The organism is Williamsia sp. M5A3_1d, from assembly GCF_053345315.1.
On the sequence record NZ_JBKEZX010000003.1, the window covers coordinates 684,181 to 799,141 of the forward strand.

At 68.7% G+C, this 114,961-nt stretch carries 109 protein-coding genes and 2 tRNA genes (2 of these 111 running past the window's edge); 80 read left to right on the top strand and 31 right to left on the bottom strand.

The genetic code is table 11. From position 1 onward, the window contains the following. On the top strand, positions 1-168 hold the 3' portion of the coding sequence (locus ACLBW1_RS15455) for a family 1 glycosylhydrolase (RefSeq protein WP_447812689.1). It extends 1,164 nt beyond the left edge of the window; the window shows 168 of its 1,332 coding nt (coding positions 1,165-1,332); its start codon lies off the left edge, out of view; the stop codon is at positions 166-168. Between the two features lie 7 nt (positions 169-175). On the opposite strand, the gene ilvD is transcribed toward ACLBW1_RS15455, so the two are convergent. Next, complete coding sequence (gene ilvD / locus ACLBW1_RS15460) at positions 176-2,014, bottom strand: dihydroxy-acid dehydratase (protein WP_447812690.1); 1,839 nt, start codon at positions 2,012-2,014, stop codon at positions 176-178. Between the two features lie 73 nt (positions 2,015-2,087). Next, a complete protein-coding gene (locus tag ACLBW1_RS15465; RefSeq protein WP_447812691.1) occupies positions 2,088-2,585 on the bottom strand; it encodes a PH domain-containing protein in 498 nt (165 codons plus the stop codon). A gap of 326 nt (positions 2,586-2,911) precedes the next feature. On the opposite strand from ACLBW1_RS15465, the gene ACLBW1_RS15470 reads away from it, so the two are divergent. From ACLBW1_RS15470 to ilvC, 3 genes are all read left to right on the top strand, one after another. Beyond that, the gene (locus ACLBW1_RS15470; protein ID WP_447812692.1) at positions 2,912-4,810 is read left to right on the top strand and encodes an acetolactate synthase large subunit; all 1,899 of its coding nucleotides are present in this window, start codon (positions 2,912-2,914) and stop codon (positions 4,808-4,810) included. Further along, entirely contained in the window at positions 4,807-5,310 is a 504-nt protein-coding gene (ilvN, locus tag ACLBW1_RS15475) for an acetolactate synthase small subunit (protein ID WP_447812694.1), read from the top strand. The genes ACLBW1_RS15470 and ilvN overlap by 4 nt, the downstream gene beginning before the upstream one ends. Before the next feature lie 96 nt (positions 5,311-5,406). Next, the gene (gene ilvC / locus ACLBW1_RS15480) at positions 5,407-6,408 is read left to right on the top strand and encodes a ketol-acid reductoisomerase (RefSeq protein ID WP_447812985.1); all 1,002 of its coding nucleotides are present in this window, start codon (positions 5,407-5,409) and stop codon (positions 6,406-6,408) included. Between the two features lie 281 nt (positions 6,409-6,689). Here ilvC and ACLBW1_RS15485 read toward each other — a convergent pair whose 3' ends face one another. Beyond that, positions 6,690-7,352, bottom strand: coding sequence for a serine protease (locus ACLBW1_RS15485; protein ID WP_447812695.1), 663 nt, complete (start codon positions 7,350-7,352; stop codon positions 6,690-6,692). Between the two features lie 239 nt (positions 7,353-7,591). Between ACLBW1_RS15485 and serA the strand changes: the two genes are divergently transcribed. The 3 genes from serA to ACLBW1_RS15500 are packed head-to-tail and all read left to right on the top strand — an operon-like array spanning position 7,592 to position 11,082. After that, positions 7,592-9,187, top strand: a complete 1,596-nt coding sequence (serA, locus tag ACLBW1_RS15490; protein ID WP_447812696.1) for a phosphoglycerate dehydrogenase — start codon at positions 7,592-7,594, stop codon at positions 9,185-9,187. After that, positions 9,184-10,194, top strand: coding sequence for a 3-isopropylmalate dehydrogenase (locus ACLBW1_RS15495; RefSeq protein WP_447812697.1), 1,011 nt, complete (start codon positions 9,184-9,186; stop codon positions 10,192-10,194). The genes serA and ACLBW1_RS15495 overlap by 4 nt, the downstream gene beginning before the upstream one ends. 36 nt (positions 10,195-10,230) lie before the next feature. Next, the gene (locus ACLBW1_RS15500) at positions 10,231-11,082 is read left to right on the top strand and encodes a class I SAM-dependent methyltransferase (protein ID WP_447812698.1); all 852 of its coding nucleotides are present in this window, start codon (positions 10,231-10,233) and stop codon (positions 11,080-11,082) included. On the opposite strand, the gene ACLBW1_RS15505 is transcribed toward ACLBW1_RS15500, so the two are convergent. Further along, the gene (locus ACLBW1_RS15505) at positions 11,063-12,292 is read right to left on the bottom strand and encodes an MFS transporter (RefSeq protein ID WP_447812699.1); all 1,230 of its coding nucleotides are present in this window, start codon (positions 12,290-12,292) and stop codon (positions 11,063-11,065) included. The two genes, ACLBW1_RS15500 and ACLBW1_RS15505, sit on opposite strands and share 20 nt — an antisense overlap. Positions 12,293-12,418: 126 nt before the next feature. Here ACLBW1_RS15505 and ACLBW1_RS15510 point away from each other — a divergent pair, with 126 nt between their 5' ends. The 6 genes from ACLBW1_RS15510 (at position 12,419) to ACLBW1_RS15535 (ending at position 16,698) form a co-directional block, all read left to right on the top strand. Further along, positions 12,419-13,198: a fumarylacetoacetate hydrolase family protein gene (locus ACLBW1_RS15510; RefSeq protein ID WP_447812700.1), complete on the top strand. Its 780-nt coding sequence runs from the start codon at positions 12,419-12,421 to the stop codon at positions 13,196-13,198. Positions 13,199-13,200: 2 nt separating this feature from the next. Beyond that, complete coding sequence (locus ACLBW1_RS15515) at positions 13,201-14,031, top strand: alpha/beta fold hydrolase (RefSeq protein ID WP_447812701.1); 831 nt, start codon at positions 13,201-13,203, stop codon at positions 14,029-14,031. A gap of 5 nt (positions 14,032-14,036) precedes the next feature. Beyond that, the gene (gene gltX, locus ACLBW1_RS15520; protein ID WP_447812702.1) at positions 14,037-15,521 is read left to right on the top strand and encodes a glutamate--tRNA ligase; all 1,485 of its coding nucleotides are present in this window, start codon (positions 14,037-14,039) and stop codon (positions 15,519-15,521) included. 101 nt (positions 15,522-15,622) lie between these two features. Then, positions 15,623-15,694, top strand: a tRNA-Gln gene (locus tag ACLBW1_RS15525). 108 nt (positions 15,695-15,802) lie between these two features. Continuing rightward, positions 15,803-15,875: transfer RNA gene (locus ACLBW1_RS15530), tRNA-Glu, on the top strand. A 463-nt stretch (positions 15,876-16,338) separates the two neighbouring features. After that, the gene (locus ACLBW1_RS15535) at positions 16,339-16,698 is read left to right on the top strand and encodes a hypothetical protein (protein WP_447812703.1); all 360 of its coding nucleotides are present in this window, start codon (positions 16,339-16,341) and stop codon (positions 16,696-16,698) included. Here ACLBW1_RS15535 and ACLBW1_RS15540 read toward each other — a convergent pair. Further along, complete coding sequence (locus tag ACLBW1_RS15540) at positions 16,614-17,018, bottom strand: excalibur calcium-binding domain-containing protein (protein WP_447812986.1); 405 nt, start codon at positions 17,016-17,018, stop codon at positions 16,614-16,616. The genes ACLBW1_RS15535 and ACLBW1_RS15540 overlap by 85 nt on opposite strands. A gap of 968 nt (positions 17,019-17,986) precedes the next feature. Between ACLBW1_RS15540 and ACLBW1_RS15545 the strand changes: the two genes are divergently transcribed. Beyond that, positions 17,987-18,355: a hypothetical protein gene (locus ACLBW1_RS15545; protein WP_447812704.1), complete on the top strand. Its 369-nt coding sequence runs from the start codon at positions 17,987-17,989 to the stop codon at positions 18,353-18,355. A 391-nt stretch (positions 18,356-18,746) separates the two neighbouring features. Here the strand turns inward: ACLBW1_RS15545 and ACLBW1_RS15550 are convergent, their stop codons facing one another. Next, positions 18,747-19,685, bottom strand: a complete 939-nt coding sequence (locus ACLBW1_RS15550; RefSeq protein ID WP_447812705.1) for a hypothetical protein — start codon at positions 19,683-19,685, stop codon at positions 18,747-18,749. A gap of 135 nt (positions 19,686-19,820) precedes the next feature. Between ACLBW1_RS15550 and ACLBW1_RS15555 the strand changes: the two genes are divergently transcribed. From ACLBW1_RS15555 to ACLBW1_RS15570, 4 genes are read left to right on the top strand one after another with little or no spacing between them, the layout of a single operon-like run. Continuing rightward, positions 19,821-20,021: a type II toxin-antitoxin system HicA family toxin gene (locus ACLBW1_RS15555; protein WP_447812706.1), complete on the top strand. Its 201-nt coding sequence runs from the start codon at positions 19,821-19,823 to the stop codon at positions 20,019-20,021. A gap of 43 nt (positions 20,022-20,064) precedes the next feature. Next, positions 20,065-20,739, top strand: a complete 675-nt coding sequence (locus ACLBW1_RS15560; protein WP_447812707.1) for a hypothetical protein — start codon at positions 20,065-20,067, stop codon at positions 20,737-20,739. A gap of 37 nt (positions 20,740-20,776) precedes the next feature. Next, complete coding sequence (locus ACLBW1_RS15565; protein ID WP_447812708.1) at positions 20,777-21,370, top strand: hypothetical protein; 594 nt, start codon at positions 20,777-20,779, stop codon at positions 21,368-21,370. Then, a complete protein-coding gene (locus ACLBW1_RS15570; protein ID WP_447812709.1) occupies positions 21,367-22,347 on the top strand; it encodes an ImmA/IrrE family metallo-endopeptidase in 981 nt (326 codons plus the stop codon). The genes ACLBW1_RS15565 and ACLBW1_RS15570 overlap by 4 nt, the downstream gene beginning before the upstream one ends. Before the next feature lie 313 nt (positions 22,348-22,660). On the opposite strand, the gene ACLBW1_RS15575 is transcribed toward ACLBW1_RS15570, so the two are convergent. Next, positions 22,661-23,812 carry an LGFP repeat-containing protein gene (locus tag ACLBW1_RS15575; RefSeq protein ID WP_447812710.1) on the bottom strand — a complete coding sequence of 384 codons (1,152 nt, stop codon included), beginning with the start codon at positions 23,810-23,812 and terminating at the stop codon, positions 22,661-22,663. Between the two features lie 172 nt (positions 23,813-23,984). On the opposite strand from ACLBW1_RS15575, the gene ACLBW1_RS15580 reads away from it, so the two are divergent. After that, a complete protein-coding gene (locus ACLBW1_RS15580) occupies positions 23,985-24,782 on the top strand; it encodes a class I SAM-dependent methyltransferase (RefSeq protein ID WP_447812711.1) in 798 nt (265 codons plus the stop codon). 15 nt (positions 24,783-24,797) lie between these two features. On the opposite strand, the gene ACLBW1_RS15585 is transcribed toward ACLBW1_RS15580, so the two are convergent. Then, positions 24,798-25,295, bottom strand: coding sequence for a pyridoxamine 5'-phosphate oxidase family protein (locus tag ACLBW1_RS15585; RefSeq protein ID WP_447812712.1), 498 nt, complete (start codon positions 25,293-25,295; stop codon positions 24,798-24,800). A gap of 89 nt (positions 25,296-25,384) precedes the next feature. After that, positions 25,385-26,092: an IclR family transcriptional regulator gene (locus tag ACLBW1_RS15590; RefSeq protein ID WP_447812713.1), complete on the bottom strand. Its 708-nt coding sequence runs from the start codon at positions 26,090-26,092 to the stop codon at positions 25,385-25,387. A gap of 104 nt (positions 26,093-26,196) precedes the next feature. On the opposite strand from ACLBW1_RS15590, the gene leuC reads away from it, so the two are divergent. The 3 genes from leuC to ACLBW1_RS15605 all read left to right on the top strand — a co-directional run bounded on the left by leuC (position 26,197) and on the right by ACLBW1_RS15605 (position 29,066). Beyond that, positions 26,197-27,642 carry a 3-isopropylmalate dehydratase large subunit gene (leuC, locus tag ACLBW1_RS15595; RefSeq protein ID WP_447812714.1) on the top strand — a complete coding sequence of 482 codons (1,446 nt, stop codon included), beginning with the start codon at positions 26,197-26,199 and terminating at the stop codon, positions 27,640-27,642. 60 nt (positions 27,643-27,702) lie between these two features. Then, entirely contained in the window at positions 27,703-28,290 is a 588-nt protein-coding gene (gene leuD, locus ACLBW1_RS15600; RefSeq protein WP_447812715.1) for a 3-isopropylmalate dehydratase small subunit, read from the top strand. Between the two features lie 158 nt (positions 28,291-28,448). After that, positions 28,449-29,066, top strand: a complete 618-nt coding sequence (locus tag ACLBW1_RS15605) for an HU family DNA-binding protein (protein WP_045823218.1) — start codon at positions 28,449-28,451, stop codon at positions 29,064-29,066. 94 nt (positions 29,067-29,160) lie between these two features. Here ACLBW1_RS15605 and ACLBW1_RS15610 read toward each other — a convergent pair whose 3' ends face one another. The 3 genes from ACLBW1_RS15610 to cofC all read right to left on the bottom strand — a co-directional run bounded on the left by ACLBW1_RS15610 (position 29,161) and on the right by cofC (position 33,166). Further along, a complete protein-coding gene (locus ACLBW1_RS15610; RefSeq protein WP_447812716.1) occupies positions 29,161-30,090 on the bottom strand; it encodes an NUDIX hydrolase in 930 nt (309 codons plus the stop codon). Positions 30,091-30,135: 45 nt separating this feature from the next. Further along, positions 30,136-32,301: an RNA degradosome polyphosphate kinase gene (locus ACLBW1_RS15615; RefSeq protein WP_447812987.1), complete on the bottom strand. Its 2,166-nt coding sequence runs from the start codon at positions 32,299-32,301 to the stop codon at positions 30,136-30,138. An 88-nt stretch (positions 32,302-32,389) separates the two neighbouring features. Continuing rightward, a complete protein-coding gene (gene cofC, locus ACLBW1_RS15620) occupies positions 32,390-33,166 on the bottom strand; it encodes a 2-phospho-L-lactate guanylyltransferase (RefSeq protein WP_447812717.1) in 777 nt (258 codons plus the stop codon). A 99-nt stretch (positions 33,167-33,265) separates the two neighbouring features. Between cofC and ACLBW1_RS15625 the strand changes: the two genes are divergently transcribed. Then, entirely contained in the window at positions 33,266-34,261 is a 996-nt protein-coding gene (locus ACLBW1_RS15625) for an NAD(P)H-dependent glycerol-3-phosphate dehydrogenase (protein WP_447812718.1), read from the top strand. 19 nt (positions 34,262-34,280) lie between these two features. On the opposite strand, the gene ACLBW1_RS15630 is transcribed toward ACLBW1_RS15625, so the two are convergent. Beyond that, entirely contained in the window at positions 34,281-34,811 is a 531-nt protein-coding gene (locus ACLBW1_RS15630; protein ID WP_447812719.1) for a DUF3515 domain-containing protein, read from the bottom strand. Next, a complete protein-coding gene (locus ACLBW1_RS15635; RefSeq protein ID WP_447812988.1) occupies positions 34,808-35,053 on the bottom strand; it encodes an Lrp/AsnC ligand binding domain-containing protein in 246 nt (81 codons plus the stop codon). The genes ACLBW1_RS15630 and ACLBW1_RS15635 overlap by 4 nt, the downstream gene beginning before the upstream one ends. 238 nt (positions 35,054-35,291) lie before the next feature. Here ACLBW1_RS15635 and ACLBW1_RS15640 point away from each other — a divergent pair, with 238 nt between their 5' ends. The 3 genes from ACLBW1_RS15640 to ACLBW1_RS15650 are packed head-to-tail and all read left to right on the top strand — an operon-like array spanning position 35,292 to position 37,509. Then, a complete protein-coding gene (locus tag ACLBW1_RS15640; RefSeq protein WP_447812720.1) occupies positions 35,292-36,242 on the top strand; it encodes a thiamine-phosphate kinase in 951 nt (316 codons plus the stop codon). 53 nt (positions 36,243-36,295) lie between these two features. After that, on the top strand, positions 36,296-36,817 hold the full coding sequence (locus tag ACLBW1_RS15645) for a gamma carbonic anhydrase family protein (RefSeq protein WP_447812721.1): 522 nt from the start codon (positions 36,296-36,298) through the stop codon (positions 36,815-36,817). Further along, entirely contained in the window at positions 36,817-37,509 is a 693-nt protein-coding gene (locus tag ACLBW1_RS15650; protein ID WP_447812722.1) for a uracil-DNA glycosylase, read from the top strand. The genes ACLBW1_RS15645 and ACLBW1_RS15650 overlap by 1 nt, the downstream gene beginning before the upstream one ends. A 24-nt stretch (positions 37,510-37,533) precedes the next feature. Here the strand turns inward: ACLBW1_RS15650 and ACLBW1_RS15655 are convergent, their stop codons facing one another. Beyond that, the gene (locus ACLBW1_RS15655) at positions 37,534-38,343 is read right to left on the bottom strand and encodes an enoyl-CoA hydratase/isomerase family protein (protein WP_447812723.1); all 810 of its coding nucleotides are present in this window, start codon (positions 38,341-38,343) and stop codon (positions 37,534-37,536) included. Positions 38,344-38,356: 13 nt separating this feature from the next. After that, complete coding sequence (rpmB, locus tag ACLBW1_RS15660; protein ID WP_045823212.1) at positions 38,357-38,548, bottom strand: 50S ribosomal protein L28; 192 nt, start codon at positions 38,546-38,548, stop codon at positions 38,357-38,359. 172 nt (positions 38,549-38,720) lie between these two features. On the opposite strand from rpmB, the gene ACLBW1_RS15665 reads away from it, so the two are divergent. The 14 genes from ACLBW1_RS15665 to holA all read left to right on the top strand — a co-directional run bounded on the left by ACLBW1_RS15665 (position 38,721) and on the right by holA (position 54,552). Then, complete coding sequence (locus ACLBW1_RS15665; RefSeq protein ID WP_447812989.1) at positions 38,721-40,364, top strand: DAK2 domain-containing protein; 1,644 nt, start codon at positions 38,721-38,723, stop codon at positions 40,362-40,364. Then, positions 40,361-42,625, top strand: coding sequence for an ATP-dependent DNA helicase RecG (gene recG / locus ACLBW1_RS15670; protein WP_447812724.1), 2,265 nt, complete (start codon positions 40,361-40,363; stop codon positions 42,623-42,625). The genes ACLBW1_RS15665 and recG overlap by 4 nt, the downstream gene beginning before the upstream one ends. A 27-nt stretch (positions 42,626-42,652) precedes the next feature. Then, a complete protein-coding gene (locus tag ACLBW1_RS15675) occupies positions 42,653-43,351 on the top strand; it encodes an HNH endonuclease family protein (protein ID WP_447812725.1) in 699 nt (232 codons plus the stop codon). Positions 43,352-43,384: 33 nt separating this feature from the next. Then, positions 43,385-44,704, top strand: coding sequence for a glutamate-5-semialdehyde dehydrogenase (locus tag ACLBW1_RS15680; protein ID WP_447812726.1), 1,320 nt, complete (start codon positions 43,385-43,387; stop codon positions 44,702-44,704). Continuing rightward, complete coding sequence (locus ACLBW1_RS15685) at positions 44,701-45,630, top strand: AAA family ATPase (RefSeq protein WP_447812727.1); 930 nt, start codon at positions 44,701-44,703, stop codon at positions 45,628-45,630. The genes ACLBW1_RS15680 and ACLBW1_RS15685 overlap by 4 nt, the downstream gene beginning before the upstream one ends. After that, a complete protein-coding gene (locus ACLBW1_RS15690) occupies positions 45,627-47,075 on the top strand; it encodes a vWA domain-containing protein (RefSeq protein WP_447812728.1) in 1,449 nt (482 codons plus the stop codon). Before ACLBW1_RS15685 ends, ACLBW1_RS15690 begins: the two co-directional genes overlap by 4 nt. Positions 47,076-47,197: 122 nt before the next feature. Beyond that, entirely contained in the window at positions 47,198-48,010 is an 813-nt protein-coding gene (gene nadD, locus ACLBW1_RS15695; RefSeq protein ID WP_447812990.1) for a nicotinate-nucleotide adenylyltransferase, read from the top strand. Then, positions 48,007-48,369: a ribosome silencing factor gene (gene rsfS / locus ACLBW1_RS15700; protein WP_045823206.1), complete on the top strand. Its 363-nt coding sequence runs from the start codon at positions 48,007-48,009 to the stop codon at positions 48,367-48,369. The genes nadD and rsfS overlap by 4 nt, the downstream gene beginning before the upstream one ends. Before the next feature lie 35 nt (positions 48,370-48,404). After that, the gene (locus tag ACLBW1_RS15705; RefSeq protein ID WP_447812991.1) at positions 48,405-49,067 is read left to right on the top strand and encodes a histidine phosphatase family protein; all 663 of its coding nucleotides are present in this window, start codon (positions 48,405-48,407) and stop codon (positions 49,065-49,067) included. Further along, entirely contained in the window at positions 49,064-49,861 is a 798-nt protein-coding gene (octT, locus tag ACLBW1_RS15710; protein ID WP_447812729.1) for a diglucosylglycerate octanoyltransferase, read from the top strand. The genes ACLBW1_RS15705 and octT overlap by 4 nt, the downstream gene beginning before the upstream one ends. Before the next feature lie 24 nt (positions 49,862-49,885). After that, positions 49,886-50,746, top strand: a complete 861-nt coding sequence (locus ACLBW1_RS15715) for a DegV family protein (RefSeq protein ID WP_447812730.1) — start codon at positions 49,886-49,888, stop codon at positions 50,744-50,746. Between the two features lie 95 nt (positions 50,747-50,841). Further along, entirely contained in the window at positions 50,842-51,975 is a 1,134-nt protein-coding gene (locus ACLBW1_RS15720; protein ID WP_447812731.1) for a ComEA family DNA-binding protein, read from the top strand. Further along, positions 51,972-53,717 (top strand): ComEC/Rec2 family competence protein, encoded by a 1,746-nt coding sequence (locus tag ACLBW1_RS15725; protein WP_447812732.1) that lies wholly within the window; start codon positions 51,972-51,974, stop codon positions 53,715-53,717. Before ACLBW1_RS15720 ends, ACLBW1_RS15725 begins: the two co-directional genes overlap by 4 nt. Beyond that, positions 53,626-54,552 (top strand): DNA polymerase III subunit delta, encoded by a 927-nt coding sequence (gene holA, locus ACLBW1_RS15730; protein WP_447812992.1) that lies wholly within the window; start codon positions 53,626-53,628, stop codon positions 54,550-54,552. The genes ACLBW1_RS15725 and holA overlap by 92 nt, the downstream gene beginning before the upstream one ends. Positions 54,553-54,657: 105 nt before the next feature. Here holA and rpsT read toward each other — a convergent pair whose 3' ends face one another. Beyond that, complete coding sequence (gene rpsT / locus ACLBW1_RS15735) at positions 54,658-54,918, bottom strand: 30S ribosomal protein S20 (RefSeq protein WP_447812733.1); 261 nt, start codon at positions 54,916-54,918, stop codon at positions 54,658-54,660. A 324-nt stretch (positions 54,919-55,242) separates the two neighbouring features. Here rpsT and ACLBW1_RS15740 point away from each other — a divergent pair, with 324 nt between their 5' ends. The 4 genes from ACLBW1_RS15740 (at position 55,243) to ACLBW1_RS15755 (ending at position 60,136) form a co-directional block, all read left to right on the top strand. Further along, the gene (locus ACLBW1_RS15740) at positions 55,243-56,376 is read left to right on the top strand and encodes a sulfotransferase family protein (protein ID WP_447812734.1); all 1,134 of its coding nucleotides are present in this window, start codon (positions 55,243-55,245) and stop codon (positions 56,374-56,376) included. A 93-nt stretch (positions 56,377-56,469) separates the two neighbouring features. Next, entirely contained in the window at positions 56,470-58,308 is a 1,839-nt protein-coding gene (locus tag ACLBW1_RS15745; protein WP_447812735.1) for a circularly permuted type 2 ATP-grasp protein, read from the top strand. Next, positions 58,305-59,291, top strand: a complete 987-nt coding sequence (locus ACLBW1_RS15750; protein WP_045823200.1) for an alpha-E domain-containing protein — start codon at positions 58,305-58,307, stop codon at positions 59,289-59,291. The genes ACLBW1_RS15745 and ACLBW1_RS15750 overlap by 4 nt, the downstream gene beginning before the upstream one ends. Further along, a complete protein-coding gene (locus ACLBW1_RS15755; RefSeq protein WP_447812736.1) occupies positions 59,288-60,136 on the top strand; it encodes a transglutaminase family protein in 849 nt (282 codons plus the stop codon). The genes ACLBW1_RS15750 and ACLBW1_RS15755 overlap by 4 nt, the downstream gene beginning before the upstream one ends. Before the next feature lie 165 nt (positions 60,137-60,301). Here ACLBW1_RS15755 and ACLBW1_RS15760 read toward each other — a convergent pair whose 3' ends face one another. Both ACLBW1_RS15760 and ACLBW1_RS15765 read right to left on the bottom strand, forming a co-directional pair. Next, the gene (locus tag ACLBW1_RS15760; protein WP_447812737.1) at positions 60,302-60,988 is read right to left on the bottom strand and encodes a TetR/AcrR family transcriptional regulator; all 687 of its coding nucleotides are present in this window, start codon (positions 60,986-60,988) and stop codon (positions 60,302-60,304) included. A 37-nt stretch (positions 60,989-61,025) separates the two neighbouring features. Next, on the bottom strand, positions 61,026-61,724 hold the full coding sequence (locus tag ACLBW1_RS15765; protein ID WP_447812738.1) for an esterase/lipase family protein: 699 nt from the start codon (positions 61,722-61,724) through the stop codon (positions 61,026-61,028). Between the two features lie 241 nt (positions 61,725-61,965). Here ACLBW1_RS15765 and ACLBW1_RS15770 point away from each other — a divergent pair, with 241 nt between their 5' ends. Genes ACLBW1_RS15770 through ACLBW1_RS15810 form a run of 9 tightly spaced genes read left to right on the top strand, consistent with a single transcriptional unit; the run spans position 61,966 to position 72,604 of the window. After that, entirely contained in the window at positions 61,966-63,924 is a 1,959-nt protein-coding gene (locus ACLBW1_RS15770; RefSeq protein WP_447812739.1) for a multicopper oxidase family protein, read from the top strand. A gap of 11 nt (positions 63,925-63,935) precedes the next feature. Further along, on the top strand, positions 63,936-64,706 hold the full coding sequence (locus ACLBW1_RS15775) for an MlaE family ABC transporter permease (protein ID WP_447812993.1): 771 nt from the start codon (positions 63,936-63,938) through the stop codon (positions 64,704-64,706). Next, positions 64,703-65,554 carry an ABC transporter permease gene (locus ACLBW1_RS15780; RefSeq protein ID WP_447812740.1) on the top strand — a complete coding sequence of 284 codons (852 nt, stop codon included), beginning with the start codon at positions 64,703-64,705 and terminating at the stop codon, positions 65,552-65,554. Before ACLBW1_RS15775 ends, ACLBW1_RS15780 begins: the two co-directional genes overlap by 4 nt. Then, positions 65,551-66,759 carry an MCE family protein gene (locus ACLBW1_RS15785; protein WP_447812741.1) on the top strand — a complete coding sequence of 403 codons (1,209 nt, stop codon included), beginning with the start codon at positions 65,551-65,553 and terminating at the stop codon, positions 66,757-66,759. The genes ACLBW1_RS15780 and ACLBW1_RS15785 overlap by 4 nt, the downstream gene beginning before the upstream one ends. Then, complete coding sequence (locus tag ACLBW1_RS15790) at positions 66,756-67,775, top strand: MCE family protein (protein WP_447812742.1); 1,020 nt, start codon at positions 66,756-66,758, stop codon at positions 67,773-67,775. Before ACLBW1_RS15785 ends, ACLBW1_RS15790 begins: the two co-directional genes overlap by 4 nt. After that, entirely contained in the window at positions 67,772-68,821 is a 1,050-nt protein-coding gene (locus ACLBW1_RS15795) for an MCE family protein (RefSeq protein ID WP_447812743.1), read from the top strand. Before ACLBW1_RS15790 ends, ACLBW1_RS15795 begins: the two co-directional genes overlap by 4 nt. Beyond that, positions 68,818-70,017, top strand: coding sequence for an MCE family protein (locus ACLBW1_RS15800; protein ID WP_447812744.1), 1,200 nt, complete (start codon positions 68,818-68,820; stop codon positions 70,015-70,017). The genes ACLBW1_RS15795 and ACLBW1_RS15800 overlap by 4 nt, the downstream gene beginning before the upstream one ends. Then, a complete protein-coding gene (locus ACLBW1_RS15805) occupies positions 70,014-71,192 on the top strand; it encodes an MCE family protein (RefSeq protein WP_447812745.1) in 1,179 nt (392 codons plus the stop codon). Before ACLBW1_RS15800 ends, ACLBW1_RS15805 begins: the two co-directional genes overlap by 4 nt. Beyond that, positions 71,189-72,604, top strand: a complete 1,416-nt coding sequence (locus ACLBW1_RS15810; RefSeq protein ID WP_447812746.1) for an MCE family protein — start codon at positions 71,189-71,191, stop codon at positions 72,602-72,604. Before ACLBW1_RS15805 ends, ACLBW1_RS15810 begins: the two co-directional genes overlap by 4 nt. A gap of 32 nt (positions 72,605-72,636) precedes the next feature. Here the strand turns inward: ACLBW1_RS15810 and ACLBW1_RS15815 are convergent, their stop codons facing one another. Together ACLBW1_RS15815 and ACLBW1_RS15820 are read right to left on the bottom strand one after the other, a co-directional pair. After that, the gene (locus ACLBW1_RS15815) at positions 72,637-73,287 is read right to left on the bottom strand and encodes a hypothetical protein (protein WP_447812747.1); all 651 of its coding nucleotides are present in this window, start codon (positions 73,285-73,287) and stop codon (positions 72,637-72,639) included. Continuing rightward, positions 73,284-73,793: a hypothetical protein gene (locus ACLBW1_RS15820; protein ID WP_447812748.1), complete on the bottom strand. Its 510-nt coding sequence runs from the start codon at positions 73,791-73,793 to the stop codon at positions 73,284-73,286. The genes ACLBW1_RS15815 and ACLBW1_RS15820 overlap by 4 nt, the downstream gene beginning before the upstream one ends. Positions 73,794-73,867: 74 nt before the next feature. Between ACLBW1_RS15820 and ACLBW1_RS15825 the strand changes: the two genes are divergently transcribed. The 6 genes from ACLBW1_RS15825 (at position 73,868) to ACLBW1_RS15850 (ending at position 81,713) form a co-directional block, all read left to right on the top strand. Then, positions 73,868-75,127 (top strand): alpha/beta hydrolase, encoded by a 1,260-nt coding sequence (locus tag ACLBW1_RS15825; RefSeq protein ID WP_447812749.1) that lies wholly within the window; start codon positions 73,868-73,870, stop codon positions 75,125-75,127. 137 nt (positions 75,128-75,264) lie between these two features. Further along, a complete protein-coding gene (locus tag ACLBW1_RS15830) occupies positions 75,265-76,464 on the top strand; it encodes an oxygenase MpaB family protein (RefSeq protein WP_447812994.1) in 1,200 nt (399 codons plus the stop codon). A 39-nt stretch (positions 76,465-76,503) separates the two neighbouring features. Then, positions 76,504-77,871: a homogentisate 1,2-dioxygenase gene (hmgA, locus tag ACLBW1_RS15835; RefSeq protein WP_447812750.1), complete on the top strand. Its 1,368-nt coding sequence runs from the start codon at positions 76,504-76,506 to the stop codon at positions 77,869-77,871. After that, on the top strand, positions 77,868-79,349 hold the full coding sequence (locus ACLBW1_RS15840; RefSeq protein WP_447812751.1) for an aldehyde dehydrogenase family protein: 1,482 nt from the start codon (positions 77,868-77,870) through the stop codon (positions 79,347-79,349). The genes hmgA and ACLBW1_RS15840 overlap by 4 nt, the downstream gene beginning before the upstream one ends. Continuing rightward, entirely contained in the window at positions 79,349-80,581 is a 1,233-nt protein-coding gene (locus tag ACLBW1_RS15845; protein WP_447812752.1) for a CaiB/BaiF CoA transferase family protein, read from the top strand. Before ACLBW1_RS15840 ends, ACLBW1_RS15845 begins: the two co-directional genes overlap by 1 nt. 67 nt (positions 80,582-80,648) lie before the next feature. After that, a complete protein-coding gene (locus tag ACLBW1_RS15850; RefSeq protein WP_447812753.1) occupies positions 80,649-81,713 on the top strand; it encodes a lipocalin-like domain-containing protein in 1,065 nt (354 codons plus the stop codon). 22 nt (positions 81,714-81,735) lie between these two features. Here the strand turns inward: ACLBW1_RS15850 and ACLBW1_RS15855 are convergent, their stop codons facing one another. Beyond that, entirely contained in the window at positions 81,736-82,287 is a 552-nt protein-coding gene (locus ACLBW1_RS15855) for a type II toxin-antitoxin system PemK/MazF family toxin (RefSeq protein WP_447812754.1), read from the bottom strand. Between the two features lie 13 nt (positions 82,288-82,300). Further along, positions 82,301-82,987 (bottom strand): alpha/beta hydrolase family protein, encoded by a 687-nt coding sequence (locus tag ACLBW1_RS15860; RefSeq protein WP_447812755.1) that lies wholly within the window; start codon positions 82,985-82,987, stop codon positions 82,301-82,303. An 81-nt stretch (positions 82,988-83,068) separates the two neighbouring features. Between ACLBW1_RS15860 and lepA the strand changes: the two genes are divergently transcribed. From lepA to ACLBW1_RS15875, 3 genes are all read left to right on the top strand, one after another. After that, positions 83,069-84,934, top strand: coding sequence for a translation elongation factor 4 (gene lepA / locus ACLBW1_RS15865; protein ID WP_447812756.1), 1,866 nt, complete (start codon positions 83,069-83,071; stop codon positions 84,932-84,934). A gap of 73 nt (positions 84,935-85,007) precedes the next feature. Beyond that, a complete protein-coding gene (locus tag ACLBW1_RS15870; protein WP_447812757.1) occupies positions 85,008-87,053 on the top strand; it encodes a M3 family metallopeptidase in 2,046 nt (681 codons plus the stop codon). A 57-nt stretch (positions 87,054-87,110) separates the two neighbouring features. Next, on the top strand, positions 87,111-88,016 hold the full coding sequence (locus tag ACLBW1_RS15875) for a cation diffusion facilitator family transporter (protein ID WP_447812758.1): 906 nt from the start codon (positions 87,111-87,113) through the stop codon (positions 88,014-88,016). 24 nt (positions 88,017-88,040) lie between these two features. Here the strand turns inward: ACLBW1_RS15875 and ACLBW1_RS15880 are convergent, their stop codons facing one another. Beyond that, entirely contained in the window at positions 88,041-90,065 is a 2,025-nt protein-coding gene (locus tag ACLBW1_RS15880) for a glycoside hydrolase family 15 protein (protein ID WP_447812759.1), read from the bottom strand. Positions 90,066-90,203: 138 nt separating this feature from the next. On the opposite strand from ACLBW1_RS15880, the gene ACLBW1_RS15885 reads away from it, so the two are divergent. From ACLBW1_RS15885 to ACLBW1_RS15905, 5 genes are all read left to right on the top strand, one after another. Continuing rightward, positions 90,204-90,404 carry a hypothetical protein gene (locus ACLBW1_RS15885; protein ID WP_447812760.1) on the top strand — a complete coding sequence of 67 codons (201 nt, stop codon included), beginning with the start codon at positions 90,204-90,206 and terminating at the stop codon, positions 90,402-90,404. A gap of 367 nt (positions 90,405-90,771) precedes the next feature. After that, positions 90,772-91,905, top strand: coding sequence for a sulfate ABC transporter substrate-binding protein (locus ACLBW1_RS15890; protein WP_447812995.1), 1,134 nt, complete (start codon positions 90,772-90,774; stop codon positions 91,903-91,905). After that, entirely contained in the window at positions 91,902-92,759 is an 858-nt protein-coding gene (gene cysT, locus ACLBW1_RS15895; RefSeq protein WP_447812761.1) for a sulfate ABC transporter permease subunit CysT, read from the top strand. The genes ACLBW1_RS15890 and cysT overlap by 4 nt, the downstream gene beginning before the upstream one ends. Beyond that, positions 92,756-93,703: a sulfate ABC transporter permease subunit CysW gene (cysW, locus tag ACLBW1_RS15900; protein WP_447812762.1), complete on the top strand. Its 948-nt coding sequence runs from the start codon at positions 92,756-92,758 to the stop codon at positions 93,701-93,703. Before cysT ends, cysW begins: the two co-directional genes overlap by 4 nt. Beyond that, the gene (locus tag ACLBW1_RS15905; protein WP_447812763.1) at positions 93,700-94,695 is read left to right on the top strand and encodes a sulfate/molybdate ABC transporter ATP-binding protein; all 996 of its coding nucleotides are present in this window, start codon (positions 93,700-93,702) and stop codon (positions 94,693-94,695) included. Before cysW ends, ACLBW1_RS15905 begins: the two co-directional genes overlap by 4 nt. Before the next feature lie 15 nt (positions 94,696-94,710). Here the strand turns inward: ACLBW1_RS15905 and ACLBW1_RS15910 are convergent, their stop codons facing one another. Genes ACLBW1_RS15910 through ACLBW1_RS15935 form a run of 6 tightly spaced genes read right to left on the bottom strand, consistent with a single transcriptional unit; the run spans position 94,711 to position 101,703 of the window. Then, complete coding sequence (locus tag ACLBW1_RS15910; RefSeq protein ID WP_447812764.1) at positions 94,711-96,204, bottom strand: trypsin-like peptidase domain-containing protein; 1,494 nt, start codon at positions 96,202-96,204, stop codon at positions 94,711-94,713. Between the two features lie 52 nt (positions 96,205-96,256). Beyond that, positions 96,257-97,000 (bottom strand): sirohydrochlorin chelatase, encoded by a 744-nt coding sequence (locus tag ACLBW1_RS15915; RefSeq protein WP_447812765.1) that lies wholly within the window; start codon positions 96,998-97,000, stop codon positions 96,257-96,259. Continuing rightward, on the bottom strand, positions 96,997-98,331 hold the full coding sequence (locus ACLBW1_RS15920) for a sulfate adenylyltransferase subunit 1 (protein ID WP_447812766.1): 1,335 nt from the start codon (positions 98,329-98,331) through the stop codon (positions 96,997-96,999). Before ACLBW1_RS15920 ends, ACLBW1_RS15915 begins: the two co-directional genes overlap by 4 nt. Then, positions 98,331-99,272: a sulfate adenylyltransferase subunit CysD gene (gene cysD / locus ACLBW1_RS15925; protein ID WP_447812767.1), complete on the bottom strand. Its 942-nt coding sequence runs from the start codon at positions 99,270-99,272 to the stop codon at positions 98,331-98,333. The genes ACLBW1_RS15920 and cysD overlap by 1 nt, the downstream gene beginning before the upstream one ends. Then, positions 99,269-100,000: a phosphoadenylyl-sulfate reductase gene (locus tag ACLBW1_RS15930; protein ID WP_447812768.1), complete on the bottom strand. Its 732-nt coding sequence runs from the start codon at positions 99,998-100,000 to the stop codon at positions 99,269-99,271. Before ACLBW1_RS15930 ends, cysD begins: the two co-directional genes overlap by 4 nt. Next, on the bottom strand, positions 99,997-101,703 hold the full coding sequence (locus ACLBW1_RS15935) for a nitrite/sulfite reductase (protein WP_447812769.1): 1,707 nt from the start codon (positions 101,701-101,703) through the stop codon (positions 99,997-99,999). Before ACLBW1_RS15935 ends, ACLBW1_RS15930 begins: the two co-directional genes overlap by 4 nt. 384 nt (positions 101,704-102,087) lie before the next feature. Between ACLBW1_RS15935 and hemW the strand changes: the two genes are divergently transcribed. Then, complete coding sequence (gene hemW, locus ACLBW1_RS15940) at positions 102,088-103,305, top strand: radical SAM family heme chaperone HemW (RefSeq protein ID WP_447812770.1); 1,218 nt, start codon at positions 102,088-102,090, stop codon at positions 103,303-103,305. On the opposite strand, the gene ACLBW1_RS15945 is transcribed toward hemW, so the two are convergent. Further along, positions 103,217-103,705: a type II toxin-antitoxin system VapB family antitoxin gene (locus ACLBW1_RS15945; protein ID WP_447812771.1), complete on the bottom strand. Its 489-nt coding sequence runs from the start codon at positions 103,703-103,705 to the stop codon at positions 103,217-103,219. The two genes, hemW and ACLBW1_RS15945, sit on opposite strands and share 89 nt — an antisense overlap. 158 nt (positions 103,706-103,863) lie before the next feature. Here ACLBW1_RS15945 and hrcA point away from each other — a divergent pair, with 158 nt between their 5' ends. The 12 genes from hrcA to ACLBW1_RS16005 all read left to right on the top strand — a co-directional run. Next, entirely contained in the window at positions 103,864-104,898 is a 1,035-nt protein-coding gene (hrcA, locus tag ACLBW1_RS15950) for a heat-inducible transcriptional repressor HrcA (protein WP_447812996.1), read from the top strand. A gap of 67 nt (positions 104,899-104,965) precedes the next feature. Continuing rightward, positions 104,966-106,117 carry a molecular chaperone DnaJ gene (dnaJ, locus tag ACLBW1_RS15955; protein WP_447812772.1) on the top strand — a complete coding sequence of 384 codons (1,152 nt, stop codon included), beginning with the start codon at positions 104,966-104,968 and terminating at the stop codon, positions 106,115-106,117. A 28-nt stretch (positions 106,118-106,145) separates the two neighbouring features. Continuing rightward, complete coding sequence (locus ACLBW1_RS15960) at positions 106,146-106,901, top strand: 16S rRNA (uracil(1498)-N(3))-methyltransferase (RefSeq protein ID WP_447812773.1); 756 nt, start codon at positions 106,146-106,148, stop codon at positions 106,899-106,901. Beyond that, a complete protein-coding gene (locus ACLBW1_RS15965) occupies positions 106,898-107,713 on the top strand; it encodes an alpha/beta hydrolase family protein (protein WP_447812774.1) in 816 nt (271 codons plus the stop codon). Before ACLBW1_RS15960 ends, ACLBW1_RS15965 begins: the two co-directional genes overlap by 4 nt. A gap of 226 nt (positions 107,714-107,939) precedes the next feature. Then, positions 107,940-108,935: a PhoH family protein gene (locus ACLBW1_RS15970; RefSeq protein ID WP_447812775.1), complete on the top strand. Its 996-nt coding sequence runs from the start codon at positions 107,940-107,942 to the stop codon at positions 108,933-108,935. A 4-nt stretch (positions 108,936-108,939) separates the two neighbouring features. After that, positions 108,940-109,497, top strand: coding sequence for an rRNA maturation RNase YbeY (gene ybeY, locus ACLBW1_RS15975; RefSeq protein ID WP_447812776.1), 558 nt, complete (start codon positions 108,940-108,942; stop codon positions 109,495-109,497). 5 nt (positions 109,498-109,502) lie between these two features. Beyond that, entirely contained in the window at positions 109,503-110,855 is a 1,353-nt protein-coding gene (locus ACLBW1_RS15980) for a hemolysin family protein (RefSeq protein ID WP_447812777.1), read from the top strand. A gap of 11 nt (positions 110,856-110,866) precedes the next feature. Then, positions 110,867-111,793: a GTPase Era gene (gene era / locus ACLBW1_RS15985; protein WP_447812997.1), complete on the top strand. Its 927-nt coding sequence runs from the start codon at positions 110,867-110,869 to the stop codon at positions 111,791-111,793. A gap of 61 nt (positions 111,794-111,854) precedes the next feature. Continuing rightward, entirely contained in the window at positions 111,855-113,237 is a 1,383-nt protein-coding gene (locus ACLBW1_RS15990) for a YhgE/Pip domain-containing protein (RefSeq protein ID WP_447812778.1), read from the top strand. Between the two features lie 4 nt (positions 113,238-113,241). After that, positions 113,242-114,036, top strand: a complete 795-nt coding sequence (recO, locus tag ACLBW1_RS15995) for a DNA repair protein RecO (RefSeq protein ID WP_447812779.1) — start codon at positions 113,242-113,244, stop codon at positions 114,034-114,036. Continuing rightward, positions 114,002-114,829, top strand: a complete 828-nt coding sequence (locus ACLBW1_RS16000; RefSeq protein WP_447812780.1) for an isoprenyl transferase — start codon at positions 114,002-114,004, stop codon at positions 114,827-114,829. Before recO ends, ACLBW1_RS16000 begins: the two co-directional genes overlap by 35 nt. After that, a protein-coding gene (locus ACLBW1_RS16005) for a hypothetical protein (RefSeq protein WP_447812781.1) crosses the window boundary here: on the top strand, positions 114,826-114,961 show its start. 284 nt of this gene lie beyond the right edge of the window; only the first 136 of its 420 coding nucleotides appear in the window; its start codon is at positions 114,826-114,828; its stop codon lies beyond the right edge, outside the window. Before ACLBW1_RS16000 ends, ACLBW1_RS16005 begins: the two co-directional genes overlap by 4 nt.

Consider the following 114,961-nt stretch of genomic DNA (forward strand, 5'->3'; position numbering starts at 1 on the left):
GCGGGTGATCGGTCGCTGACCCGCCGCCCGACGCCGGCCGTCGCCGCCTACCGGCAGATCATCAGTGATCGTGGGGTGCCCGCGGGCTACCGGCCGACCCGCGCACCCGTGCCGTGCTCGTTCGTCGACGTGCCCGACAGCTGCGCCCACCCCGCGGTGGTGCGCTGAGGCGTCCTCAGCGGACCTGTCGCACCGCGCCCTTGTCGGCCGAGGTCGCCAACGCGGCGTAGGCCCGCAGCGCGGTGGTGACCTTCCGTTCGCGTTCGTGCGCAGGCTGCCACGGACGCTCGGAGGCCTCCATCTTCGCGCGACGCTCCGCGAGGACGTCGTCGTCGACGAGCACCGTCAGCGCGCGGGTGGCGACATCGATGAGGATCGGGTCGCCGTCTTCGATGAGTCCGATCACGCCGCCGGCCGCGGCCTCGGGGGAGACGTGGCCGACCGAGAGCCCCGACGAGCCGCCGGAGAAGCGCCCGTCGGTCACCAGGGCGCATTTGCGGCCCATCCCGGTGCCCTTCATGAACGCGGTGGGGTGCAACATCTCCTGCATCCCCGGTCCGCCGGCCGGGCCCTCGTAGCGGACCACGAGGACCTCACCGGCCTGGATGGTCTTGCTCAGGATCACCTGCACGGCCTCGTCCTGGCTCTCCACGACCCGGGCGGGCCCCTCGAAGTGCCAGAGCTCCTCGTCGATGCCCGCGGTCTTGAGGACCGCGCCGTCGACGGCGATGTTGCCGGTGAGTACGCACAGGCCACCCTCGGCGGTGTAGGCGTGCTCGAGATCGCGGATACACCCGCCGGCGGCGTCGGTGTCGAGCGAACTCCACCGGTTGTCGGTGGAGAACGGTGTGGTGGTGCGGACACCGCCCGGTGCCGCGTGGAACAACTCGAACGCCGCGTCGAGCGCTGTCCCGCTGCGGATGTCCCAGTCGTCGAGGAACTGCGCCACGGTGGGGCTGTGGACCGTCGACGTGGTGTCGTCGAGCAGTCCCGCGCGCCGCAGCTCGCCCAGGATGGCGGGGATTCCGCCGGCCCGGTGGACGTCTTCCATGTGGTAGTCGGAGTTGGGGGAGACCTTCGCCAGGCAGGCGACCCTGCGGCTGATGTCGTCGATCACCGACAGGTCGAAATCGGCGACCTCTCCCTCCTGCGCGGCGGCGAGGACGTGGAGCACCGTGTTGGTCGATCCGCCCATGGCGACGTCGAGGGCCATCGCGTTGCCGAACGCGGCGGTGGTCGCGATCGAGCGCGGCAGCACCGAGTGGTCGTCGTCGCGATAGAACCGTGTCGCGGCCTCGACGACGACGGTGCCCGCCCGCTCGAACAGGGCGCGTCGAGCGACGTGGGTGGCGAGGGTGGATCCGTTGCCCGGCAGGGCGAGTCCGAGCGCCTCGGTGAGGCAGTTCATCGAATTGGCGGTGAACATGCCCGAACACGACCCGCATGTGGGGCAGGCGGCCTCCTCGACCGCGCGCAGCGCGTCGTCGTCGACGGCGTCGTTCGCCGAGGCCGAGATCGAGGTGATCAGATCCGACGACGGGTGCACGACGCCCGCGACCGACACGGCCTCCATCGGTCCGCCGGAGACGAACACCGTCGGCACGTTCAGACGCATGGCGGCGTTGAGCATCCCGGGAGTGATCTTGTCGCAGTTGGAGATACAGACCAGAGCGTCGGCGGTGTGCGCATTGACCATGTATTCGACGGAGTCGGAGATGATCTCGCGACTGGGCAACGAGTACAGCATGCCGTCGTGGCCCATCGCGATCCCGTCGTCGACGGCGATGGTGTGGAATTCACGCGGCACCCCGCCCGCGGCGCGCACCGCGCCGGCCACGATCTCGCCGACGTCCTTGAGGTGCACGTGTCCGGGCACGAACTGGGTGTAGGAGTTGGCGATCGCGATGATCGGTTTCCCGAAGTCGTCGTCGGTCATCCCGGTGGCGCGCCACAGGGATCGGGCCCCGGAGGCGTTGCGTCCGTGAGTGGTGGTGCGGGATCTCAACGGCGGCATGGCAGGACCTCGGTTCGATCGTGGGCGAGCAGTACGCGCCGGGCCCGTCGCCGAGCCTCGCGCGGAGGCGAGCCTACGCGCCGTCGCGTGCGGCGTACGGGTCCGGGATCCGTCCCGAGCTGGCCGCGGACAGACGCGGCAGATCGCGGAACGCGATTGCCGGCAGACGCATTCGCGTGGAGTCGGTCAACACGGCGCGCACAGCACCCCAGCGGGGGAACGAGAGGCCTTCGAGTTCGTCCCAGGTGATGTCGCGCGCACGCAACGCCCCGACCGCGCGCAGCCCGTTCTCGGTGACCACCGTCCGCAGGCGATACATCCAGAGCGCGACGATCACCGGGACCACGAGCGTCCACCCGAGGTAGGCCAGGGAGGTTCCCGCGAGCACCACCGCGCTGATCATCATCATCACGGGTGCGAAGTAGGCCATCGGCGAGATGCGGAACTGCACCGGGAGCGCCACGGTGTCCCGCTTGCCGGGACGGGTCGCGGCTGCGTCGTCGTCGGTGGTCACCGGTGGGTCGGTGACGGTCTCGCTCTCGCCCTGGTCGGGCCGGTCGTTCTCGGGCACCACGTCATTGTGGCATCCGCGCATGTCGATCCCATTATCTGGGACCGCCCCCGGGGCAAGTTGACTGCCGCGCAGGTCGCGACCTACCTTTGCAGACGTGATGCACAACGACATTCTCGTACTCGGCCGGCGCGTCAACGCCTGACCGGGATCTCCCGAGACCTCGAACCAAGCATCGACGCGCCACCCTCGACCAGCAACAGAGCTGTCGGGGGTTTTTTGTTGTCCGACTCCATCTCGACCAACCAGAGGAAAGTGCAGTGAGCGCACCAGCAGCACGTTCCCAGGACGGTGTCTCTTCCGGAGACACCGGGCCCGGGACTCGCGTGGCTCCCACCCCGTTGTCGGCCCGGCCCCGCACCGTCGGTGCCGCGACCGTCGCACCCGAACGTGTCAGCGGCGCCAAGGCCGTGGTGCGGTCCCTCGAGGAACTCGGCGTCGACGTGGTGTTCGGCCTGCCCGGTGGCGCTGTCCTGCCGGTCTACGACCCGCTGCTGGACTCGACGAAGGTCCGCCACGTCCTGGTCCGCCACGAGCAGGGTGCCGGACACGCCGCGACCGGGTACGCCCAGGTCACCGGGCGTGCCGGCGTCTGCATCGCGACGTCGGGACCCGGCGCCACCAACCTCATCACGCCGCTCGCCGACGCCCAGATGGACTCGGTTCCCGTCGTCGCGATCACCGGTCAGGTCGGTCGCGCGCTCATCGGGACCGACGCCTTCCAGGAGGCCGACATCACCGGCATCACCATGCCGGTGACCAAGCACAACTTCCTCGTCACCTCCGGTGCCGACATCGCCAAGACCATGGCCGAGGCCTTCTACCTCGCCGAGAGCGGTCGTCCCGGTGCGGTCCTCGTCGACATCCCCAAGGACGTCCTGCAGGCGCAGACCACCTTCTCGTGGCCGCCGCAGATCGACCTCCCCGGATACCGGCCCGTCACCAAACCGCACGGCAAGCAGGTCCGCGAGGCCGCTCGCCTGATCGCGGCGGCCCAGCACCCGGTCCTCTACGTCGGTGGCGGTGTCATCAAGGCCGACGCTTCCGAGGAGCTGCTGACGCTGGCGGAGATGACCGGCATCCCGGTCGTCACCACGCTCATGGCGCGTGGCGCGTTCCCCGACAGCCACGATCTGCACCTGGGCATGCCCGGCATGCACGGCACCGTCGCCGCGGTCGCCGGGCTGCAGCGCAGTGACCTGCTGATCACCCTGGGCGCGCGCTTCGACGACCGGGTCACCGGTCAGCTCGACTCGTTCGCGCCCGACGCGAAGGTCATCCACGCCGACATCGACCCCGCCGAGATCGGCAAGAACCGCTTCGCCGACGTCCCGATCGTCGGTGACTGCCGCGCGGTCATCAGCGAGTTGATCGAGGCCATCCGCGACGAGCAGGCCACCAGCAACGGCGCCGCCGACCTCACCGAGTGGTGGACCTACCTCGACGGCATCCGTCGCACCTACCCGCTGAGCTACGACCGCCCCGCCGACGGCGCGATGTCGCCCGAGTTCGTGATCTCCTCGGTCGGCAAGGCCGCGGGCCCCGACGCCGTGTACTGCGCCGGCGTCGGCCAGCACCAGATGTGGGCCGCGCAGTTCATCTCCTACGAGAAGCCGCGTACGTGGCTCAACTCGGGTGGCCTGGGCACCATGGGTTATGCGGTGCCCGCAGCCATGGGCGCCAAGATGGCCGCTCCGGAGAAGGAGGTCTGGGCGATCGACGGTGACGGCTGCTTCCAGATGACGAACCAGGAGCTGGCCACCTGCGCCATCGAGGGCATCCCGATCAAGGTCGCGTTGATCAACAACGGCAACCTCGGCATGGTCCGTCAGTGGCAGACACTGTTCTACGACCAGCGCTACTCGAGCACCGATCTCGCGACCCACTCCCGTCGTATCCCCGACTTCCTGAAGTTGTCGGAGGCGTTGGGCTGCGTGGCATTCCGGTGCGAGAACGAGGCCGATGTCGACGACATCATCGCCCAGGCGCGCGCCATCAACGACCGTCCGGTGGTCATCGACTTCATCGTCGGCGCCGATGCCCAGGTGTGGCCGATGGTCGCCGCGGGCACCGGCAACGACGAGATCATGGCGGCCAAGGGCATCCGGCCGCTGTTCGACGACGACGAGTCGGCCTCGGAGTCGATCGATGTCAACGCCGTCGCCGACCCGGCCACCCCGACCACCGGGGGAAGTCGCACGAAGTCCGGAGGAGAGTCGCTGTGAGGACCACCCACACCCTGAGCGTGCTCGTCGAGGACCGCCCCGGTGTCCTCGCGCGCGTCTCGTCGCTGTTCTCGCGCCGCGGGTTCAACATCGAGTCGCTCGCCGTCGGACCCACCGAGCTCAAGGGCATCTCACGCATGACCATCCTGGTCTCGGTGGAGGATTTCCCCCTCGAGCAGGTGACCAAGCAGCTCAACAAGCTGATCAACGTCATCAAGATCGTCGAGCAGGATCCCGACTCGTCGGTGTCGCGCGAGCTGATGATGATCAAGGTGCGCGCCGACTCATCGAGTCGCGCCGATGTCATCGGTGTCGTGGACCTGTTCCGCGCCAAGGTGATCGACGTGTCGACCGAATCGGTGACGATCGAGGCCACCGGCACGTCGGACAAGCTCGAGGCACTGCTGCGGATGCTCGACCCGTACGGTATCCGCGAGATCGCCCAGTCGGGCGCGGTCGCGCTCGGCCGAGGACCCAAGAGCATCTCGGCCACGCGCTGAGTCTCGACCGTGCGGTGACACCGCGCGGCACAACCGAACGAGCATCGGTAGGCGATGCCGATCGAAACCGAAGGGAAGTTTTCAGTGGCAGTCGAGATGTTCTACGACGATGACGCCGACCTGTCGATCATCCAGGGCCGCAAGGTCGCGGTGATCGGATACGGCAGCCAGGGACACGCGCACTCGCTGAGCCTGCGTGACTCGGGCGTCGACGTGGCGATCGGTCTCCGCGAGGACAGCAAGTCCCGCGACAAGGCCTCCGAGCAGGGTCTCAAGGTGATGACCGCGGCCGAGGCGGCGAAGTGGGCCGACGTCATCATGCTGCTGGCGCCCGACACCTCGCAGGCGAAGATCTTCACCGACGACATCGCCCCGAACCTCGTCGAGGGCAACGCGCTGTTCTTCGGCCACGGACTCAACATCCACTTCGACCTCATCCAGCCGGATGCGTCGATCACCGTGGCGATGGTGGCCCCGAAGGGCCCCGGTCACCTCGTGCGCCGTCAGTTCGTCGACGGCAAGGGCGTGCCCTGCCTCATCGCGGTCGATCAGGACCCGAAGGGTGAGGGCGAGGCCCTGGCACTGAGCTACGCCGCGGCCATCGGTGGCGCGCGCGCCGGGGTCATCAAGACCACCTTCAAGGAGGAGACCGAGACCGACCTGTTCGGTGAGCAGGCCGTGCTGTGCGGCGGCACCGAGGAGCTCGTCAAGACCGGGTTCGAGGTCATGGTGGAGGCCGGATACGCCCCCGAGATGGCCTACTTCGAGGTGCTCCACGAGTTGAAGCTCATCGTCGACCTCATGTACGAGGGCGGCATCGCCCGCATGAACTACTCGGTGTCGGACACTGCGGAGTTCGGCGGGTACCTGTCGGGCCCGCGTGTCATCGACGACGGCACCAAGGACCGGATGCGCGGGATCCTCAAGGACATCCAGGACGGCACCTTCGTGAAGCGTCTCGTCGCGAACGTCGAGAACGGCAACACCGAACTCGAGGGTCTGCGCCGGCGCAACGCCGAGCACCCCATCGAGGTCACCGGCAAGAAGCTGCGCGACCTGATGAGCTGGGTCGATCGGCCGATCACCGAGACCGCCTGATCCACCTGCTCCACGAAGGCCCCCACCCCGAACAGGAGTGGGGGCCTTCGTGCGTCCCGGATCCAGTTCGTCGAGTGGGCCGAAACCCGCCGCCGAGTGGGCCGAAAAGTATCGCGGAGTGGGCCGACGTTCGTGTCGTCGCCTCGCGATGTGACCCGGGCGGCTTTCGCGCCCGCTGTGGCGGCCGGTGGCGAGACCGACTTGCGTTGGGGGCCACCGGACTGCAGGCCAGACGACGAGAGCCCCACCGGATCACCGGTGGGGCTCTCGTGGAGTGTGGATCAGATCGGGCGGTAGTTGTTCACACCCGACCGCGCCATCGCGTTGAGGATGGGGCCGATGTTCGAGCCGGTCTCGGGGCCGATGCAGGCGGTGAAGTAGTAGGCGTTGACCATCCCGATGAGACGGTCACCGACGACGACGGGGCTGCCGGAGTCGCCCTCGGCGACACACACGGCGCTGAAATGCGACGAGTTGTCGGAGAAGAACGTCACACCACAGGTACGGCCGGTGGTGCGACCGGTCTTGCACAGCACCGACGGGAACTGCGGGGCGGCGGTCGAGATCGACCGGATGGTGACACCGCCGACCGTGCGCAGCGGCACGACGCGGTTGGTGTCGAACTGGATCACGTCGAAGTCGAGCGGGTTGTTCGAGACGATGATCCGACCGGCCTGTCCGCGATTGGGGAAGGCCTCGGAGTAGACGGCCTGTCCGACGGTGCCGCAGTGGCCGGCGGTGAGGCCGACGAGGCGTCCGGCGGAGTCGCGTCCGATGGTGGTCAACGTGCAGGCGGCGCCGTCGTTGCCGCCCTTGAGGATGACGATGCCGGAGCCGCCACCGAGGAAGATGTCGGGCTTGGCCGAGGCGGTGCCGGCACCGGCGACCATCAACATCGTCGCTGCTGCCGCGACCGCGAGCAGGGCCGCCAGTTTCTTCACCATTGGTACTCCAGTTCCTCAGTCCACCCGGTCCGCGAGACCGACGTCGATCCGTGGTCGTCGCCGACCAGACCCCACCGATGCGCCCGAGTCATCCCGAGCCAAGCGCAATGTATCCGTAACGCCTGTCACACCGCCACTCCGTGACAGTCGTACAGGGCGTGGACTCGGTGATTTGTCGGTTGCCCAGCCCTCTAAGCTGATCGCTGAAGTCGTTCCCGACCACACAGGAGATATCTCGCGTGAGTACAACCGGTCGTCCGATCGTCGTGATCGCCGACAAGCTCGCACCGTCCACCGTCGAGGCACTGGGGGATGACGTGGAGGTGCGGTGGGTCGACGGCCCGGACCGTCCGAAGCTCCTCGAGGCGGTGACCGACGCCGACGCGATCCTGGTGCGCTCGGCCACCACCATCGACGCCGAGGTCCTCGCCGCCGCACCCAAGGTGAAGATCATCGCCCGCGCCGGCGTCGGCCTCGACAACGTCGATGTACCTGCGGCAACGGAGCGCGGGGTGATGGTGGTCAACGCACCCACCTCGAACATCCACACCGCCGCCGAGCACGCCATCAGCCTCATGTTCGCCGTCGCCCGCCAGATCCCGGCGGCCGACGCGACGCTTCGACAGCACGAGTGGAAGCGGTCGAGCTTCAACGGTGTGGAGATCTTCGGCAAGACCATCGGTGTGGTCGGCCTCGGGCGCATCGGACAGCTCGTCGCCGCGCGTCTGGCGGCCTTCGAGACCGAGATCATCGCCTATGACCCGTACGTGTCCCCCGCGCGCGCAGCACAATTGGGTATCGAATTGGTGTCGTTGAACGAACTGCTCTCCCGAGCCGATCTGTTCACCGTCCATCTGCCCAAGACGCCCGAGACCCTGGGCATGATCGGCACCGCCGAACTGGCCCGCACCAAGCCCGGAGTCATCGTCGTCAACGCCGCCCGCGGCGGACTCATCGACGAGGCAGCGCTGGCCGAGGCCATCAAGTCCGGCCACGTGCGCGGAGCCGGACTCGACGTCTTCGCCACCGAGCCGTGCACCGACAGCCCGCTGTTCGAGCTCCCCGAGGTCGTCGTCACCCCGCACCTGGGTGCGTCGACCTCCGAGGCCCAGGATCGCGCGGGTACCGACGTCGCCAAGAGCGTGCGTCTCGCCCTCGCCGGCCACTTCGTCCCCGACGCGGTCAACATCACCGGCGGCGCCGTCGACGAGGTCGTCGCGCCGTGGCTCGAGCTGTCCCGCAAGCTCGGCGTGCTCGTCGGCGCCATCTCCGGTCAGGTGCCCACCGCCATCACCGTCGACGTGCGGGGCGAGCTCGCCGCGAGCTCGGTCGACATCCTCGGCCTGTCGGCACTGCGTGGTCTGTTCTCGGCGGTCCTGGAGGACCCGATCACCTTCGTCAACGCCCCCGGCGTGGCCGCCGACCGCGGCGTGACGAGCGAGGTCACCACCGCGACCGAGAGCCCCAACCACCGCAGCCTCGTCGACCTCAGGGCCGTGTTCGGTGATGGTTCCACGGTCAACGTCGCCGGGACGCTCAGCGGGCCCAGCGAGGTCGAGAAGATCGTGAACATCAACGGACGCAACTTCGATCTGCGCGCGCAGGGTCGCAACCTCGTCGTCAGCTACGGCGACCAGCCCGGCTCGCTGGGCAAGATCGGCACGCTGCTCGGCAACGCAGGCATCGACATCGCCGCCGCCGGACTGTCCCAGGACGCCGACGGTCAGGGCGCGACGGTCATGCTCCGTGTCGACAAGGAGATCCCGTCCGATGTCGTGTCCGCCATCGGGGAATCGGTGTCGGCCACGCTCATCGAGCAGGTGGACCTGTCGTGAAGCTCGCCGTCATCGCCGGCGACGGGATCGGACCCGAGGTCGTCGGCGAGGCCCTGGCCGTCCTCGACGCCGTCGTCGACGAGGTCTCGACGACCGAGTACGACCTCGGCGCACGCCGCTACCACCGCACCGGCGAACTCCTCACCGACGACGACCTGGCCTCCATCCGCTCCCACGACGCGATCCTGTTGGGGGCCATCGGTGATCCGTCGGTGCCGCCGGGCATCCTGGAGCGAGGTCTGCTGCTGACGATGCGGTTCGCGCTCGATCATCACGTGAACCTGCGTCCCAGCCATCGCTACGAGGGCGTCACCTCACCGCTCGCCGGCGACCCCGACATCGACTTCGTGGTGGTGCGCGAGGGCACCGAGGGGCCCTACACCGGCAACGGCGGCGCCATCCGTGTCGGCACGCCACACGAGGTGGCCACCGAGGTCAGCGTCAACACCCGCTTCGGCATCGAGCGTGTGGTGCGCCACGCGTTCGAGCTCGCCCGCACCCGCCGCAATCGGCTGACGCTGGTCCACAAGACCAACGTGCTGTCGTTCGCCGGTTCGATGTGGCAGCGCACGGTCGACGAGGTCGGAGCCGAATACCCCGACGTGACAACCGATTACTGCCACGTCGACGCCGCGACCATCTACATGGTCACCAACCCGGCGCGTTTCGACGTGATCGTCACCGACAATCTCTTCGGCGACATCATCACCGACATCGCCGCAGCCGTCAGCGGCGGCATCGGGCTCGCCGCATCGGGCAACATCGACGCCACCCGCACCAACCCCTCGATGTTCGAGCCCGTACACGGCAGTGCGCCCGACATCGCCGGGCAGGGCAAGGCCGATCCGACCGCCGCCATCCTGTCGGTCGCGCTCCTGCTGCGTCACCTCGGTGACACCGCCGCCGCCGACCGTGTCGAGCAGGCCGTCACCGCCGACCTCGCCTCTCGTGGTGACCTCGTGTCGTCGACGTCGGAGACCGGCGCCCGTATCCGCGCCCGGCTCTAGCCGACCCTTCTCGCCACCACTCACGAGGACCGGCGGATGCGGGAGGGACAACCGAGCGCGACGGCCTTCGGTGCGGCCCGACACCGCGCGGTGCACCAGGACCTCGACGGCGGTGTCGTGTTCCGCGATCCGCTCGCGTGGTCGATCCTCGGTGTCGACGACCGCGCACAGATCGTCGAATCCGCCCGCACCGAGGCACGTCACGGTCTGCGATGGTTCATCGCCGCCCGACATCGGTTCGCCGAAGATCGCGCGCATGCGGCGACAGCCCGCGGCGTCCGACAGATCGTGGTCCTCGGCGCCGGACTCGACACCTTCGCCTACCGACAGTCCGACCCGGCCGTCAGGGTGTTCGAGGTCGACCATCCGGCGACGGGGGAGTGGAAGCGAGATCGCCTGCGACAGGCCGGGATCGCGATCCCTCCGTCGATGTCTCCGGTCGGTGTGGATTTCGAGCGCGACGATCTCCGCGCGGCGCTGTCCGAGAGTGGATTCGCACCTGCCGACCCGGCTGTGGTCCTGTGGCTGGGCGTGATGCCCTACCTCACGCCTTCCGCGGTCGAGACGACGTTGACGATGTTCGGCGCGATGGCCGACTGCGAGATCGTCTTCGACTACAGCGCGCCGATCACCGAACCCGACGAAGCGGCGCTCGCCGCCGCGGCGGACCTGCGGGCACGCACCGCTCGTGTGGGTGAGCCCCTCTCGGAGCCGGTCTCGCCGTCCGACGTGCATGCCATGCTGCGCTCGGCGGGGTTCGTGGTGATCGATGATCTCGACCGTCCGGCGATCCGGCGACGCATCCTCGGGCTCGAGCCGCTTGGCGGATCCGGTGGTGGTCACATCATCTCGGCGGCCACCGCCGGGATCAGCGCGAATCGACCGTGACGACTGTCTCTTTCGGACGTGGCGTCGGATCCCGGGGCACCATCGGCAGGGCGAGCAGCGGCGCGAGGGACATCACCGCGAAGGCGACAGGGAAGCCGGCCGCACCGATGAGGGCGCCGAACACAGGCGTGGTCGCCGAGGTCGCGAGGTACTGACCGGTGTTCTGCACCGCCAGCGCCCGACCGCTCCACGACGGTCCGGCGTACTCGGCGATGCCGGTGAAGGCGAGACCGTTGTCGGCGACGGTGATCACCGTCGCCACCACCATGACCGCGGCGGCGACCGGACTGGACACCCAGTCGGTGAGTGCGAGAACGGCACTCGACACCGCGGCGCCCAGGGCGATGACGCGGATCGGTTTCATCCGCGATCCCCACAGATCCGACCACCGTCCGGCGGCGATCCGGCCTGCCGCGCCGAGGATCTGGCTGACGGTCACGAGTACGCCCGCGGTCCCGGGCGCCCAGTGGTGCGCCACGATCAGCCATGCGGGAACGAAGGTCCACAGTGTCGACTGCGGGATCACGAGCAGAACGCTGACTGCGTGCACCCGCGGCAGGAATGACGACGCGCGATACGGGTTCACACCCGCACCGACGTCGGTCGGGGTACTGGTCCGCGGTGGGTCGATGATCGTCGCGGCCACCGCGAGGAGTCCCACCACCGACATGCCCACCGGGACCCACAGTCCGGCGGTGACGCCGTGACCGGCCGAGAGCACCGGGATGGTCAACGCACACAACCCGATCCCGAGGGGCTGGGCGGTCTGGCGCACCCCCATGGCCGTGCCCCGACCGCGGGGTGGGAACCAGCCGACGACGATGCGACCGCTCGCCCCGTTCGTCGCGGCCGACGCCATACCGCCGATCAGGAGCCACGCCGCGAGCACCCCTCGCCCGAGATCGGTGGCCGAGGACACCGCGGCGCCGGTGGTCGCGACGACGGTGAGCCCCAATGAGATCAGCAGGATCCGGCGTTCGCCGAAGCGGTCGAGAGCCGCGCCCCACGGAATGATCGTCAGCATCAGTCCGATCGTGGGCACGGTGGCCAGGGTGGACGCCGCGGCGATCGACATCCCCTCTCCGGTGTGCAGTTCCGGGATGAGGAAACCGACCCCGCTGACGGTGCAGGTGGTGGCCATCGCGCCGAGGATCGACGCGATGAGCATGGCCCACCGACGTGTGGTCGACGGTTCGGTGTCCATCAGCATCGGCCTCCCTGTGCAGCGACGATCTCATCGGTTCTCATATGATGAGACGCAATGCCCATATTCTAGTACACGGAGGGCGGCGCCCGACAGCTGGTCGGCCGGTGACGGTGGGATAGCCTGGACCCCATGCGTCTAGGTCGAATCGCGAGTCCCGATGGTGTGGCATTCGTCTCCGTGGAGGGTGACGTCGCGGGCGGGGATGCCCGATGTCGCGAGATCGCCGAACACCCGTTCGGCGTGCCCACGTTCACCGGCCGCTCGTGGCCGCTGTCGGACGTGCGCCTCCTCGCCCCGATCCTGGCCAGCAAGGTGGTCTGCATCGGCAAGAACTACGCCGCGCACGCCGCCGAGATGGGTGGGACCGCTCCCGAGGACCCGGTCATCTTCATCAAGCCCAACACCTCCATCATCGGTCCGCGGGTGGCGATCGCGCGGCCTGCGAGCTCGCAGCGCGTCGACTACGAGGGCGAGCTGGCGATCGTCATCGGACGCCCGTGTCGTGACGTGGCGGCACGTGACGCAGCGAGCGCCATCCTCGGCTACACCGTGGCCAACGACGTCACCGCGCGCGACCAGCAGCAGGCCGACGGTCAGTGGACGCGCGGGAAGGGCTACGACACCTTCTGTCCGCTCGGCCCCTGGATCGAGACCGAACTCGACCCCGCCGATCTCGAGATCCGCACCGAACTCGACGGCGAGGTCGTGCAGCGCAGTCGCACCAGCCTGATGGTGCACGACATCGGGGCGATCGTGGAATGGATCTCGGCCATCATGACCTTGCTCCCGGGCGACGTGATCCTGACCGGCACCCCGGAGGGGATCGGCCCGATGGTCGCCGGCCAGGAGGTCTCGGTCACCGTCGAGGGGATCGGGACGCTCACCAACCCCGTCGCCGATCGGGGCTGACCATGCCGCCGACACCCCCGAGAACCGCTCGTGTGAACGGCATCTCGATCTCGTACGAGGACGCCGGTACCGGGCCCGTGGTGGTCATGGTGATGGGGACCGGGAGCCCCGGGCGGGTGTGGAAGGCCCATCAGCAACCCGCGCTGATCCGGGCCGGACATCGCGTCATCACCTTCGACAACCGGGGGATCGCGCCGTCGAGCGAGTGTCCCGAGGGGTTCACGCTCGACGACATGGTCGCCGACACCGCCGCGCTCATCGAGTATCTGGGCGTCGGGCCGGTCGCCGTCGTCGGGACGTCCCTGGGTGCGCGCATCGTGCAGGAGCTCGCGCTCGCGCGCCCCGACCTCGTCCGTTGCGCGGCCATGATCGCGACCTACGGCCGCAGCGGGACGATGCAGACGGCGATCTCCGCGGGCGAGCGGGAGCTGATCGATCGCGACATCACCCTGCCCGACGGCTATCACGCCGCGATCACCGCGCACCTGAACCTGTCGCCGCACACCCTCGTCGACGACGCGCAGGCGCGCGACTGGCTCGACATCATCGAATTCTCCGGGCAGGCACGCACTCCCGGCGTGCGGGCGCAGTTGCAGCTGCACGACGGCGAGGCCGACCGACTCGAGGCCTACCGCGGCGTGCGGTGTCCGGTGCTGGTGATCGGGTTCGCCGACGACCGCACCCTGCCGCCGCATCTCGCCCGTGAGGTCGCCGACGCGATCGACGGGGCGGAGTACCAGGAGGTGGCGAAGGCCGGCCACTACGGATACCTCGAGCAGCCCGACGAGGTGAACCGGCTCCTGATCGACTTCCTGGGGCGGGCGCTAGCCTAGCGAGCATGTCGACTCCGAGTGCCGTTCGCGTCCGCTTCTGTCCGTCGCCCACCGGGACCCCGCACGTCGGTCTGATCCGCACGGCCCTGTTCAACTACGCCCACGCCCGACACACCGGCGGCACCTTCGTGTTCCGCATCGAGGACACCGACGCCGCGCGTGATTCCGAGGAGTCCTACGCGGCGTTGCTCGACGCACTGCGGTGGCTCGGGCTCGAGTGGGACGAGGGCCCCGAGGTCGGCGGCCCCTACGAGCCCTACCGGCAGTCGCTGCGCGCCGACATCCATCGTGACGTCGTCGCGCGCCTGCTCGACGCGGGTGAGGCGTACGAGGCGTTCTCCACCGCCGACGAGGTCGAGGCACGCCATCGTGCCGCAGGCCGCGACCCCAAGCTGGGATACGACAACTTCGATCGTGATCTGACCGACAATCAGCGCGAGGCCTACCGGGCCGACGGGCGACCGTCGGTGGTGCGGCTGCGGATGCCCGACCACGACATCGCGTTCGACGACCTCGTACGCGGCACCATCACCTACAAGGCGGGATCGATTCCCGACTTCGCGCTCACCCGTGCCTCGGGTGATCCGCTCTACACACTCGTCAACCCGGTCGACGACGCCGCGATGAAGATCACCCACGTCCTGCGCGGCGAGGACCTGCTGTCGTCGACCCCGCGCCAGATTGCGCTGTACGAAGCACTGATCCGCATCGGTGTCGCGCAGGCGGTCCCGCAGTTCGGGCACCTGCCGTTCGTGATGGGAGACGGGAACAAGAAGCTCTCCAAGCGTGATCCGCAGTCGAGTCTGTTCCACCACCGTGACCGTGGCTTCATCCCCGAGGGCCTGTTGAACTATCTGGCGTTGCTCGGCTGGGGCATCGCCGACGACCACGACCTGTTCTCCCTCGACGAGATGATCGCCGCGTTCGATGTGCGACAGGTGAACTCGAACCCGGCCCGCTTCGACCTCAAGAAGGCCGAGGCGATCAACGCCGAGCACATCCGTCGACTGACGCCCGAGGACTTCGCCGCCCGGTTGCTCGGTTTCCTCGTCGACCGCGGGTTGCTGGCGGCGACCGCGGACACGTCGTCGTTCGACGTCATCGCCGAACTGGTGCAGACACGCATCCAGGTGCTCGGCGATGCCTGGCCGCTGATGTCTTTCCTCTACACCGCTGATGCCGACCTCGCGATCGACGAGGGGTCGGCGGCCAAGAACCTCGGACCCGACGCCGCGCCGGTGCTCGATGCGTCGATCGCCGCGATCGAGGGCGTGTCGGAGTGGTCGACCCCGGCCATCGAGGAGGCGCTGAAGGCGGCGCTCGTGGAAGGGCTGGAATTGAAGCCGCGCAAGGCCTTCGGCCCGGTGCGGGTCGCGATATCGGGATCTCACATCAGCCCACCGCTGTTCGAGTCGATCGAGCTGTTGGGCCGAGACAGCACACTCGCGCGCCTGCGCGCGGCCCGCGAAACCCACTGTCAGGGGGCCTGAGCAGCCGGTTTGTGATTCAGGTGCTCGCCTTTGATACCCTCCTTCTCGGCGCTTTTCGCGGCCTCCGCAGGTGTCTGCGGCAGTCTCGAGCGGCCCTACCTTGGGGTATGGTGTAATTGGCAACACAGCGGTTTCTGGTACCGCCATTCTAGGTTCGAGTCCTGGTACCCCAGCGTCGAGCGCGTCGGCGAGATTCGATTTTGGATCTCGACGATCGCTTCGGTAAAATAGCGGCGACGCTGTCGGGAACGGCAGATGTCGGCGTGACAAATAAAGATCCTGGCCCCGTCGTTTAGCGGCCTAGGACGCCGCCCTCTCACGGCGGTAGCGTGGGTTCGAATCCCATCGGGGCTACACGGAGAGTGTCCCTCTCACCAGCAAGTTTTGGTGAGGGGGACATTTCCGTTTCCGGGTCGCCGGGTGGTCGGGCTGCATTTTGACTACACGCAGTTGCCGATGCGCGCTCACGGTCAACGGTTCAGACATGTGGTCCGCTCGGTCTACACGCGACGTGCAGCTGCCCGGCGCGTTCCGGCCTTCACATAACCTCACATTCATGACAAATCGGGTATCGGCGAGTTGGGTGTTGGCATTCGCCGTTGTGATGATTGTGAGTGGTTGCTCGAGCTCAGGCGAGGACAGCGGCACTCGTTCAGCCCCTCCGTCGGGACTGGACTCAACCAGCTCTACGGGTCCAGCATCGTCGCCCACGAAAACGGCGACTGAGGACGGGCCGCTTGCGAAATCTATCGGTCAGCAGGCTGGCCTGGGGTGCTCAACCGGCCAGAAAGACTGCACCGATTTGATTCAGTTCACGGTGACCGACATCAGCGCTGCCCAGGGTTGTTCGGAGGCGCCGGCGGCCGGGAAACGAGCGCTCCACGTCGCGCTGTCAGCGAGCCTAACGCCCGCCACGACTGACGAGAACTTTTCTGCGGCTTCGACGCTGCTTCTGACGCAGAACTGGAGCGTCGTTGGCTCCGACGGCTTCACTTCCACGGACCTGGACATCGATACCTCGTGCGACTTTGACGCGGGCCCGTTCTACCAGGCGATGATGGCTGGCACAAAGCAGCGCGGAGACATTGTGTTTCAGGTGCCTGCGGACGCGACGACTTTGGCACTTGGCGGTCCTGCTGTGAGGCGAGGATGGACCTGGACGATCCCCGCGGCGTGACTGTCGCACATTCGCCGTGGCGTCGCGTGCGGCCAGGGGGAAGTCGGCCAAAGCGGAACAGTGCCCCACCTCGAGGACTGGGAAGGTCCGGAGGTTGGTTGCTGTCGGTTCGCTGAACGAGCTGCTGCGATCGCCTTGTTCTCGCAGGCGACGCCGTCATTCTTGCGGTCGAGCGTTAGTCGGTAACCTGGCGCTCCTGCGTGGATCGGCGCGGTGCCCGCAGCTCGCGCATCGTCGCACGTGGAGTAGTACGGCTCGCCGGCGCCGACCGCAGGGACAGGCGGTGTATTCGCGGGCGCCAGCGCCAGGACGTGCTCCAGCGTGGTCGGCGGCGGCGGCGTTGGGGCCGGCGCAGGTGTAGCTGTTGAGGTCCTCGAAGGACGCGGCGCGGGACTCGACGTCGTCGGGGCGCGCGGGGGAGTGGCGGCGCACGTGGTGAGAACGCGGACTCATCGTCTCCCACCCGCCCTGGGTGACCCACAGCTTGGGGATGGCCACGCGAACTCGCGTGCCGAACACTTGGATTGTGTGACGGGTCCGACAGCGTGACGCGGGGTCCTTTCACTCGTGCATCACTCGCGGCCGGATCCCGTGGCGCGAACGGAGTCTGGCGCCCACCCGTCGCCGGGCGGTAAGACTTGCCCCATGAAACGTCGCGTTGCCGCTGCCGTCATTGTCACGCTTGGTCTGTTCGCGGCTGCGTGCGACGCTGATCCACCGTCGGCGGACATGGTCCCATCGTCGTCTAGCTCCTCGTCTTCGGTGATGTCGTCAACTCCGAGCAGTACGACGTCTGAGGCACGTCCTCCGGCGCCGGTGGCGCCGCCGCCCGAGGCGCCCGCGGAAGTCGAAACGACGACAGACTCCTGCGTTCCGTCGCCGACAATCCCGGCCGGGTGGGATAAGGACTGTGATGGACAGATCGATGCCGATGCCCCCATCGGAGACGCTGGCTGTGACACCACCGAGTGCCTGCTCGAGAAGAACGATCAGGGTTTACAGCAAGGCGAAGCGACCGCAGAATGCTCCAGCGGAGAGGTGCGCAACGAGGGCGGCGGAAACTACTCGACGTGCGTGAACGGCCGATGGAACTACGTCGCGCCTACCTTCGACCCAAACTCGGGTGATGGTTACGGCCCCAACCAGCCCCTGCCGCCACTGTGCGTTCGATTCCCCGATCAGTACAAGTGCTGAAGAAGTTGGGAGAGGGGCCAGCTTTGTAGCCTGATCGATCTACACGGGTATTGAAGGCGCCGCGCGCCACAGGACTAGTTCCTACGATCCGCCCATGATTCGCAAACAGGGCGCATGGGGACTGTGGTGGCTGACGATCATCACTCTGAGCATTTACTACTTTGTTTGGTACGAACGAATCAACCGGGAGCTGGCCGTCGCTGTCGGTGTCGAACGCACTGCCTGGACCCGTTGGTGGTCACAGCTGATCCCCGTCTACGGGATCGTTGGCTTGCACCGGACCGCGAAGCGAGTCAACGAGGCGCACGCCATGGTTGGCTCGTCGACACGCGTCTCGCCGTTCGTTACGTGGTTCTGGGCGGCGGGCTGGTTTGCCTCGCACACCCGCTACCTCCAGCGGCGCATCAATACGCTCGCCGATGTCCACGCTGGCCGCAATTTGCAGTCTCGCGCAGCCGCCTAGCTTCGGCCGGCGTGAGCGGGTGAGAAGCCCGGAAACGTAAGCAGCGCCCCGATCTCTCGCGGAGAGAGTCGGGGCGCTGTCGTTTGGTGAGCTTCTCGTCGCGGGCCTAGCGGTGTTGCCGTGGCTCCGCTGTACGAGACCCCGCCGTCGCACTCTTCCGCGTGCGGGGAGCGGTGGGTCGCGAACCGGTACCTCGTCGGGTGGGCGAACCAGCGCGAGTACCCGTGCCGCATGAGCACGCGCCGCCTGTGCGATCAACGCCAGCATCAACCCCGGTTCTGATCCTGAGCCCACAGCAGCAGCGCACAGATCCCGGCGACGGACAGAAGGAGCGCTGTGATCGGGTCCATCCATCCCAAACGCAGGCGGTCGACGGAGGTTCCACCCGGATCTAACGGGGCTGCCGTCGTGCGTGAGAGCCGAAGTAGTAAGGTCCGCCCGGAATTGCTTCCAGCCCGGGACCTGTGACATCGAAGTGGATTTCGTGGCGGGTCCCGGCCATCGTTATCCAGCCACCAGGCGTCGCCACAGATGGGGAGAAGAACATTCCCGGCACCAACAGATATGGGGTGTAGACGAGCGGTGAATGTTCGTAATCGGGACTGGGGGCAGGTGGCTTCACAGCTCGGGATTCTGGCGCCTGAGTGAAATAGGCCTCGATCCGGTTTGCGCCCGGAATAAGCGTCACGCTCATCACATCTTCGCCGACGACGTCCGATTTCGCGCCGGTTGCTTGGACTGCGTCTATGAGCGATGCGCGTATATTCTCGGGAGAGTCTGCGCCGTACTCTTTGATGGCGGCCCGGCAGTGTTCCCTCACACCGACGTCGACGCTGCCAACGCTGTGGAACCCGAAGCGATTCAACGGTTGGTGTCGCTCGCCGATCTCGTGGTGGATCGCACCTGCCGTGCTCACCTGGGCCTCGAACATCACATGCCGAATGCCTGTTGACGAGGAAGTGAACTGCAATCCCGCTCCTAGCAGGACCGTTGTGTGCGGCTTGGCGGCGGCTGGGAGTCGTTGGTAGGCCCGGCCCATTGCGTCTTCAATGCGTTCGGTAATCGCGCGATAGTTCATCTTGTCCGCCGTCTGATGCCAGCCCCCCATTCCCACCATGCCCGACGACCCCGCTATCGCTTCTGCGATGAACTGATCTGTCGGCAAATTGTCGAGATATGCTAGACCGGTGTAACCGATCACGAGCCAGCAATCAGAACCGACGACGATCACCGTCTTGTTGCTCGCGATATCCCACGCTTCAGTCTGGTTTTTCGGATGTGTCCTCGTGATCAACCGATCGCTAGCATGGAACGCGTACGTACGCGTCACAGCACTCATAATTAGAGTCATCGGTTTCACGCTACCCACGCCAAACAGAGCCCGGGTTGAAAAGAAGACATCGGCGTGACCAGATTCCGTCTACTAGCATTGACTAGATTGAGTCTACCGGGCTAGACTATAGTGATGATCGCATCGGCACCCACTCGGACCATCGTGAAGCAGCTCAAGAAGGCTGGTTTCACCGGCCAGTCGGGAAAAGGCAGCCACGAGAAGTTCGTGTGCCCGACGGGCCAACACGCAGTGTCGGTCCCGACCGGGCACTCGACGATCTCACCGGGTGTCCGCCGCCAGGTCGAAGCCACCATCGCGGCCTGCGAGTGCTGAAGGACATAGGCGGGACTGAACCCGCCGCCGAAGGGAGAGAACCATGACGACGTACGCGATCGACGTCTACCGCGACGACAAGTTCTGGATGATCCGCATTCCCGAACTCGACGGCACGCACGGGCTTGTGGGTGAGGCAATCACCCAAGCCCGACGCGTCGGCGACGTCGAGATGGAATCCCGCGACTACATCTGCACGGTGACCGATTCGGCGCCCAGTGCCGTCGACGTCGAGATCCGATCGATGAGAATCGCGACGTTCGACGTTTTGATCGATGCCCGCTATGTCCAGGCGGAGCGCGAAAGGGCTCAGGAGATCGAGCGCGCTGCAGCGTTGGACTTCGCCAGACTCGCCCGTAATCTCGCGGCCCACGCGGTACCCGTTCGCGATATCGGGTCGATCCTCAACGTGTCCTATCAGCGCGCTCATCAGCTCGTCTCCGGTAGAGAGTTGGCCGAGATCGTGGCGCCAGCGAAGGTGGCGCCAGCGAAGGCGGCGCCCGCGAAGGTGGCGCCCGCGAAGGTGGCGCCCGCGAAGGTGGCGCCCGCGAAGGCGTCGCCCGCGAAGAGGGTAGCTAAAGCCGCTCCTAGGAAACGGGCCGTTGCGCAGAAGCGGAATCCAGCCAAGGGCGTGGTCGCCAAGAGGGCGGCAGCCAAGAAGGTGCCGTTCAGGACTGCGGCGACCAGCAAGGCGGCGCGCCGTTCGAATACTACATAAGTTGTAGAATTTCTACAGCCAATGTAGTATCTGGCGCGTGAAAGAGAATTCGAAGGCCGAGATGGACGACTTCGCCGGACTAATGGTCGCGGCGTATCGCCTGGCCGCAGCCGATGCGCGACTTTTCATGGCCGAGCACGGATCACCGACGACGACCATGGACAAGGCCCACCGACTCCGGTCGTTGATCCAGGCAGGTGTGACTCAGTCCGATCGTTTTCGATTGCATCCGGAGTACATGGAATTTGGACGCGTCCAGTTCACTGATGTCCAAACGAGCGCGACGCGTGTGCTTCGCAGCCGATCGGCGGTCGCGGTCGAGAAGGATGCCCGATTCGACGGTCAGTACATGCTTTTTCCTGAGCCTCAGCGAGTAGGTGGTCGCGGCCTACCGCAATTGCTCGTCTACGAGTTTGATCGCACCGGACTGAGCGCCTGGATGTGCGCCACGCGCCGGGAGGGAAGGTCTACGCGGCTTATCCCGGCATCTGACCTCGGCTGGATTGGCTTCTGGCCGTTCGACACACCCGGGGGCAGCGGGGGCGATGGCGGGGGACAGTTCGATCAGGGGCCCCAGGATCCTTTCGGCGATCTCGGCAACCCGGATATCGGCGAGGCCGGCGGGCTGTGAATCGTCTCCGTGCGTACCGCGATATCGAAGGCATCAACCAGACCGATCTGTCCGATCTATTCGATTTGTCTGTCGCGCAGATCTCAGCGCTCGAGAGTGGACGGCGAACCTTTAGCGGTGACCTTGAGGTCCTCGGGTACAGCAACCGTCGTCTGAGCCTGCCGGATATGTCGGAGCCAATCCACCGCGCTCGCGCCTCGACAGCGGTCGCCGCCAAGAAGCGGGCCAAGGAGTTGCTGCGGCTCGCCGGGGAGGTGTTCGCTGAGCTGGTCGCAGTGACACCCAATGCACCGAACGGAGACATGCTTCGCCATGCTCGGCCATCGAGATCGAACGACATAGAGGAAAGCGCACTCGATCTCCGCGGCGCACTTGGACAAGAGGAAAGCGGGCCGATTCGGAACCTCACATCGTTGGTCGAACGTGGCGGCGTTTGCCTCATCCCTATCGCCAATCTCGCTGGCCTCGACGGTATCTCGGCGTGGGTCAATGGCGTTCCGGTAATCGGATTGAATCCCTTTGTCCCGGGCGACCGGTTTCGTTTCAGCTTGGCCCATGAGTGTGCGCACCTGATACTGCATGACCGTAGGCACGACACGGTAGAAGACGAGGCAAACCGATTCTCCGGCGCATTGCTATTTCCTCGCGATGATTTCGATGCTGCAATGGTCGACAAGCCTAAGCTGGCCGATTTCGTCAATCTGAAGAGCAACTGGGGTGTATCAGTCGCCGCCATGATCTACCGGGCGCACGAGCTTGAATACGTAGATGACGCTCGCTTCAGGGCGTTACAGATCCAGATGTCGAAATGGCGCAAGACCGAGCCCGGGGAGTTTCAACCCGCCACCGGCGCGCTCCTGCCGCGACTGGTCGAGATCAACGGAGGGGTTCGAGAGGTCGCGGAAAAGCTAGGCGTTAACTCCCGACACCTAGCCGAGGTGGTCAATTGGAACCGGGTGCGGCTGGCGTCTGTCTGAAATGTGCGCTTAAGACTGCACGTCGTTGAAGGGTCGGTGCTACGGGACTCGTGACAGGCGAAACGCGATGCGGGTTTAGCTATCAGTGGCATTGGTTGCGGTCGTGTGATTCGGTGCGGCGTGCCCACTTTTGCCCACATCAGTTCGGGTAACACGGGTCCGACGGGGTGAATTCGGGGGAATAGTGAGGCTGGTCAGAGCCATTCAGAGGGTCTGACCGCGGGCCTGGTTCACCCTTACGGCGGCAGCGTGGGTTCGAATCCCATCGGGGCTACACAGAGATGACCCCCTCACCTGCATCCGGGTGAGGGGGTCATCTCGTTGTGGGGTCGATGGTTGTCACGCCACCCTCGGCGGTCCAGAGCAACGAACCGTGTTCGAAGTCCTGGCGGACACCGCCGGTCACCGGGTACTCGTTCGACGTCGGATAGCCCAGGGCGCCCGCCTGCCAGCCGGCCGCCGCGTAGTGGGCACCGATGAACCCGTGCACGTAGTAGCCGTGCGGCGACCCGTTCTGACGGAACAACACGCCGCCGGCGAAGGCCTGCACGCCCCCGTCGGGCAGCACGAGGTGCGGCCACACGGGATAGCCGAGCGGACCGCGCTCGTAGCCGTAGTCGTCGGCCCACGACTCGAACAATCCGCCGTGCGGGATCGGGACCGCGTGGATCCGTCCGTCGGGAGACCTCGGCATCGTGGGCGACCAATAGATGTGGCCGTGCTCGAACGCGGCGAACCGACCTCGGCCGTCGGGGGTCGATCGCTCGCCGGCGGTGATGCGGCGTCCGAGCCAGTTCGCAGCCACCCGCGCCGCCGCGTCGATCTCGTTCACGACCGCCGGCGCGATCCCGCAGACCGCCGCGAACTGATCGGCCGACAGACCATCGGCGGAATTCATGTCGCAGGGACCGAACGGCGGAGCGCCCTCGGGCAGCCCGCCGCCGTACCCTCTCCCGTCGGTGTACTGGTGGGCGATCTGGCCCGGCAGATCCGGGTTGCGGCCGTACCCCGCACCGATGACCCGCAGTCCCGGCGGCCGGGTCCGCCACATGCCGTAGAAGTCGGCGGCGTTGGCGTACCCGATGACGCGGCGGGCATCTCCGCCGACGAAATCGACGAGGTTCCCGTACGTCCTGTTGACCCAGTCCGATGCGTCGCCGGGAGGATTGCCGCCCGATTCCACGTCCACCATGAGCACCACGCGTGGATGCAGCCCGCCGGATGCATCGATCATGTCCCGCATGGTGTTCGCGGTCTCGAGCCAGTTCGGTCGCGCGTAGCAGTAGACGATCCCGACCCGCAGGCGACCGCTGTCGAGGGACCGGCGCACCCACGCGTAGTTCAGCCCGAAATTCGGATCGCGGAAGGTGCCGTCGTTCGAACGTATCGACAGGATCGGGTACGGGTAGCTGTCGTCGACAGGGACCTGGAAATAGGAGATGTCGGCGAAGAGTGTGTCGGTCATGACTCCCACCGATGGTAGGCATCGTCTGTGCCGGACCTGTGAACCTGCTGGTGATCGCGGTCGTCGCCCGTCTGTACGTGGCGGGGTTTGTACAGTGGGCCGGGCAGATCGACGAGCTGCACACGCAGCGGGGGTGGGGAACCGGATGGACACATACCGACACAATCACGCCGTGTTCGACGATGAACGCGTCGCCGCGGGCTACGAGCGACTCAACGCGACCGCCACGCGTTTCCTCGATGCCGGGGAACAACAGGCGTTGGTGGCCGTCGCGCCGCGATGCCGCGGGAAGGCGCTCCTCGACGTCGGTGTCGGTGCGGGCCGCACCACACCGCTGTTGAGGCTCATCAGTGACGACTACAGGGCGATCGACTACTCACCCCGGATGGTGGCGGCTTTCCGTCGGCATCACCCGGGAGTGGACTGTCGCGTAGCCGACGCGCGCGACCTCGCCGAGGTCGACTCCGGACGGCACGGCTTGATCCTGTTCAGCAACAACGGCATCGACGCGCTGGCCCGCGAGGACCGGGTACGTGTGCTCGGTGAGTTCCGGCGTGTCGTGGCAACCGACGGCGTGATCGTCTTCTCCACCCTCAACAAGGCCGGTCCGTCGTTCGGTGAGACGCCCTTCCAGCTACGCCGTCCGACGCAGCGGTCGATGTCGATGCGCGCGTTGGCCGTTCGTGGCCTGCGGTGGTTGATCGACCCGCGCAGTGCCGTTCGGTCGGTCCGGAACTTCCGGGCCCATCGCACACTCGCGGTCGATCACGGTCGGTGGGCGGTGGGTCCGCTGGCCGCACATGACTTCGCGCCGGTGGTGCACTTCACCACGGTCCCCGACCTCCGCGACACCCTGGCCGAGGCAGGGCTGGTGCCGGAGGTGGTGTTCGACGAACGCGGGCAGCCGGTGGACCTGGCCGCCACGGGATGTTCCGCCGACAACTTCACGGTCGTCGCGCACGCGGCGTGATGCCGAGCAGATCGCTCAGAGGAACTGCGCGGTGCTGCCGCCGACCGGCATCTCGGGGATCCCGAGCTTGCGGTGATCCCAGCTGCGGGTGCGGGTCCCGACGACGCGGACGGCGACGCGCTTGTTCATCATCTGGTCGACGAAGGGCCGCATCTCGTCGGTGTACTCGCCGGTGTAGCGCTCCCACACGCTGATCCCGACGCGCAGCAGGGTGTCGGGGTCGTCGACGATCTCGGCGTGACCCTCGACGGCCACACCCCGCAGGGTGTCGTAGGTGTCACCGGCCTCGACCATCACCGAGACGGTGGGGTCGCGGCGGATGTTGACCGCCTTCTGTGATTTCGCCTTGGTCTCGAACCAGATCTCGCCGTCGAGCAGCGCGTACCACATCGCGACGAGGTGAATCGACCCCGACGCCGACCGGGTCGCCAGTGTGGCGGTACGACTGCGGGTCAGGAAGTCGGCGATCTCGTCGTCGCCCATCACGATCTGTCCGCGCTGATTGTTGCCCACGTGGTGACACTCCTGCTCGTCGGTCGGCGCGCCTTGTGGCCCGTCGCGGTCCGACTCGACCATAAACGGCGGCCCGACCGACCGATCGGTTAGGCGTGGGTGAGGCGCTTGTGGATGGCCTCGGCGGCGGCGAGCAGATCGGCGGCCCAGCGCGATCCCGGTCGGCGCCCCATCCGGTCGATCGGGCCCGACACCGAGATCGCCGCGACCACCTCGCCGCTCGCGTCACGTACCGGTGCGGAGACGCTCGCGACCCCGGCCTCGCGCTCACCGGCGCTCTGCGCCCATCCGCGTCGGCGGATCTCCAGCAGGCCGCGTTCGCTGAAGGCGCTGTCGGGCACGAGCGCCCGCTGGGTCGCGGGATCGGCCCACGCGAGCAACACCTTCGCCCCCGAGCCCGCGGTCATGGGCAGGTGGGCGCCGACGGGGACCGTGTCGCGCAGTCCGGTGGGCGGCTCCATCGCGGCGACGCACACCCTCTGCGTGCCCTCCCGACGGTAGAGCTGCACCGACTCGCCGGTGATCTCGCGGAGTCGTGGCAACACCATCAGCGCGGCCTCCCGCACCGCATCGCCGGCGTCGGCGGCGAGCTCGGCGAGCGCCGGGCCGGGGCACCATCGGCCCGAGGGGTCGCGGACCAGCAGTCGGTGGGTCTCGAGTCCCATGGCCAGTCGGTGGGCGGTGGCCCGGGGGAGGGCGGTACGGGCGCACAGCTCGTTGAGGTTGCAGGGACTCTCGGCGCAGGTGCGCAGCACGGCGACGGATTTGTCGAGGACGCCGACCCCGCTGACGACCATGGCGGGACCCGCTTCTACGGTCCCGTCGGATGGGCTAGGATGTCTCACAGGTCGATACTAGACTCCCGAATATTGGTATGCACGTAGAACGTGGAGATCACCTGATGAGCACGCAGACGCAGACGAACCCACCCCGCACGCTGGCCGAGAAGGTGTGGGCCGAGCACGTGGTGCGGGCGGGCGAGGCCGACCAGAGCGGCCAACGCGACCCCGACCTGATCTACATCGACCTCCACCTCGTCCACGAGGTCACCAGTCCTCAGGCGTTCGAGGGCCTGCGCCTCGCGGGGCGGCCGGTGCGCCGTCCCGACCTCACCATCGCCACCGAGGACCACAACGTCCCGACGCTCGACATCGACAAGCCGATCGCCGATCTCGTCTCACGCACCCAGGTCGACACACTGCGCAGCAACTGTGCCGAGTTCGGTATCCGCCTGCACCCCATGGGCGATGCATCCCAGGGGATCGTGCACATCATCGGACCGCAGCTGGGGCTGACCCAGCCGGGCATGACCGTGGTGTGCGGCGACAGCCACACCTCCACCCACGGGGCGTTCGGCGCGCTGGCCATGGGTATCGGCACCTCCGAGGTCGAGCACGTGCTCGCCACGCAGACGTTGTCGTTGCGTCCCTTCAAGACGATGGCCATCACCGTCGACGGTGAACTGCCGGTGGGGGTGACGAGCAAGGACCTGATCCTCGCCATCATCGCGACCATCGGAACCGGCGGCGGCCAGGGACACGTCCTCGAATACCGCGGTCCCGCCATCGAGAAGCTGTCGATGGAGGCGCGGATGACCATCTGCAACATGTCGATCGAGGCCGGTGCGCGTGCCGGGATGATCGCGCCTGACGAGACCACCTACGAGTACCTGAAGGGCCGGCCGCACGCCCCCCAGGGCGACGACTGGGACGCCGCGGTCGCGCACTGGGATTCGCTGCGGACCGATCCCGGCGCGACGTTCGACGCCGAGGTCCACATCGACGCGTCGACGCTGACCCCCTTCGTCACGTGGGGGACCAACCCCGGACAGGGTCTGCCCCTGGGCGCCTCGGTGCCCGACCCCGCGCAGATCGCCGACGAGTCCGCGGCGCAGTCGGCCGAGAAGGCGTTGGCGTACATGGACCTGACACCGGGGACACCGTTGCGCGACATCGCTATCGACACCGTCTTCGTGGGGTCGTGCACGAACGGCCGCATCGAGGACCTCCGCGAGGTCGCCGGGATCCTGGAGGGCCACACCATCGCCGAGGGCATGCGGATGCTGGTGGTGCCGGGCTCGATGCAGGTGCGGGCGCAGGCCGAATCCGAGGGCCTGGGTGACATCTTCACCGCGGCCGGCGCCGAGTGGCGGCAGGCGGGGTGCTCGATGTGCCTGGGCATGAACCCCGATCAGTTGGCCCCGGGCGAACGGTGTGCCTCGACGTCCAACCGCAACTTCGAGGGCAGGCAGGGCAAAGGGGGCCGCACCCACCTGGTGTCGCCGGCCGTCGCCGCTGCGACCGCTATCCGCGGACGGCTCTCGGCCCCTGCCGATCTGAACGCCTGACCAACTCCGCACACTGCACGGTCCGAGAACCCGCACGCCCCACGAAGCGAGGTAGACGAGATGGAAGCCTTCACCACCCACACCGGAATCGGTGTGCCGCTGCGCCGCAGCAATGTCGACACCGACCAGATCATCCCGGCGGTGTATCTCAAGCGCGTGACCCGAACGGGTTTCGAGGACGGCCTGTTCGCCGCCTGGCGCAACGACCCGGATTTCATCCTGAACAACGAGCCGTGGTCGAGCGGCTCGGTCCTCGTGGCGGGCCCGGATTTCGGTACGGGATCGTCCCGGGAGCACGCGGTGTGGGCTCTCTCGGACTTCGGATTCCGTGTCGTCATCTCGTCCCGCTTTGCCGACATCTTCCGCGGGAACGCCGGAAAAGCGGGTCTGCTCGCCGCCCAGGTCGAGCAATCCGATGTCGAATTGATCTGGAAAAAGCTCGAAGAAACGCCCGGGACGGAAATCACGGTTAGCCTTGAGGATCGAACCGTGACGGTTGGTGACCTGGTGGTGCGCTTCGGGATTGACGACTACACGCGGTGGCGTCTGATGGAGGGTCTCGACGACATCGGATTGACATTACGCCAGGTAGAGGCCATTTCTGAGTACGAAAAGGTAAGGCCCCATTGGAAACCGGTGACGCTTTAGAAGGGTCGCCGAACCGCGCATCGTATGTCGTCTAACGACATTCCGCCTCGCCACGCCGAAATTCATTGTCGCCAGGACGTGGAACTTTTCGTTCTCGACGTTTACCGTGTGCTGTAGCTGGCTCAACGTGAGCCATCCAGCTTGCGGAGGTTGATTCAATGAACAAGGCAGAACTCATCGAGGTGCTGACAGACAAGTTGGGCACCGATCGAAAGACGGCGACCGACGCCGTCGAGCACGTGGTCGACACGATCGTTCGCGCGGTGAACAAGGGTGAGAGCGTGACGATCACCGGTTTCGGTGTCTTCGAGAAGCGCAAGCGCGCGGCTCGCGTCGCCCGCAACCCGCGTACCGGTGAGACCGTGAAGGTGCGTCCCACCTCGGTGCCGGCGTTCCGTCCCGGAGCCCAGTTCAAGGCCGTCGTCGCCGGCAAGCAGAAGCTGAGCGCGACCGGCCCCGCCGTCAAGCGCGGCAGTGGCGCGACCACCACCGCGACGAAGACCGCCGCGAAGAAGGCCCCGGCCAAGAAGGCCGCGCCCGCGAAGAAGGCTGCCCCCGCCAAGAAGACGGTCGCGAAGAAGACCGCACCGGTGAAGAAGGCAGTCGCGAAGAAGACCGCTCCCGTGAAGAAGGCAGTCGCCAAGAAGACCGCACCGGTGAAGAAGACGGTCGCCAAGAAGACCGCACCGGTGAAGAAGGCAGTCGCCAAGAAGACCGCACCGGTCAAGAAGGCCGCCGCGAAGAAGGCTCCGGCCCGCAAGGCCCGCGCTCGCTGATCGCTTGCGCGCCCGCACGACGCACACGACCCCCGACGGACTTCCCACCGTCGGGGGTCGTTTCGTCTGTGCTGCGCCCGCGCCGGGGTGCGGCTCAGCGCAGGGGGTTGTCGACGTGGTCGACCGCGACGATGGCGTCACCGGACATCGAGATGGCCCACATGCTCGCCTTGCGGTTGCGAGTCCGCGGTAGTGACACGTCGTGGCCGTCGGTCCACGCCGCGAGGAGCGGGGGAATCACCTTGCCCTGGCTGCAGATCACCGGCACCACCGAACGGTCCGCGGCGATCTCTCGTAGCCGCGCCAGCGCCGCGTCGGGGTCGTCGCGGTAGGCCTCCTCCGACAGCGTCGGCTCGATGCGGATCGGGGCGTCGAGCCGACGGGCCAGCGGCTCCACCGTCTGCAGGCATCGGGTGCGGTCGGCGGCGTAAATGTTCTCGGCGCCGAACATCAGGAACTGGTCGACGAGGCGCTGTGCCTGCGTCCGTCCCACGGGCTCGAGCGGCCGCAGCCGGTCGTCGCCGCGGTAGCGGGCCGACCGACCGGCCTTCGCGTGACGCACCACGAGCACGGTGTGCAGATCGGCGGGGAGACGGCTGAACTCCGACAGCACCTTTCGGTCGGCCCGGAAACTACAACGATCGCGTGCGCGCGGGATCGACAACCATTCGACGGCGTCGACCTCGTCGTTGACGGCGAACTCGCCCGCGACACATCTCGCCGACCAGTAGTGGACGTGCTTACGCCCCGACGACGAGGCGAGGTCGTAGTCGACCTTGGCCAGCCGCCGCCCGAGGGTGACGGTGTAACCGGTCTCCTCGGCGATCTCGCGGACGGCCGCGGCGACGAAGGTCTCACCGGGTTCGAGCTTGCCCTTGGGCAGGGTCCAGTCGTCGTATCGGGGGCGGTGGATGATCGCCACCTCGAGTCCGGCCCCGTCGTGCCCGTCTTCACCGGGGCCGGATGAGGTGTGCCGCCACACCACCCCTCCTGCGGCGTAGACCAATTTCTTCTGCGATGTCATCGTCTGGAGTCGTCCGCTCGTGGCTCGCGTGGGGAAACGGTGTCGCTAGGACGCTGCGTCGGCCCGATTGTGGTGGCGACGTGTCAGCTGCTGCTGGTGATCACGCACGTCCTCCCCGGCCGCCGGTGAGGCCGTCCACCGTCCGTTGGTCTCCAGCACCCAGCATCGGGTGGTGGGATCAAGTGCGGAGGAGAAGATCTCGCCGAGTTCGCGGGTCAGGCGCTGATCGCGGACCTGCGCCATCACCTCGATACGACGGTCGAGGTTGCGGTGCATCATGTCGGCGCTGCCGATCCAGTACTCCTCGAGGGCCCCGAAATGCATGATCCGGGAGTGCTCGAGGAACTGTCCGAGGATCGATCGCACGGTGATCGTCTCGCTGACGCCGGGCATCCCCGGTCGCAGCGCACAGATGCCGCGCACCACGACATCGACGGGCACACCGGCCTGCGACGCCCGGTAGAGCGCGTCGATGACCTGTTCGTCGACCAGGGCGTTGGCCTTCAACTGGATCCGCGCCCGATCGTCGCCGGCGAGGTGACGCTCGATCTCGAGATTGATGCGCGCGATGATTCCGCGCCGCACCCCGTGCGGCGCCACCAACAGGTTGCGGTACTCGTGTTTGCGCGAGTAACCCGTCAACGTGTTGAACAGGTCGGTGAGATCCGCGCCGATGTCGGGGGCGGCGGTGAACAGGCCCACGTCCTCGTAGAGCCGAGCGGTCTTCGGGTTGTAGTTGCCGGTGCCGATGTGGCAGTAGCGGCGGATCGTCGACCCCTCCCGGCGGACCACAAGGCATGTCTTGCAGTGCGTCTTGAGACCCACCAGTCCGTACACGACGTGCACGCCGGCCTGCTCGAGCTGACGGGCCCACTTGATGTTGGCCTGTTCGTCGAAGCGCGCCTTGATCTCCACGAGCGCCACGACCTGCTTGCCGGCCTCGGCGGCGTCGATGAGCGCGTTGACGATCGGGGAATCGCCGGAGGTGCGGTACAGGGTCTGCTTGATGGCCAACACCTGCGGATCCGACGCCGCCTGTTCGATGAACCGCTGCACGCTGGTCGAGAACGAGTCGTAGGGGTGGTGCACGAGCACGTCGCCCTCACGCAGGGTCGCGAAGATGCTCTTGGGCGTCTCGCGTTCACCGAAGGCCGGGTGCGTCGCGGGGACGAACGGGCGGTCCTTGAGTGCGGGACGGTCGAGGCCGAACACCTGGAACAGGCACGACAGATCCAGCAGGCCCGGGACCTCGATGACGTCGGCGGGATCGACGTCGAGCTCGCGGAGCAACAGCTCGAGCATGTGCTCGCTCATGTCGTCGGCGACCTCGAGACGTACCGGCGAACCGAAGCGACGCCGGGCCAGCTCACGTTCGAGGGCCTGCAGCAGGTCCTCGTCGCGGTCCTCTTCCACCTCGAAGTCGGCGTTGCGTGTGATGCGGAAGACGTGGTGCTCGACGATCTCCATCCCGGGGAACAGGTGCTCGAGGTTCGCCGCGATGAGCGTCTCCATGGGCAGCAGGATGGTGCGCGGGGTCCCGTCGTCGTCCTGCGGCGGCATCAGTTTACCGACCTCGACGAAGCGACTCACGTTGTCGGGCACCTTCACACGGGCGAAGTGCTCGCCGCCCTCGGTGACGTCCTTGACGGTGACGGCGAGGTTCAGACTCAGTCCACTGATGTAGGGGAAGGGGTGTGCGGGGTCGACCGCGAGCGGGGTCAGGACCGGGAACACCTCCTCGTGGAAGTACTCCGACATCCGTGCACGCTCGTCGGCGCTGAGCTCGTCCCACGACATCACGTGGATGTTGTTCTCCGCCAACGCCGGACGCACCGAATCGAGGAACACCCGCGCGTGGCGCTCGGCGATGGTCTGGGTCCGTCTGGCGATCTTGAACAGTTGTTCGCGAGGGGACAACCCGTCGGCCGACCGCACCGACAGTCCGGTCTCGTCACGCCGTTTGAGCCCGGCGACGCGGACCATGAAGAACTCGTCGAGGTTGGAGGCGAAGATCGCGAGGAACTTGGCCCGGTCGAGCAGGGGCAGCGAGGTGTCCTCGGCCAGGGCCAGGACGCGCGAGTTGAAATCGAGCCAACTCAGTTCGCGGTTGAGGTAACGGTCGTCGGGGAGGTCGGCCGCCTCGTCGGGCAGCAGTGTCGCCGCGGGCGGTGCCGCGGGCAGCGTCGACGCCTCCGTCGTCTCCTCGTTCACCTCATCGGTCGGTGCGGGGGGCGGGGGCGAGACGTCGGTGTCCGACGCCCCTTCGGTGTGGGTGCTCTCCGGGGAACTCACGCGACCATCATGACGCATGAGGCGTCGGTGTCGCGCCCAGGGACGGCAGCGATCCGCCCTCGAGGACCCGTGCGGTCGCCGGGCCGACGCCCAGGGCGCGGGCCACGCGCAGATCGTCGACGGTGTCGACGTCTGCACGCAGATCGGGCCATCGATCCGGGTCACCGGCGGTCAGGTCGACCGCACCGCCGGCCCGATGGGCGGCCGCGGAGTCGAGACCGAAACGCGTCGTCACCTCGGCGGTGTCGGACAGGATCAACATCGCGGTGCCCGAACCCGACCGGTCGGGGACGAAGGAGCGGTCGTGTGCGGTCGACTTCGCCAGGACCTCGCGGAGATGCGCGGCGCGCACCGTCGGCAGGTCGGCCTGCAACACGATGACCCGCGTGCCGGGCGCCCGATCGGTGGCGGCGGCGATGCCCCGGGCGAATGCCCGGTTCAGCGGGCCCCCGTCGTGCGCCGGATCTCCGACACCGTCGAGTGCCCGCGGGCGGTCGCCGACGGCGCGGGCCCCGAGTTCGGCGACTGCGGCGGCCACGGCTGCGTCCGGGGTGACCACGACGACGTCGGCGGCGCCGGCCGCACGCGCCGCGACGACGGTGTCGGCCATCATCGCGAGGACGAGGTCTCGTCGTGCCCCGGCCGACAACACCGGCGACAGCCGCGACTTCGCGTCGGTCAGGTCTTTCACCGCCAGCACCGCGGCGAGGCCACGACCGTCCCCACCCGCACCGGCGCTTGCGCCGAGCGGGTCGGACCTCGTGGCCGACCGCCGAACCTGCATCCGCCCATGATGCGACCTCGACGGTGCACGGCGAGCACTAGGGTGGTGCGCGAGTGGCGCGAGACCGTGCCGCGGGGTCGTCGACGAGGAGGTCGTGACGTGCGCGCAGCGGTGATGGGTTCGGGGTCGTGGGGCACCGCGATGGCCGCGGTGCTGTGTGACGCCGGTACGCCGACCGTGCTGTGGGCACGGCGTCCCGAGCTCGCCGCCTCGATCACCGACGACCACGTCAACCCCGACTACCTGCCCGGGATCGAGCTGCCCGCATCACTGTCGGCGGTCAGCTCGGCGCGCGATGCGCTCGAGGGCGCCGAACTCGTGGTGTGTGCGGTCCCGTCACAGTCGTTGCGCACCAACCTCGCCGGGTGGCGTGACCAGATCGGTCCCGACGCCACGCTTCTCTCGTTGGCCAAGGGCGTGGAGAGCGACACCCTCAAGCGGATGACCGAGGTCATCGCCGAGGTGACCGGTGCCGCCGACGATCGTGTGGCGGTGCTCAGTGGCCCGAACCTCGCCCGCGAGGTCGCGCAGCGGCAGCCCGCCGCGACGGTGATCGCGTGCATCGACGAAGAGCGCGCACAGCGCGTCCAGGACGCCTGCAGCACCGCCTTCTTCCGGCCCTACACGAACACCGACGTCATCGGATGCGAGATCGGTGGGGCGGTCAAGAACGTGATCGCGCTGGCCTGCGGGATGGCCTCGGGGGCCGGGCTGGGCGAGAACACCCTGGCCTCGATCATCACCCGCGGACTGGCCGAGACCATCCGGCTCGGAGAGGCGCTCGGCGCGCGCGCGGAGACCTTCGCCGGTCTCGCCGGAGTCGGCGATCTCGTCGCCACCTGTTCGTCACCGCTGTCACGCAACCGGTCGTTCGGCTCCCGACTGGGCGAGGGCCGCAGCCTCGTCGAGGCGCAGGAGGCGACCAACGGACAGGTCGCCGAGGGCGTGAAGTCGTGTTCGTCGGTGCGCGCGCTGGCGGCGGCCCACGACGTGGAGATGCCGCTCACCGACGCGGTGCATCGCGTGTGTCACGACGGCCTCGGTGTGCACGAGGCGATCGTCGCGCTGCTCAGTCGCTCGACCAAACCGGAGTAGCCGTACTCGGCCGGGGTGGTCAGGACCCGAGGTCGATAGACGCGCGGGGGAGGATCCGGTCGAGGATGCGCGAGGTGTCTGCGATCGGGCCGTTGCCGGAATTGCTGGGCAGCCACAGCGCCACGTACGGGCGATGATCGACGGCCACCCACAGCGTTCCCTGCGCGTCGGGGTCGCCGCTGCCGGTGGCGAACCACTGGACCGGGTCGACCACCTGCAGGGCCGAGGTCGGCGCCAGATCGGCCGGTCGGTCCACCCCGCACCGCAATTGCACAGGACCGGCGGCGTCGCCGGTCGGCTGCCACTGCACGAGTCCGCCGGACTCGGAACGATCGTCGAAACCGGCGAACGTCGCCGGCAGCGCGGCGAGCAGTCTGGTGCAGTTCGCGTCGGCCGACTGCGGCGCGGTGGCAGACGCCAACGGCAACTTCTCGCCCGAGGAGTCGGTACGGAACGCCGCGATGGCGATGAACAGCACGATCACCATCACCGGGATGGTGACGAGTGTCGCGATGAGGGCAGGGCTTCGGCGGCCGGAGGCGTCGCTCACGAGGGCCGCGCGTCGGTGACCACCGGGCACGTCAGGGTGCGGGTGATGCCGTCGACCTGCTGGATCTGCGGGACCACGGTCGACGCGAGGTGGGCGGCGTCGTCGGTGTCGACGCGGACGATCACGTCGTAGGGACCCGAGACCTCCTCCGATGAGGCGACACCGTCGATCTCGGCGATGGCCTTCGCGGCCTGGGCGGCCCGGCCCACCTCGGTCTGGATCAGGATGAACGCCGCGACCATGACCTTCCCTTCGTCGGTGTCGACACCCGCACCGCGGACGCACGACCACCCCACGTGGGGTGGACCGAACCGCAGTCGCGGGTCACCCACCCTCGCGGGCGCTGAATAGACTGGCCCATTGTCACCGACAACCCGGCCGGTGCGCGAATCGCAGACCGGAGGGCTCGCAGTGGTGGGATCCGGTGAAACCGCTGCGCAACGGGCTGTCGACGGCTCCGTCGGAGGTGTCGGGCCCACCGTGGCAGAGGTCGGCGAGCGAGCCCTGATCGCCCGGTTGACCGCGGTCGCCGAACGGGCCGCGCCGCCCGACGCCGGTCGCGGCGACACGATCGTCGTGGGGCCGGGCGACGACGCGGCCGTGCTCGACCTCGCCGGTTCCCTGGTCGTCAGCACCGACAGCCTGGTGCAGGACAGGCACTTTCGCCTCGAGTGGTCGACGCCGGAGCAGATCGGCGCCCGCGCGGCGATACAGAGCTGTGCCGATGTCGCCGCCATGGGCGCGCGCAGCGTGGGCATCGTCGTGTCCATCGCGTGCCCGCCCTCGACGCCGGCCGTCGTCGTCCTCGGCATCGATCAGGGGATGAACGACGCCGCCGCGGGGTTCGGCGCTCGTGTGGTCGGCGGTGACCTCGTCGCGGCCGCGGAGATGGTGGTGACCGTCACCGTCTTCGGCAGCACCGATGGCCGCCCGCCCGTGCGACTCGCCGGTGCCGCGGTGGGCCAGACCGTCGCGGTCAGCGGTCCGCTGGGGTCATCGGCGGCCGGGCTGGCCCTCCTCGCCGGCGGCAACGACGATTTCCCGGAACTCGTTGCCGCGCATCGTGTCCCGATCGTCGACCTGCGGCAGGGGCCGGTCGCGGCGGCCGCCGGCGCGCGGGCGATGACCGACGTGTCCGACGGGCTCCTCGACGAGCTGGAGACCATGGCGGCCGGCAGCGGGGTGGCCGTCGAGATCGACACGGCCGCCATCCCGGCGCATCCGCGGCTGCGCGCCGCCGCCGACGCGGTCGGCGCGGACATGGCGCAGTGGCAGCTCGGTGGTGGAGAGGACCACCAGTTGCTCGCGACCTTCGACGGTGCACCGCCGGACGGCTGGACGGCGATCGGTGTGGTGGTCGCACCCGGCGACGGACCTCGCGTGCGGGTCGACGGAGCACCATCGCCCATCCGCGGCTGGCAGAGCTTCTGAGGCGTCGGCGGCCGGGAGACCGTAGGGATGGACGAGCCGGATAGATTGGCCCGGTGGCCATCTACGCACTCGACGACCGTGTCCCCGAACTCGCCGACGACGCCTACGTCCATCCTGACGCGACCGTGATCGGCGCGGTGACGCTCGGACCCGGGGTGTCGGTGTGGCCCGGCGCGGTCCTGCGCGGCGACTACGGCACCATCACCATCGGCGCGATGACGAACATCCAGGACGGCAGCGTCCTGCACTGCACGCCGATCCATCCCACGGTGATCGGTGAGCGGTGCGTCGTCGGACACAACGCGCACGTCGAGGGCGCGACGGTGGGCGACAACTGCCTGATCGCCTCGGGATCGGTGGTCCTCAACGGCGCCACCGTGGGCGACGGCGCGATCGTCGGGGCCGGCGCCGTGGTTCCGTTCGACTTCGTGGTGCCCTCGCGGGCGATGGCGCTCGGGGTCCCGGCGAAGATCCGCGCGGGGTTCGAGGTCGCCGAAGGCCACGTCGACCTCAACGTGGAGATGTATCACCACAACGCGAAGCACTTCCGCGAGCATCTACGGCGGATCGACTGATGGCGCCGGAGTCGTCGTCGGGCAGGCCGCTCGCCGAGCTCGTCGATCCCGGATGGGCCCGTGCACTCGCGCCGGTCGCCGACACCATCGCCGACATGGGTCGGTTCCTGCGCGACGAACTCGCCGCCGGTCGCCGGTACCTCCCACCGGGCGATCAGGTGTTACGCGCGTTCACCGCCCCGATGGACGACATCCGTGTGTTGATCGTGGGACAGGACCCGTATCCGACCCCGGGACACGCTGTAGGACTGAGCTTCTCGGTGGCCCCGGAGACGAAACCGGTACCGCGGTCGCTGAACAACATCTTCACCGAGTACTGCGACGACCTCGGGTTCCCGCGCCCCGCCTCCGGCGACCTGTCGCCGTGGAGTCGATCCGGTGTGCTCCTGCTCAACCGTGTGCTCACCGTGGCGCCCGGATCGCCGGCGTCCCATCGCGGGAAGGGCTGGGAGACGGTGACCGAACGCGCGATCAGTGCGCTGGTCGAACGGGACGCCCCACTCGTCGCGATCCTCTGGGGTAAGGACGCGGCCTCACTGCAGCAGTGGATGCCCGGCGTCCCGGCGATCACCTCGGCGCACCCGTCGCCGATGTCGGCGAGTCGAGGGTTCTTCGGATCGAAGCCGTTCTCCCGCGCGAACGCGGCGCTCGCCGAACTGGGTGCCGAACCGGTGGACTGGCGACTGCCCTGAGTGGGGCCCGCCGCGCGGTGGGCGTCAGCGCGCGGTGAAGTCGGGGCGGCGCTTCGCGACGAACGCGTCGACCCCCTCGATGCCGTCCCGGCCCCCGGCGAGGGCCGAGATCGACGCGGCCTCGGCCGCGAGCTGATCGCCGAGTGGTGCGGTGGCGCCGTCGGCGAGCAGTCGCCGCGCGGCACGCAGTGCCGATCGGGGACCGGAGGCGAGGGTGGTGGCCACCTCGACCGCGGTCGGCAGGACGTCGTCATCGGCGTCGACGACCTGCGACAGCAGGCCCATCTCGAGCGCATCGGGTGCGGTGACGACGGCGTCGGTGAGGATCAGACGACGTGCACGAGCCGCGCCGACAATGCGCGGCAGCGCCCACGTCATGCCGCCGTCGGGCGACAGACCGATGCCGGGGTAGGCGGCGCGCAGTGAGGTTCCCGGACCGCCGACGGCGATGTCGGAGTGACAGACGATGCTCATGCCCGCACCCGCCGCCCAGCCGCGGACGGCGGCGACCACCGGGGTGTCGGCATCGGCGAGCGCGAGGAGGAGACCGTGGAATCGTTCGGCGAGCGATGCGATGAAGGCGGAGCGGTCGGGCGCCGCGGCGAACGACCGCACGTCGCCGCCGGCGCAGAAGTTGGCGCCCGGCCCGTAGAGCAGGACTGCGCCCACGTCGAGGGACCCGGCGGCGACCTGCCGCAGCGCGGCGGTGCCCTGGTCGAGCCCGTCGGGATCGAGGGTGTTGCCGCCGCGTTCGGTGGAGATCCGGACATGCAGAACCCCGTCGACGACGCGCACGAGGTCGCGGTCGACGGGGTCTGTGTCCGGGGAGGTCATGGGAAGACCTCGGTCAGCCGCGCACGACCTTGCCGGCCTTCAGGCACGAGGTGCACACGTTCAGACGCTTCCGGTTACCCGGGGCGACCTGTGCGCGGACGGTCTGGATGTTGGGATTCCAGCGTCGGTTGGTACGGCGGTGCGAGTGGGAGACCGACTTGCCGAAGCCGGGGCCCTTGGCGCAGACGTCACAGACGGCAGCCATCGTCGAACTCCTCAGGTGTGGGAACAAAGCGTGGTGTCGGTGCGCGGCGACATGCGTCGAAACGGCCTCACGACAACCCTGCAAGGATAGCGGCATGAACCCGATGGGGCCAAATGACGCCGAGGCACGCGCATCGCGTGGCGCGGCGCCGGGGGAGGGGCGGTCGACCCCGATGGACCCGCGGTTGCTCCGCGACTGGACCGAGGAATGCGTCCGTGGGCTGACCGCGGTGCGCGGCGAGATCAACGACCTCAACGTGTTCCCCATCCCCGACTCCGACACCGGCAGCAACATGCTGCACACCATGACCGCGGCCGCCGCGGCCTGCGCGGTCGCCCCGTCCGACGCCGACGCCCCCGAGGTGCTGCGGCGGGCGGCCGACGGCGCGGTCGGTCAGGCCCGCGGCAACTCGGGGATCATCCTGTCGCAGGTGCTGCTGGGCCTCGCCGACGCCGCCGGCATCGACGCCGTCGACGGTCACGTGTCCTTCAACCGGCTGTGGACCTCGGGGCTCGGACTCGCCGCCCTGGCCGCGACCCGCGCGGTGAGCGAACCCCGCGAGGGCACCGTCCTCACGCTGCTGCGCACGGCGGCCGCGGCCGCCGTCGGGGTCGCCGACGCGACCCCCGCCGACCTCGCGCGCGCCGTCGCCGACACCTGTGCCGACGACCTGGAACGGACCACCGAGCAACTGCCCGAACTGGCCCGCGCCGGGGTGGTCGATGCCGGTGGCCGCGGTCTGCTCGTGCTCTTCGACTCGATGGTCAAGGTGCTCACCGGCGTCTCGGCGCAACGCCGGCGTTACCAGGGGGTGCTCGCCGGGGGCGGCGACCCGGTCGGCCACGCGCCGTCGGGGGACGGGTGCGACGCCGTCGGATCCGACATGGACTACGAGGTCATGTACATCCTCGGCGGCGCGGTCGCCGACCGGATCCCGGTCCTCCGGTCGACGCTGGAGTCTCTCGGCGACGCCGTTGTCATCGTCGGTGACAGTTCTCAGTCGAGCGGCGAACGCTTCTCGGTGCACGTGCACACCGACGACCCCGGAGCCGCCGTCGAGGCCGGTCTCGCCGCGGGCGACGTCGCCGACATCAGGATCAGCTGCTTCGTGCTCGACGCCCACCGCGCGGCCACCGGTCCTGACGACCGACTGCCGAGCCGCCACCGCGGGGTCGTCGCGGTGGTCACCGGCGACGGAGCCGCAGAGTTGTTCGCCGACGCCGGGGCGCGCGTGGTGCGTGCCGACGACGGACTCGACGCCGCGACGCTCGCCCGCGCGATCGTCGAGCTCGACGCCGCCCACGTGGTGGTGATGGCCAACGGCGCCATCCCGGCCCAGGACCTGGTGACCGTCGCCGCCGACGCACGGTCGGCGCACCGTGCGGTGGTGTTCCTCCCGACCCTGTCGATGGTGCAGTGTCTCTCGGCGCTGGCCGTACACGATCTGTCGGCCGACGCCGACGCCGACGCCTACGCGATGGCCGAGGCGGCGGCCTCGACCCGGCGCGGCTCGGTGACCACCGCCACCGAACCCGCCCTCACGCTCGCCGGGACGTGCGAGCCGGGAGATCTGTTGGGGCTCATCGGGGTCGACGTGTTGGTGATCGGTCCCGACCAGCTCGCCGCGGCCACCGCCCTGGTCGACCTCATGCTCGGCACCGGTGGCGAACTCGTCACCGTGCTCGCCGGCGCCGACATCGGCCCCGATGTGCTCGACGGCCTCGAACGCCATGTGGCCACGGCACATCCGGGGGTCGAGTTCGTCTCCTATGCCTCGGGGCAGGCCGGTGAGGTGCTGCAGGTGGGGGTCGAATGAGCGTCCGGACCGACGACCCGTTGGGCGGTCTGCTCGGCGATGCGGCGGCCGCGACGTTCGCCGAGGAGATCGGTGTGCACACCGTCGGTGAGCTGATCCGGTACATCCCGCACCGCTACGTCAAACAGGGGCAGCTCTCCGCGGAGTCGCGACCCGAGGCCGGCGAGTGGGTGACGCTGGTGGCACGCGTGGAACGCGCCGACATGCGCTCGATGAAGTCCCGCAAGGGAAAGATGTTGGTGGTCAAGGCGACCGACGGATCGCAGTCGTTCAGCGTCACGTTCTTCAACCCCTACGCGATCGCCCGCGCCCTGACCCCCGGCGTGCGGATGATGGTCGCCGGCACGGTCGGGTACTTCAACAACACCATGCAGTTGACGCACCCGAACTGGATGGTGCTGCCCGACGAGGCCGGCGGGGTCGACTCGGTCGGATCGGCGATGATGTTGTCGATGGCAGGCGACGCCGCGCGCTCGACGGCGCCGTCGGAGGACACCGGATCCGCCGACCTCGGCGAGTTCGACCGGCCGTTCATCCCGGTCTATCCGGCCACCAAAGCCCTGCAGACATGGGACATCTGGCGCGCGGTGCGCACCGCCCTCGATGCCGTCGACACCGTCGAGGACCCCTTGTCCGACACCCAGCGCGACGCGCGCGGCCTCATCGCCGCCGACGCTGCGCTACGAGCCATCCACCTCCCCGAGACCTCCGACGAGATCGACGCCGCCCGAACACGTCTGACGTTCGACGAGGCGTTGGCGCTGCAGGTGGCGTTGGCGCGGCGGCGGTTCGCCGATTCCGGTCGCACCGGCCCCACCTGCGGTCACGTCGAGAACGGGCTCGAGGACGCACTGCGGGCGCGGCTGCCGTTCACCCTCACCGACGGACAGCAGACCGTCATCGGTGAGATCTGCGACCAGCTCGGGTCGGGGGAGCCGATGAGCCGGCTGCTGCAGGGTGAGGTGGGCTCGGGCAAGACCCTGGTCGCGCTCCTCTGCATGCTCCGGATGATCGACAACGGCTACCAGTGCGCCCTGCTGGCCCCGACCGAGGTGCTCGCCGCCCAGCACCACCGCACGCTCACGACCATGCTGGGCGGTCTGGCCCGGGCCGGTGAACTCGACGCCGAGGACCCCGCGACACGCGTGACACTGCTGACCGGGTCGATGAAGACGGCGGGCAAGCGTGCGGCGTTGCTCGAGGCCGTCACCGGCACCGCCGGGATCGTCATCGGCACCCATGCCCTGCTCGAGGACCGTGTGGAGTTCGTCAACCTCGGCCTCGTGGTGGTCGACGAGCAGCACCGTTTCGGGGTCGAGCAGCGGGACACACTGCGCTCCCGCCGCCGCGACGACCTGGTCCCGCACATGCTGGTGATGACCGCGACACCGATCCCGCGAACGGTCGCGATGACCGTGTACGGCGACCTCGACACCTCCACCCTGCGTGAACTGCCCGCGGGGCGCCGCGCGATCACCACCAACGTGGTGCCCCAGTACCTGCCGAAGTTCGAGAGCCGGCTGTGGGAGGTCGTCGACGAGGAGGTCGGCGCGGGCCGCCAGGTCTACGTCGTCTGTTCTCGCATCGGTGACGACGGCACCGCGGCGGGCGCGAAGTCGGAGGAGCGCGAGCAGCGCGGCCAGGGGATGCCCACCCGTTCGGCGGTGGAGATGTTCGCCGAGATCACCTCCGGCCCCCTGGGCCGCCACCGCGTCGAGCTGCTGCACGGTCGACTGCCCGCCGAGGAGAAGACCGAGGTGATGGACGCGTTCACGCGCGGCGAGATCGACATCCTGGTCTCGACGACGGTCGTCGAGGTCGGTGTCGACGTGGCGAACGCGACCACGATGGTCATCGTCGACGCCGAACGCTTCGGGGTGAGTCAGCTCCACCAGCTCCGCGGTCGCGTGGGACGTGGCGGACTGCCCGGTCGGTGCTTCCTGCGGACGGCCACGAAACCGGGGTCGCCGGCGATGGAACGGTTACGGGCCGTCGAGGCGTCCAATGACGGATTCGAACTCGCTCGGATCGATCTGATCGCACGCAGGGAAGGAGACGTCCTCGGTGCCCTGCAGTCCGGAGAGTCGTCGTCGCTGCGGTTCCTCTCACTCATCGACGACGTCGACGTCATCGCCGACGCCCGGGTGTTGGCCGCCGAGATCGTGCCCGGTGACATCACACTGGCCCGCCACCGGCCGCTGGCCCTGCTGGTCGAATCGGTCCTCGGACCGTCGCGCGCGGAGTTCCTCGCCAAACCCTGACCACGCGTACCGCTCGCGGATGGCGCGATGACCGGCCGGATGGCGTTGTCGGTGCGCGCGTGGGTGTCGTTGATCGCGTGGGTGGCGATCACCGTCACCGTCGCCACGATCGCGGTGTGGCCGTCGGAGCCGTCGGCGCCGCATCGCGACATCTCCGCGATACGGACCGCGCTCGCCGCGGTGCCGGTGGTGGCGCACCGCGCCCGGCCGGAGCACTACGACCGCGCGGCATTCGGGACGGCCTGGGCCGACGGTTCCGACGCCCAGGACGCGGGCAACGGCTGCGACACCCGCAACGACATCCTCGACCGCGATCTGCGCGACAAGACCTATGTCGAGGTCGCGTCGTGTCCGCGGGCGGTCGCCGGCGGTGAACTGCGCAGTCCTTACACCGGCGAGTGGATCGACTTCCGGCGCGGGCGTGGCAGCGGCGCCGACGTCCAGATCGACCACATCGTGCCGCTGTCCTACGCCTGGGACATGGGTGCCGCCGGCTGGGATCCAGCGACGCGGTTGCGTTTCGCCAACGACCCCGCCAACCTCGTCGCGGTCGACGGGGACTCGAACCAGGACAAGAGCGACTCGCCGCCGTCGGCATGGATGCCGCGACGGGCATCCTTCGCCTGCCAGTACGCGGTGCAGTTCGTGACCGTTCTCGTGACCTATCGGCTCTCGGTGGACGCGGGGTCGGTCCCGGTGCTGCGTCGATCACTCGACCGCTGCTGACCGGGGACGATGCCCCCGCGTTAGGCTTGTGCGATGAGCGCACCCACCGCCGACGCCGCGGTCGCCCGCCCCACCGGCCCGCCCGCGACGACACCGTCGGTGGCCGACGCCGGTGATCCGATCACCGCCGCCGTGCACGCCGCGGCCGGCGCCGCGAAGGCGGCCGCACGGGTGCTCGCCCGCCAGACCACGACGACCAAGAACGGTGTGCTGCTCGCCGCGGCCGACGAACTCCGCGCACGGACCGCCGAGATCCTCGCCGCGAACGCCCACGACATCGACCGCGCCCGCGCCGCCGGGACCGCCGACAGCCTGCTCGACCGGCTCCGGCTGACCGAGGCGCGGGTCGAGGCGATCGCCGACGGCCTGCGTCAGGTCGCGACCCTGCCCGACCCCGTCGGCGACGTGGTGACGGGCAAGACGCTGCCCAACGGGCTGATGCTGCGTCAGGTCCGGGTCCCGCTCGGCGTGATCGGCATGGTCTACGAAGCACGTCCGAACGTCACCGTGGACGCTTTCGGTATCGCCCTGAAATCGGGTAACGCCGTGCTGCTGCGCGGATCCTCGTCGGCGGCGCGGTCGAACGCCGCCTTGGTGGGCATCCTGCGCGAGGTGCTCATCCGCGCCGGTCTACCCGCCGACATCGTGTCGTTGCTGTCGTCGGACGACCGCGCGAGTGTCACCGCGCTGATCCGGGCCCGTGGGCTCGTCGACGTCGTGATCCCCCGCGGCGGAGCAGGTCTCATCGACGCCGTGGTGCGCGACGCGACCGTGCCGACGATCGAGACCGGTACCGGCAACTGTCACGTCTACGTCACGGCGTCGGCGGATCTCGATGTCGCCGAGAGCATCGTCGTGAACTCCAAGACGCGTAGGCCCAGCGTCTGCAACACCGCCGAGACCGTCCTGATCGACGCCGCCGTCGCCGACGTCGCGTTACCGAGACTCGTCTCGGCGCTACAGGCGCACGGCGTGGTGATCCACGGTGACGAACCGGGTATGGAACCGGCCGGCGACGCCGACTGGTCGGAGGAGTACCTCTCCCTCGACATCGCGGTGAAGGTGGTCTCCGGGATCGACGAGGCGATCGCCCACATCGACCGCTACGGCACCGGCCACACCGAGGCCGTCGTCACCACCGATCTCGCGCTGGCGAGCGAGTTTACCGAACGGGTCGACGCCGCGGCGGTGATGGTGAACGCGTCGACGGCGTTCACCGACGGCGAGCAGTTCGGCTTCGGTGCCGAGATCGGTATCTCCACCCAGAAACTGCACGCGCGGGGTCCGATGGGTCTGCCCGAACTCACCTCCACGAAGTGGATTGTGTGGGGCCAGGGACAGACGCGCCCGTGACCGACACCTCAGCCACCACCACGCCGCCCGGGCTCGGCGGCCCGGCCGTCTCGCCGGTCTTCACCGACACCGACGACGTCCGCACCCGGCTCGCCGCGACGGGTTATCTCGCCGACACCGCCACCGCGACCGCGGTGTTCCTCGCCGACCGTCTCGGCAAGCCGCTGCTCGTCGAGGGTCCGGCCGGCGTCGGCAAGACCGAACTGGCGCGGGCGATCTCGCAGACGTCGGCGGCCGAACTCGTTCGGCTGCAGTGTTACGAGGGCATCGACGAATCCCGCGCACTCTACGAGTGGAACCACGCCAAGCAGATCCTGCACATCCAGTCCACCGGTCAGCGCGGGTGGGACGAGACGAAGGCCGACATCTTCTCCGCGGAGTTCCTCCTGCCACGGCCGTTGCTGCGGGCCATCTCCCGCACCGACCCGACCGTGCTGCTGATCGACGAGGTGGACAAGGCCGATGTCGACGTCGAGGGGCTGCTCCTCGAGGTGCTCAGCGACTTCGCCGTCACCATCCCCGAGATGGGAACCGTTGCCGCGGTGCGCCGCCCGATCGTGCTGCTGACCTCGAACGCAACCCGCGAACTCTCCGAGGCGCTCAAGCGCCGGTGTCTGTACCTCTACATCGACTTCCCCGATCCGACGCGGGAGCGCGAGATCCTCGCCTCACGGGTACCTGGACTGTCGGACGCGATCGCGCGCGAGATGATCCGCGTGATCGGGGTGCTGCGGTCGCTGGACCTGCGCAAGAAGCCGTCGGTGGCCGAGACCATCGACTGGGGTAACACGCTGCTGGCGTTGGGGATCGGGGAGAAGCCGCGTGGTCGGCTCGACGACGAGGTGATCTCGCGCACCCTGGGCGTGGTCCTCAAGCACCGCCCCGACCTGAAGGCCGCGGCGGCGGAGTTGAAGCTCGACCGATGACCTCGCCCCTCGTCGGTCGCCTGCGAGGTGGGTCGCGCCGCGGCGACGTCGGTGCTCATCTCGTCGACCACCTCACCGGGTTCGTCGACGACCTGCGTGACCGGGGGATCGTGGTGGGGCCGGCCTCGTTGATCGACGCCGCGTGCGCGACGGAGGTCCTGGATCTGCTCGACCGCAACGGATTTCGCGAGGGACTGGCCTGCACGCTGGTCACCGACCACACCCAGCGCCCCGTGTTCGACGCGGTGTTCGACCTGTGGTTCCCGCTGGGGACCGGCACGCGGACCACCGACCTCGAACTGCCCACCGACGACTCCGGTGCGGTCGACATCGATGCGGTGCGCCAGATGGTCGCCGAGATGCTCGCCGACGGCGACGCGGAGGACGACGGGCGCCTGGCGCAGTTGATCTCGCTGATCGTCGACCAGATCGGCGGCTATCGCTCGACCCGTGGTGACGCGTTCTCGACCTACCAGGCGATGTCGACGATCCGCCCGCAGACCTTGATCGCCCGGATCGCCGCGGCCATGGCGGCGGCGTCGGATGACGACGCGGATGGTGGTGTGGGACCGCGCTATCGGCGTTCGGCCGCCGACCGGGTGGGTCGTTTCGGTGATCTGGTGTCGGAGGAGACGCGGCGCCGGATGACCGAGCGGTCGGGTCGAGAGCGTGTGGGGGAGTATGCCGTCCCCACGTTGCCGGAGAACATCTCGTTCCTCTCCGCCGGTCGCGCGGAGATGATCGAACTGCGTCGCACCGTCGACCCGCTCGCGCGTCTGCTCGCCGCGAAGCTCGAGGTGCGTCGCCGTCGGGCACGGCGGGGTGTCGTCGACATCCGCAAGACACTGCGTGCCTCGATGTCGACCGGCGGCGTACCGATCGACCTCACCTTCCGTCGCCCACGCCCCGGCCGGCCGGAGCTCGTCATCCTGTGTGACGTGTCCGGCTCGGTGTCGGGGTTCTCCCAATTCACGTTGCAGCTCGTCCACGCGCTGCGACAGCATTTCTCGGCCGTGCGGGTGTTCGCGTTCGTCGACACCGTCGACGAGGTGACCGACTACTTCAGCAGGCGTCCCGACGACATCGACATCTCGACCGCGGTGACCGAGATGCTGCACAACGCACGGCTGATCACCCGCGACGGCCATTCCGACTACGGGCATGCCCTCGCCGGGTTCGTCGACGACCACATCGAGTCGCTCACCCACCGTGGCGCGCTGCTCGTCCTCGGCGACGGCCGCAACAACTATCACGACCCGCGATTCGGGGCGTTGCGCACGTTGGTCGACCGTGCCCGCCACGCCTACTGGCTGAACCCCGAATCCGAGTCGCTGTGGGACACCGGTGATTCGGTCGCGCAGGACTACGCGTCGATCATCGAGATGCACGAATGCCGCAACGCACGCCAGTTGGCGCAGGTCATCGCCGACCTGCTGCCGGTCTGATCGTGTCGGTTCCCCCGGTGGTCGGGCACGTAGACTCCGCAGACATGCCCGAGATCCGTCCGACCACACCGGTCGAGTCGACCGCACCGGTCGGTGCTCGTCGACGGCGTCGGGTCGGCGTGATGGGCGGCACCTTCGACCCCATCCACAACGGGCACCTGGTCGCCGCGAACGAGGTCGCCGACCGGTTCGCTCTCGACGAGGTCATCTTCGTCCCGACCGGCCGCCCGTGGCAGAAGTTGTCCGATGAGAAGAAGTCATCGGGCGAGAAGAACGCAGCGGGCGACAAGAAGGCAGCGGGCGAGCGGGGGCTTCGCCACGGTGGGTCCACGGTGGCCCCCGCAGTCAGCCCGGCCGAGGATCGCTATCTGATGACGGTCATCGCGACCGCCGCCAATCCGCGGTTCTCGGTGAGCCGCGTCGACATCGAACGCCAGGGCGACACCTACACCGTCGACACCCTGCGCGACCTGTCTCGGCTGCACCCCGATTCCGACCTGTACTTCATCACCGGTGCCGACGCGCTCAGTTCGATCCTGACGTGGCACGACTGGGAGGAACTGTTCGCGCTGGCGCGTTTCGTCGGGGTCAGTCGCCCGGGGTACGAACTCGGTGCCGCGCACCTGGGCACCCACCTCGAGACCCTGGCGCCCGACGCGTTGCATCTCATCGAGGTTCCCGCGCTGGCGATTTCGTCGACCGACTGTCGCGACCGTGCGGCGCAGGGGCGGCCCGTCTGGTACCTCGTGCCCGACGGCGTCGTGCAGTACATCAACAAGCGGCGCCTCTACCGTGTGTCGCGCCCCGAGTCGCGCGGGGTGTCGGGCCCGTCGGCCGATCCCGACGGTGCCGTCCACCCCTCGGCCGTGCACCCCGCGGCGGCCGACCCCACCGACACACCCCGAGTTCCACCGTCTTCGAGAGGACACCTGTGACAGCCACACCCGAGGCACTCGCGATGGCGAAGGTCGCCGCCGACGCCGCCTCCGACAAGCTCGCCGAGAACGTCACGATCATCGACGTCTCCGAACAGCTTGTCATCACCGACCTGTTCGTGATCGCCTCGGCGGGCAACGAGCGTCAGGTGGGAGCCATCGTCGACGCGGTGGAGGAGAAGCTCCGCGAGGTCGGCCACAAGCCGCTGCGCCGCGAGGGTGCCCGGGAGGGCCGGTGGACCCTGCTCGACTATTCCGAGATCGTGGTCCACATCCAGCACAGCGAGGAGCGCGAGTTCTACGCCCTCGACAGCCTGTGGAAGGACTGCCCCGTGGTCGATCCCGAGACCCTCGCGTGAGTGGACCCGACACCGGGGACAGTTCTTCCGAGCGGATGACCCCGGTCGTGCGTCGCCTGATCCTGTTGCGGCACGGACAGACCGACTACAACGCCGCGAGCCGTATGCAGGGTCAGCTCGACACCGATCTGTCCGAGGTCGGCGTCGCCCAGGCGCGCGCGGCGGCCCGGGTGCTCGCCCGGCGGTCCCCGCGTCAGATCATCTCCTCGGATCTGCGGCGCGCGTTCGACACCGCGAAGGCCCTCGCCGACGTTGTCGATCTGCCGATCACCACCGACCGGCGACTGCGGGAGACCCATCTCGGGGAGTGGCAGGGGCTGACCCATCACGAGGTCGACGACCAGATGCCCGGGGCCCGCCGCGACTGGCGCGACGACTCCACGTGGCGTCCGCCGCAGGGCGAGAGCCGCGTCGACGTCGCCGAGCGTTCCATCCCGGTCGTGACCGAACTGGTCGACGGCTTGCCCGACTGGGGCAGTGGTCCCGACGCGGACAACCCGGTGGTGCTGGTCGCCCACGGTGGGGTCATCGCGGCCATGACGGCAGGCCTGCTGGGGCTGCCGCAGCGGTCGTGGCCGGTCTTCGGTGGGCTGGCCAACACCAGTTGGGTCCAGCTCAGTGGGCACGGTGACGCCCCGGTGTGGCGGTTGGACGTCTGGAACGCTTCGGCGGAGGTCGCCGACGCCGCCGTGCAGTGACGCAGTCGCCTCGCGATCGGGACCGCCTGCTGGTGCTGTCGGATTCGCTCGCCTACTACGGACCCGAGGGCGGGTTGCCCGCGGATGATCCGCGCATCTGGCCGACCATCGCCGCCGACGGGGTGGGGTTGCGGTCGGAGCTCTTCGGTCGGATCGGGTGGACCACCCGCGACGTCTGGTGGGCCATCACCCAGGATCCGCGGATCTGGGCGGCCATCCCGTCGGCCCGGGTCGTGGTGATCGCCATCGGTGGCATGGACACGCTGCCGTCGCCGTTGCCGACCGCGCTGCGCGAGCAGATCCGCTACCTGCGCCCGTCGTGGCTGCGCCAGGCGGCGCGTACCGCGTACGGGCGTCTGCAGCCGTTGCTGTCGCCGCTGGGGTGGCCGGTGGCGTTGCCTGCGCCGGTGACCGTGGAGTACCTCGAGAAGATCCGTGCCGCGTTGGCGATGGTGCGCCCCGATCTCCCGGTCATCCTGTGTCTGCCCTCGACGCACAGCAGTCCCTACTACGCGTTCGTGCACGGTGCCCGCGCGCGCCACACCAGCACGATGCGGCGGTGGGCGGCCGACCACGCGGTGCCGACGGTCGACTTCTACCCGGTGACCGCGGCGCACTTCGCCGCCGAGGACCGCGACGCCGGCCCGCTGGCGATGATCGCCGCCGACCACAATCCCGACGGCATCCACTGGGGATTCGCGTGCCACACCGCCATCGGTGCGCTCGTCACCGACGCCGTCCGCGCGGCGATGGGCGACGATCGGACGGTGTCGGCACCGCCGACACCGCGCTGAGCCGCGCCCCCTACGCTGGGCGGCGTGACCGTGGTGGTGGTGACCGATTCCTCGGCGCGGTTACCCGCGCCGATCCGTCAGCACTACGACATCCGCCAGGTGCCGCTGCACGTGATGAACGGCGATCTCGACCTGGCCGAGGACGTCGACGACATCGGTCCCGAGATATACAACGACCCGACCACCACCACCTCCGGTGCCGTGCCCGCCGATCTGGCCGCGGCGTTCGACCAGGCGGTCGCCGACAGCGGCGACGACGGTGTCGTGGCGGTCCTCATGAGCAGGCGACTGAGCGGCACGTGGGGTTCGGCGCGGGTCGCCGCGGAGAAGTTCCCCGGGCGGGTGCGGGTCGTCGACTCGCGGTCGGTGGGTCTCGCCGTCGGGTTCGCGGCCATCGCCGCCGCGCAGGCCGCCGCCGCGGGAGCCGACCTCGACCGCGTGTACGAGGCGGCCATCCGCACCGGGTCGACCAGCGAGACCCTGCTGTGCGTCGCACAACTCGACAACCTCCGCGCCAGCGGCCGGATCGGCGCGGCGACGAAACTCTTCGGGTCGGCGCTGTCGATCAAACCGGTGCTGCGGGTGGTCGACGGCACGCTGGTCGTCGCCGAACGGCAACGCACCCTGAGCAAGGCGATCGCCAAACTGGTCGACGCCGCCGTGGCCGCGACCCATCGTCGCCCCGCCACAATCGGTGTCCTGCACTGTGAGGCGCCCGACGCGGCCGCCGACATCGTCGCCCGGATCGGCGAACGCGTCCGCACCGTCTCGGTCATCACCTCCGACATGGGACCGGTGCTCAGCAGCCACGTCGGCAGCGGCGCCGTGGGCGTCGTGGTCAGCACCGAACTCGATCCGGTCGAAGGGTACGAGACCCCGGTCTGAGGGATCCGTCCACAGCTGGGTGTCCATCCACAGCCGAGGTGGTCACGCCGCGTCGTGAGCCGTCGAGTCCGCCGTGTCGGTCCTAGCGTCATGCCATGGCACTCAGCTCCCGGTCACCGCATCGTGTCGATGGTCTCGCGCGCCTGCAGTCTCCCACCGCGCCGTGGGCGAGGTTGGGCGACGACGTCGTGTCGGGACCCGATCTCGACCTCGACGACCCCGTTCGCGTCCCGGGGCGGCAGTCAGAGCACCCCGATGTCTCGACGCGACAACCCGATGGCGTCGGCGGGTATCCGGACGGTGGCACGGTCCGTCCCGACGACGTGTTCGACGCTGACGAGCTCCCGCGATCACCTCGGTGGGACCGGCCGGCGACGCCGCGGTGGCTCGACCCGTCCGCCGACATCGACGACGACATCGGTGACGCCGCCCCACGACCCCGTCCTCGTGGTCGGCGTCGTCGTGGGCTGCTGGTGGCACCACCGGCGGCGATCGCGCTGGTGGTGATCGGGGTACTCGCGTGTGTGGTCACCGTGTACACCGTCGTGTCGGGCTCGTCGGACGACGTACCGACCGTCGTCGCGTTCCCCTCCAGTGCCGGTGCGGCCGCACCGTCTGATCGTGACACTCCGGGCGCCGCCGCCCGGACCCCCTCGCGCACTGCACAACCGCCGTCGTCGGGGGCTCCCGCCGCCGCGGGCGCCCCCGTGGTGGTGAGTGTCGTCGGTCTGGTGCGCACGCCAGGACTGGTACATCTGTCGGCGACCGCGCGGATCGCCGATGCCGTCGCCGCCGCCGGTGGCGGTCGCCCGGGCGCCGACCTCCTCAGCCTGAACATGGCGCAGCCGGTGCGCGACGGAGATCAGATCCTCGTCGGGTTCGCCGATCCGTCCGGTGGGACACGATTGCGCAGCGCCGTCGTGTCGGGCGGAGGCGGTGGTGCGTCGACCGCGGCGACGCCCGGTGCCCGGTCGCCGGGTGCCGCCGCCGGCACGCCCTCTGCGGGGGCTGAGGGCCCATCGGCGGCGGGAGTCGTGGACCTCAACGCCGCCGACGAGGCGGCGCTGGACACCCTGCCCGGCGTCGGCCCCGTCACCGCGGCCGCGATCATCGAATGGCGCACGCGCAACGGGCGGTTCACCTCCGTCGACCAGCTCGCCGAGGTCGACGGGATCGGCCCGGGCCGCCTCGCCAAGCTCCGCGACCGGGTCAGCGTCGGGGCGGGGTGACGACCGACCCCGACCCCGTGTCCGCGGTCACCGACCTCCGGTTGATCGCCCCGGCGGTGGGGTGCTGGGCTGTCACCGTCGTCGGGGTGGTCGCGCCACCGGTCGTGACCGGATCGGTCGCCGCGGTCTGTGGTGTCGCCGCCGGTGTGTCGACGGTGGCCGTGCGCCGCGGGGGTCACCGACCGGCGGTGGCCGAGGTGTTGCTGGTCCTCGTCGCCACCGCGGGCATCACCGCCGGGTTCGGTTCGGCGATCACGATCCGTGCGGCGTACATCGCGGCGAGTCCCATGGCCGCCCCAGAACTCGTCGGTCACAAGGTGACCGCGGGGATGACCGTCGTCGACGACGCGCGGACCCTGCGCGGGCCGGGGCCACCCCGGGTGAGGATCGCTGTGCGCGCGGCGCCGGTGCGGTCGGGCGGTGCCCCGGTCGCCGCGACCTTGACCGCACCGGAGGAAGGATGGGCCGACCTGGTCCCGGGTCAGCGGGCGGTCGCCGTCGTCGCGGTCGACCGTCCGTACCGCTCCGACCTCACCGCCGCGGCCCTGCGCGCCACCACCCCACCTCAGGCGGTGGTTCCGCCACCGCGACACCAGATCTGGGCCACCGCGGTACGAACGCGTCTGGCGGGTCTCGCCCGACGACAGCTGCCCGCCGCGGAATCGGGCCTGCTGCCCGGGCTGGTGGTGGGCGACACCGAGGGCCTCCCCGACGATGTCGTCGACGAGTTCCGTACCGCCGGCCTGACACACCTCGTCGCGGTGTCGGGTGCGAACTTCGCGATCATCGCCGGTGCGGTGCTTCTCGTGCTGCGGGTCTGCGGCACGCCACGGACGCCCGCGGCGCTGCTCACGATGGCGGTACTCGGCTGTTTCGTCGTGGTGGTGCGGCCGTCGCCGTCGGTGGTGCGCGCGGCGCTCATGGGTCTCGTCGCCCTGATCGCGCTCGTCGCCGATCGGCGGACCGCCGCGGTGCCTGCCCTGGCGGTGGCGGTGCTCGGTGTCCTGATCATCTGGCCTGCGATGGCCGTCGACCCGGGCTTCGCGTTGTCGGTCGCGGCGACGGCGGGCCTCATCGCACTCGCGCCGCCGATACGAACCTGGTTGTGCGACCGAGGGTGTCCCCGCGTCCTTGCCGAGCTCCTGGCGGTGGCGACGGCAGCGCAGATCGTCACCGTCCCGTTGGTGGTGATGATCTCGGGTTCGATCGGGCCCGTCGGAGTGCTCGCCAACATCGCGGTCGCTCCCGCGGTACCGCTCATCACCGTGCTGGGGACCGTGGCCGCGGCGGTGGCCGGGGTGTCGACCGTGTCCGCGGCGGTGTTGATCCGTCTGTGCGAGCCGTCACTGTGGTGGATGCTCCACGTCGCCGACGTGGCCGCACGCGCGCCCGGGGCGACGATCACGGTTCCCGACGGCGTCGTCGGCGCGCTCATGGCGGCCGCGGTCGTGGTGGGTGTCGTGCTGGTGGTGCGCTGGGCCGCCGGCGCGATCTCGCGTGCGGCGCGCGGTTCGCCTCCGAGGGAGCGGCGCGGGTGGCCCGCTCTCCGCCGGTGGGTTCCTGTCCGCTGGTGGTTCGCTGTCACGGCGGTCTGGCAGCATGACCGACGTGAGCGACCGACTGCATCTCCTGCTGGGCGACGACGACTTCCTGGTCGAACGCGCCACGGCCGCCGTCCGCGTCGAGGCGATCGCCGCGGCGGGGGGCGCGGACCTGCCGGTGACCCGCGTGCGCGCCGGTGACGTCAGCGAACACGAACTGGCGGAATTGCTGAGTCCGTCGTTGTTCGCCGACGAACGAATGGTCGTGGTGGAGGCGGCCGGGGAGGCAGGCAAAGAGCCCGCCGCGGCGATCACGTCGGCGGCCGAAGAGCTCCCCGAAGGCATCACACTGGTGGTGGTCCACTCCGGTGGTGGTCGGGCGAAGTCGATGGTCGCCGCGCTGCGCAAGGCAGGTGCCCGCACGCACGACTGCGTGGGCTCGACCCGGGTCGGTGATCGCATCGACTTCGTGAAGAAGGAGTTCGCGTCGCACGGGGTGCGGGTGGGAAACGACGTCGTCACCCTGGTCGTCGAGGCCGTCCGCGCCGATCTCCGTGAGCTCGCCGCCGCGTGCAGTCAGCTGGTGTCCGACACCGGCGGGAAGGTCGATGCCGCGGCGGTCGCCACCTACTACTCGGGTCGTCCCGAGGTCACCGGGTTCGAGATCGCGGACTGCGCGGTGACCGGTGACCGTGCAGGCGCGCTGGAGGCGTTGGCGTGGGCGGGTCACCACGGGGTCCCGCACGTGTTGCTCGCCGATGCGTTGGCCGAGGCCGTGCACGGTATCGCCCGGGTGAAGAGTGTGGGTGGTCGCGACCCGAACTCCGCCGCCGCAGAGCTCGGCATGCCGCCGTGGCGGGTACGCAAGGTGCAGTCGCAGGCCCAGGCCTGGGATGCCCCCTCGATCGCGCGGGCGATGTCGGTGGTCGCGACGCTCAACGGTGACGTGAAGGGCCAGGCCGCCAACGCCGATTACGCGCTGCAGCGTGCGGTCGCCGAGGTGGCCGAGCTCAAGCCGTCGGTCGCCCGCCGCTGAGTCTCTCCACGTGCGTCGGGACACGAAAAACCCCGGACAATCCGAGAAGGACCATCCGGGGCTGCACTCACCGTGGACGTACCCGCGAGGGTGCGTCGGGGTGAATCAGAGCTTGTTGAGCGAGAGCGCCATGGCCGACTTCTTGTTGGCGGCCTGGTTCGCGTGGATGACACCCTTGCTGGCGGCCTTGTCGAGCTGACGGCCGGTGGCGGCGAGCAGCTCGGTCGCCTTCTCCTTCTCGCCGGCGTCGATGGCCGCGCGGAAGTTGCGGAGTGCGGTCCGCAGCGCCGACCGGACCGACTGGTTACGCCGACGGGCGACCTCGTTGGTCTTGTTGCGCTTCACCTGCGACTTGATGTTTGCCACGCGTCACTACCTCTTGATCTTCGATGCGGCGCCCGGTCGGGGTGCGCATCAGTTGCGGAAATCTCTGTCTCGTACTGCGAAGAATGTGGTGATCCCTCACCTGCTCTCGTCGGCGAGTCCGGACCAGCCGGACATGCCATGAGCACCAGCGATGGACATTACCGCACGCTGCGGTGACCGCCCAAATCCGCGAGCCGTCCGAGCAGCGCCCGCGAGGGGTACGTGATGTCCGATACAGTCGGCTGCGATGTCCTTTTCCCCGGGTTCGACCGCTTTCGCGGCGGTGTCTGCCACCCCAGTGCGGCCTTCTCGTCTCGCGACCCGATGAACCGTCCCACCGTCGTCATCCACGTGGGCCTGCCCAAGACCGGCACCACCTATCTGCAGGATCGACTGTGGCGCAACCGCGACACAGCCATGCGGGTCGGCGGCCTGCTCTACCCCGGGGTGGAGATCAGCGACCATTTCCATGCCGCGGTGCACCTGCAGCCGGAGCGGTACCTCGACTGGGTCGACCCCGCGCACGCCGACGCATGGGGGCGGATGGTCGCCCAGATGCGCGCGTGGCCGGGCACCTCGCTGGTGTCGCACGAGCTGTTCGCCACCGCCACCTCCGAGCAGGTGCGGCGGGTGCTCGGCGACCTCGACTTCGCCGACGTCCACGTGGTCGCGACCGTGCGTGACCTCGCGCGTCAGCTGCCGTCGGTGTGGCAGGAGAACGTCAAGAACCAACACACCAGCACCCTCGGCGAGTTCATCGAGTCCCTTCGCCACGACCCGGTGGACCGCCAGGAACCGTTCTGGGAGTTCCAGGATTTCGAGCGCATCCTGCGCACATGGGGCGACGGGCTGCCGGCCGAGCGGATCCATCTCGTCACCGTGCCGCGATCCGGTTCGGCCCCGCCCGCGTCGCTGTGGGATCGGTTCACCTCGGTTCTCGGGGTCGACGGCGCCGCCCTCGACATCCCGGTGCCGCCGAGCAACGCCGCCCTCGCCCCGGCGCAGGTGGAACTCCTGCGGCGACTCAACACCCATCTGCAACCCGACACCGTCGCGTGGAATCGCTACGAGTGGGCGGTCAAGCGGCACCTCGTCGGCGACATCCTCTTCGCCACCCCCGACCGCCGAGGCCGGACCCTGACCGCCGCTCAGTCGCGGTGGGCGTCGGAGCGTTCCGAGGCGATGATCACCGCCGTCGAGGACGCGGGCTTCGACATCGTCGGCGACACCGGCGATCTCCGCGTCGTCGCCACTGCCGTCGCCGACACCGATGCCGGGGCGACAGGGGAGCCGACGCCGGAGGAGACCCTCGATGTGGCAGCCGCCGCGCTGGCACGGATCCTCGCGACGATGCCGATGCCCACACCGCGTCGCGGGGTGCGCTCGCGCGTGGGGTCGGTGGTGCGCGGTGGTCGACGGAGGGCCGCCGCCGTGGCGTTGCGCCGCCGCGCCCGGTGACCGCCGCGTAAACACCGTTTCCACCTGCGACGCGACCCCGCGTCGACGGCAACCTCCTGCCGACTGGGCCCATGTGGGGCAACATGGTTGGTTATGAGCCCCGGGACATCCTCCGAGAACACCGACAAACGGACCTCGGACACACGACAGCGTCCGACCAAGGCATCGGCATCCGGTAGTGCGAGAAAGGCATCGCCGGCGGCCAAGACCGGCAAGATCGCCGCACCCGACCGCAAGCCGAGCAGTGCCCCGGCGGCGCGTCGGTCCGTCGGCCCGAAGAACGGACGCGTCGAGAAGTCGGGTTCGAAATCGTCCGGCGGTGCGACCGGCATCTTCTCGGGCTACTCCAAGGGACCGTACGAGAACGCCTTCGACGAGATGTTCGACGCGAACAGCGAAGTGCGTACTCCCTACCGGGGCATCCACAAGGCACTCGCGCCGTCGGACCGAGCCGACCTGAACAACCGTGTCGACGCCCTCGGACGTGCGTTCGTCGACCAGGGCATCACGTTCTCGCTGTCGGGTCAGGAGCGGCCGTTCCCGTTGGACGTTGTGCCACGCGTCATCTCGGCTGCCGAATGGGCCAAGCTGGAACGAGGTATCACCCAGCGCGTGAAGGCGTTGGAGATGTTCCTCGACGACATCTACGGGGAGCAGGAGATCCTGCGCGACGGCGTCGTCCCCAAGCGCCTGGTCACCTCGTGTGAGCACTTCCACCGGCAGGCCGTCGGCATCAAGCCGCCCAACGGTGTGCGGATCCACGTCGCCGGTATCGACCTGATCCGCGACGAGCAGGGCGATTTCCGTGTCCTGGAGGACAATCTGCGGTCGCCGTCGGGCGTCTCGTATGTGATGGAGAACCGCCGCACCATGGCGCGGGTGTTCCCGGACCTGTTCTCCAGCCACCGGGTGCGTGCCGTCGCCGACTACTCCAGCCAGTTGCTGCGGGCCCTGCGCGCCTCGGCGGCGTTCAACGAGGCGGATCCCAACGTCGTGGTGCTCACGCCGGGTGTCGCGAACTCGGCGTATTTCGAACACTCGCTGCTCGCGCGGCAGATGGGCGTCGAACTCGTCGAGGGTCGCGACCTGTTCTGCCGCGACAACGTCGTCTACATGCGCACCACCCAGGGCGAACAGCGTGTCGACGTCATCTACCGCCGGATCGACGACGACTTCCTCGACCCGATGCAGTTCCGGCCCGACTCGATGCTCGGGGTGGCGGGGCTGCTCAACGCCGCACGCGCGGGCAACGTGGTGATCTCGAGCGCGGTGGGCAATGGCGTCGGCGACGACAAGCTCGTCTACACCTACGTACCGGAGATCATCGAGTACTACCTGGGCGAGAAGCCCAGCCTCGGTAACGTCGACACCCTGCGGTGCTGGCTCGACGAGGAACGCGACGAGGTCCTCGACCGGATCGACGAGCTCGTCGTGAAACCCGTTGAGGGATCGGGTGGTTACGGCATCGTATTCGGACCCGACGCCACGCGCGACGAGCTCGACGTGCTGGCCCGCAAGGTGCGGGCCGACCCGCGCGGTTGGATCGCGCAGCCTGTGGTGCAGTTGTCGACGGTGCCGACCAAGATCGGCGACCGGCTGCAGCCGCGGCACGTGGACCTGCGGCCGTTCGCGGTGAACGACGGTGAGTCGGTGTGGGTCCTTCCCGGTGGTCTGACCCGGGTGGCGCTGCCGGAGGGGTCGCTCGTGGTGAACTCGAGCCAGGGCGGCGGTTCGAAGGACACCTGGGTGCTCGCGTCGCGGGCGTCGGAATCCGAACGCGAACTCGGCGGTGAGGAACTGGTCAGCGGCAAGGATCTCCCGCCGGCGACGCAGACCGAACACGGCCCCGAGGTCATGGCGAGCAGTCAGCAACAACAGCAGCAACAGGGCCGTTTCGGCACACAGTTCCAGACGCAGGGGGTCCTCGGATGATGTTGGCGCGCAACGCCGAATCGTTGTACTGGATCGGCCGATACGTGGAGCGGGCCGACGACACGGCGCGCATCCTCGACGTCGCGGTCCACCAGTTGCTCGAAGATGCCACCGTCAACCCCGACCGCACCTGCCGCCTCGTGCTGCAGGTGCTGGGCATGGAGGCACCCGACGACGACGTCGAGCTCGACGTGTGGTCGCTGACCGAGCGCGTCGCCTACGACAAGAAGGGCCACGGTTCGATCGTCGACTGCATCGCCGCCGGACGTGAGAACGCCCGTGGCGCACGCGAGGTCACCTCCAGTGAGATGTGGGAGTGCCTCAACACCACCTACAACGGGCTGTCGGAGGCCGAGCGGTCGGCACGCAAACTCGGCCCCTACGAGTTCCTCTCGTACGTGAAGAACCGCGCGGCGATGTTCGCAGGGCTCGCCGACGCGACGTTGAGCCGCGACGACGGATACCGCTACCTGCTGTTGGGTCGCTCGGTGGAGCGGGTCGACATGACCGTGCGGATGTTGCTGTCGCGAGCCGGCGACCGGTCGGGTTCACCGGCCTGGGTCACCGTGCTGCGGTCCGCGGGGGCTCACGACACGTATCTACGCACCTACCGCGGTGCGCTCGATGCGAGCCGCGTGGTCGAGTTCATGTTGTTGGACAGGCTCTTCCCGCGGTCGGTGTTCCACGCGATCACCCTCGCCGAGCAGTCGTTGATGGAGCTCGACAACCGTCCCAACAGTCGTGTGGGCGCCCGCGCCGAGGCCCAGCGCGTTCTCGGACGTGCGCGCAGCTCACTGGAGTTCATGCAGCCGGGGCTTCTGCTCGACGACCTCCAGGATCGGTTGCTCGCCCTGCAGGAGGCGTGTCGCGACCTGAACGAGGCTGTCACACTGCAGTATTTTCACGTCTCGCCCTATGTGGCGTGGGCCGACGTGCGCGCGAGCTCCGCCGAGGAGCACTTCATCGAGGAGAGTGAACTGTGAGCTGGCGCCTGCGGGTCGTGCATTCCACCGGATTCGCCTACAACGCACCGGTGACGTCGTCGTACAACGAGGCGCGATTGACCCCGCGCAGCGACAACCGGCAGAACGTCATCGTCAACCGCGTCGAGACCGTCCCGGCCACCCGGTCCTATCGCTACACCGACTACTGGGGCACCGCGGTGACGGCGTTCGATCTCCATGCGCCGCACGAGGAGTTGGAGGTGTCGGGGTCGTCGGTGGTCGAGACCGAGGCCGGGCAGCGTCCGAGTGAGTCCGAGCAGACCGACTGGGATGACCTGAAGTCGGAGTACGTGATCGACCGGTTCGACGAGGTGCTGGGCAAGACCGACTACGTCCCGCGCAACCGCCCGCTCGCCGCGACCGCCCGCAAGCTCGCCAAGGGGCTCGATCCCGAGGCCGCCGTGGTGGCCATCTGCAGCTGGGTGAACGCGGAGATGCAGTACGTGCCGGGTACCACCGGCGTGCACACCAGCGCGGTCGACGCGTGGAGCGAGCGCAAGGGTGTGTGCCAGGACTACGCGCACCTGACCCTGTTGATGTTGCGCAGCCTCGGGATCCCCGCCCGTTATGTCTCGGGCTATCTGCACCCGAATCGCGACGCGACGATCGACGAGGTCGTCGAGGGGCAGAGTCACGCCTGGATCGAGGCGTGGACCGGAGCGTGGTGGGGGTACGACCCCACCAACGACGTACCGATCAACGAACAGCACGTCTCCGTCGGTATCGGTCGCGACTACTCGGATGTGCCGCCGCTCAAGGGGATCTACACCGGCGGAGGCGCCACCGACCTCGATGTCGTGGTGGAGATCACCCGGTTGGCGTAGGGGTCGGGTACGGCGGTGATCTCCACAGAGGGTGTTGTCACAGAGGGTGTTGTCACAGTGGAGATCACCCGGTTGGCGTAGAAGTCGGGGTACGGCGGTGATCTCCACAGAAGGTGTTGTCTGGAGATCACCCGGCTGGCGTGAGCGGTCGGCATCGCCTGCAGGTCAGGCGAAGATGATGTCGATCATGCGGTGGATGTCCTCGGCCGTGGGGGTGGGCAGGGTGCCCCGACTCTCGACGAACCCGATGCCGGCGTAGACGAGCAACCCGGCCCGGATCCTCGCGTCCCCGGGCGCGAGTCCGAGTTCGACCAGTGTCTCCTCGACGACCTCGAGGATGTGGTTGTCGAGCGAGGCGACGGATGCGGCGACGACGGGGTTCGACCGGGCCCATTCCCGGACCGCGGATTCACGGGCCCAGGTGCCGGGGTCGACGAGTCGCCGGGTCATCTCCTCGATGCGTTGAGCGGGCGGTGCGATGCCCAATTCCTTCAGTCCGCGGAGGTAGGCGTCGGACTCCGCGGTCCAGGCTGCGGCCATGGCCTCGAACAGTGCGTTGATGTCGGCGAAATGCCAGTAGAAGCTTCCCTTGGTGACCTCGAGCCTGCGGCACAGCGTCACGATCTTGATCGCGCTGAGCCCTTCCTCGACCAGGAGCGTGAACGCGGCGTCGATCCAGTCCTCGGCGGACAGGCGGGCGGTGCGTTTCTCCGACGTCGAGCGCGCGTCTCGGCGTCGGGTGATCCTCGACGGTGTCGGGCCGACGGTGTCCGGTTTCGCGGTCGACGGCATGGTGTAGGTGTCCTCCGTCCCGGATCGCCCCGCCGGCGTGTAGCGGTGCGGCAGTGCCACTGATGGGTGTCGATGCCATCGACGCTTCGGACGCCGGTCAGCTGTTCACGCGCGCGACGACGAGCGACGCCACCAGCCTATCGGCCGGAAGTCCGAAATGATCGGAGGTGGAGCGAGGATCGTGGGCCTGCAGGATGTCGAGACCCGCTCCCGGCGCGGTCGATCGACCGGGGTCGCTCACGAGTCCGTCGGTGTGGGAGACGATGTCGCCGTATCGCACCCCGGGTGTCGGGAACACCCCGCGGCGCAGGCTCACGAGGAAGTCGGATCCGGTGACGATCTCGCGGCAGCCCGCGCAGAACGGGTCGACGAGGGGCCGCTCCAGTCGCAGGATCGTGTCGTAGGTGCCGAGTCGGCGGCTGATCTGTTCGACATCGCCGAGCCCGCCGATGTCGGTCCCGTTCCACATCGGTCCGACGGTGACCACCGCACGTACCTGCTCCGCTGTGATCCCGCGCTGGAGCGCGTACTGGACTGCCAGTGCGCCGGCGCCGTGTGCCACGACGGTCACCGGGCCGGTGGGTGCCGCGTCGGATCGAAACCATCGGAGCAGCTCGGCGCCCGACTGTTCCAGCGAGGTGAGACCGCCCAGGCGTGGTCCGCCGGCGCGGCGTAGCGCCTCTGCAGCCGGGGTCGACCCGTACTCCACGCTGACGGTGCAGTCCCCGGCGCGTTCGAGGGCACGACGCAACGGCGCCATCGAGGCCGTTGTCGAGGCGATGTCATGGACCAGCACGACCGACCGGACGCAACTCGTTGTCGGCGAGGCGGTTTCCGGTGCTGCACCTGCCGGCGACACGACAGTCGCGCCACTCACCGTGGCGACCGCGAGCGTCGTGACCATCGTGAGAACTCGTCGCCTGATCATCGTGACCGCCCGTCGTCGTTGTTTCGCAGATCCATTCGAAAGCCCCTCGACCAAACCATACCGAATGGTACTGTCGGCCGAGTTCGGATCGAGGAAGAGGGTGGATCGCATGGCGTACGACGTGAATCGCCGCGCATTGCTCCGAGGCGCGGCCGCGCTCGGGGGGCTCGCAGCGGTGGGGGGAATCGCCCCGCAGGTGGCGGCCCGACCCGACTACCCGCCGGAGTTCCCGTTCCCGCTGCCGTCGATCTTCCATTCCCCGCGACTGCCGAAGTTCGTCGACGAGATGGTGCGCCCGCAGACGCGATCGGCGCAGGGGCGACTCGACATCACGGCCCGCTCCACCGTTGCGCGGATGCACCGGGACCTCCCCGACGTACCGGCGTTCGGATACTCGGACATGACGTACCTCGGTGCCACCCTCGAGGGACGGGTGGGCGTCCCGACCACCGTGGCCTACCGGAACGAACTGCGGCGACACGTGTTCGCGAAGGACATCGACACGTCGTTGCACGGGGTCAGCGAGTCCTACCGCGACCGACCGCCGAACAGCATGCACCTGCACGGAGCGGTCACCGCACCCGACAGCGACGGGAATCCCGAGCGACTCCTGATGCCGCGTTCCGGTACCGCGATCCACCACTATCCGAACCGCCAGGATGCCGGGCACCTCTGGTACCACGACCACGCGATGGGGATCACGCGGTCGAACGTCTACGCCGGACTCGCCGGCAACTTCCTCATGCGCGACGACTACGACACCGGCGACGCCTCGAACCCACTGGGCCTCCCGTCCGGGGACCATGAACTCCCGCTCATCCTCCAGGAGAAGATCTTCACCGACGAGGGCCACCAGAGCATCCGGTCGACCCCGGTTGTCCCGCAGGGTAACTGGGAGGGTGGTGCGGTCGGCGATGTCGGCATGATCAATGGGACGGCCTGGCCGAAGATAACCGTAGACCGCGGGCTCTACCGGTTCCGTCTACTGAGCGCGACCTCCTACAGCGTCTGGACGCTGTACCTGTCGAACCGGATGCCGTTCTGGGTCATCGGCAACGAGGGTGGGCTGCTCGACGCGCCCGTGCGGGTGACGTCGTTCCGGATGGCGCCCGGCGAGCGGTATGACGTCCTCGTCGACTTCTCAGGACTGCGCCCCGGGGACACCGTGGACCTGTGCAACAGGGAGCAACCGCCCTTCCAGGCGGCCATGCTCGGCGAGGTCACCATGCCGGTGTTCGGTCGGTTCGTCGTATCGGGCCGAACGGGGTTCCGCGGCGCGGTTCCGCGCACCCTGCGCGGTGGCGCGTCGCAGCCCGCCGTGCTGCCCCGGCTCGCGACGGCCACCCGCGTACGGAACGTCACCGTGACCCAGCCGTATGCGCTGCGGCTGCCGCCGGCGATCATGTCGCTCAACAACCTCCGCTACTCCGACCCCCAGATGGAGATGCCCCAGCAGGGAACCACCGAGATCTGGAACATCATCAACATCACCCCGGATCCGCACCCCATCCACATCCATCTCGTCACGTTCCGGATCCTGGGGCGTCGGCCGTTGCGCACCGTCGAATACCAGGCTGCGCATCCACAACCCGCGATCGGCATCCGGTGGGCGCCCGCGCCCGACCGGTTCTACGCCGGGCCGTCGCTGCCGCCCGCGCCCTGGGAGGCGGGGTGGAAGGACACCGTGCGCACCGACGGGGGAACGGTCACCCAGATCGTGGTCCGCTTCCCGGCCGCGGAGGAACTCGGCTTCGATCCCGACGCGACCTTCGCCGCCGATCCCATGGCGGAAACGCTCGACACCACCGGCGGTCCGGTCAGCCGGTCGGCCCCTGACCACGCCCCCCACATCGGTGACACCGCTGCGGAACCGCAGACGCCGGAACCCGCTTCACCGCCGGCGCCTCCGGCCGATCACGGTGGCATGCACGGTGACACCCACGACGGCATGCACATGGCATCGGGCATGCATGACCACCCCACCACGCTGCAGGGGTACGTCTGGCATTGCCACATCCTCGACCACGAGGACCACGACATGATGTTGCGCTACCGAGTGATCCGCTGACCGCGGTGACCATCTCCACCGCTGCGCGCGGTTCCTTCGGTGCGGTCGGTGAGTTCTACGCGCTGTCCGCGGACACAGCACGGGCCGTGTTCCGTCGTCCGATGCAGTTCGAGGAGTTCGGTTCGCAGGCACTGTTTCTCGTGCGAGTGTCGCTCGTCCCCACCGTTCTCATGTCCATCCCCTTCACCGTCCTCGTGGTGTTCACGTTGAACTCCCTCCTGGGCGAGATCGGGGCGAAAGACCTCGCGGGCGCCGGTGCCGGATTCGGTGCCATCACCCAGATCGGCCCGCTGGTGACGGTTCTCGTCGTCGCAGGTGCCGGCGCCACCGCCATGTGCGCCGACCTCGGGTCGCGGACGATCCGCGAGGAGATCGACGCCATGGAGGTGCTGGGCATCGATCCCGTCGCGCGGTTGGTGGCGCCACGGGTACTCGCCTCGACGGTCGTCGCGATCCTGCTCAACGGCGCGGTGTGCGCGATCGGCATCGTCGGCGGATTCGTGTTCTCGGTCTACGTCCAAGACGTCGGAGCCGGTGCCTACGCGTCCGGGGTGACACTGCTGGTAGGGGTGCAGGAGCTGATGCTCTCGGAGGTGAAGGCGGCGCTGTTCGGCCTCGTCGCGGCGCTCATCGCGTGCTACCGCGGGCTCGCTGTCTCCGGCGGTCCGAAAGGGGTCGGCAACGCGGTCAACGAGACCGTGGTGTTCGCGTTCGCGGCACTGTTCGTGCTCAACCTCGTCCTGACCGCGATCGGGGTCGCACTCGGGGGGACGGTCCTGTGACCGTCGTACAGAAACCGGTCGTCCGGACGGTGACGGCGCAGTTGCGTCGCGTCGGCGACGGCGTCGATCAGTTCGGTGCGTTGGCCCGGTTCTCGGTCGTCGCGCTCGGATCGACCGGGAGGGCGGTCCGCACCTACCGCACCGAGACGCTGCGGATCATCTCCGAGTTGAGCCTGGGCAGTGGCGTTCTCGCGATGATCGGCGGCACCGTCGTCATCCTCGGGTTCCTCACCCTGTTCGCGGGCGCGACTGTCGCGGTGCAGGGTTTCAGCACCCTGGGCAACGTCGGGGTCGATGCGCTGACCGGCTTCCTCGCCGCATACGTGAACGTACGGGTGGTGGTCCCGGTGACCGCGGGTGTCGGGCTGGCGGCGACCATCGGTGCCGGCACCACCGCGCAACTCGGTGCGATGCGCATCAGCGAGGAGATCGATGCCCTCGAGGTGATGGCGATCTCGTCGATGCCCTATCTCGTCGGCACCCGCATCGTGGCCGGCATGACGACCATCATCCCGCTGTACGCCCTCGGGCTCATCACCTCGTTCCTGGCGAGCAGGATGGTGACCGTCACCGTGATGGGCCAGTCGCCCGGCGTGTACGACCATTACTTCGCCACCTTCCTCATCCCGTCGGACGTCCTGTGGTCGTTCCTGCAGGCGATGGTGATGGCGGCGGTGGTCATGGTCATCCACACCTATTACGGCTTCGGGGCGAGCGGGGGACCCGAGGGTGTCGGGGTGGCCACCGGCCGCGCGGTGCGGCTGTCGTTGCTCGCCGTGGTCGTCGTCACCCTCGTCATCGCGCTCGCCCTCTACGGCAGCTCCCGCCAGCTGCGACTGGCCGGGTGAGCGCCGTGTCGCCGGTGGTGTCAGCGCGTCGTGAATGGTTCGTACACAGGCTGTATGCGCTCGGCGCGATCTGCATCCTCCTCGCGATCGGCGGCCTCACCGTCGTCTCCTTCCGCGGTGACCTCACCGACAGGGTGTCGGTCACCGTCACCGCACCGCGTGCGGGACTCGCGATGAGTCCCGGCGCGCTCGTCACCCGGCACGGCGTCGCGGTGGGTCGGGTGACCGACGTCAGTACATCCCCCGCCGGGGCGGTGATCCGGATCGCGCTGTCGGCCGACGCTGCTCGCGATGTGCCGGTCGCCACCACGGTCGACATCGCCTCGCCCACCGTGTTCGGGGCCAAGGCGGTCGCGCTGACCGACCCAGCCGATGCGACGACCGTCCGCCGCGGCCTCACCGACGGCGCGTTCATCGCGGCCACATCGGTGAGTGTCGAGACGGACACGGTGTTCGAGTCGTTGACGCGGGTGCTGCGCGCCGTCGACCCTGCGAAGCTCAACGCGATCCTCGGGGCGGTGGCCGGCGCGTTGCGCGGCAACGGTGAGCGTCTGGGTGCCGCCATCGACGACACGGACACCGTGCTGCGATCGGTGAACGCGCGCCTGCCCGCACTGAACCGCGTCATCCGGTCCGGTGCCACCACCGCGCAGATCTACGCCGGATCTGCCGACGACCTCCTCACCGCGCTGCGAGGTCTCACGACCACGGCGCGCACGGTCACCGAGAAGCAGGCCGATCTCGACGCGGTGCTGATGTCGACGATCGGGCTCGGTGACAGCGGGAACAAGGTGCTGTCGCCGAACTCGGGTGCACTCGTGTCCGCGGTGCAGATGCTGCGGCCGACCGCCGAACTGCTGGCGCAGTACTCACCGGAGTTCAGCTGTTTCCTGCAGGGCGCAGATCGCGCCCGCGGGATGGCGGAGAAGGTGAGTGGCGGAAACGGTTCCACGATGCTCTTGAACTCCACGGTGCTGCTGGGCGTCTCGCCGTACACCTACCCGCGGAATCTCCCGAAGGTCGCCGCGTCCGGGGGGCCTCGGTGCGGCGCACTGCCGCGGGTGACCGCCGCGGACGTCCCGACGCCCTACGTCGTGGCCGACACCGGCGCCAACCCCTACGCCGATCGGGCGACCTCGCCCCGGATCGTGCCGGGGTCGATCCTGCAGCTGTTGCTCGGAACCGATTGGGCGGGCAGCCGATGACGGCAGGACGGTGGATCCGACTCGGTGTGTTCGTCACCGTCACGACCATGGTGCTGGCCGGGCTGTTCGTCGTGTTCGGCACTGTGCGCTTCGGGTCGCAGCGTGCGTTCCACGCCGAGTTCACCGACGTGTCGGGTCTGCGCGCGGGCGACCGGGTGACCGTGGCCGGGGTCGAGGTGGGATCGGTGTCCGGGGTGTCGATCACCGGACGCAACAGGGTGACCGTCGATCTCGGGGTCGACGACTCGTACCGGCCCACGCAGGGGACGCGCGCGTTGGTGCGTTACCTCAACCTGACGGGGGACCGCTATCTCGAACTGGCCGACGGACCCGGCGATCCGGTGCCGATGCGCCAGGGTTCGACGATCCCGGTGAACCGCACGTCCCCCGCGCTGGACCTCGACCTGCTGCTGGGCAGCTTCCGTCCGCTGCTACGGGCGGTCGCACCGGATCAGGTCAACGCGCTGTCGTCGGAGGTGTTGTCGGTGCTGCAGGGTCAGGGGGCCACCGTGGCCTCGCTGCTCGCGCGCACGGCGTCGCTCACCGCCGATCTCGCCGACCGCGACCAGGTCATCGGCAGCCTCATCACGAACCTGAACACCGTGCTAGGGACGGTCGCCGATCACCGTGACGACTTCTCGGCCGCAGTCCGTAGTGCCTCCGATCTCGCATCGGGGTTGGCGGCCGACCGCACCACCGTGGGAGCAGCACTCACCCGGATCGACGGTGCCGCAGGGACGTTGGCCGATCTGCTGATCGACACCCGCGATCCTCTTCGCGACGGGATCGGCCAACTGCGACGCACTGCGACGCAACTGGACTCCGGCCGCGACACGGTGAACAGCGTGCTCGGTCGCCTGCCCGACGCCTACGCGTCCCTGAGCCGACTGGGCGCCTACGGCAATTTCTTCAACTACTACCTGTGCGGGCTCCGGGTGAAACTGACCGGGCCCGACGGCCATGACCTCACCCTCCCGCTGATCGGGCAGACCACCGGGCGGTGCACCCCGCGATGATGAACAGGTATGAACGCACCGACACCGTGCGCACCGGGGCGGTGGGACTGATCGTCACCGTGCTGATCGCCATCGCCGCCGGCAACGTGGGGTCGCTGCCGTTCGTCGCCGGCGAGCGAGGGTACACAGCACAGTTCGCCGACGCCGGTGGACTCCAGGTCGGCGATAAGGTGGAGGTGTCCGGCGTGGAATCCGGTCGGGTGACCTCGATCGCGTTGGCCGGCACCCACATCGTCGTCGGGTTCTCGGTGTCGGGTGCCCCACGTCTGGGCGACCGCACGCGCGCGTCGATCGCGACCGCAACGGTGCTCGGCACCCGCAATCTGCGGCTGACATCCGACGGCGCGGGATCGTTGACCGCCGGAACGCAGATCCCCCTGTCGCGCACCACCTCTCCCTACGACCTCGGCCAGATCCTCGGTGACCTCGCCGCGAGCACCGGTGCCACCGACACCGACCAGCTCGCGGCGTCGTTCCGAGCGCTGAGCGACACGCTCTCGCGGACCCCCGACGAGCTACGCGGCGCGGTGGACGGCGTCGGTCGACTCTCGGCCACCATCGCCTCACGAGACGACGATCTGCGGTCGCTGCTGGATCGGGCGCGGCAGGTCACCGAGGTCCTCGCCCAACGCAGCGGTCAGATCAAAACATTGGTGGTGGCGGCAGATCAGATCCTCGGCGAACTCGACCGTCGTCGTCAGACCGTGAACACGCTGTTCGCGAACGTCTCTGCGCTGGCCCGGTCGCTCACCGACCTCGTACGCGACAACCGTGCGCAGTTGGCTCCCACGCTCGATCGCGTCAACTCCGTTCTGGCCGTGCTGCGGTCGAATCGGGACAACATCGGCGCGGCGCTGTCCAACCTCGGGCCGTACGTCACCGAGCTCGGTGAGGCGGTCTCGAGTGGCCCGTTCTTCAGTTCCTACATCAGCAACCTGATCCCGGGGCAGATCATCGAGCCGTTCATCCGGAACGCGATGACGAAGCAGGGACTGCCCGTGCCGCCCGCGCGTGCGGCGACCGGATCCTCCGGAGGTGGACGATGAGTGCTCGACTCCGCTGGGGCGCCCTCGCAGCGTTCGTGATCGTGCTCGCGATCGTGTCGTACACGGTCGTCCCGCGCCTGCGCACCTACGACGTGTCGGTCGATCTCGCCTCCGCGACAGGCCTCTACAGTGGCGACGACGTCCGGGTGCTCGGCGTACGGATCGGCGAGATCACCCAGGTAACCCCGCGCGGCGACCACGCCACGGTGCGCCTGCGGCTCGACAAGGGCCGACCGGTCCCGGCCGGAGCCGCCGCGGTCGTGCTCAACCAGAGCCTCGTCTCGGGTCGTTTCGTCCAGCTCACCCCGGCGTACGCCGGTGGCTCGCGGATGACCGACGGGGCGACGATCCCGATCGCCCGCACCGCGGTACCCGTCGAGTGGGATCAGGTCACCGCCCAGCTCACGCGCGTCTCCCAGGCTTTGGCGCCCCGGGCCGGTGACACCCGCGGTGCCGCAGCCGGTCTCGTCGATGCCGCGGCGGCCAACCTCCGTGGTCAGGGTGCATCGCTGCACGACACGCTGGGGAACCTGTCCACGGCGCTGCGCACGATCTCCGACGGCAGGACCGATCTGTTCGGGGTGGTCCGCAACCTCGAGGTGTTCGTACGGGCTCTGTCCGACAGTGATCAGCAGATCGTGTCGTTCAACAACCGGATGGCGTCGGTGAGCGCCATCCTCGATCGGAATCGTGACGACATCGGCGCCGCACTCGGCGATCTCGACGTCTCCCTCGGCGAAGTCCGGTCGTTCGTGCGCGACAACAGATCCGGCGTCACCGACGCACTGCGCAGTCTCGACGATGTGGCCGGCGAACTCGCCGAGCACCGCGACGACCTGGCGCAGGTGTTGCATGTGACCCCGACGGCCCTGTCGAATCTGAACAACATCTATCAACCGGCACACAACTCGATCACCTCGGCTCTCGCGCTGAGCAACTTCGCGAACCCCGCGCAGTTCGTCTGTTCCTCGATCGCCGCCGCGCAGCATAGCACCGCCGAACGCGGAGCAGATCTGTGCGTGCAGTACCTGGGGCCGCTGCTGTCCCTGCTCACCCTCGACTACCCACCCGTCGCCACGAACCCCACGCGGGGTGTGGGGGCGCTGCCCGGCCAGATCGTCGCGAGCGGACCGGGTGCGGGTGCCTCCGTCGCGCCCGACCTGTCGTCGATGCTCGTCCCCGGAGGTGGGCGATGAATCCGAGGCGCCGCCGTGGGCGGGGATGCGCTGTCGTCGTCGTGCTCGTCGCACTGGCCACGATGGTGTCGGCCTGTGGCTGGCAGGGGTTGAACTCGTTACCGCTGCCCGGGACGCACGGCCGCGGGGACGGTTCGTGGGATCTCCACATCGAGATGCCGGATGCGGTCACGCTGCAGCGCAACTCGCCGGTGCTGATCGACGACGTCGAGGTGGGACGGGTGGCCGATCTCGCGGTCCGCCACGGCCACGCGCTGGTGACCGTTGCCCTCGACAGATCCGCCCGCGTACCGGCCAATGCGATCGCGGCGATCGGTCAGACGACGCTGCTCGGGTCGGCGCACGTGGAACTCGCCGTGCCGCAGGGTCAGTTGGCGTACGGATCTCTGCGGGCCGGGGACACCATCGGACTCGCCCGTGCCGGTGCCTACCCGACCACCGAGCAGACGTTGGCCACCGTGTCGCTGTTCCTCGGGGGCGGCGGGATCGATCAGATCCAGGACATCCTCGCCGAGATCAATGCGGCGCTGGGCGGGCGGACGTCGGCAGCGCGATCGGTGATCGACGGTCTGAACGTGCTACTGGGCGATCTCGACGGACAACGTTCGCAGATCACCCGTGCGATCGACGGTCTCGATGCCCTGTCGCGGGAGGTCGCAGCCCAGAAGGACACCCTCGCCGGTGCCATCGAGGCACTGCGACCGGCGCTGTCGGTGTTGGCCGACCGGCGTACATCGCTGACCCGCGCGCTCGGCTCGCTCGGTGATCTGTCGCGAACGGCCACGTCGATCGTGAACGCGTCCGGCAGCGCGCTGCGAGCCGACCTGAACGCGCTGCCCCCGATCCTCGGGTCGCTGGCCGACTCGGGACGGTCGCTGACCGAGTCGACTCGCTACCTGCTGACCTACCCGTTCCCGATCGACACCTACGCCAACGCCGTGCGCGGTGATTACGCCAACGGCCAGGTGACGCTCGACCTGAGACTGAAGACGGTGGACAACGCCTTGCTCCTGGGGACACCGTTGCAGGGCATGCTGTCCGGCGTCGAGGGCATCGTCGGGCGCGATGCACCGGCCTCGTCGTCCCGCCCGGTGCCGAACCTTGCGCAGCTCCTGGCGCCCCGGCCGGCCGCACCTCCGTCCTCTGCGACCCGAGAAGGGGGGCCGACCCCATGACCCTCACCCGCACGATCCGGCGCAAACTCATCGTCTTCCTGGTGATCTCGGTGGTCGCGGTCGTCGTCGTCGCGGTGTCCTACGCCAGACTGCCGCAGCAGGCGGGGATCGGGCGTTACTCGATCACCGTCGATCTGACCTCGGCGGCGGGTCTCTATCCCAACGCGAACGTGACGTATCGGGGCGAGGTGGTCGGACGGGTGACCGGGGTCGAGGCGACGGCGACCGGTGCCCGGGCGCGCGCATCGATCTCGTCCGATGCCCACATCGCGGCTGACCTCGATGCCAGGATCGCGCCGATGTCGGCGATCGGGGAGATGTACCTGGCTCTCGATCCACGGTCGGGTGCGCGGGGTCCGGACCTGCGGGACGGTTCGGTGATCGCCGCCGACCGCGTGCAGGTGCCGACACCGGTCAGCACTGCCGTCGCGGAGATCCAGTCACTCCTGTCATCGGTCGATCAGGACAACCTGCGAACGGTCGTCGACGAGAGTTTCACCGCGCTCGACGGTCAGGGGCCCGCACTTCGACAACTCGTCGACTCGGTGAACCAGATCATGGGTTCGGCCGCGGATGCGGTCGAACCGACCGCGGCGCTCATCGACGGCCTCGGGCCTCTTCTCGACACCCAGGTCGACAGTGCGGACGCGATCCGTTCGTGGGCGGCATCGCTGGCCCGGGTCACCGGTCGGTTGGCAGACGCGGACGGATCGCTGCGGTCGGTGTTGGCGAAGGCGCCCGCCGCCGCCGCAGAGGCCACCTCGCTCTTCGACGACATCGCGCCGACGGTCCCGATCCTCTTGGCCAACCTCAGGACCGTGGAACAGGTCCTGGCTGTGTACAACCCTGCCCTCGAACAGGTGCTGGTCCTCTACCCGCCGCTGATCGCGGCCACGCAGAGCACCGGTCTGGTCAACGCCGACGATCCCGGCCAGAACACCTACTTCGCCACGCAACTCAACGACCCACCTCCGTGCATCGAGGGCTTCCTACCCCCGTCACAGCGCCGGTCGCCGGCTGACGTGTCGACGGCACCTGCCCCCAAAGATCTCTACTGCAAGGTGGATCCGGCCGATCCCCGATCGGTGCGTGGTGCGCGGAACCTGCCGTGCCTGGAGTATCCGGGGTATCGCGCGGCGACGGTCACCCTGTGCCGTGAGGCTGCAGGCGGGCGCCGTCCGGACTTCTCCGCCGGTGCGCCGGCCCCGCCGCTCCCATCCGACGACCCCGAAGCCGGTACAGCGGTGACGGCTCCGGCGCAGCGGGGGAGTGAGCGGCCGGTGGTGAGCGTGCGCCAGTACGACGCCCGCCGTGGCGAATTCCTCGACCGGGACGGTCGACTGGTCCGCGTGAGCTCGCCGGCCGGTGCCGACCGGATGACGCTGGAGCAACTCCTGGTCCCGCGCGGCTGACCCAGGAGACCGGCTCCACCGGCGGCGCAGGGTCAGATCGGCTCGAACCGATCGATGAGCCAGTGGCCGTCGACCCGGGTGAGGTGCACACGGATGGCCGTCGAGGTGGTCGATGCGGTACCGGCGGCCGGCGTCACCGACTGGTTGACGAACACGAGCGCGCCCGCCGATCCGTCCTCGAGGGATGTCGTCGAGGCGCCCGCGACACTCGCCTCAGAGGTGAGTCCCCGTGACTTCGCGTTGGGTGCCACCGCGTCGGAACCCAGTTTCCGGTAATAGTCCCGGAAGTCACCGGTGAGGAACTGTGACGCCCGGTCGAGGTCTGCGTCGACGGTTGTCGAGCTGTACGACAGGATCGCCTTCGTACCGTCGGTCGCCGCGGTCAGCACCGCGCCGCGCTGATCGGAGATCTGTTGGGCACGAAGGTGGTCGAGGTGGAAGGCGACCGCGGCACCGCCAAGCCCCAGGACCACGGCACCGACCATGACGGTGCCCGCGATCTGCAGTCGGCGTCGACGCGTCAACGGCGGGGGATCCTCTACGTCGGTGGGGGTCTCCTCGTCGTCGGACTCGAGCTCGGTGGGCGCGTCCTCGGTGGGCGTGTCATCGTCGGTGGGCGTCGGAACGTCGACCGTCTCGGCCTCGGCCTCGGTCTCGGCGTCGACGGGTTGATGCGTGGTCATACGGCGAAGTCCACCTTCGAGGTCAGGATGCGACCTCCGTCGTTGGTGAGGGCGAGTCGCAGTCGCCACACACGGGGCTCGTTGTCGGCGCCGGCCCCGTTGGTGACACTCGAGGTGGCCGAGACGAGGACCTGTGCGCCGCGCTTGTCGGAGCGCTCGAGGCCCGCGTCGGACACCGTGCCCTTGGTGGTCACCGAGGCCTGCTGCACGACGGACACGAAACTGTCTGCACGCGAGGCGAACTCGGCGCGGAAATCACCGGTCCCGCCGTCGAGGATCCGATCGGTGACTGCCTTGGCATCGGACGGATCGACCGTGATCAGGTTGACCACCATCTGCCGTGCGGCGGACAGGTACCGCGAGTCGAGGTCTGCACGCGCGGCGTCATCGGCGGTCTGCGCGTGTGTCCACCACGCCGCGGTAGCGGCGGCGGACACCAGTGCCACGACCGCCACCGTCAGTGCGATCGCGCGCAGTCGCGCACGTCTGTTCACAGTCGTCGACATGTCGGCGCCCTCCTCCTCGTCTCGTGATTCCCGGAACCGAATCACATACCATTCGGTATGGTACGCTCCGAATCGTGATCCAGGTCGCGCTCTGCGACATCCGTTCCCGTGAAGGAGGTCCGTCGCCGGTGGTCGCAGACGTCGTGGACAGTTTCCAGCGCATCCCGTTCCGGCCGGCCACCGACGGGCGCGTCGAGAGCCATTCCGGTCTGACGAGGCACTACCCGACATTGCCGGGTAACTTCATTGCAGGGCGGGAGGACTCGCGTGAGGTGGGTCTGTTGCTCGCACATCCGGCCTCGAGCTTCCTGACCCATTTCTTGCTCCGGGGTCTGGCGCAGCGGGGTATCCCGATCATGGGTATGAACACGCGGTACTCCACCAACGAGCCGGCCCTCATCATGGAGCGGGCCGCCGACGACCTCGGTCGCGGAGTCCGTTGGATGAAGGAGCAACTCGGCTTCGAGAAGGTGGTGCTGCTCGGGTTCTCCGGTGGCGGATCGCTGTCCGCGTTCTATCAGTCGGTGGCGACCGCGAACGTCACCGGCGCAGGTGTGGTCACCTCGACCCCCGCCGGCGACCCCGTCGACCTGTCCGACGTGGAGCCCGCCGACGGTCTCGTCCTCGTCGGGGCCCACCCGGGTCGCGCGCGGGTGTTACGGCACTGGATCGACGGCGCTGTCGTCGACGAGACGGACCCGTTCGCGGTCGATCCGGAACTCGATCTCTACCGAGCGGGTCGTGGGGTCCCGCTCGATCGGGAGTGGGTGGCCGGATACCGCGATGCCCAGCTCGCCCGGATGCGTCGGATCGACGAGTGGGCACTGGAGGAGATCGAACGACTGCGGCGCGTCGGTGCGTCCGACTGCGCCTTCGTCGTCCACCGCACGGTGGGAGACCCTCGTTTCGTCGATCTCACCCTCGATCCCAGTGACCGCGAGGTCGGTAGCATGTACGGCGACCCGCAGGCGGCGAACACCGCCGCGGGCGGGCTCGCGCGATTCGCCACCGCCCGGAGTTGGCTCAGCACATGGAGTTTCGATCGCACCAACGCCGACGCCCTGAGCAACCTGGCCGGCGTGGCCTCGCCGACGCAGATCGTCTGCCTGCGGGGAGACCAGGCTGCGTTCGTGAGCGACTCGCGCGACATGTTCGAGGCCTCGGCCGACCCCGACAAGTCCCTCGTCGAACTCGACGGACTCAACCACTACCTCGTCGACCAGCCCGACGGCGTCGAGAGGATCGCGGCCACGGTGGGCGACTGGCTCGTCGCGCGGGGCCTCGCCGCCGCTGATCACCCCCTGCGGCGTCACACAACATCGGAGACCGTATGAGCACCCATGTCGAGAAGCACGCGCCGTCCGAGGGGGGCGAACGGTCGGACGAGAAGGTCCGGCCCGTCGCAGCGGGGTCAGGATTCGACGACCTGGAACATCCTGACGTGGCCACCGCCTTTCCGTACCTGGAGGGCATGAACTCCCCGGGTGTCGCGAGGGCCCGCAAGGTCGTCCGTCGGCTGACGGGCAAGGACATGTTCCCGACGCAGGAACAGATCGACGGGTTCTGTGCGGACATGTTCACCGCCGACCCCGTGGCCGAGCGGTTCGTCGACGAGGTGTTCTACGGTGAGATCGGTCCGGTCGAAGGCCGCGCCATGCTCAAGAGAGCTCTCGCCGAGGGACTCTCGTCCATCGATGACCCGCCGCCGTCGATGGTCGCGTTGTTCGAGGAGTTCGAGTCGGTACCCGACTGGGTGGACCCCGAGATGGTCGAGGCCGGGGCCCGCATCTGGCGTCGGTGGGGCACGATGCTGTTCAGCGTCGCCGGCGGCATCACCCTCGAGATGTACACCGAGGCGGCCGTGGCCACACCGCTCTCGCTCGCCGGCGGCTATGCCGGGGACAACGCTCTGCGGCGTTTCCTCGAGACCGCGCGCTTCTGGATCGATGTGTCCGAGCCGGGCGAGCTGCTGCAACCCGGCACCACCGGACGTGCGACCGCGATGATGGTGCGGGTCATGCACGTGTCGGTGCGGCGACGCGTCGCCGAGCACCCCGAGTGGGACACGGCCAAGTGGGGCATCCCTATCAGCCAGGCGTACATGATGATGACGCTGCTCGGCGGCAGCGTCGCGCCGGCACTCGCCCTGTGGACTACGGGAATCCAGACCACCCGCTCGGAGATCTACGAGCTCATCCACTTCCAGCGGTACCTCGGTCACATCGTCGGCGTGCGCAGTCGCTGGTACCCGCAGACCATCGCCGACTCGCTGCGGTTGCTGGCGCTGGTCTCGGTGGCCCGCAGCCACGACGCCGGTGACAATGGCGCCGAACTCATCACGTCGTTTCCGCGGGCATTCGCCGCGCGCAGCGGACACCGCGGCCTGCGACGCCTCCGCGAGGAGTACAACGGCGGGATCTACGCCGCCTATGCGCGGGTGTTCATGTTCCCCCAGACCTACCGCCGCTACGAGATGCCGTCGGCGTTCCCCTGGGTGCTGTGGGTTCTCGGTCGGGTCCCGCTGATCGCGGCGGTCGAGACCGCCCGCCGGATCCCGCCCGTCGGGCGGGCGCACGAGAAGTGGATGCGCTGGCACCGCGAGAACTGGTACCGCGCCCAGATGGACGGTCGGGAGGCCGAATTCGACGCATCCGGCGCATTGCGCCGCTAGAGGCACGTCCGCACATCCGTTGTCGAGAAGAGAGATCCGATGACCCAGATCACCGAACGCCCGACCGACCAGTCCGCCGCCCCGAGCCCCACGGTTCTCGAGTACCTCCGGGGTTTCGGCAACGAGCACCACTCCGAGGCGTTGCCCGGCGCACTGGTGTGGGGACAGAACTCGCCGCAGGTTGCACCCTACGGTCTGTACGCCGAGCAGATCTCGGGCACCGCGTTCACCGAGCCCCGTGACGTGAACCGACGCACGTGGATGTACCGCATCATGCCGACGGCCGCCCATGGAGCCTATCGCCGCATCGACGACGGCCACCTCGCGACCGCCCCACTGGCCGGGCCGGCGGACCCGAATCGATTGCGGTGGAACCCACTTCCACCCGAGACCTCGACGGGGGATCTCGTCGACGGGCTCTACACCATCGGAGCGAACGGCGACGCACTCGCGCGCACCGGCATCGGCATACATCAGTACACGGCGGCGCGATCGATGACCGACCGCTACTTCGCCGACAACGACGGTGAGCTGCTCATCGTCCCGGAGAGCGGCGCCATCCGGGTGCGGACGGAGCTCGGGATCGTCGAGGCCGCGCCGGGGGAGATCGTCCTGATCTCGCGGGCCATCAAGTTCGCCGTCGACGTGGTCGACGGACCGATCCGCGGCTACGTCTGCGAGAACTACGGCGCACCGTTCGTGCTGCCCGACCTCGGTCCGATAGGCGCCAACGGGCTCGCACACGCCCGCGACTTCCGGCACCCGGTCGCCGCCTACGAGGAGGGCCCGCGCACATCGGAACTCGTCCTCAAGTTCAGCGGTCACCTGTGGGCCACCGAACTCGACCACTCGCCGCTCGACGTCGTGGCGTGGCACGGCAACCACGGCGTCCACGTCTACGACCTCGAGTCGTTCAGCTCCATCACCAACGCCAACGTGGACCATCCCGACCCGTCGGTGTTCACGGTGCTCACCTCGCCGTCGGGCCACCCCGGTCAGGCCAACGTCGACTTCGTGGCGTTCCCGCCGCGCTGGATGGTGGCCGAGAAGACGTTCCGACCGCCGCACTTCCACCGCAACGTCATGACCGAGTTCATGGGACTGATCTACGGGGTGCACGACTCCAAGGCCGAGGGGTTCCTGCCAGGCGGGGCCAGCCTGCACAACATGTTCGGCGCACACGGGCCGGATCTGGCGACGTTCGAGATGGGGACCACAGCGACTCTCGAGCCGCAGTACCTCGCCAACACGATGGCGATCATGTTCGAGACCCGCTATCCGATCGTCACGACGTCCACCGCGATGGGAGCCGGGCACCGCCAGCCCGACTACGACGCCGTGTGGTCGGGACTCACCCCCCACTTCGACATCACCGACCGCCCCGGTCAGACGAGGAACGCCCGATGACCGCACCCGTACCCGCCCGCCCAGTCGAACCGACGCTGCCCGATCCGACCCTGCGCATCGGCGGCGCGTCGTCGGGGGCATCCGACGGCGGGACCTTCACCTCGATCAACCCGGCCGACGAGTCGACGGTCGTCGAGATCGCCTCGGCGACGGCGGAGGACGTCGACCGTGCCGTCGCGGCGTCGCGGGCGGTGTTCGAGAGTGGCGTGTGGTCGGAGATGCCCGGCTCCGAGCGGGGCCGGATCCTCGCCCGTGCCGCCGATCTCATCGAGGCCGACGCCGAGAACCTCGCCGCGCTCGAAGCCGTCGAGATGGGGAAGCTGTACCAGCACAGTGTGATCGGCGACATGCCGGTCACCGCCGGCACGTTCCGGCACTTCGCCGGGTGGGCCGACAAGATCACCGGCCAGACGACGGCGCTGCCGGACTTCGCCGATCAGCACCGGTTCGGATTCACTCTCCGCCAGCCGGTCGGGGTCGTCGGCGCGATCACGCCGTGGAACAACCCTGCGGTGATCGCGGGATGGAAGCTGGCGCCGGCACTGGCCGCCGGCTGCACCGTGGTCGTCAAGCCCGCCGAGGACGCGTCGCTCTCGACCATCCGCCTCGCCGAGCTGCTCGAGTCCGCGGGCTTGCCACCGGGTGTCGTGAACGTGGTCACCGGTGTCGGGTCCGTTGCCGGCGCAGCGCTGGCCGGTCATGCGGGACTCGACAAGATCACCTTCACCGGGAGTCCCCGGGTGGGTCGTCAGATCCAGCCGCTCGCCGGCGAGAAGTTCCGGAAGATGACCCTCGAACTGGGCGGCAAATCACCCCAGATCGTCTTCGCCGACGCCGATCTCGACGCCGCGATGCCATGGATCGCGATGGGCAACTTCTACCACCAGGGCCAGGTCTGCGCCGCGGGCACCCGCGTCCTCGTCCACGAGTCGATCGTCGACGACGTCGTCGCGCGACTCGCCGCCGTCGCCGAGAGTTCGGTGATCGGTGACCCGCGCGACCCCTCGTCGACGATGGGCACCATCGTCAACGCCAAGCAGCTCGAGAGCATTCTCGGCTACATCGAGACCGGGAGATCCGAGGGGGCGCAGCTGATCACCGGTGGAGCGCGCGTGGACCGCCCGGGATTCTTCGTCGAACCCACCGTGTTCCGCGGCACCAACGATCACACCATCGCCCGCGAGGAGATCTTCGGCCCGGTGGCCACGGTCATCACCTTCCGCGACACCGACGAGGCGATCCGTATCGCCAACGACACCCGGTTCGGGCTGAACGCGATGATCTACACCTCGAATCTGTCCACCGCGCACTCGGTGATCCCTCGCCTGCGGGTCGGCACCGTGTGGGTCAACGGTTGGGGCGTCCCGGAACCGCACCTGCCCTGGGGTGGTCGGGAAGCCAGCGGTTTCGGTCGAGAACTCGGGCAGGCGGGGGTGACCGCGCACACCGAGGAGAAGACCGTGCACCTCGCCTTCTGATGACGGCTCCGACACCGGATCCCGGGGCCCGGCCTGATCCCGGCGCCCTGTCCGACCTCCGCGTCCTCGAGCTGGGATCGCTGATCGCGGGTCCGTTCGCGGCCCGACTGCTGGGCGACATGGGCGCCGACGTGATCAAGATCGAGGCACCCGGGCTGCCGGACCCGCTGCGCACCTGGGGGCAGGGCGAGGTCGACGGCGAGCGCGTGTTCTGGACGGTGCACGCGCGCAACAAGAGAGCCATCACCCTCGATCTGCGGACCGAGATGGGACGAGATCTGTTCCTCGATCTCGTCGCGACCGCCGACGTGGTGGTCGAGAACTTCCGGCCCGGCACCTTGGAACGATGGGGTCTCGGCTACGACGTCCTGTCCGAACGCAACCCGCGACTGGTGCTGGCGCGGGTGTCGGGGTACGGACAGACCGGGCCGTACGCACAGCGGGCGGGGTACGCGTCGGTCGCCGAGGCGGTCAGTGGGCTCCGCCATCTGAACGGGTTCCCCGGCGGCCCCCCGCCTCGGCTGTCGTTGTCGCTCGGTGACACCCTCGCCGGGGTTTTCGCAGCCAACGGTGTGCTGGCGGCGCTGCACGCGCGGGAACGAACCGGAGTGGGGCAGGTCGTGGACGTCGCGCTCACCGAAGCCTGTCTGGCCGTGCTCGAGTCCACCATCCCGGACTACGACGTCGGAGGTGTCGTGCGACAACCCTCGGGAACCCGACTCGAGGGCATCGCACCGTCGAACCTGTATCGCACCGCAGACGATGTCTGGCTGGTGATCGCCGCCAACCAGGACTCGGTGTTCGCGCGTCTGTGCGATGTCGTCGGCAGCCCGGAGTGGGCGAGTGACGCCCGCTTCGTCGACCACACCGCGCGCGGTCGGCACCAGGACCTGCTCGACGAGATGATCGGCGCGTGGGTCGGCGAACGTGTGGCCGACGATCTGATCGAGTCGTTCTCCGCAGCAGGCGTTCCCGCGGGAAGGGTCAACACCGTCGCCGAACTCGTCGACGACCCGCAGTTGCGTGCCCGCGACATGCTCGTCGGGCACGTCGACGAGCGCGTCGGTCGAACGGTGCTGGGGCCCGGCATCATCCCGCATCTCACGGGTACGCCCGGTTCGGTCCGGGCAGCGGGTCCGGCCCGGCCCGGACAACACAACCGTGAGGTGTTCACCGAACTCGGTCTGTCCGACGAGGAACTGGCCGCCCTGATCGATCAGAGGGTCGTGTGACCCGCGGCCACACACGCCTGAATGCGACACCCACCGGACACCGCATCCCATCGAACGGAGAACCACTGTGAGCAAATCCGACCTCGTCGAGGCCTGGAACGGCCCCGGCCGCGCGGACGGGTCGTTGACCGACGTGCGCCCCGACCACAACGCACTGCACCCATCGAGCAAGTTCACCGCCTTCGAGCACTGGTACTTCGACGCCGCGCTCGACAACGGATACACGGTGGTCGGCTTTCTCACCAAGCGTCGCCCGGAGGACCTGCCGCGCAGCCGGCCGTGGGTGGAGATCATCCTCTACGGTCCCGACGGCAGCCGTCGGCAGATCGCGCAACGCTACCCGGCGCGGGAATGCAGCTTCTCGGTCGAGAAATGCGACGTCACCGTCGGCGAGAACTTCGCGTACGTGACGTTTCACGACGAGTTACCGACCTACACGGTGCATTTCGCGGAAGAAGACGTGGTGATCGACCTCGAGTTCGCGAACGAGATCGCGCCGTGGATGCCCGGGCAGGGCGAGACCCACTTCGGCAACGGTGAGATCTTCGGGTGGTGCGTCGGCGGACCGCGCGCGAAGGTGACCGGCCGCCTGTCGATCGGCGCGAAGCGCTGGGAGGTCACCGGCACCGGGTACGCCGATCACAACTGGGGCGTCGGCGACATGCGCAAGGTGATCGACCGCTGGCACTGGGGGCGCCTCTACGTGGAGGACTACTCGCTGCTCTACGCCGTGGTGCTCACGCAGGAGGGCTACGGGTCGCACCAGATCGCCCCGGTCATGGTCGCCGACGGCGCCGAGGTGATCCTGAGTACGGGTGAGGCGGTTCTCGAGGAGGGCCCATTGCTCCCCGACGCCGACGCCGGTCGCGACTACCCCTCGTGGATCTCGCTGACCATCCCGGGCCGCCTCGAACTACGACTCGACGTTCGCACCGTCCTGCACGGTCACGATCTGCTCGGCGACATCCCCGTGGTCGGCACCAAGGTGTTGCGGCCGTTGGTGAGCCGACTCGTCGGGCATCCGGGGTACTTCCGGTTCGAGTCCGATTTCCGGTTGTCGGTCACCCGCGACGACGGTCGCGTCGACGTCCGCACGGGGACCACGCTGCACGAGCTGGTCGCCCTGCGCTGAAGCACCTCTCGGCGGGGGTGCGTCAGGACCAGCCGTAGGTGGAGCGCAGGGCAGCGGCGACGCGGTCGAAGCGCTCACGGTCGAGGATCGCACCCTCGCGGCGGATGCCCTGTTCGGGCACGTCGAGGACGCGGTCGAGACGCAGGTAGCTGGTCTTGTGACCCCCGTCCCAACCGCCGGTGCCGATCTCCATCCAGTTCGCGTCGTCTGCGCGGTGGCCCTGACTGGACAGCATCAGTCCCAGCAGGTGTTCGCCGTCGCGGCCGACGACGAGCACCGGTCGGTCCTTGCCCTGTGCGGCGTCCTCCTCGAACGCCACCCACGTCCACACGATCTCGCCCGGGTCGGCGGCACCGTCGAGTGCGGGGGAGTACTCGATGCGGCGCGCGCGGTCGGCGGTGGGTCGGTCGGTGTCGGTGATCGGCCGACCGGCACCGGCGTTCGCGCCGCCGTTGATCCGTGCCGTGATCGCGTCTCTGCCTTTGTCGATCGCGCCCGACTTCTGCAGTTCGCGGTACAGACGCGGGCCGTACTGGCGGGCTAGTCGGAGGGCGGTGGTGGTCCAGGGAGCCATACGACGAATCTAGTCAGGCCCGCCGACCGAGGAGGTGGGCGACCACGGCGTCGGCCGTCACCGCCGCGGTGGGTTTGCGGTCGGGACGCAGGTCGTGACCGGTGCCGGGGATCTCGACCAGGGTGGTGGCACCGGGGATCAGGGCCAGCGCCGCGGTGATCTCGCCGGAGGTGGCGAACGGGTCCGACGGCCCGTGCACGGCCACTGTCGGGCACCGGATCGCCGAGAGGTGTTCGGTACGTGCGCGTTCGGGCTTACCCGGAGGGTGCAGTGGATACGACGTGAGCAGCAACGCCTCGGCAACCGACGGATCCTCGGCGACGACCATCGACGCCTGGCGCCCGCCATAGGAGTGACCACCCACGATGTGCGGTCCGTCGCCGCCGGCCTCTCGGCCCAGCGCACGTACCGCGGCGCAGGCGGTGACGATCCCCGCGCGGTCGGCGGCGGCGCCCGACGGACTCGGCGGACCCTTCGGTCGCTTCTGTCGGTACGGCAGGTCGATGCGGGCGACGAGAAGACCCCTCTCGGCGAGCGTGTCCGCGAGCAGACGGAGCAGCAGCGCGTCGTGGTCGCCGCCGGCGCCGTGGGCCAGCACAGCTGTCGCGATCGGCGCGCCGGTGGGTCGGTGCACGATGCCCGCGAGCCCCTCGCCGCGCAGCGGTTCGAGGTCGGGGGACGACGTATCGCGGCCGGTCACCCGGCCCACGCTAGCTGCGACGCGTGAGCCCACGGCGAAGCGTGCGAAACTTGCAGGTACACGCCATGCGCCCCACGAGGAGTGAGTTCGATTCCCAGCTTCGCCGACACGACCTTCACCGATCCCGCCCGGATCCGGAACTTCTGCATCATCGCCCACATCGACCACGGCAAATCGACGCTGGCCGACCGGATGTTGCAGCTCACCGGTGTGGTCGAGGAGCGGGCCATGCGCGCGCAGTACCTCGACCGGATGGACATCGAGCGTGAACGCGGCATCACCATCAAGGCGCAGAACGTACGGCTGCCCTGGGAGGTCACCGAAGACGGTGTGACCACCGAGTACGTGATGCACCTCATCGACACCCCCGGACACGTCGACTTCACCTACGAGGTGTCGCGCGCCCTGGAGGCGTGTGAGGGTGCGGTGCTGCTCGTCGACGCCGCGCAGGGCATCGAGGCGCAGACGCTCGCGAACCTCTATCTCGCGATGGACAAGGACCTCACGATCATCCCGGTCCTGAACAAGATCGATCTGCCTGCCGCCGACCCCGATCGCTACGCCGCGGAGATCGCCCACATCGTCGGGTGTGATCCCGACAGCATCCTGCGCGTGTCGGGCAAGACCGGCGTGGGTGTCCGGGAACTGCTCGACGAGGTCGTCCGGCTGATCCCGGCCCCGGTCGGTGCCGACGAGGCGCCGGCACGGGCGATGATCTTCGACTCGGTCTACGACACCTATCGCGGCGTGGTGACCTACGTACGCGTGGTCGACGGCCGCCTCGAACCGCGGGTGAAGGTCGAGATGATGTCGACCGGCAGCGTGCACGAATGCCTCGAGGTGGGCATCGTGTCACCGGAGCCGAAACCGACCAAGGGGCTCGGGGTCGGCGAGGTCGGTTATCTCATCACCGGCGTCAAGGATGTGCGCCAGTCGAAGGTCGGCGACACCGTGACGACCGCCCGCAACGGTGCGACCGAGGCGCTGACGGGCTACCGCGAGCCGCGCCCGATGGTCTACTCGGGTCTCTACCCGGTCGACGGGTCGGACTATCCGGACCTGCGCGACGCGCTCGAGAAGCTCCAACTCAACGACGCCGCCCTCACGTGGGAGCCGGAGACCTCGGTGGCGTTGGGTTTCGGGTTCCGCTGCGGGTTCCTCGGACTGCTGCACATGGAGATCACCCGCGAACGGCTCGAACGCGAGTTCAACCTCGATCTGATCTCCACCGCACCCAACGTGATCTACCGACTCGTCGGCGAAGACGGCACCGAGATGGTCGTCACCAACCCGTCGGACTGGCCGGACGGCAAGGCCAAGGCCATCTTCGAGCCGATCGTGAAGACGACGGTGATCGCGCCGAGCGAGTTCGTCGGCACCATCATGGAGCTCTGCCAGTCGCGCCGCGGCGAGCTCGGCGGCATGGACTACCTCTCGGAGACCCGTGTGGAGCTGCGCTACACGATGCCGATGGCCGAGATCATCTTCGACTTCTTCGATGCCCTCAAGTCACGCACCCGCGGCTACGCGAGCCTGGACTACGAGGAGGCGGGCGAGCAGGAATCGGCATTGGTGAAGGTCGACATCCTGCTGCAGGGTGAGGCCGTCGACGCGTTCAGCGCCATCGTGCACAAGGACGGCGCCTTCGCCTACGGCAACAAGATGACCCTCAAACTCAAGGAGCTCATCCCGCGCCAGCAGTTCGAGGTGCCCATCCAGGCTGCCGTGGGCTCGAAGATCATTGCGCGCGAGAACATCCGGGCGATCCGCAAGGACGTTCTCGCGAAGTGCTACGGCGGCGACATCAGTCGTAAGCGCAAACTCCTCGAGAAGCAGAAAGAGGGCAAGAAGCGGATGAAGACCATCGGTCGCGTCGAGGTCCCGCAGGAGGCGTTCGTGGCGGCGCTGTCGTCGGAGGCGGGCGGCGACAAGCCCAAGGGCAAGTAGACACCGGGCGACCAGACGCCGGCCAGGGAAAAACGGGAGGTCGTGTCGGCTCGGTGATCGCTACGATCGGCCCATGGCAACCAACCCGGTCCTCGCGCCCAGTCGACACATCCACGGACTGCCCGATTTCGGATCGATCTCCGATGACGACTTCCTGCCCGCGTTCACCACCGCGATGGCCGAACATCTCGTCGAGATCGAGCAGATCGCGACGAACACCCAGGATCCGACGTTCGCGAACACGATTGAGGCGCTGGAACGTTCGGGTCGGTCGCTGGGGCGCGCGTCGAACATCTTCTTCACCCTCGTGGGGCCGGACACCAATCCGCAACGCAACGCGATCGCCCAGGAACTCGCGCCGTTGCTCACCGACCATCAGAACGCGATCACCCTCGATCCGCGGTTGTTCGCCCGCATCGAGGCGCTGTACTCCCGTCGCGACGAACTCGGCCTCGACGAGCCCTCACTCCGGCTGCTCGAGAGGCGCTATCGCGACGCGATCCGCGGCGGTGCAGGTCTCGATCCGGACGGTCAACAGCAGATGCGCGAGATCTCCTCGCGGCTGTCGGTACTGACCACGACCTTCTCCCAGCACGTGCTCGACGAGAGCAACGATGCCGCCGTCTTCGTCGAGACCGCCGCCGAACTCGACGGGTTGTCGGCGTCGGCGATCGCCGCGGCCGCCGACGCCGCGCGCGACGCCGGTCACGAGCGCGGGCACCTGCTGGCCCTCGAGCTGCCGACCAGTCAGGCGGCGGTCGCCGCGCTCACCGACCCGACGACCCGCGCGAAGGTCTTCGCAGCATCGACGTCACGCGGGACCCGCGGCAATGACTTCGACACCCGCGCGATCATCATCGAGATCGTCACGCTGCGCGCTCGACGCGCGGCGCTCCTCGGCTACCGCGACCACGCCGAGTTCACCATCGCCGAACAGACCGCACCGGATCCCGCGGCCGTGGAATCGATGCTGGGCGAGGTCATCTCGTCGTCCATGCGCGCAGGTGGGCGGGAACTGACCCGGTTGCGCGAGCTCGCCGGTGAACACATCGAACCGTCGGACCTCACCTACTGGCTCGGTGTCGAGCAGCGCAGCGGTAGCGCGGTCTCCCTCGACGACTTCGCCGACTACTGCGATCTCGACCGGGTGCTCACCGACGGCGTCTTCTACGCCGCGCGGTCGCTCTACGGCCTGCAGTTCGTGGAACGCACGGATCTGCCGAGTTATCACCCGGACGTGCGCACCTGGGAGGTGTTCGACGCCGACGGTGCCTCGATCGGGCTGTACCTCGGCGACTATTTCGCGCGCTCCAGCAAGCGCGGCGGTGCCTGGATGAACAACATCGTCGACCAGTCCGGGCTCCTCGCCGAACAGCCCATCGTCATCAACGTCTGCAACTTCACCAAACCCCGACCCGGCGGACGGTGTCTGCTGAGCTTCGACCAACTGACCACCCTGTTCCACGAGTTCGGTCACGCCCTGCACGGCCTGCTGTCGGAGGTCCGGTACCCGTCGCAATCGGGGACCTCGGTGCCGCGGGACTTCGTCGAGTTCCCCTCGCAGGTCAACGAGATGTGGTCACTGCACCCCGAGGTCCTCGCCCACTACGCACGCCACCACGAGACCGGTGAGGCCATCCCGTCCGAACTCGCCGAGGCCGCCCGCGCGGCGACGTCTGTCGAATCGGCCCACAGCACCATCGAATACCTGGCGGCCGCAGCACTCGACCTCGCGTGGCATCGCGTCACCCACGACGAGATCGTCGCCGGCGCACTCGATGTCGGCGTCGAGGCGTTCGAGGCCGACGCCCTCGCCCGCGCCGGTGTGGCGAGCGAACTGATACCGCCGCGCTACCGCAGCGCCTACTTCAACCACATCTTCGGCGGGGGGTACGCGGCCGGGTACTACTCCTACATCTGGTCGGAGGTCCTCGACGCCGAGACCGAACAGTGGTTCCTCGACCACGGTGGTCTCACCCGCGCCAACGGTCGCCGGTTCGCCGAGGCGACGCTGTCGCGCGGTGACAGCGTCGACCCCATCGCCTCCCATCAGGCGTTGCTGGGCCGTCCGGCGCAGATCGACCCGCTGCTCGCGCGCAAAGGACTCGTCAGCGTCTGACACACCGATCGGCCATGCGGTGACGCGCGCGGAGGGGCCCGGGCCCAGAATGATCGGGTGACCACCGAAGCCCGCGCCGACCTGTCGCGTTTCGCCCTGCTGAGCCTCGCGGCGTCGCTCGTCGTCATCACCCTCAAGGTGATCGCGTGGCAGGTGTCGGGTTCGGTGGGTCTGCTCTCCGACGCCGCGGAGTCGCTGGTCAACGTCGTCGCGGCCATCGCGGCGTTCGTCGCTCTGAAGGTCGCCGTGAAGCCCGCCGACGACGACCACAACTTCGGCCACACCAAGGCCGAGTACTTCTCCGCGGTGTTCGAGGGCGTGATGATCGTCGTCGCGGCCGGGATCATCATCGTCGCCGCGGTCGATCGACTCCTGTCGCCGGCCGAACTCGAGTCCGTCGGACTGGGTCTGGTGATCTCGGTGGTGGCGACGGTCATCAACGGTGTGGTGGGTCTCTACCTCATCCGCATCGGACGGAAACACCGGTCGCTGTCGCTGGAGGCCGACGGCAAACACCTGCTCACCGACGTGTGGACGACCGCGGGCGTCGTGATCGGTGTCCTGTTGGTGGCGCTCACGGGGTGGCTGCCGCTCGACCCGCTCATCGCGATCGCGGTCGCGGTGAACATCCTCGTCGTGGGCGGGCGACTGGTCTGGCAGTCCGGCGCCGGACTGATGGACACCGCATTACCCGACGACGAACGCGCGCAGCTCGACGCCGTCCTCGACCGTCACCGCAGCGATGAGATCGACTTCCACGACGTCCGCACCCGCGAGGCCGGCCACGAACGATTCCTGCAGCTGCACATGCTCGTTCCCGGTGAGTGGAGTGTGCAGCGCGGCCACGACCTCGTCGAGGCGGTGGAGAACGACCTCGTCGACGCCCTCGAGCACCTGCACGTCGCGATCCACCTCGAACCGATCGGCGACCCACGCGCCTACGAGCCGTGGCGCCTGGACTGACGGCGACGCGCGGTCGACCGGATGTCAGGAGTTGGCCGGCACGAACGTGCCGTGCGAACCCGCCTCCTCGGCGCGGATGACGTGCATGACCGCGTTGATCAGCGCCAGGTGGGTGAAGGCCTGCGGGAAGTTGCCGAGGTGGCGACCGGTGTTGGAGTCGATCTCCTCTGCGTAGAGCTTCAACGGGCTCGAATAGCTCAACAACCGCTCGCACAGGTGCTTGGCCCGGGTCAGCTCACCGATCTCCACCAGTGCCGACACCAGCCAGAACGAGCAGATGGTGAACGTCCCCTCCTCGCCGGAGAGCCCGTCGTCGGTCTCCTCCACCCGGTAGCGCAGCACCAGGCCGTTCTCGGTGAGCTCGTCGGCGATGGCGAGGACGGTGTTGCGCACCCGCTCGTCGTCGGACGGCATGAACCGCAGCAGCGGCACCAGCAGCAGTGACGCGTCGAGGGCGTCGCTGCCGTAGCGCTGGGTGAACACGCCGCGCTCGTTGACGCCGTGGGCGAGGATGTCCTCTTTGATCTCGTCGGCGATCTGCGCCCACGTCTGCGCGTAGGACTTCTCGCCGTGCATGGTGGCCAACCGCGCCCCGCGATCCAGCGCGATCCAGCACATCACCTTCGAGGAGGTGAAGTGCTGCGGTTCGCCGCGAACCTCCCAGATGCCCCGATCGGGTTTACGCCAGTGCTTCACCGCCTCCTCGACCTGTGCCTTGAGCACCGGCCAGAGGGTCTCCGAGATGGTCTCGTTCGACTTCATGTTGAGGTACACCGAATCGAGCATTGTGCCCCAGATGTCGTGCTGCGACTGGTTGTACGCACCGTTGCCGATGCGGACCGGCCGCGCACCGTCGTATCCCGACAGGTGGTTCAGCTCCTCCTCGTCGAGGGTCCGCTCACCGCCGACGCCGTACATCACCTGAAGGGGGTGGTGTTCGCCGTTGGTCGCTCCGGACACGTCGGCGATGAACGAGAAGAAGTCGTCGGCCTCGCGGTCGAGTCCGAGGGTGTAGAGGCCCCACAGGGCGAAGGTGGAATCGCGCACCCAGGCGTACCGGTAGTCCCAGTTCCGTTCGCCACCCGGCGTTTCCGGCAACGACGTGGTCGCCGCGGCGAGCAGGGCACCGGTCGGGGAGTAGGTGAGCCCCTTCAACGTCAGCGCGCTGCGCTGCAGATGCCCGCGCCACGGGTGATCGGGGAACGAGCCGATGTTGATCCACTGGCGCCACGACTCCGAGGTCGCCCACATCTTCTGCGCCGCCTCCTCCCAGTTCTGCGGCGCGGGCTGCGACGACCAGCTCAGGGCGATGAACCTGTTGTCGCCCTCGGTCAGTCGTGACCGGGCGCGCGCCTCGCGGCCCTCGAGTCCGAGCTTGAAGTTGGTGGTCAGTTTCAGTGTGGGCGAGGGGTGCTTCGTGTCGGTCGCGGTGGCGATCGCCTCGCCGTACGCCGGCCCGGAGTACTCCCACGTGGTGGTCCCGCGGTGGTAGTCGAAGGCCGGTTCACAGCTCAACGCCACCTCGACCGTGCCGCTGACGCATCGCACCGTGCGGAGCAGGATGTGCTCGGCATCCCAGTCGGTCGGCGTGCGGCGGTGTGTACGCGAGCGGGTGTCGTTGTCGTGCCAGGGTCCCATCACCAGCGCGTCGCGCACGATCATCCAGCCGGTGTCGGTCTGCCAGGTGGTCTCGACCATCAGACTGCCGGGCAGGTAACGGCGATCGACCGGCACGTTGACGCCGTAGGGGGCGAGCTTGAAATGTCCGGCGGAGCGGTCGAGGACCGCGCCGAAGATGCTCGGGGAGTCCGGTCTCGGGACGCACATCCACTCGACCGCCCCGTTGCGGGCGATCAGGCAGTTCGTCTCGCAGTCGGAGAGGAACGCGTAGTCGTCGATCGGTGGGAACGCGTTGTGCGTCGCCGTCGCCGGGGTGAAGCCGCTGATGTCGGACGCGTGGGCGAGCCCCGCGGTGCCCGGGACGGGTCGGCCGGTGTCGGTGGCACCGGGGACTGCGGTGGCCGCGCGTTCGTGGGCAGGGGTTGTCATCGCCCCATCATGGTTGAGGGGACACACAGAGCGCCACAGGAGACGTCCGGCCGCGTGGCCTCGCCGTGTGTGCCCGCGGTGCGGGCGTCAGGGCTTTAGGCCCAGGGTGAGTTAAACCATTCGCGCTACGCTGTGGCGGTGAACGGGATCCGGACGTGGTGGGACGGCGTCGAGGCGTGGTTGACCGGTTTGTCGTTTGTCCCGCAGCTGCTGGTCAGTCTCGTGGTGCTCGTCCCGCTGGCCATCGCGGCCGCGATCGTGCTCAACGCACTGGTCAACGGCGTGCTGCATCTCGTCGACCGGTTCGCGCCCGCACGTACCCGCCGCGGAGAGCCCTGACATGCCGCGCTCCCGCGTCACCCTCGCGCTGATCGCGCTCCTCGTGCTGGTGATCGTCGCCTGGCTCGCCACCCGTTAGTCCTGCTCAACAGGCGTTCGTCGCCGGATGCGCGTCGCCGGTCGGTGCCGGGGACTGCTGATAATCTCACCGCTGTGCTCGCACCCTCGCGCTACCGGACACACCTCCGGATGGCCCTCTTCGCAGTGGAATACCGCTGTGTCGCAGACATTCACTGTCGCTGACACCCGTTCCTTCCCGCGCCCGGTGCGCGCCCTGCCCGTCGGCGACGACCGCCACCTCGGCCGTGTCCGCACCGCCGACAACTCGACCCGCCGAAATCCCGTCCCCCTCGTGAAGGTTGTGTCCGTGCCCGACATCCGTCCACCGCGCCGCCGATGGCGCCCCCGCGGCCGTGCCCACGCCGTCTGCCTGCTGGCCATCGCCCTGGTGGCCACGCTCGCCGGTTGCGGGGGTGGTTCGACCGACACCCCCGGCGGCCGCGACATCTCGAGCGGCTCGCATCACGTGAACCTGATCGCCTACGCGACCCCGAAACCCGGTTTCGACAAGATCATCCCGGCGTTCCGCGACACCGACGCCGGCTCCGACATCGGGTTCTCCCAGTCGTACGGCGCCTCGGGTGACCAGTCGCGCAAGGTCGCCCGACGTGTGCCCGCCGACGTCGTCAACTTCTCCGTCGAGCCCGACATCACGCGTCTGGTGAAGGCCGGGGTGGTCGACGAGGACTGGAAGACCCAGCACCCCAACAACAGCACCCCGTTCGGGTCGGTGGTGGCGCTCGTGGTCCGACAGGGCAATCCGAAGAACATCCGTGACTGGGACGACCTGCTCAAGCCCGGCGTCGAGGTGATCACCCCCAACCCGGGCAGCTCCGGTTCGGCCAAGTGGAACCTGTTGGCGCCGTTCGCCGCCAAGAGCAACGGCGGGGTCGACGAGAAGGCCGGCCTGGCCTATGTGAGCGACCTCGTCCGCGATCACATCCGCGTCAACCCGAAGTCGGGTCGTGAGGCCACCACCACGTTCGAGCAGGGTCAGGGTGACGTCCTCATCAGCTACGAGAACGAAGCCATCATGCTGCAGCGCAAGAACGGCACCGCACCGCCATCGCAACGTGTGGACTACGTGATCCCTCCGCAGACGTTCAAGATCGAGAACCCGGTCGCGGTGGTGAACACCAGTGACGACAAGGCGTCGGCCGAGAAGTTCGTCGAGTTCCTCTTCACCGATGAGGGACAACGTATCTGGGCCCAGCAGGGCTTCCGGCCGGTCACGCCGTCGGTGATCGCCGCGACCCGCGCGCTGTTCCCGGGCACCATCGACAAGCTCTGGACGATCTCCGCCCTCGGCAAGGTCCTCGGCGCAGGCACCGCCGCCGAGAACAAGGGCAAGGACCTGACCGGCTGGAAGGCCGTCGACTCCGAGCTGTTCGGCACGAAGGGCGCGATCAGCAAGATCTACGACGCAGGAGGCAAGGCATGACCACGGTGCAGGTCGAACCCCCCGACACGCCACCGGCACCGAAACTCGCCGGGGGGCGCCGCATCACCGGTGCCGGGCCCCTGGGCATCGGCGTCGCCGGACTCTGGCTCACCGTCATCGTGTTGCTGCCGCTCGCGGCGATCACCACGAAGTCGTTCGACGACGGCTGGAGTGGTTTCGTCGACGCCGTCACCGCGGACAACGCCGTCGCCTCGATACGGGTCACCGTGTTGGTGTCGATCGTGGTCGCGCTGATCAACGTCGTGATGGGCACCGTGATCGCCTGGGTGCTCGTCCGCGACGACTTCCCCGGCAAGGGGATCGTGAACGCGCTGATCGATCTCCCGTTCGCCCTGCCCACCATCGTGGCGAGCCTGGTGTTGCTGTCGCTCTACGGGCCCAACAGCCCCATCGACATCCAGCTCAACGCCACCCAACCCGCGCTGGTGATCGCGCTGGCCTTCGTCACCCTGCCGTTCGTGGTGCGGCAGGTGCAGCCGGTCCTCATCGAGGTCGACCGCGAGGTCGAGGAGGCCGCCGCGTCACTGGGCGCCTCCAACTGGACCATCTGGGTGAAGATCGTGGTGCCGTCGCTGGCCCCGGCCATCCTCACCGGTGCGGGTCTCGCCTTCACGCGCGCCATCGGTGAGTTCGGATCGGTCGTGCTCATCGGCGGCAACATCCCCGGTGACACCCAGGTCGCCTCGCAGTACATCCAGCAGCAACTCGAGGTCGACGCCCCGGTCGACGCCTCGGCGGTGTCGGTGGTGCTGCTGGTGATCGCCTTCGCGGTCCTGTTCGTGCTCCGGATCGTCGGCCGTCGTTCGGCCAAGCGTGAAGGAGCCGACCGATGAAACTGTCGCCCACGTCGCGGTACGGCCTGCGGGCCGTCGCACTCATCTACCTGTTCGTGCTGCTGGTGGTGCCGGTCGCGCTGATCTTCTGGCGTTCCTTCGAACACGGCCTCGGTCAGTTCTGGGACTGGATCACCACACCGGCGGCGATCTCGGCACTGCAGCTCAGTGTGCTGATCGTGGTGATCGTGGTGCCGCTCAACGTCGTGTTCGGCATCGCCACCGCCATCGCGTTGGTGCGCGGTCGTTTTCGAGGTCGCGGTGTCGTGCAGGCGATCATCGATCTGCCGTTCGCCGTCTCACCCGTCGTCGTGGGTGTCTCGCTGGTGCTCCTGTGGGGCTACGGCGGTTGGTTCGGCGGTGTCGAGAGTCTCGGTTTCCGCGTGATCTTCGGTCTCCCGGGCATGGTGCTCGCCACCATCTTCGTCACGCTGCCGTTCGTGGTGCGCGAGGTGGAGCCGGTCCTGCGCGAGATCGGGACCGAGCAGGAGGAGGCCGCGGCCACCCTCGGGGCCAACGGTTGGCAGACCTTCCGCCGGATCACCCTGCCCGCCATCCGGTGGGGTCTCACCTACGGGGTCGTCCTCACCGTGGCCCGCAGCCTCGGCGAGTACGGCGCGGTGATCATCGTGTCGTCGGGGTTCCCCGGGATCTCGCAGACGCTGACGCTGCTGGTCTCCTCGCGCTACACCGACGACTACAACGAGTACGGCGCCTACGCCGCGGCGACCCTGCTCATGCTCATCGCACTGCTGGTGCTCGTGGCGATGACCCTCATCGAACGACGCGGACTCGCGGGCCGACTGGCCAAGGGTGCCCGTCGCGGCAGCACCGACGACACCGTTGTACCGACCGACGCCGCCACCGCACCGGTGCCGGACACGACCCCTTCCGACTCGCCCCCTTCCGGCTCGCCCCCTTCCGACAAGGAGTACGCACGATGACGATCTCGGTCTCCCGCGCGAACAAGCGCTACGGCGATTTCGCCGCCCTCGACGACGTGTCGCTGGACATCCCCGCGGGTTCGTTGACCGCCCTCCTCGGACCGTCGGGTTCGGGCAAGTCGACGCTCCTGCGGTCGATCGCCGGCCTGGACTCCCTCGATTCCGGTGTCGTGAGCATCAACGGTGAAGACGTCACCCGTGTGTCGCCGCAGAACCGGGACATCGGCTTCGTGTTCCAGCACTACGCGGCGTTCAAACACATGACGGTTCGCGAGAACGTGGCCTTCGGTCTGAAGATCCGCAAGCGGCCCAAGGCCGAGGTGACCAAGAAGGTCGACGACCTGCTCGAGGTGGTCGGCCTGGCCGGGTTCCAGACCCGCTATCCCGCACAGCTCTCCGGCGGTCAGCGTCAGCGCATGGCGCTCGCACGTGCCCTCGCGGTCGACCCGCAGGTGCTGCTGCTCGACGAGCCGTTCGGTGCCCTCGACGCGAAGGTCCGTGAAGACCTGCGCAAATGGCTGCGACGCCTGCACGACGACGTCCACGTGACGACGGTGCTGGTCACCCACGACCAGCAGGAGGCACTCGACGTGGCCGACCGTATCGCGGTCTTGAACAAGGGTCGGATCGAGCAGGTCGGCAGCCCCGACGACCTCTACGACCGCCCGGCGAACGAGTTCGTGATGGGCTTCCTGGGTTCCACCGCCCGGCTCAACGGGTCGCTGGTGCGACCCCACGACATCCGTGTGGGCCGTACGCCCGACCTCGCCCTGTCGACCGCCGATTCGGAGTCGGCCGCGACCGGGGTCCTCAAGGCGACCGTGCAGCGTGTGGTGCACCTCGGTTTCGAGGTGCGGGTGGAACTCATCAACGCCGCCACCGGTGACGACTTCCACGCTCAGATCACCCGCGGCGACGCCGAGGCGCTGTCGTTGTCGGACGGAGACGAGGTCTACGTCCGCGCGACACGCGTCCCGACGATCGCCGGCTGAACGGGCCCCGAAGCGTCACTGCCCGAACGGATCCAGCCCGTCGAAGGGTGAGCTCTGGTCGGGCGAACCCTGATCGGGTGAGCCCTGCTGCGACGGTGCCGACTGCGTGGACACCGTCGTGGTGGCGTCGTCCTTCGCGCTGCCGAGGGTGACGGTCAGCTTCTCGGACTTCCCGTTCGTGTCGGTGACGGTGATCGGGATCTGTTGGCCGGGCTGATGACGCAGGACCTGTGCCATGAGGTCGGCGTAGTTGCTGATCGGGCTGCCGTCGATGGCGGTGATCACGTCGCCCGAGCGCAGGCCGGCGCGGGCGGCGGCGCCGTCGGCCGAGACCGATCCGACGCGGGCGCCGTTGACGTTCGTCTGCGAGGCGTTGGTGGTCTCCGACAGTGAACCCGAGACGCCCAGAACGGGTTTGGTGGCCGTCCCGTTCTGCATGAGCTGCTCGGCGACGCGCTTGGCGGTGTCGACGGGGATCGAGAACCCCAGCCCGAAGGCCTGTACGCCGCCACTGGCGGCCTGTCCGGTGTCGACGGCGGAGTTCACCCCCACCACCTGACCTTGCAAATTCACCAGTGGCCCACCGGAATTGCCCGGGTTGATCGGCGTGTCGGTCTGCAGGCCGTTGTACACCGCGACCTGTGAACCGGACTCGTCGCCTGCGGTCACGGTGCGGCTCAGCGCGCTGATGATGCCCGAGGTGACGGTGTTCGACAGGTTCTCGGGGCTGCCCACGGCGACGACCTGCTGGCCGACCTGCAGTCCGTTAGACCGTCCGAGGGTGGCCGGGGTGAGGTCGCTGACGCCCGAGACCTTGATGACCGCGAGGTCGTACGACGGCGCGACGCCGGTCACGGTCGCGGAGTGGGTGCTGCCGTCGGGGAGGGTGACCTGGATCCGGCCACCGTCGCCGACACCGGACACCACGTGGTTGTTGGTCAGCGTGTAACCATCTGCGGTGAGGATGATCCCGCTGCCGACGGCGGTGCCCTGCGCGCCGGAGACGGCGATGTCGGCGGTGGACTTCGAGGCGACCTTGGCGGCGTAGGTGACCGATCCTGGAGTGGCGTTCACCGTTCCGGGGGACGAGGGCGCCGAGGTGAGGGCCGCCGGGGCGGAGTCGCGCTGGTCGAGGAGGGCGACGCCGCCGGCGCCGAGGCCGCCGCCGATCAACCCGGCCGCGAGGACGGCGACGAGGACCGGGGTGCCGGCTCGATGCCGGTTTGTCGGTGTACCCGGGCCGGGGGCGGTGGCCGACGGTGTGGTCCCGAAGGGAGCGGTTGCGTCCGGAATATGCTGTGGCGCACCGTATGTCGGGAAACTGCCGTGTGCCGGGGGCGTCGCGTACGCCGGGTTCGATCGATACGGATCATCCGCACCGTGCGCGGGACGGCTGTCCCACCGCTGCGTCGGGTGTTCGGACGCAGCGGACGCTTCCGGCCTGTCGGTCGCGTTCTCGCCGGTCGGGTAACGGTCGGTCGGGTTCTGGTCGTGTGGGTTCTCGTGCATGACACCACCGTCCGCGCCGAACCTGAGTGCAACCCGAGTGTTCCGAGGGGAATCAGCTGAGGCTTTGCCCAGGATTCCCGGCCACCGCGGCGCGGTATCGATCGCCGATGATGTCGATCAACCCCGGGTGTGCGCCGATCGGCTCGGCGATCACGACGTCGACCGACAGTGCGGCCAGGGCTTTCTCGACACGGTCGGTGAGGGTTCCCGCCGACAGGAAGTACGGGCCCACCACGATCCTCCGGGCACCCTTCGTCGTCAGGCGATCGACGGCCTCGCGCAGGTGTCGGGCCTCGGGACCCAGACGCGTGGCGAACAGCGGTTCGACACCCCGGCACGCGACGTACCCGGCGAGATCCGCGGCGACCGTCAGGAACTGCGCGTCGGCCCCGCGATCACGGCTCCCCACGGCGCACAGTATTACGCCGTCGTCGGCGTCGAGACCGGCCGCGAGCAGTCGGTCGGCGAGCGCGGCGAGAAGTCGCGGGTCGGGCCCCAGTGGCGGTGCCTGGGTGAACGACACCCCCGGTCGACGGCCGCGCTCGGCGTCGAGCGCGGTGGGCAGATCGACGCCTGCGTGGAACGCGTTCGAGAACAACAACGGAACGACCACCACGTGCGGACCCGCCACGGCGGCCACCACCTCGGTCACCGTCGGCTCGTCGAGGTCGAGGAAACCCAGGTGCACGTCGATATCGGGCAGCGCGGCGGCGACCGCATCGGTCACCTTCCGCGCGGTCACGGCGAAGCGGGGATCCCGACTGCCGTGTGCGGCGAGGACGAGCGCGTCGGTCACGCCAGGGCGGACAGGTGCAGCGGTGCCAGGGCGTCGCCCACCAGGCCGGCGGCGAGGGTGTTGCCGCCCTGCGGATCGATCAGCAGGAAGCTGCCGGTCTCGCGGTTGACGAGGTAGTCATCGGCCGCGACAGGGGCCGCGGTCTGCACGGTGATGCGCCCGATCTGGTTGAGCTCGAGGCGTTCCGGTCCGTCGTGGACCGACAGGTCCTGCTCGTCGAACAGGGCGTCGAGGGAACCGACGATGGCCGGGGTCGACAGCGTGCCGTGTTTGAGCAGCAGGCGGGCGCCGGGGACGAGCGGCTTGTCGCCGAGCCAGCAGACCGTCGCGGTGAACGACGAGATCGGTTCGGGCGCGTCGCCGACCGCGGCGATGATGTCGCCGCGGGAGATGTCGATGTCGTCGGCGAGGAGCACCGTGACGCTGCGGCCGGTGTGCGCCGAGGTGAGCGATCCGTCGGCGGTGTCGATGCCCGACACCGTCGTCCGGATACCCGACGGCAGCACCACGACCTCGTCGCCGACCCGCACGCGACCGGCGGCGACCTGCCCGGCGTACCCCCGGTAGTCGAGGTACTCCGCGGTCCGGGGACGGATCACGTACTGCACGGGGAACCGGAACCCCACCGGCGCGCGATCGGCCACGTTCGGCACCGACTCGAGGTGCTCGATGAGCGTGGGACCGGTGTAGAAGTCGGTGAGCTCGGACCGGTGGGCGACGTTGTCTCCGCGCAGCGCCGAGACCGGGATGGCCTGCACATCGGCGTCGTCCCAGCCGAGGGTGCCGGTGAGTCGGGCGAAATCGGCGCTGATCTCGGCGAACACCGTGGCCGCATCGTCGACGAGGTCGATCTTGTTGACCGCCAACACCAGTCGCGGGACACCGAGCAGTGCCATGACGGCGGCGTGACGGCGCGTCTGGGCGACGACACCGGTGCGTGCGTCGACGAGCAAGATCACCAGCTGGGCGGTCGAGGCGCCCGAGACCGTGTTGCGGGTGTACTGCACGTGACCGGGGGTGTCGGCGAGCACGAACGACCGCCGCGGCGTGGCGAAGTAGCGGTAGGCCACGTCGATGGTGATGCCCTGCTCGCGTTCGGCCCGCAGGCCGTCGACCAGCAGCGAGAGATCAGGGGTGTCGAGTCCCTTGTCGACCGAAGCGCGCGTGACGGCGTCGATCTGGTCGGCGAGAACGGATTTGGTGTCGAACAACAGGCGGCCGACGAGGGTCGACTTGCCGTCGTCGACGCTGCCCGCGGTCGCGATGCGCAGCAGGTCGGGATTCTCGACGCGCCCGCCGGAGGTGTCGGCGGGGGAGACGGTGGTGGTCATCAGAAGTAGCCCTCACGCTTTCGGTCTTCCATCGCCGCCTCGGAGACGCGATCGTCGCCGCGGGTGGCGCCGCGCTCGGTGAGCCGGGAGGCCGCGACCTCGGCAAGGACGGCGTCGTTGTCGGCGGCATCGGAGAGCACCGCACCGGTCGTGGAGCCGTCGCCGACGGTGCGGTAGCGCACCGAGAGCCGTTGCAGCTCTTCACCGTCGCGGGGTCCGCCCCACGGGCCCGGCGTCATCCACATGCCGTCTCGTTCGAAGACATCACGTTCGTGGGCGTAGTAGATGCCGGGCAGCAGTACCTGCTCGCGGGCGATGTAGCGCCACACGTCGAGCTCGGTCCAGTTCGACAGCGGGAACACCCGGACATGCTCGCCCGCGGCGTGTTTGCCGTTGTAGAGATTCCACAGCTCCGGTCGCTGACGCTTGGGGTCCCACTGCCCGAAGGCGTTGCGCAGCGAGAAGATCCGCTCCTTGGCCCGCGACCGCTCCTCGTCGCGACGCCCACCGCCGAACACCGCGTCGAAGCGGTGATCGTTGATGGCGTCGAGCAGGGGGACGGTCTGCAGAGGGTTGCGGACACCGTCGGGTCGCTCGGTCAGTCGACCGTCGGCGAGGTAGTCCTCGACGCTCGCCACATGCAGGCGCAGATTGTGGCGCGCGACGACCTCGTCGCGGAACGCGAGGACCTCGGGCAGGTTGTGTCCGGTGTCGACGTGCAGGAGCGAGAAGGGGATCGGGGCGGGCCAGAACGCCTTGATCGCCACGTGCAGCAGGACCGTCGAGTCCTTGCCGCCGGAGAACAGGATCACCGGTCGATCGAACTCGCCGGCGACCTCACGGAAGATGTGGATCGCCTCCGACTCGAGTGCGTCGAGGGTGCTGAACTGTTCGTCGTCGCCCAGCGATGGGGTCGTCGGCGTGCTCTGTTCGATGGTCATGAGGCGTGCAACCCACATTCGGTCTTGGAGCGGCCGGCCCAGCGGCCGCTGCGGGGATCGGAACCGGGAGCCGGTTTCGCGGTGCACGGCGCGCACCCGATCGACGGATAGCCCTCGTCGACCAGCGGGTTCACCAGCACACCACGCCGGTCGATGTAGTCCTGCATCTGCTCGTCGGTCCACGCCGCGATCGGGTTGATCTTCACCAGGCCGAATCCCTCGTCGAACGAGATGAGCGGTGCGTTGGCGCGGGTCGGCGACTCGACGCGTCGGATGCCGGTCACCCAGGCGCTGTACTGCGACAGCTGACGCTGCAGCGGCACGACCTTGCGGAGTCGGCAGCACTCACCCGGATCGGAGGCGAACAGGTTGCGGCCCAACAGTTCGTCCTGCTCGGCGACGGTCTGTTCGGGGGTGACGTTGACGATCTCCACGCCGTAGACCTGCTCGACGGCGTCGCGGGTGCCCAGGGTCTCGGCGAAGTGGTAGCCGGTGTCGAGGAACAGCACCTTGAGCTTCTCGTGGTCGAGCGTGGCGGGATCGATCGCGTCGACGGCGAGGTCGACCAGCGCGGCGTCCTGCATGTTCGAGGCGACCACGAAATCGGTCCCGAAGTTCTCGGCGGTCCAGCGCAGCAACTGCTCGGGCGTCGCATCGGGTCCGAGGTCACGGGCGCCGGACTCGGCGAGTTCGCGCAGATGCGCCTCGATGCGTACGGCGGTACTCATCGCAGATCCTCCTCCTGTGCCCGCAGGGTCCACTCCGCGAAGCGTTCCCCCTCCGAGCGGTGTTTGACGAAATTCCGCACGACGCGGTCGACGTAGTCGCCGAGTTCGCCGGTGGGCACCTTGTGCTGACGGACCTTGCGACCGAAACCGGCGTCCTGGCCCAGGCTTCCGCCGAGATGGACCTGAAAACCCTCGACGTGGTCGCCGTTGTCGTCCTCGATCAACATGCCCTTGAAGCCGATGTCGGCGATCTGGGCGCGCGCACACGAGTTTGGGCACCCGTTGATGTTGATGGTGATGGGCACGTCGAGCTGGGCGTCGATGTCGGCGAGGCGATCCTCGAGCTCGGGGACGAGCTTCTGGGACCGCTTGCGGGTCTCGGTGAACGACAGCTTGCAGAACTCGATCCCCGAGCAGGCGATGAGGTTGCGACGCCAGCGCGACGGTCGGCCGTCGAGCCCGTGGGCGGCCAACTCCTCGATGAGCCCGTCGACGTGGTCGTCGGCGACGTCGAGCACGACGAGCTTCTGGTAGGGGGTGAAACGGATACGGTCCGAACCGATCCGGGCCGCGGCGTCGGCGACGGCGGTCAGGGTCGAGCCCGACACCCGCCCGGCGATGGCGGCGAACCCGACGGCGTTGAGCCCGTTCTTGAGTTTCTGCACACCGACGTGGTCGCGCGGGGCGGTCAGCGGCGCCGGTGCGGGGCCGTCGACGAGTTTCCGGCCCAAGTACTCGTCTTCGAGGACCTGGCGGAACTTCTCCATGCCCCAGTCCTTGAGGAGGAACTTCAGCCGCGCCTTGGCGCGCAGGCGCCGGTAGCCGTAGTCCCGGAACAGCGACACCACGCCCTGCCACACGTCGGGCACCTCGTCGAGCGGGATCCAGGCGCCGACCCGTTGGGCCAGCATCGGATTCGTCGACAAGCCGCCACCGACCCAGAGGTCGAGGCCCGGGCCGTGCTCGGGGTGTTCGACGCCGATGAAGGCGATGTCGTTGATCTCGTGGGCCACGTCCTGCAGGCCCGAGATGGCGGTCTTGAACTTGCGCGGCAGGTTCGAGTAGGCGGGGTCGCCGATGTACCGGCGGACGATCTCGTCGATCGCGGGCGTCGGGTCGAGGACCTCGTCGAGTGCCTCACCGGCCAACGGGGAGCCGAGCACGACGCGGGGGCAGTCGCCGCACGCCTCGGTGGTCTGCAGGCCGACGGCCTCGAGACGGTTCCAGATGGTGGGGACGTCCTCGATGCGGATCCAGTGGTACTGGACGTTCTCCCGGTCGGACAGGTCGGCGGTGTCGCGCGCGAACTCGGTGGAGATCTCGCCGATGGTGCGCAACTGCTCGGCGGACAACGCGCCCTTGTCGCAGCGCACCCGCATCATGAAGTGGCTGTCCTCGAGCAGGTCGAGGTTCTCGTCGCCGGTCCAGGTGCCGTCGTAGCCCTGCGCGCGCTGTGTGTACAGGCCCCACCAGCGGAACCGGCCGCGCAAATCGCTCTTGTCGATGGAGTCGAATCCCCGGTGCGCGTAGATGTTCTCGATGCGCGCCCGGACGTTGAGCGGGTTGTCGTCCTTCTTGGACTGCTCGTTGGCGTTCAGCGGTTCGCGGTACCCGAGCTTCCACTGGCCCTCGGCGCGACGCTTGGTGGGTCGGGCGCGCCGCGCGGGCGCGTCGGCTCCGGTGGCGGGGGAGGTCGGGGTCATGAGATGGCTCCTGGAAGTGGTCGCGGCGCTTCGCTCGACATGCGGGCACCCACGGGATGGCGGGTCGCGGCGGACCCATCGACGTGTCGCGTGGCTCGGCGCAGGGGGCGATCGGAGTCGATCGCGGACAGACTGCGGGCGTGACGCGTCAGGGGAGACAGAAAGCGCTGCAGACGCGCTTGAGATCGATGTGGCGCCGTTCGGCCAGCCACACCCCGGGGAAGATCACGGTCGCCATAGTGCCACGGGCCTCCTCACGGCGTCTACTTGGGACTATTTGGATTCACGGTGGGCGCAACCCGAGATGCGCGACCGATCGGCACAGCGTGTCCTCCTGTGCGAACGCCATGCGTGATGCCGGTCATTCCCCGGCGGCGAGGGATGATGGACGACGTGACCGCGTCGACGAGGGATGAAGCAGGGGCGACGGGAGACCAGTTGGTCGTCCCGGCCTGCGACCCGGCGACGCCCCTGGGGCTCTACATCCATGTGCCGTTCTGCGCGACACGCTGCGGATATTGCGATTTCAACACCTACACCGCCGGCGAACTCGGCTCGGACTCCTCGCCGGAACGGTGGCACGCCGCAGTCGCGACCGAACTGGCGCTGGCCGCGGCGACGATGACCCCGGCCCGACCGGTCTCGACGGTGTTCGTCGGCGGCGGGACACCGTCGCTGCTCGGCGCGGCCGGACTGGCCTCGGTGCTCGACGCGGTCGGTGACCACTTCGACCTCGTCCCCGGGGCGGAGGTGACCACCGAGTCGAACCCCGAGTCGACGTCGCCGCGGTTCTTCGACGGGCTGCTCGCCGCCGGGTTCACGCGGGTGTCGCTCGGGATGCAGTCCGCGGCACCACATGTGCTGGCCACCCTCGATCGTGTGCACACCCCGGGTCGGGCGGTCGACGCCGCGCGCGAGGCGACTGCGGCCGGCTTCGCCCACGTCAACCTCGACGTGATCTACGGCACACCGGGGGAGACCGACGCCGACCTCGACGCGACCCTCGACGCGGTGCTCGCCGCCGGCGTCGACCACGTCTCGGCGTACGCGCTGATCGTCGAGGACGGCACGGCGATGGCCCGACGAGTGCGACGCGGTGAGCTCCCCGCACCCGACGACGACGTCCTCGCCGACCGGTACGAGGCCATCGACGCGCGTCTGCACGCCGCCGGCCTCCAGTGGTACGAGGTGTCGAACTGGGCGCGGCGTGGCGATCCGCAGGCGCGGTGCCGCCACAACATCGGCTACTGGGACAGCGCCGACTGGTGGGGCATCGGACCCGGTGCGCACTCCCACGTCCGGGGGGTGCGGTGGTCGACGACGAAACACCCGGGACGCCACGCCGCGGCCCTGGCGGCCGGTCGACTTCCCGTCGCGTCGGTCGAGGTGCTCGACGAGACCGAGAAGCACACCGAGCGCGTGATGCTCGCGATCCGGCGCGACTCCGGACTACCGCTCGCCGAACTCGACGTCGCCGAGCGCGAACGGGCACTCGCAACCGTCGAGGCGGGACTCACCGCGCTTGATCGCGATCGGGTGGTGCTGTCCAACCGTGGGCGTCTGCTCGCCGACGGGGTGGTGCGTCAGGTGTTGGCGGACTGAGAACCGGGTCGGTGGGGATGGGTGCCGTCGTCGCGGCGGCGTCGACGACCTCGCCCCGCGGAGCACGGCCGACCGGTGCGGTCTCGGAGACGGCGTCGATGTGCAGGGCGTCGAGATCGAGCAGCCGGGCGTGGATGACGTGGCGGTTGCGCAGGGCCGACCGCACCGCGCGGTGCAGTCCGTCCTCGAGGTACATCTCGCCGTGCCATCGCACCGCGTGGGCGAACAGGTCGCCGTAGAAGGTGCTGTCCTCCGACAACAACTTGTCGAGCGCGAGTGCGGTGGTGACCGTGGTCAGCTGGTCGAGACGGAACTGTCGGGGCGGGATCTGCGCCCAGTCGCGCATCGACAACCCGTGGTCGGGATACGGCTTTCCGTTGCGTACGCCCTTGAAGATCACGCCACCACCGTAGGCGTCCCGGCGGCCGTTCGGGCGGGTCGGTCACCGCGAGCGGTTTCCTCCGTAAACTGGACTCCCCGGCCACCGTCTGGTCGGTGGACACGCGCCCGCACGACACCGCAGACCACGGGTCTGCACCACCCACGGAGGTGATCCCCCTGTCCAGTACCGACGAACGCCGTTTCGAGGTCCTGCGCGCGATCGTCACCGACTACGTGGCGACCCAGGAACCGATCGGCTCGAAGGCACTCGTGGAACGACACCACCTCGGGGTGTCGAGCGCGACGATCCGCAACGACATGGCCGTGCTGGAGGCCGAGGGCTACATCGCCCAGCCGCACACCAGCTCCGGTCGGGTACCGACCGACAAGGGGTACCGCCTCTTCGTCGACCGGATCTCCGAGGTCAAACCGCTCTCCAGCGTGGAGCGGCGCGCCATCCTCAGCTTCCTCGACACCGGCGTCGATCTCGACGACGTGCTGCGGCGATCGGTGCGACTGCTGGCCCAGCTGACGCGCCAGGTCGCGGTGATCCAGTACCCGGTGCTGTCCACGGCCACCGTCCGTCACCTCGAGGTGGTGCCGTTGACCCCGTCGCGGTTGCTGCTGGTGGTGATCACCGACACCGGTCGAGTCGAGCAGCGGATGGTCGACGTCCCCGAGGACCTCGGCGACGACGAGATCGTGCGCCTGCGCGACATGTTCTCCGCCGCGCTGCACGGACAGCGACTCGAGGTCGCCTCGCACGCGGTCGCCGAACTCGCGAACTCCGCGCCCGACGACCTGCGGCAGGCGGTGATCCGCATGGCCTCGGTGCTCGTGGAGACCCTCGTCGAACGCTCCGACGACCGCCTCGTGCTCGGGGGGACGTCGAACCTCGCCCGCTCGGCGGCCGACTTCACCCCGGTCCAGGGGTCGATGGACTCGGTCCTCGAAGCGCTCGAGGAGCAGGTCGTGGTCCTCAAACTGCTCGCCGCGACACAGCTGCCCGGCACCGTCACCGTGCAGATCGGTGAGGAGACGAACACCGCCAACCTGCGTGGCGCGGCCGTCGTGTCCACGGGGTACGGTGCCTCGGGCACTGTTTTCGGTGGTCTGGGGGTTCTGGGCCCCACACGCATGGACTATCCGGGAACCATTGCGTCGGTCGCCGCCGTTGCCAGATATGTCGGTGAGGTCCTCGCCGAGCGCTGACCCCCTCGGCCGCGGGACCGGCGAACACCCGATGAACGATTCGAACGAGTGAAGGACACCGCTGCGCGTGGCACGTGACTACTACGGGACCCTGGGCGTCGCCCCGGGTTCCAGCGATTCCGAGATCAAGCGCGCCTACCGGAAGCTGGCGCGCGAACTGCATCCCGACGTCAACCCCGACGAGGCCGCCCAGCAGCGGTTCGCCGAGGTGTCGACCGCCTACGAGGTCCTGTCGGACCCCGAGAAACGTCGCATCGTCGACGCCGGCGGGGATCCACTGGCCACCGCCGGGTCCGGTGGCGGTTTCGGCGGTGGCTTCGGTGGCGGCGGCCTCGGCGACGTGTTCGAGGCGTTCTTCGGCGCAGGTGCCGGTGGCGGCGGCCGTGGACCCCGCGGTCGGGTTCAGCCTGGCTCAGACGCACTGCTGCGGATGCAGCTCGACCTCGACGAGTGTGCCGCCGGCGTCAGCAAGGAGGTGACCGTCGACACCGCCGTGCTGTGTGACGTCTGCAAGGGCTCCGGCGGTCACGACGGCAGCAAGCCGGTCAACTGCGACACCTGCAAGGGCGCGGGAGAGATCCAGTCGGTGCAGCGGTCGTTCCTCGGTCAGGTCATGACCTCGCGCCCGTGCCCCACCTGTGGTGGCACCGGGCAGACCATCCCCGATCCCTGCCGCAAGTGCGCGGGCGACGGGCGGGTCCGTTCGCGTCGCACCATGACGGTCAAGATCCCCGCCGGCGTCGGCGAGGGGATGCGTGTGCGGCTGCAGGGCCAGGGCGAGGTCGGTCCCGGTGGCGGTCCCGCCGGCGACCTCTACGTCGAGGTCGTGCAGAAGCCCCACGACGTCTTCGTCCGCGACGGCGACGACCTGCACTGCACGGTGAAGGTCCCGATGGTCGACGCCGCGTTGGGCGCGACCATCGACATCGACACCGTCCTCGGCGGCACGGCGACGGTCACCGTGGAGCCGGGCACCCAGCCCGGACAGGTCACCCGCATCAAGGGCCAGGGCATGCCGCACCTGCACACCGGTGTGCGCGGCTCGGTGCACGTCCATCTCGACGTGGTGGTGCCCACCCGCCTCGACCACAAGCAGATACAGAAGCTCAAGCAGTACAAAGAGGTCTCGACCCACGAGCACCTCGAGCTCGTCGACTCGCAGTCGGCCACCAACGGGGGTCTGTTCTCCCGCCTGCGCAACGCCTTCGCGGGCCGCTGACCCCCCACCCGATGTCACTGCCCGCGCGATGACGCCGCCGCTGTTCTGGATCGACGAGGTCCCGGCCGTCGGTGGTCTCGCCGACCTCACCGGGACCGAGGGCCACCACGCGGTGACCGTCACCCGGATCGTCGCCGGCGACCGCATCACCCTCGGCGACGGCGCCGGGAGGATCGCCGACTGCGAGGTGGTCGCCACCCTCGCCAAGGACCGACTGCGCGTGACCGCGCTGACCCGCAGGCAGGTGCCGCGGCCGTCCCCGCTCGTGACGCTCGTGCAGGCACTGCCGAAATCGGATCGCTCCGAACTCGCGGTCGAGATGGCCACCGAGGCGGGCGTCGACCGCGTCGTGGCGTGGCAGAGCGCGCGGTGCGTCAGCCGCTGGGTGGGCCCGCGCGAGGAGAAGGGCCTGCGGAAATGGCGGTCGGCGGCAGCCACCGCCGCCAAGCAGAGCAGGCGCGCCCACATCCCCGAGATCACCGGTGTCGCGCACACCGTCGACATCCGCGCGATCATCAGTGGGTCGATCGAGTCCGGAGGAGTCGCCGTGGTCCTGCACGAGGGTGCTGTCGAATCGTTGACCGCTGTCGGGATCGCCGACGCGACCGAGGTGATCGTGATCGTGGGGCCCGAGGGCGGGATCGACCCGTCCGAGCTCGACGACTTCACCGCTCTCGGTGCGCGGTCGGTGCGGATGGGCCCGGAGGTGCTGCGCACCTCGACCGCGGGCACCGTCGCCCTCGGTGCGATCGGTGCGATGTCGAATCGGTGGGGGCAGCGGTGACCCGGGTCCGGCCGGCCGTCTCCACCGCGCCCGAGCGCGTCAAGATCGCCTACGGCGATCGCAACTCGCAGTTCGGACATCTGCACCTGCCCGCCCCGACGCCGGTCGCCGCCGGCGAGGACCCGGCCCGGGTCCCGGTCGTGGTGATGGTGCACGGCGGCTACTGGTCGACCGATTTCGAACTAGTGGTCCAGACCCCCGTCGCACGTGACCTCGCCGCCCGCGGTGCGATCGTGTGGAACATCGAGTACCGGCGGGTCGGTGAAACCGACGGTGGTTGGCCCCGAACGGGTTACGACGTCGTCAACGCCATCCGCGCGCTCGACGGACCGGTCCGCGCGGCCCTGCCCGCCGACCTCGCGGCACGCGCCGACTTCCGCCGGGTCTCGATGATCGGCCATTCCGCGGGCGGTCAGCTGGCGCTGTGGGCGGCGGCCCGACTGCAGGCCCGCACCGAGCGGTCGACCATCACCGGCGTCGTCGTGCAGGCACCGGCGTCGGACCTCGTGCGGGCCGGTACGAACGGACATGCCGCGCTCGCGGCCTTCATCGGTGCCGAGTACGCCGCGACACCCCACCGCTACCGCGACGCGTCGCCGGCACACCTGTCACCGTTCCCCGCACATGTGGTGGTGGTGCAGGGCGAACTCGACACCTCCGTGCCACCGGAGATGTCGATGACCTACGTCGAAGGGGCCAGACGGGCCGGTCAATCGGTCGAACTGGTCACTGTCGCCGGCGAGGGGCACGACTCGTTCATGGACCCGACGAGCCGGTGCCACCGCGAGACGCTGCGCTGCCTGGGCATCTGACGTGCCGGCGTCGCCGTCGCGAGAGCGGTGGGTGCGTGATGCGCGGACGAAATATCGACGCGAGATCGCACGTTCATCAGCGATAGAGTGGGGGGAGCGCACGCCGCACCCCCGACCGGGCCCTACCTTGGGTCCGCCGACGAGATGAGAGTTCCACTACGTGACCGATGCCCACACAGCCGGGAATGGCCCCCGCGCAGCCGCCGGCCCGTCGGCGGAATCCAGCATGGAGGTGGCACCGGACGTCGTCATGGGGCTGCTCGGTACCGGTGACCGCAACCTGCGAGAACTGGAGAAGCTCCTCGCGGCCGACATCCACGTCCGAGGTAACCGGATCACCCTGCACGGCGCCCCCGCCGACGTCGCGACCGCCGAACGGGTCATCGCCGAACTGGTGTCGGTGGTCCGCCGCGGCACGGCGCTGAGCCCGGACCTCGTCCGGCAGAGCGTGTCGATGCTCACCGACGGCTCGGGGGAGTCGCCCGCGGAGGTCCTCAGCCTCGACATCATCTCCCGGCGCGGCAAGTCGATCCGCCCGAAGACGGTGAACCAGAAGCGCTACGTCGACGCCATCGACGTCAACACCATCGTGTTCGGTATGGGCCCCGCCGGTACCGGCAAGACCTACCTCGCGATGGCCAAGGCCGTGCAGGCCCTGCAGACCAAGTCGGTCAGCCGCATCATCCTGACCCGACCCGCGGTGGAGGCCGGCGAACGTCTCGGCTTCCTGCCGGGCACGCTGCACGACAAGATCGACCCGTATCTGCGTCCGCTGCACGATGCGCTGCACGACATGATGGATCCCGACGCGATCCCCAAGCTCATGGCGGCCGGGGTCATCGAGGTCGCACCGCTGGCGTACATGCGCGGTCGCACCCTCAACGACGCGTTCATCATCCTCGACGAGGCGCAGAACACGACCGGTGAGCAGATGAAGATGTTCCTCACGCGGCTCGGCTTCGGATCGAAGGTCGTCGTGACCGGTGACGTCACCCAGGTCGACCTGCCGGGTGGCGCCGAGAGCGGGCTGCGTGCGGCGAGCCGGATCCTCACCGACATCGACGACATCCACTTCGCGACGCTGACCAGCGCCGACGTCGTCCGACACCGCCTCGTCGCCGACATCGTCGACGCGTACGGACGGTTCGAGGCCTCGCAGGACATCGCGCCGGGCGCCAACCGGGCGGGTCGTCGCGCCGCGGGCAACGGTCGGCGGTCGTGACCCGATGAGCATCGAGGTCTCCAACGAGTCGGGGGTCGAGGTCCCCGAACGGATGCTCGTCGACGTCGCCGAATACGCGCTCGGCCAGATGGACGTGCACCCCGGCGCCGAGTTGTCGATGGTGCTCGTGGACAACGAGACCATGGCCGAACTGCACCTGCGGTGGATGGACCTGCCCGGTCCGACCGACGTGATGAGCTTCCCCATGGACGAGCTCACCCCCGGCGGCCGCCCCGACACCCCCGACCCGGGACCGGCCATGCTCGGCGACATCGTGCTGTGTCCGGAGTTCGCGGCGGTGCAGGCGGCGACCGCGCGCCACCCCGTCGAGCACGAACTGGCGGTCCTCACCGTGCACGGCGTGCTGCACCTCCTCGGCTACGACCACGCCGAACCCGACGAGGAGAAGGAGATGTTCGGCATCCAGGGCCGCATCATCGACGAGTGGTACGCCGACCGGCGCGCCGCCGACCGCGCCCGCGCGCAGTCGGCGAAGGACGCGACCCTGCTCGACCGCATCGGGTTCACCTCCGCACCATCCCCCGACCGCAAGGAGCTCTGAGGGCCGTGCCCACCGACGTGTGGCTCCTGCTGCTCGCCCTGGCCCTGATCCCGCTCGGAGGTCTGTTCGCCGCGATCGACGCCGCCCTGCTGACCGTGTCGGTCGCCCGGGTCGACGACATGATCCGTGAGGGCCGAGGCGGTTCCACCCGACTGCGCGCCGTGCTCGTCGACCGCGCCACCTACGTGGGTCTCACCACCCTGATGCGCATCGTCTGCGAGATCGCCGCCACCACCCTGGTCGCGGTTCTCGCCGCCGAACAGCTCAGCCGTGTGTGGGCGATCGTCACCGTCGTGCTGGCGATGGCGGTCGTCAGCTACGTGATGGTCGGTGTCGGACCGCGAACCCTCGGCCGACAGAACGCCTACTCCATCGCCCTGCCGTCGGCGGTGGTGCTGCAGGCCACCGGTTTCCTGCTGCGGCCGGTGACGCGACTGCTGATCCTGCTGGGCAACGCGATCACCCCGGGTAAGGGGTTCCGCAACGGGCCCTTCGCCACCGAGGTCGAACTCCGTGAACTCGTCGACATGGCCGAGGCGCGCGGTGTGGTCGACGCCGGCGAACGCCGGATGATCCAGTCGGTCTTCGATCTCGGCGACACCTGCGCGCGCGAGGTGATGGTGCCGCGGCCGGAGATGATCTGGATCGAGTCGGACAAGACGGTGGTGCAGGCGATGAGCCTCGCGACCCGTTCCGGGCACTCCCGGATCCCGGTGATCGGCGAGAACCCCGACGACATCCTCGGTGTCGTCTATCTCAAGGACCTGGTCGAACGGTCCATCAGGGCCGACCGTTCCGACTCGCCGGTGTCGGTCGCCGAGGCGATGCGTCCCGCGGAGTTCATCCCCGATTCCAAGCCACTCGACCGCGTGCTGGCCGACATGCAGCGGATCCGCAACCACATGGCGCTGCTCGTCGACGAGTACGGCGGCATCGCCGGACTCGTCACCATCGAGGACGTCCTCGAGGAGATCGTCGGCGAGATCAACGACGAGTACGACACCGACGAGGTGTCGCCGATCGACGACCTCGGCGACGGTCGGTACCGGGTGTCGTCGCGTCTGCCGGTGGAGGATCTCGGCGAATTGTTCGACATCGAGATCGACGCCGACGACGTCGACACCGTCAGCGGCCTCGTCGGTCTCGCGCTCGGACGCGTCCCGCTGCCCGGTGCGCGGGTCACCTCGCACGGCCTGATCCTGCTCGCCGAGGGTGGCCCGAACCGGCAGGGCCGTCTGCGCATCACCTCGGTCGTCGTCGAACGTGAACACCGACCCGACGACGACGCCGCCGAGACCGCCGGGGAGGATGTCGAGGCGGCGGGCGCAGGCTCGCGCTCGTCGGAAGGGGTGTCGTGACCACATCGTCGATGGGTACGCGCGACGACGCGGACTTCCGTTCGGGCTTCCTGTGTTTCGTCGGGCGACCCAACACGGGCAAGTCGACGCTCACCAACGCCCTCGTCGGCGAGAAGATCGCGATCACCTCCAATCGCCCCCAGACGACGCGCCACACCATCCGCGGCATCGTCAACCGCCCCGACGCGCAGCTGATCCTGGTCGACACCCCCGGACTGCACCGGCCGCGCACCCTGCTGGGACAGCGCCTCAACGACCTCGTCCGTGACACCTACTCCGAGGTCGACGTCATCGGGCTGTGCATCCCGGCCGACGAGACCATCGGTCCCGGAGACCGGTGGATCGTCGATCAGATCCGGCAGGTCGCACCGAAGACGCCGCTGTTGGGTGTCGTGACCAAGATCGACCGCGTCACCCCCGACCGGGTCGGTGTGCAGCTGCTGGCGCTGTCGAAGCTGCTGGGCCCCGAGGGCGAGGTGGTGCCGGTGTCGGCGAAGTCGGGGCAGCAGCTCGACATCCTCACCGACGTGATCGTCTCCATGATGGAGCCCGGCCCGGCGTTCTACCCCGACGGGGAACTGACCGACGAACCCGAGCTGGTCCTGATGGCCGAGTTCATCCGCGAGGCAGCGCTCGAGGGTGTGCGCGACGAGTTGCCGCACTCGCTGGCCGTGGTCATCGAGGAGGTCATAGAGCGCGAGCCGACCCGCGACGACCGACCCCCGATGGTCGACGTCCACGCCACGTTGTTCGTCGAACGGGACAGCCAGAAAGGCATCGTCATCGGGCACAAGGGTTCTCGCCTGAAGGAGGTCGGGACCACCGCCCGCGGTCAGATCGAACGACTGCTCGGTACCCGCGTCTACCTCGACATCCACGTGAAGGTCGCCAAGGACTGGCAGCGTGATCCCCGACAGCTCCGCAAGATGGGCTTCTAGCCCGTTGTCCGGCGCACACGAGAAGCCCGAACCCGCCGACACCGACACCGTAGCCGGGTCAGTGACGCCGGTTGCGTCGACGGGTGACGGCGGGTCGACCCATGCGGTGCGGGCGCTGCTGGCCACCCCGCGTTTCTGGGTCGCGCCGATCGCCGCGGTGGTGGGCATCATGTGCCTGCTCGCCGCGATGTACATGGGCGCGATCGTCAACCCGGAGCGCCACCTCCACGACTTCTCCGTCGATCTCGTCGTCGAGGACACCGGTGCGTCCCAGGGCGCTGACGCACCTCGCGCCCAGTTCGGCAACGAGGTCGCCCAGGGGATCGTCGACGGTACGAAGGGCACCGGCCTGTCGCTGCGCACCACCGACCGGGGGACCGCGCTCGACCGGTTGGCCTCGGCGCAGACCTACGGCGTGATCATCATCCCCGCCGACTTCTCGCAGTCGGCCATCGATCTCGCGGGGTCGGTCGTGGGTCGCGATACGCCGTCGCCGCCCACCATCGACGTGCTCACCAACCGTCGGTCGGGCACGTTCGCGTCGTCGATCCTCACCACCGCGGTCGACAGGATCAAGGCATCGGTCAACGAGCGCTTCGGCGCGCAACTCACCCAGACCGTGCGGGACAGGCTGGCGCAGAACGACATCCCGTTCGTGGGATTGGCGTCGTACGCGTTCGCCGCGCCCGTGGTGTTCGACGTCTCCGACGCTCAGCCGCTCCCCGGCGGCGCCGCGAACGGGCTGTCGGCTTTCTACTTCACCATCCTGCTCGTCCTCGCCGGCTTCACCGGGGCGCTCATCGTCCACTCACTCGTCGACGGCATGCTCGGCGTCATCCCGATCGAGTTCGGCCCGCGGTACCGACTCCGCCGACGGTTGCCCATCTCGCGCCGCGGAACGCTCGTCGTGAAGTGGTGGATCATGTTCCTCATCGCGATGGTGCAGTCGGCGCTCTACATCGCGGTGTGCGCGGCGGTCGGTATGGACAACCCCGCGCCGTTCACGCTGTGGATGTACTCGACGCTGGTCATCACCGCCGTCGGCGTGACCGCGTCGTCCATCATGGCGCTGTTCGGTACGCCCGGCATGATCGTCAACCTCGTGTTCTTCGTGATCCTGGGTCTGCCCTCGTCGGGTGGCGCGGTACCGCTCGAGGCCAGCCCACGGATCTTCACCTGGCTCGCCGAGGTCGAACCGATGCGCCAGATCTACCTCGGCGTCCGGTCGATCCTGTACTTCGACGGCGACTTCTCCGCCGGTCTCGGCCACTCTCTGGTGACGACCCTGATCGGCCTGCTCATCGGTTTGCTCATGGGCTCGATCGCCGTCCGGCTCTACGACGCCAAGGGGTGGCAGCGGGCGCCGGGATCCGAGCTCGACGAACCGGAGACCTCTGATCCGGTGTCGGTCACGACCGAGGCGAGCCCGACGGTGCGAGAATGACCGGGTGAGGCTGTATCGGGATCAGGCGGTGGTCGTACGCCAGCACAAGCTGGGCGAGGCCGATCGCATCGTCACGCTCCTCACCCATCAGCACGGTCTGGTCCGCGCGGTCGCCAAGGGCGTGCGGCGCACCCGGTCGAAGTTCGGTGCCCGCCTCGAACCCTTCGCCCACGTCGACGTGCTGCTCTATCCCGGGCGCAATCTCGACGTGGTGACACAGGTGGAGAGCATCGACGCGTTCGCGTCGTCGATCGTCGCCGACTACGGGCGTTACACCAGCGCGTGCGCGGTGCTCGAGACGGCCGAACGCCTCGCCGGCGAGGAACGCGCGCCCGCCGACCGGCTGCACAAACTCACCGTCGGCGGCCTGCGGGCGATCGCCGATGCCGTCCGTCCGCGCGACCTCGTACTCGACGCGTTCCTGTTGCGCGCCATGGACTTCGCGGGATGGATGCCCGCGCTCGACACCTGCGCGAGGTGCGGTGCGCCGGGACCGCACCGCGCGTTCCACGTCGCCGCGGGCGGCGCGGTGTGCCTGCACTGTCGGCCCGCGGGTTCGGCGACGCCGTCACCGGGCGTGATGGACCTGATGGACGACCTCTACCGTGGCCGGTGGGAGCACACCGTCGACGTCAACGACTCACTGCGCCGACAGGCCAGCGGCCTGACCGCGGCGCACCTGCAGTGGCACCTCGAGCGGCAGCTGCGCACGTTGCCCCTGATCGAGCGCGAGGCGCCGCACCGACTGGGAGAGGACAACCGTGATGGCTCTACGTCGCCCCGCGAAGCGGTCCGCTGAACCGGTCGCCGACCGGGTGATCCGCCCACCCGATCCGCATCCGTCCGGGGCGCGCCCCCCGCTGCTGCAGACCGAGCTCATCCCGCGTCATGTCGCGCTGGTGATGGACGGCAACGGCCGGTGGGCCACCGACCGCGGACTACCGCGGACCGAGGGCCACAAACGCGGTGAGGCCGTGCTGATGGACTCGGTGTGCGGCTGCATCGAACTCGGTGTCACGTGGCTCTCGGCGTACGCGTTCTCCACCGAGAACTGGTCGCGCAGCCCCGACGAGGTCCGTTTCCTCATGGGCTTCAACCGGGACGTGATCCGGCGCCGGCGCGACGAGATGCACGAGATGGGGGTCCGGGTCCGGTGGGCCGGGCGGCGACCTCGCCTGTGGGCCAGCGTGATCCGCGAACTCGAGGTCGCCGAGGAGATGACGAAGGACAACACCGTCATGAACCTGACCATGTGTGTCAACTACGGCGGGCGAGCCGAGATCGCCGACGCCGCACGCGACATCGCGCGCCGGGTCGCTGCGGGCGAGCTCGATCCCGAGCGCATCGACGAGAAGACCGTCGCCCGCCACCTCGACGAGCCGGACATGCCCGATGTCGACCTGTTCCTGCGGCCGTCGGGGGAGCAGCGCATCTCGAACTTCCTGCTGTGGCAGTCGGCGTACGCCGAGATGGTCTATCAGGACAAGCTGTTCCCCGATTTCGATCGCCGCGACCTGTGGGCCGCCTGTGTCGAATACGCCTCGCGTGACCGCAGATTCGGCGGCGTGCGCGAGCCCGGTGACCCCGCGTGACCGACACCGGATCGACGCCGACGCCTGCCGTCGCGCTGATGGACAGGGCGGCGAACCTCATGTCGGCGATCGCGACGGTCGACCACGTGGCGGGGGAGACGTCGATGACCGTGGCGTTCGAGGGCACCCGCG

What these genes read in the sequence shown, in the direction of transcription:
- ilvD (WP_447812690.1), bottom strand. Translation starts at nt 2,014, where the DNA reads ATGCCGCCGTTGAGATCCCGCACCACCACTCACGGACGCAACGCCTCC.
- ilvC (WP_447812985.1), top strand. Translation starts at nt 5,407, where the DNA reads ATGTTCTACGACGATGACGCCGACCTGTCGATCATCCAGGGCCGCAAG.
- ACLBW1_RS15485 (WP_447812695.1), bottom strand. Translation starts at nt 7,352, where the DNA reads ATGGTGAAGAAACTGGCGGCCCTGCTCGCGGTCGCGGCAGCAGCGACG.
- ACLBW1_RS15500 (WP_447812698.1), top strand. Translation starts at nt 10,231, where the DNA reads ATGCGGGAGGGACAACCGAGCGCGACGGCCTTCGGTGCGGCCCGACAC.
- ACLBW1_RS15505 (WP_447812699.1), bottom strand. Translation starts at nt 12,292, where the DNA reads ATGCTGATGGACACCGAACCGTCGACCACACGTCGGTGGGCCATGCTC.
- ACLBW1_RS15510 (WP_447812700.1), top strand. Translation starts at nt 12,419, where the DNA reads ATGCGTCTAGGTCGAATCGCGAGTCCCGATGGTGTGGCATTCGTCTCC.
- ACLBW1_RS15515 (WP_447812701.1), top strand. Translation starts at nt 13,201, where the DNA reads ATGCCGCCGACACCCCCGAGAACCGCTCGTGTGAACGGCATCTCGATC.
- gltX (WP_447812702.1), top strand. Translation starts at nt 14,037, where the DNA reads ATGTCGACTCCGAGTGCCGTTCGCGTCCGCTTCTGTCCGTCGCCCACC.
- ACLBW1_RS15545 (WP_447812704.1), top strand. Translation starts at nt 17,987, where the DNA reads ATGATTCGCAAACAGGGCGCATGGGGACTGTGGTGGCTGACGATCATC.
- ACLBW1_RS15555 (WP_447812706.1), top strand. Translation starts at nt 19,821, where the DNA reads ATGATCGCATCGGCACCCACTCGGACCATCGTGAAGCAGCTCAAGAAG.
- ACLBW1_RS15560 (WP_447812707.1), top strand. Translation starts at nt 20,065, where the DNA reads ATGACGACGTACGCGATCGACGTCTACCGCGACGACAAGTTCTGGATG.
- ACLBW1_RS15575 (WP_447812710.1), bottom strand. Translation starts at nt 23,812, where the DNA reads ATGACCGACACACTCTTCGCCGACATCTCCTATTTCCAGGTCCCTGTC.
- ACLBW1_RS15590 (WP_447812713.1), bottom strand. Translation starts at nt 26,092, where the DNA reads ATGGTCGTCAGCGGGGTCGGCGTCCTCGACAAATCCGTCGCCGTGCTG.
- leuC (WP_447812714.1), top strand. Translation starts at nt 26,197, where the DNA reads ATGAGCACGCAGACGCAGACGAACCCACCCCGCACGCTGGCCGAGAAG.
- leuD (WP_447812715.1), top strand. Translation starts at nt 27,703, where the DNA reads ATGGAAGCCTTCACCACCCACACCGGAATCGGTGTGCCGCTGCGCCGC.
- ACLBW1_RS15605 (WP_045823218.1), top strand. Translation starts at nt 28,449, where the DNA reads ATGAACAAGGCAGAACTCATCGAGGTGCTGACAGACAAGTTGGGCACC.
- ACLBW1_RS15610 (WP_447812716.1), bottom strand. Translation starts at nt 30,090, where the DNA reads ATGACATCGCAGAAGAAATTGGTCTACGCCGCAGGAGGGGTGGTGTGG.
- cofC (WP_447812717.1), bottom strand. Translation starts at nt 33,166, where the DNA reads ATGCAGGTTCGGCGGTCGGCCACGAGGTCCGACCCGCTCGGCGCAAGC.
- ACLBW1_RS15635 (WP_447812988.1), bottom strand. Translation starts at nt 35,053, where the DNA reads ATGGTCGCGGCGTTCATCCTGATCCAGACCGAGGTGGGCCGGGCCGCC.
- ACLBW1_RS15650 (WP_447812722.1), top strand. Translation starts at nt 36,817, where the DNA reads ATGGCGCCGGAGTCGTCGTCGGGCAGGCCGCTCGCCGAGCTCGTCGAT.
- ACLBW1_RS15655 (WP_447812723.1), bottom strand. Translation starts at nt 38,343, where the DNA reads ATGACCTCCCCGGACACAGACCCCGTCGACCGCGACCTCGTGCGCGTC.
- rpmB (WP_045823212.1), bottom strand. Translation starts at nt 38,548, where the DNA reads ATGGCTGCCGTCTGTGACGTCTGCGCCAAGGGCCCCGGCTTCGGCAAG.
- ACLBW1_RS15665 (WP_447812989.1), top strand. Translation starts at nt 38,721, where the DNA reads ATGGACCCGCGGTTGCTCCGCGACTGGACCGAGGAATGCGTCCGTGGG.
- recG (WP_447812724.1), top strand. Translation starts at nt 40,361, where the DNA reads ATGAGCGTCCGGACCGACGACCCGTTGGGCGGTCTGCTCGGCGATGCG.
- ACLBW1_RS15675 (WP_447812725.1), top strand. Translation starts at nt 42,653, where the DNA reads ATGACCGGCCGGATGGCGTTGTCGGTGCGCGCGTGGGTGTCGTTGATC.
- ACLBW1_RS15680 (WP_447812726.1), top strand. Translation starts at nt 43,385, where the DNA reads ATGAGCGCACCCACCGCCGACGCCGCGGTCGCCCGCCCCACCGGCCCG.
- ACLBW1_RS15690 (WP_447812728.1), top strand. Translation starts at nt 45,627, where the DNA reads ATGACCTCGCCCCTCGTCGGTCGCCTGCGAGGTGGGTCGCGCCGCGGC.
- nadD (WP_447812990.1), top strand. Translation starts at nt 47,198, where the DNA reads ATGGGCGGCACCTTCGACCCCATCCACAACGGGCACCTGGTCGCCGCG.
- ACLBW1_RS15705 (WP_447812991.1), top strand. Translation starts at nt 48,405, where the DNA reads ATGACCCCGGTCGTGCGTCGCCTGATCCTGTTGCGGCACGGACAGACC.
- ACLBW1_RS15720 (WP_447812731.1), top strand. Translation starts at nt 50,842, where the DNA reads ATGGCACTCAGCTCCCGGTCACCGCATCGTGTCGATGGTCTCGCGCGC.
- ACLBW1_RS15740 (WP_447812734.1), top strand. Translation starts at nt 55,243, where the DNA reads ATGAACCGTCCCACCGTCGTCATCCACGTGGGCCTGCCCAAGACCGGC.
- ACLBW1_RS15745 (WP_447812735.1), top strand. Translation starts at nt 56,470, where the DNA reads ATGAGCCCCGGGACATCCTCCGAGAACACCGACAAACGGACCTCGGAC.
- ACLBW1_RS15750 (WP_045823200.1), top strand. Translation starts at nt 58,305, where the DNA reads ATGATGTTGGCGCGCAACGCCGAATCGTTGTACTGGATCGGCCGATAC.
- ACLBW1_RS15770 (WP_447812739.1), top strand. Translation starts at nt 61,966, where the DNA reads ATGGCGTACGACGTGAATCGCCGCGCATTGCTCCGAGGCGCGGCCGCG.
- ACLBW1_RS15790 (WP_447812742.1), top strand. Translation starts at nt 66,756, where the DNA reads ATGACGGCAGGACGGTGGATCCGACTCGGTGTGTTCGTCACCGTCACG.
- ACLBW1_RS15795 (WP_447812743.1), top strand. Translation starts at nt 67,772, where the DNA reads ATGATGAACAGGTATGAACGCACCGACACCGTGCGCACCGGGGCGGTG.
- ACLBW1_RS15800 (WP_447812744.1), top strand. Translation starts at nt 68,818, where the DNA reads ATGAGTGCTCGACTCCGCTGGGGCGCCCTCGCAGCGTTCGTGATCGTG.
- ACLBW1_RS15805 (WP_447812745.1), top strand. Translation starts at nt 70,014, where the DNA reads ATGAATCCGAGGCGCCGCCGTGGGCGGGGATGCGCTGTCGTCGTCGTG.
- ACLBW1_RS15810 (WP_447812746.1), top strand. Translation starts at nt 71,189, where the DNA reads ATGACCCTCACCCGCACGATCCGGCGCAAACTCATCGTCTTCCTGGTG.
- ACLBW1_RS15815 (WP_447812747.1), bottom strand. Translation starts at nt 73,287, where the DNA reads ATGACCACGCATCAACCCGTCGACGCCGAGACCGAGGCCGAGGCCGAG.
- ACLBW1_RS15820 (WP_447812748.1), bottom strand. Translation starts at nt 73,793, where the DNA reads ATGTCGACGACTGTGAACAGACGTGCGCGACTGCGCGCGATCGCACTG.
- ACLBW1_RS15830 (WP_447812994.1), top strand. Translation starts at nt 75,265, where the DNA reads ATGAACTCCCCGGGTGTCGCGAGGGCCCGCAAGGTCGTCCGTCGGCTG.
- hmgA (WP_447812750.1), top strand. Translation starts at nt 76,504, where the DNA reads ATGACCCAGATCACCGAACGCCCGACCGACCAGTCCGCCGCCCCGAGC.
- ACLBW1_RS15840 (WP_447812751.1), top strand. Translation starts at nt 77,868, where the DNA reads ATGACCGCACCCGTACCCGCCCGCCCAGTCGAACCGACGCTGCCCGAT.
- ACLBW1_RS15845 (WP_447812752.1), top strand. Translation starts at nt 79,349, where the DNA reads ATGACGGCTCCGACACCGGATCCCGGGGCCCGGCCTGATCCCGGCGCC.
- ACLBW1_RS15855 (WP_447812754.1), bottom strand. Translation starts at nt 82,287, where the DNA reads ATGGCTCCCTGGACCACCACCGCCCTCCGACTAGCCCGCCAGTACGGC.
- ACLBW1_RS15870 (WP_447812757.1), top strand. Translation starts at nt 85,008, where the DNA reads ATGGCAACCAACCCGGTCCTCGCGCCCAGTCGACACATCCACGGACTG.
- ACLBW1_RS15880 (WP_447812759.1), bottom strand. Translation starts at nt 90,065, where the DNA reads ATGACAACCCCTGCCCACGAACGCGCGGCCACCGCAGTCCCCGGTGCC.
- cysT (WP_447812761.1), top strand. Translation starts at nt 91,902, where the DNA reads ATGACCACGGTGCAGGTCGAACCCCCCGACACGCCACCGGCACCGAAA.
- cysW (WP_447812762.1), top strand. Translation starts at nt 92,756, where the DNA reads ATGAAACTGTCGCCCACGTCGCGGTACGGCCTGCGGGCCGTCGCACTC.
- ACLBW1_RS15905 (WP_447812763.1), top strand. Translation starts at nt 93,700, where the DNA reads ATGACGATCTCGGTCTCCCGCGCGAACAAGCGCTACGGCGATTTCGCC.
- ACLBW1_RS15910 (WP_447812764.1), bottom strand. Translation starts at nt 96,204, where the DNA reads ATGCACGAGAACCCACACGACCAGAACCCGACCGACCGTTACCCGACC.
- ACLBW1_RS15920 (WP_447812766.1), bottom strand. Translation starts at nt 98,331, where the DNA reads ATGACCACCACCGTCTCCCCCGCCGACACCTCCGGCGGGCGCGTCGAG.
- cysD (WP_447812767.1), bottom strand. Translation starts at nt 99,272, where the DNA reads ATGACCATCGAACAGAGCACGCCGACGACCCCATCGCTGGGCGACGAC.
- ACLBW1_RS15930 (WP_447812768.1), bottom strand. Translation starts at nt 100,000, where the DNA reads ATGAGTACCGCCGTACGCATCGAGGCGCATCTGCGCGAACTCGCCGAG.
- ACLBW1_RS15935 (WP_447812769.1), bottom strand. Translation starts at nt 101,703, where the DNA reads ATGACCCCGACCTCCCCCGCCACCGGAGCCGACGCGCCCGCGCGGCGC.
- hemW (WP_447812770.1), top strand. Translation starts at nt 102,088, where the DNA reads ATGGACGACGTGACCGCGTCGACGAGGGATGAAGCAGGGGCGACGGGA.
- ACLBW1_RS15960 (WP_447812773.1), top strand. Translation starts at nt 106,146, where the DNA reads ATGACGCCGCCGCTGTTCTGGATCGACGAGGTCCCGGCCGTCGGTGGT.
- ACLBW1_RS15970 (WP_447812775.1), top strand. Translation starts at nt 107,940, where the DNA reads ATGGAGGTGGCACCGGACGTCGTCATGGGGCTGCTCGGTACCGGTGAC.
- ybeY (WP_447812776.1), top strand. Translation starts at nt 108,940, where the DNA reads ATGAGCATCGAGGTCTCCAACGAGTCGGGGGTCGAGGTCCCCGAACGG.
- era (WP_447812997.1), top strand. Translation starts at nt 110,867, where the DNA reads ATGGGTACGCGCGACGACGCGGACTTCCGTTCGGGCTTCCTGTGTTTC.
- ACLBW1_RS16000 (WP_447812780.1), top strand. Translation starts at nt 114,002, where the DNA reads ATGGCTCTACGTCGCCCCGCGAAGCGGTCCGCTGAACCGGTCGCCGAC.